The organism is Providencia sp. M-27 (assembly GCF_011077905.1).
In the GTDB taxonomy this organism is placed as follows: Bacteria; Pseudomonadota; Gammaproteobacteria; order Enterobacterales; family Enterobacteriaceae; genus Providencia; species Providencia huaxiensis.
This window is the reverse complement of the sequence record NZ_JAALBT010000003.1, coordinates 1-115343: the sequence shown is the minus strand read 5'-3', so window position 1 is coordinate 115343 and position 115343 is coordinate 1. Positions and strand designations below refer to the sequence as shown.

Here is a 115343-nt window from a genome sequence, read left to right as displayed (position 1 = left end):
CCTCAGCTGTCGATGTCGCCATTATCACTAGGTAGTATTGAATCTATTGATGTGATCCGCGGAGGAGCTTCCGTACGTTATGGGCCACAAAATGTGGGGGGCGTAATTAACTTTGTGACAAAGCCTATCCCGAAAGACTTTTCTGGTGGTGTCTCGTTACAAACCCAAGGGGCTAAAACCGGAGGGCTAAAAACGCTAGTCGATGCGTCCGTGGGGGGCTCAAAAGCCGATGATTCAGCGGGAGCGATACTGCTGTATTCAGGGTTACATGGGCAAGGCTACCGTAAAAGCAATGATAATACAGATATTGATGACCTGATTTTAAAAACACGTTATGCCATAACCGATAATGACGAGTTACTGGCGAATTTTCATTATTATCATGCAATGTCAGGTATGCCTGGGGGGCTAACTCAAGCGCAATATAATGCTGACCCATTCCAATCAACGCGGCCTTATGACCGTTTTGAAGGGGATCGCCAAGATATGTCATTGAAATATAAACATGAAGAAGATGATAAACAATTTGAGTTAATGACATGGTTTAGTAAAAGTTATCGGGGTAGTTACATAGAAAGTGACCATAAAGATAAAGCGAATGAAAGACGGCTAGTTTCTTACCCTCGTCACTATACCGCGTATGCAATTGAACCGAGTTATTCACAATTATTCCGTTTTAATGATATTTCGCATGAAGTAACAGTGGGATACCGTTATTTAAATGAAACCGCAGACGAGAAAGCTTACCGCTCAAATTGGTACCAAGCTGGCACTCAAAGTTCGCGGCCGAGTACTAATGATTATTACCAACACACATCGGGTGGAACAGAAGCCCATGCTATTTACCTTGATGACACCATTGATGTTGGTAACTGGACTGTGATCCCAGGGCTCCGCTATGAGAACATTAATATTCATTTAAATGACAGTTTTAAAAACCAAAACAGAAGTAAGCGATATAGCGAACCACTTCCTGCGCTGGCGGTGATCTACCATATTGATGATGAATGGAAACTATTTGCCAATGCCAGTACGTCATTTGGCAGTTTGCAGTATTTTCAGTTGAACACTAAAGGGGTAGGGAATTCACCCGCAAATGGGTTAAGTGCAGAAAAAGCACATAACTATGAAGTGGGGACTAAATACGATAATACTGCGCTATCTCTTGAAGCGACATTATTCTATATCGATTTCGATGACCAATTACTTTACGTTGAAAATACAACGGGTTGGACAAATTTGGGCGCCACAACTCATCAAGGAGTGGAATTGGCGGCAAGATATAACTTGTCTGAGCTGAGCGATAAATTGGATGGTGTTAGCGTGTACAGTACTTATACCTATACTAAAGCGGTAAGTAAAAAAGGTGATTTTGCTCATAAGGATTTACCGTTTTATTCACGGCAAGTCTTTACCGCAGGTAGCCGTTATGAAACGGGTAATTGGGTATGGAACTTGAATACTTATGCGCAATCTACCCAAGAATCGCCTGGAACATCAAGCCATTATGTAACAAAACCAAGTGCTGATGGCCGATACGGAACAATCCCCGGATATATGGTGTGGGACGCACGAGGCGAGTACCATTTTGGTAAAAGTTTGTCTGATTTAACGCTATCTGCTGGTATTAAAAATCTTTTTGATCAAACCTATTTTACACGTTCTACGGATAATAATTATGGTATCTATGTAGGGCAGCCAAGAACTTACTATGTTCAAGCATCTGTAAAATTTTAATAAAAACAAGGTATAAGAATGATGATGAGAAAACTTATCAATACATTTGTACTGATTCTTAGTGCTGTTAGCCTACTATTTTCAACTAATAGCCTAGCGGCATCTATTACTGTAACGGATATTGCGGGTAGGGATGTGACGGTTAATGTCCCTGTATCTCGAGTGATGCTGGCGGACAGCCGAGTTTTAGTTGCGTTGAATATATTACATCCGCAAGACCCATTAAAAGGGATTATTGCTTGGGATGATGCGTTAATTAAAAAAGCGCCTGATTTGAGTGTTGCGTACAGCAAAAAATTTCCACAACTCAGTCAAATACCTGTTTTTCCCAACCCTTATACGACAGATTTTAGTGTTGAAAAAGCCTTAGTTGCCCAGCCTGATTTGTTAATTTTTGATATTGGTTTAAAAAGTAAGCTTGCTGAAAGTGGCACCTTATCGTTATTGGAAAAAAGTGGTTTACCCGTTGTTTTTATCGACTTTAGGCAATACCCATTGAAAAATACTATGCCGAGTATGACATTACTTGGCCAAGTATTTGGTGAGGAACAACAAGCACAAGCATTTAATCAGTTTTATCAACAAAAGTTAGACTTAATCCGTTCAAGAGTGGCTAAACTTAGCAAAGAGCAGCGCCCTAGCGTATTTATTGAACGAGCAGCTGGTATCCAAGGGGAAGATTATTGCTGCAAAACGTTCGGCAATGGTAATTTTGGCGAATTTGTTGAAACTGCAGGCGGAAATAACCTTGGTTCCCAATGGTTCAGTATTGGAATGGGTGGGGAAATCAGTGAAGAACAATTGATTCACAGCAACCCTGATTATTACTTGATGACTGCAGCTGATTGGGATAGTACCCGTAAAGGTAGTGCTTCTGTGCCGTTAGGTTATACAGGGGATAAACAAAAGTCCTTGGCCCGATTGAATAAGCTAATGGAACGCCCTAAATTTCGTTCATTATCTGCTTATAAAAATAAGCAGGTATTGGCGTTATACCAGCAATATTATGATACGCCATTTAACATTATTGCGGTGGAAGCGATTGCAAAATTTATCCACCCAGAGTTGTTTGCAGACCTTGACCCACAGGCTGATAGCGATTATTTACACCAGACTTTTACTGCCCTAGAGGGGGATGGTGTATTTTGGGTTCAAGCGGAATAAATTTCTTCTTATATAGCCCGCTTTAGTGGTGTTGGCAGTTAAAGCGGGCAACGGGCATATAGTTTGTGGGTTAATTATATTTTTTTTAGGTTTCGTTGAGCACAGGCAAAATGATTTTTGACGGGTATTCGCTAGAAATATGTAGGCTATTACAAGCTATTTTCCACGTTCTATCACCCGCGATAGTTTTACCTGTATTTGTATTGAAGTCATATTTAGGGAAATTGCTACTAGAAATATCTAATCGGATACGATGTCCTTTTGCGAAACGGTTTGCACAGGCAAAGGGCTTAATTTTTACTTCGACAATTTCATTTGGGGTTAATAATTCCTTCTGTTCATAACCATGCCGAAAACGACAACGAATGATGCCATCAGTAATATTCATGGCATAGCCTTGAGGGTAATCGGCACTGGGAGGGTAAACATCAATAAGTTTTGCGGTGAAATCTGTATCTAATGCATCACTGCTTATCCAAAGCGACACTTCAATTTCACCTGCTAAACAGACATCTGTTTGTAATTCTTCGGTTTCGAATATTAATACATCACTGCGGGCAGAAAGGGGTAAGTTATTTTGCTTACTACCAAAAAACTTTGGTAATTCACGTTGATTAAAAGCCCCACCCCAAAATATAGGTTGACCTGAAGTTAAAGCACCGCCAATGGTAGGCACTGGGTGCCTAGGGTCATAACAATAGGATATTGTGGCTGTTTTAGCGTAGGGCTGATGATGTAATTTGTTATTTGGCCACAGATAATACATGGTTTTTTCAGTATTTGGCAAAGGCCATTGATGGTGGCTAAGCCATTCTCCCCCATGTTCTATACGCCCTTGTTGGTTGCGTTTACCACTTCCACCTCCCATCATGAATATTGTTACTTCTTCATGATGTTTTTTGGCATTTTCACCTTTTAAGTGAGTTTCAAACCAGTTTAAACGGCAAGATAACCAACTTTCACTAACATTGTGATCAAATGCTGCGATATCTCCGAACTCTGCGTCACCACTGTGCGTGATGTTACGGTCGCCATGTAGCCAAGGCCCCATAATTAACTTTTGCGGTGATTGTTTTTTGGTAACAAATGCATAGTAGTTATCTAATGTTGAACTGACATAGGCATCGTACCAGCTAGACATAAATAACACTGGGATATCGGGTATTTGGTCATAATAGCCTTCGGCATAAATACCTATTTTTTTCCAATAATCGGAAAAACACTCTTCTTCCCATTGTTCAAATAAATATGATTCATATTCAGGAACATGTTTGAGCAATGTTTGCCCTTGATACCATGGCATTGTCGTAAACCATTCATGGATATTTTCTTGTTCGAGTGCGGCTAAAATATCGGGAGACTGCTGAGCTAGCGGGCTTAGTTTAGCTTGTTTAAATGCCCAAGTGGCTTGTTTAAGTTCAAAAGCACCCCCTTGACGTATCCCACATTGGTAGGCGTTGGCAAAACCGCCAGAATCCAGCACCATCGTCTGTAAACCTGGTGGATTTAAACACGCCATTGCTAATTGTGTATGAGCGGCATAAGAGAGACCCATTGAGCCTATTTTGCCATTACACCAGGGTTGTTCCATAATCCATTGTAATGTATCAAAACCATCTTCAGCTTCATTAATATATTTTGTGAACTTTCCTTCGGACTCATAGCGCCCGCGGCAATCCTGATACACAACAATAAAACCATGTTTACTGAAGTATTTTGCCATTTCTTGGCGTGTTATTTGCTGGCCAGATACCGTTTTTTCCGAACGAGAAGGTGCGGTTTTATCATAGGGTGTTCGCTCTATAATCACGGGAAAAGATGCAGTTGATTGAGTTAGTGGAAAGTAAACATCTGTTGATAGCATTATTCCATCACGCATTTCTATTCGGTAATTCTTCATATCCATCTTACTAATACCCTATGGTAACGGCGACGCTCAGTAAACCAATGCTGACTGCCATAAAAATGATAAAAAGCGGTAAAATGTATTTTGCCCAGGTGGTCCAACTGACACCGGCTGTAGCTAAAAAGATCAATAATCCACTCGATGTTGGTGTGATCATATTGGTTAGCCCATTACCCATTAAAAATGCAAAAACCGTTGTTTGGGGGGAAACACCAGAAATTTCACCAACGGGGCCTAGGATTGGCATTGTGACAGCGGCTTGCCCAGAAGTAGAGGGAATGGCAATGTCTAATAATAGTTGGGAGATAAACATGCTATATGATGAAACATAAGGTCCGTGATCACCGACAAGCCCAACTAATTGATGAATTATGGTATCGAGAATTTTACCTTGAGAAAGAATAATTTCGACAGCAGTCGCCAACCCAATTAACACCCCTGCGATGAGGACTTTTTTCATTCCACTGACAAATGCGTTAGCGGCGGCACTTGCGGTCAAACCACTACAAAAAGTTAAAATGACACTTAAGAATAAATAGTAGGCAGATAAATCATTATTTTTCCAATGCCAACGATTAGAGGCATAGACTAAAAATGCAACACCGATGGCTAAGATAATTAACATAAGTTTATGGCGATAGGTTAATGGTGTGGTTTGATTATGTTCTTCAGCCACATAGTTTGTGAGTGTCGTTTTACGAATGCTATAGAAAACGAATAAAATACCGAGTGTAATAAAAATAAGGTACGCCGCAATTCGCATACTTAAACCACTAAAAACGGGTAAACCAACAAGCGGTTGTGCGATAGAAAGTGCATACGGGTTGGTGATAGAGGCGAGGTATCCGACCTTAACCGCAATGGCTACAATGGCAAGCCCAATAAGTTCATTCAATCCAACGCGTTTCACTAAGGCAATAACCATGGGAATAACCAAAAGATACTCTTTGGCTAACCCCATAAAGGTACTTCCCATGGAAAATACAATCATTAAGAAAGGAATTAACAGGTAGATATTGCCTCGGGTAACATGGAGCAACCGCTCTAGCCCTGACTCTATTGCCCCTGTTTTATTGAGAATACCAAACATTCCTCCGATAAATAACACCATGTATATAAGTGGTGATTGTTTAACAATTCCTTCAGGGATCGCTTTAAACAGTTGAGGCAAACTGACAGGAGCGGCAGTACCTTCCTCCGATTTCTCAGTGCCTAATAATTGCGCTAACTTGATGTCTTTAGTGATAGTTTGGTAAGAGCCCGGAATGACTTTCTTACCATCGCGCTCATATTGGCCTGAATTAACAAAATAAGTCATTAAAAAAGCAATGATAACAATAGTTAACATTACTAAAACCGGGTTCATTTGCCAGCTAGGTGGTGAAGATGGGGCTTGTATTGTGCTGTTTGTTGGTTGCATGGCGTTGTCTCTTTTATTGTAATTAATTATGAGTCGTAACCGAGCTGCCTCGATATACGTAAAGCAGACAGAAGCAGTTGTTCAGTCATTTCTTGTTCTTTTTCATCAGAAAAACGGCTTAGAGGTAAGCTAATGCTCAGTGAAGCAATACATTCCCCATGTTGTGAAAAGATAGGCACGGCAATCGCACCAATACCTGCGGTTAGTTCACCTCGGGTAATTGCAAAACCTTGTGAGCGTATGGTTACAATAGATTTTTCAATAGAGGGGTTCTTTTCAATAAAATGTGCTTGAACATCTTTAGGTGAGTAAGCCAATAGCACTCTGCCTGAAGCCCCAGAACCTAACGGCCGGCGATTTCCAGCTTCACTGCGCACTTGAAGTGATTGCCCTGATGGCTTATGAAGAACTTGTAAAATCTCATCGTTGTCACGTATACGCATTTGAATGTTTTCATCAAAACGTTGACGTAGTTGCTCTGCTTCAACTTCTGCAACTTGGATATAGTTAATTTGCTGGCGAGCGCAATTCCCCAAGCTTAATAATTGATGGCCTAAATGATAAGTAACCGGATTTTCGTTTTTTTGTACGAAATGGCGATTTTCTAGTGTGCATAATAAGCGGTATACCTTGGATTTATTCATGCCAGATAAGCGTGCAAGTTCACTTAACCCAAGATTGTTTTTTTCACCTAATAGCATCAATAACTGTAAAGCATCATCAACGGCAGTGACAATATTCTCTTTCATATCAACCTCGACTGGTTTATACAGAAAACCATTGGTTTATTTAATAAAATTAGCATGGAGAATAATAAAAAATGATTCAAGAGAGTTGTTAATAAATTGTGATGTGAGTTAGGGTTTTAAAAAGGTATTTTTCAGTTATAAAAATAAAAGTAAAATATTATCAATATAAAACAATTGGTTATGGAGGTTTTAAAATAAGAGCATTTTGATGACAACGTGAATAGAAATGATTGTAAATGGGTGACTAATTGTCATTCATAGCGGTTATTTGGTTTACCTGATGAAATTGATAAGTACGCCAGCAATAATGAAAAGAACCTCCAGCGAAAAAATGCGTCATTTTTATTAAATTTTTAAGGGCAAAATTCGGAAATGGCAGTGGTTATCAAAAAAGTAACGAAGGTATTTCTTTAATAATGAGCCTTATGGCAGAATGAAATTCACTTTTCTTAACGGATAACAGAGATGAAACTAGCGCTGGTCGGTTCCGGGAAAATAATTATGTCGGCTCTCGATGCCTTAATACAGGTGCAGGGGATAGAGCTAGTCGCACTGTGTGTTCGGGCGGAAAGTATTGAAAAGGGACAGGCTATTTGCCAACAATTTGGTATAGCAAAGTTGTATACTGACTACCAAAAATTGTTACAAGACCCTGATGTTGAGGTGATATACATAGGTTTGCCAAACCATTTGCATTATCAGTATACTTTCGATGCATTAATGGCTGACAAACATGTGGTATGCGAAAAACCGTTTACACCAAATTGGCAACAGTTGCAGGTGTTAATTTCCATTTCACAGACTAGAGGGCTTTTTTTGTTTGAAGCCATTACGTCTATTCATACCCCTGAATTTCACTTTATCAGACAACATATTGGTAAAATCGGTGAAATCAAAGTGATTCACGGTAATTATTCCCAATATTCAAGTCGATATAATGATTACTTGCAAGGCCGAGTTCATGCTGCATTTGACCCACTGCAAGCCGGTGGTGCACTCTATGACATTAATCTTTATAACATTTATTTATTATCTGCCTTGATGGGAGCACCCGATAATAGCCACTATATTTGTAATAAAGGGTTTAATGGAATTGATACATCAGGGGTATTAACGGCCTATTTTGGGCGTTCAGTTGCATCGTGTGTGGGGGCGAAAGATTCGGCAAGCCCCGGTTACTTTATTATTCAAGGTACCAAAGGGTATATATGTATCAAGGGAGCCCCAAGCCTTTGTCAGTCAGTTGAGGTTTGTATTGGCGGGGAAATATCCAGCGTATCTCGGGATGCAGCTATCAACCATATGGTCTATGAGTTTGCATTTTTTCGTGAGCAAATTGCCACTAAAAACTATGCTAAATGTAATGAATTACTTGAATTAGCATTAATTGTCTCAAAAATATTGCATCAATCACGAGACGATGTGGGGCTGGTATTTGGATCATAAAGACATTGGCAGCGCGATGGCTGCCATAATCTGTCAATTTAAAATGAATATAAAGATGCGACTGATTTTCCCAGTTTTTCAGCAAGCTCTGATGCCGCATATCTATCCATGACTACTTCAATATAGGCCGCATGCTTTGATAGTTCGGCCTGTTTAATTGCATTGTCTAATTCATCGCAATGGGTAACACGCTGACAATACCAATCTTTGCAGCCTAATGCTGCAGGGAGTTGGGCATAATTCCATTGGGGTAAGTCGTTATAATAGGCTTCAGGGTTTTTACACAAAAGTCGCTCAATTAAATAGCCATCATTATTCAGGACAAAAATAATGGGTTTTAAGCCAAAGCGGGCAAACTGGCTAATCTCTTGGGCAGTGAGTTGGTGAGAACCTTCTCCAGTCACTAAAATAACTCGCTTCTGTGGCTCTGCAATTGCTGCACCAAAGGCCGCGGGGGTGGCCCAGCCGATAGAACCCCACAATGTTTGGTTATGAAATTGTGCATTTTCAGGTAATAAAGCAAAACCTAACCCCATGGAGGTAGTCCCAGTCTCTGCAACAATAATATCGTCCTGACGGAACATTTTTTCTAGGCAAGGGTACAAATATGAGGCGGTAATTTGGCCATTTTCACCTTGCTGAGGGGATCCTAATCCTTGAGCTTTGAGCCCAACATGGTTAAGTGAGGGCGCAAATTCTTTTAATTTATCTAACACATCTTTCATCAATACATTCGGGTAGATAGCGGAACCCACTTTCACATGGTCAGAAAGAATGTTAATACAGCTTTCAGGGTTAATATTTGCGGTGAAGCTGCCGGAGTTGAAGTCTGTTAATACCGCGCCAATACCCATGACACAGTCACAGCTTTCGACGTACTCCCTAACCTCTGGATTCATCAGTTTGCCGTTATAAATCCCCATATATTGAGAGTTAGATTCGCTTACTACCCCTTTATCCATAAACATAGTGGCGTAAGGTAGGCCCGTTTTTTCAATAATCGCTTGAACATCAGCGGCTAAGCCGAAGCGTGCGGTTAAAATCCCAGGAATAATACAGGCTTTTGTACTCGATGTGAGCTTTTCGACAATAGCTGTAACGGCAGCTGATAATGACTCGCTATGACTTTTATTTATAGTGATAGTTTCAGGTGTTTTGTCTGTTTTAATTGGCATGATAGCGTAGTCAGAAGGGAAACCTAAATAAACCGGTCGAGATTCTTGTAAAGCGGTCGTAATTAAACGTTCTGTTTCGGCAATACAGTTTTCAGGCGTTAAAATAGCGTGAGCACAGCTTAAATGTTGGCTCATTTGATAAAACACATCAAAGTCACCATTTCCTAGGGTGTGGTGAACTAAACGGTGGTTTTTTTGAACTCCACTTGCTGGCATGCCAACAAGATGAAAAAGGGGAAGATGCTCGGCATAAGCGCCGGCAATACCATTTAAAGCACTGAGTTCGCCGACACCAAAAGTCGTTGATAATGCTGCTGCACCTTTCAAGCGGGCATAGCCATCCGCAGCATATGAGGCATTGAGTTCATTGCAGTTGCCAATCCAGCGCATATTTTCACTTTCACATACGGCATCTTCAATCGGGAATGCGTAGTCACCAGCAACACCAAAAATATCGTGAATACCGATTTGGTAAAGTCTATCTAATACGTATTCGATAACAGTCTTGTTTATCATGCTGATCTCCAATAATTGCATAGCCAATAATTCTAAGTTGAATTATTTTTATCGTTTATTATGCTTTAAAGGAAATCACTTAAACTCATTCTATCTATAACTAAAAATTATAGGGGGCGAAATGGACATTCGTTCATTACGTTATTTTGTTGAAGTTGTGCAGCTCAATGGTTTTAGCCGTGCGGCAGAAAGTTTATTTGTAACGCAACCAGCGATTAGCCGCAGTATTAAAAAACTAGAAGATGAGCTTGGCTATAGGTTACTGACTAGGGAAGTCGATGGCGTTAAGTTAACAGAGGAGGGGGATATTTTATTGGCTCATGCGAAGCAAATCCTTTCTCAATTTGGGAATATGAAAAAAGCGTTACTGGAAAGGTCTGGTCCTATATCTGGGGTGCTACCCGTGGGGTTACCACCCGTGATAGCATCGACCTATTTTGCTGATATTATTATGGCTTTTAGCCAACGTTATCCACAGGTGGAACTGAAAATTCTTGAATTGGGTACGCGAAAAATGCGTGAGGCAATGTTAAATGGCGACGTTGAAACTGCCGCTGTGATGTTACCTTTTGCAGATGAGCGCTTTGAAGTACATCCTTTTTCAACGGACCGATTAATGCTCTTGGTTAGTAACCAACATCCACTATCAATACGTGAATTTGTTAAATTTAGTGAAATAGTCGATGAGCCTTTTATTTTCTTTTCTGATGATTTTCTAATTAATGAACTTGTTGTCAGTGCTTGTGGTATTTATGGTAAAAAACCCACTATTTCTGGGCGCAGTAGCCATTTAGATTTGGTGACCGCTATGGTAAGAGCTGGGGTAGGGATAACGCTACTTCCAGATAGTATGTGGAAAAACACCAGCTCAGTGGGGTTGTCCGTTATTCCCGTTATTGAGCCAATACTGGCTTACGACATTGCTTTAGCGACAGTAAAAAATCACCACCAAAGCCGTCGTGCACAAGCATGGCATGATTTGGCTTTGGATATGTTAAGAATAAGGGAAGTATGAGTGAGGCTTGCATAAAATTTGATACCAATCAGGTATTTTCTTATGAAGCCTTCACTTTTTGTCAGTCATTACGGATAAAATAGAATAAGCCCAAACACAGCAAAGGTGGCAAGGTGCATCCAGCCTTGGATGGGGGATGTTCTCTGACCATTAAATGAAAGCATAGTCAGTAACATGGTGATTGCGAATAAAACAATTTCTGCGCTAGAAACCCCCATGATGACTTGTTTACCAGTAATAATGCCGATAATTAATACTGCTGGCACAGTCAAACCCACCGTTGAGACAAATGCACCTTGGCAAAGGTTTATCGCTCGTTGCATTTCATTATTCATTGCCGCTTTTACAGCAGTGATCGATTCAGGCGTAAATACGATAATCGCGATCAGGACACCACCGACTGCTGCTGGTGCTCCTAAAGCCTCAATTCCGTAATCAGTTACGATAGCTAAGTAATGCGCAAGTAACACAATAGGGAGTATCAGCCCAATTAATACACAAGAGCGAATGATAATGGCTTTTTTGTTTGACTCAGAGTGGTTATCTTTATTTTCGACATTATTGTCTGCTAAAACATGGTTAGTTGAAACGAATTGTTCTGGGACATTCATCAGCCCTTTAGGAGGCTGAATAAAAAACCGGCGATGGCCTCGCATTTGCATCCACAAAAAAGCCCCATAGATGAGTATAGTAATACCCGAAATACCAATGGCTTGCGTATAGGAGTACTCCCCTTGGCTAGAGGTGTAATTTGGTAGTATTAACGCTAAACCTGTCAGTAATACGATCATTGAAAGATAACTGTTCGCACCTTGCGTATTATATTCTTGTTCACCATTTCTAGCTGAACCTGCGAGTAAGCAGATACCTACGACGAGGTTCATGATAATCATCATCACTGCGAATATTGAATCACGCCCAATGGTTGGAAAATCACCAGGTCCTAGTAGGACTGAAGCAATAAGAATTACTTCAATTAAGACAATCGATAAAGTCAGGATCAGTGTTCCGTATGGTTCACCCAATTGTTCAGCAAGATGGTCAGCTTCTTTAACAACACCGAAGGAAGCGGTTAGTATTGTAATGAACAACAGTAGAAAAACCCAAGTTGCACTAAATGCTGAAAGGCTGTCATTAAGTAATGTTTCGCCACTTAAGATAAAGAAAATGACGACTAACCAAGAGCCAATTAACCGAGCCCAAGTCGTTAATGGGATGAGCGGACTATTGAAACGGAAGTGCCCCATAATATTTTTCCTTAAGAAGAAAGGGCCGTCCCTGTTGCTGATACGTACTTGAGGTCGTCCTCAAGCCGATAGAATGTAAATTAACGGTTACTATAGCACTCATCGATTATCTTGCAACCCTTGCTTACTCAATGATAAACATTCATTTATTAATGAAATGTGGGTGGGGTTTAAGTGTTGATTTGGATTTAAACTTTTCTTTAATAAACAAAGGTTATTAAAGTTCAAAAATAATTACATAAGAAATTATTTTTGATTTAAATCACATATACAAAATATTATTCATACATTAATAAATTAAAGGCGCTATTGTTAAATAAATGAAAATGAATTGTTTGTTTTATTTGGCGGGGTGACAAATGAGCGCAGTAAAATATGACTATATTATTGTCGGTGCAGGTTCTGCTGGTTGTGTTCTGGCTGCTCGGTTGATCCAAGAGACGCAATCTAGAGTATTACTTATCGAAGCGGGTGGTAGCGATAACCATTTGTTTATTCGTATGCCAGCAGGTGTAGCGAAAATTATCGCCCAAAAAAGCTGGCCTTATGAAACTGAGCCAGAGCCTCACGCTAATAACCGTAAAATGCAAATTGCTCAAGGCAAAGTGCTGGGGGGAAGCAGCTCTGTCAACGGAATGATCTATATTCGAGGCCAAAAACAAGATTATGATAATTGGGCTCTAAATTACGGATGTGAAGGTTGGGGATACTCGGATGTATTGCCATGGTTTAAAAAAGCAGAGAACAATGAAAGCTTAACAGGGGAATACCATGGGACAGAAGGCCCACTTCCGGTTAGTGAAAACAGATATCGGCACCCATTATCAATGGCATTTATTCGTGCAGCACAAGAGCATGGCCTTCCTTATGTCAATGACCTTAACGGAGAAAGCCAGCAAGGAACAAGCTTTTACCAAACCACAACGCATAATGGAGAAAGAGCCAGTACGTCGAAAACCTATTTAAAATCAGTGGAAAAGAGTGACAAATTGACATTAAAGCTTGGCACTCAAGTGAACCGTATAATCATTCGTGATGGCCGCGCGATTGGTGTTGCCTATCAAGGGAAAAATGGCCATGAAGTTGAGGCATTCGCCAGTTGCGAAGTATTGGTCTGTTCTGGTGCGATGGGCTCTGCAAAATTATTGATGCTATCAGGGATCGGGCCTGAAGAGCACTTGTCTTCGTTGGGGATCCATACTCATGTGAATCTACCTGTTGGCAAAAATTTTCATGACCACCTGCATATGTCAATTAACGTCACGACTAAGCAGCCAATAAGTTTATTCGGTGCGGACCAAGGCTTAAATGCGATTAAACATGGGGTAGAGTGGATGGCATTTCGCAGCGGATTACTCGCATCTAATGTTCTAGAAGGTGCTGCATTTAAAGATAGCTGCAATCAAGGTCGCCCTGATGTACAAATTCACTTTTTACCTATTTTAGATAGTTGGGATGATGTTCCTGGTGAGCCACTGCCCGCTACCCACGGTTTTTCTTTAAAGGTCGGGTATTTACAACCTAAGTCTCGTGGTGAAATTTTATTACGCAGCACAGACCCACAAGCACCGCTAAAAATTCACGCTAATTACCTTGCATCACCAGAAGACATGGAAGGCTGCAAGCGTGCAGTTAAATTTGGTCTGGAAGTATTGGATTCCGCTTCATTACAAGCAGTAAGCAAAGAGGTTTTAATGCCGCCCGCTTCTGTACGTCATGATGAAGCTCAACTTGAAGAGTTTGTCCGAAATTTTTGTAAAACGGTTTACCATCCTGTGGGAACTTGCCGTATGGGAACGGATACCACAACGTCAGTGACTGACTTACGGCTACGAGTGCATGGTATTGATAATTTACGTGTAGTGGACTGTTCTGTGATGCCTGAAATTCCAAGTGGAAACACCAATGCACCAACGATCATGATTGCAGAACGCGCAGCAGCAATGATTATAGAAGATAGGAACGAAAATTAGCCTTGTGATGGGTCAACATAGGAAAAACAGCATAAAACCAAGGCAACCGCCGGAACTTTATGCTGTTTAAATACACTTATGGTACTTAGAGCGAACTAATGTTAGGTTATGTGTTATACAGTAAACCATTATTTTTATTTTATTGATTTATAACATCTTTATATTTAATGATTTATTTTGTATTCAAGGGTATGTTCATTTAATTAAATCTATCAAATAAAGCAGCATTTTTTTGTTAAAATTAAATAAACTATTACTGATATTCAACTTTTAATATTCCAGTAGCCTTAAATAAGCCTAGTTCAATTTCTTTTCCTTCATGAAATACGGGTGTCGCAGTTAATACTGGCTGTGTTTGATAAGTGAAATTACGGTATTCATTAGGTAATAAAAGTGTATTATCTGCTTGAATTTTTAGACCTAAATTAGGGTTGGATGTTTCAACTAAATCAGTATTAAAGCCAGCACTAGAGCTTTCAAGCTTTAATTTAAGATTTGGATTACTGGATGATTTATTTCCGCAATCCAAATGATAGTCAATATTTTTTGTATAGCGTTCACTGGTAAACTTATTTAGATTTATTTCACCAAATGAGACCTCAATAGGTTGTCCAGGGCCATTTTCACCATATACATCACAAGTGCTTTCAATAACATCTACCTTAATTGTTAATGTATAGGTTTCTGCAATACAAAATCCACTAAAAAAAATAATTAGTGTGTTCGTGAGTATTGCAAATAGTAAAAGTAATCTTTCTTTTATTATTTGAATTAAGAATATCATAATTATTTATACTCCAATCAATAAATTAAATAATTTATTTTTATTAATTAATTACAACAGATAGAATAGCATTTCCAACCCTCGAACCTGGCTCAGGATTTCCCAATGCAGATAGAGTTGAGCTAATGGAGAATGGTAAGTTAGTATTTTTTTTAATCTCAGTTTGAACTAAATTATTTGACATACATTTTCCTGAGACACATACATCTAATTGGCTTTCTACACCATGTAATAAATCAATTTTATTTTCAGGTAAAAATTGGAATGTGGCGCTCATATCGCCAGTGCATGATATACTTCCGTCAATTTTTGCAATATTTCCATTTATATTATTTGAATTGACATTACCATGAGATATAGTTAATGGTATAGATACATTGCAAGAAGGCAATACAGGGATTTCAGGGACATTAACTGAACAGGTTGTTCCTACAGTTTTGTCATTCACAATTATTTGTAAACAGGTATCGGCATAACCTGTTGCAGATGCAGAATAATCGAAGAAATTGATATATCTAACATTAAACTGTCCAAATTTCACGCCAAAATCAGGTAGCACCTCACTACAGTGCTTAGGTGTGTTTCGTGTGACTGAATAGTATTTAACTACACCTAGATTATATATACTACTAAACCCAGATAGTAGAGTAATATCTGGTGTTGCCATAGATTGTATAGAGCCTGTCGATGAGCGACCAGTTGCAATAACTGTAATATTACACTCAGTATTTGTGCTGTTTTTGATCTCATCTGGAATATACAAAAAATAAGGACCTAACGTTTTTGGTATAACATTGTATGCATCACTAATTAGTGGATGCTTTATACTTGTTGTATATATACTGTTAGGATTTAATGGGCTTGCATTAGCTTTACTATTAATTATGAATAGTAAAGTTAGCATCAATATTTTTATAAGATAAATGTTTTTATTTTTTAGCATTACGCTATTACCTATCAATTTTTATAAATTATTATTGCGATGCTATGACGTTAATCATATAACATTTCAAAAGCAATTAATGCAGAAAAAGCACCAGGTATGAGTGGGCCGGACGTTCTGATAGCTGAGACATAATAAGTTAAGTTATTTTGGCCTGATGCAATTAACGTGGGGTTACTTTCTTTACCTATTGGTAATATTTTCCCTTCTGAATTTGCTACTTGCAACCCAAAGCCGTATGCTCCATTGACTCGAATAATATTCGAATATTCAGGTTCATTTACTGCTAAAAATTTAACTTTGACCGCAGGCTGTGTGCTACTCCATACCGTTTTTCCAGTTTGGAAATTTTGAAGCTCACTTTGAACTTGCAGGCAATTTAACAACTCAATTTGGAATGGAATAGGCTGTATCACTTGCTCAGAAGAATTTAAATCACTGAATGATATATTTCCTAGTGAGATTGATTGGTTAGTAGATTTCATGGCTAATTCGCATGGATTTTCAGTTAAAGAACCTGAAACATGAATGACTCCATGCTGTCCATCAACCTCCCAACCATCTGTAGGCCTAAACAGATTATTATTGCCAGCAGTTGCTGGCAATACTGTGGCTAAGCAAAGTGAAATGACCACATGTTTTGAACGTAGCCAGTGGTATATTCTTAAGCTCATAAATATGTCCTCATTTAGCTTTATATTCCTTTGCTATTTATTTAATGATCTTTTTTAGTAACAGAGCAGATTGTATTTTTACAATCAAAGGCTAATTTTGGCCGACCACCATAGTCATTAATATAAGTAATTACGGGGGTGTTACCTAGTTGCTCATTTGTCATTCCAATATTGATTTCACTAAAGGGTGCAATCATAATTGGAGTAAATTCTTTTGCATCTGTATTTTCATGAGCCCCTGCATTAATTATTGTGATATAATAAGGTGTTGGGTTTTTAACAAAAACAACACTTCCTTTTCTCTCAAGCTGCATTTTTTCTTGCCATGGTGCACTGTTTTGCTGAGGTGCAATTGCTTCCGGACGATAAAATAATTTTATTTTTGTTTGTAATGCAATCTGTAAAGTATTTGGTTTATCACTCTTCGGTGGGATCTCTCGCATATTAAAATAGAATAATGATTCTCTATCCTGAGGTAAATTTTTTATATCAGGTAAAGCTTCAATTTTCATTTGGCTAGATTTCCCTGGTTCTAATCGTTGAACCGGTGGTAATACAATCAATGGTGATGTTATTTTTTTACTTTCTTCATTTTCAATCCAACCTTGAGCAAGATAAGGAAGTTGTTTATTATTATTGTTAATATTTAAAGAGATTGACTTGTTCTCTCCATCAAAGATAACTCTTGTTCTATCTAATGATACTGCAGCCTCTGAAAAACCACTTAGGGCTAATGACCCTAAAAAAACATTTGTTAATATTTTTTTGATATTCACTTGGTTATTACCTTTATACATTAATTTCATCTATTTAAATTAAATAATTATTTGTTTGTTTTTTTTACTACCTAGTTACAAGGAAGTAATAAATTGTCTTGAATTTCTCGATTCATTAATTCAGAAGGAAAAGTTATTTCACATGACATATTTTTACCCCATGTTATATTCATTGTTTCTGAAGGATGAACACCACTAATATAAGTATTACCTAAATCGCCTACAATCCCGACATTTTGCTTTTTATGGTTTGTTACTTGGGCCCCTAATGGTGGATGAGAACCATCAGTAAGTACGATAACAGCCATAACTTTTTGACCTGAAATAACTGAAAATGAGCGATATCCAATGGCACCTTCAGTCAATGTTGCTTGAATAACGGATTGTTGGGCGTCAATGTCATCAGGCAGTTTATTTAAATCAATCTGTGCTTTATTTCGATAGTAACTACTGACATCTGAAATAACTGCTTTCCCAAATCGGTTTGATTCAACAGGAACGCCAATACCGCGAATTGTAATATTTGAAACATTATCAGTATCAACTAATATACGAGCTCCACCAAGATTATTTATTCTATGGGCAACAATACCTTTTCCTGTCAAAGTCAAACCACCAGAAGTGGAAAGACCAAAAGCACTATATTGGTTATTTACATGATTCGCATTTGCTGACCAGCGAGCGCTATCTCCTTGATGTGAAATAAAAGCACTTGCAGTTCCTCCTTTTCGATTTGCGCCCGCACTGACTTGATAATTTGTTCTATCATCCAATCTGTCATAATAAGAAACACGATTGGTCGTATCATAGCGGCTTGTATTCATCGAATAACCGACATTCGCCCCGTTACTTAGTGGGAAAGATAGTGATACATAAGCGCTATCATCTGTCACACCGTTATAAAAACTGCGATTTGCAGATAAACTAATACTCATGTTTTTTATTGGGCCAATATCCATATATTTGGACAGCATTAAACTGTAATAGTCATTATCTTTTTTGTCCCAATACGTCTGATGGTTATAATTTAAATATAATGATAATCCTATATCCTGGAAGTTTTTATTGACTGATATGGTGTATAGCTCTTTACTCCCATAATTACGTAGTCCTGTTTTTTGGGTATTTAAGAATTCACTCATACTCATATAACTTCGTTCTGAAAAACGATAACCAGCGAACTGTATTTGGCTATCGAATTCTTCAAATCGTTTAGAATAGTTTATTCGGTATGAGCTCCCACTTAATGTTCCTTCACCGGGTAAACGGGCAATAGACTGAGTAATATCAAATGAAAGAGCACCGAATGCGAGCAAATCTCGCCCAAATCCCATTGATAACGCATTATAATTTTGGCTATTTAAACTACCGCCAATTAAAGACCAACCATTGCTTATACCCCAAGAAAATTCACCTGTAATGAAATTTTCCCCTTCACTTTGGCGATCAATATTCGTTGGCTGTCCTAGTGCAAATTTATATTGAACTTGTCCAGGTCTTGTTAGATATGGCAAGTTTGCAGTATCAACTTGAAATTCTTGAATAGAACCATCTTGCTCTTTTATGGCAACATTTAGCGTTCCGGTTATGGCGTCACTTAAATTTTGGATACGAAAAGGGCCTGGCGCAACTTGAGTTTCATATAATATCCGTCCTTGCTGCATGACTGTCACTGTAGCATTACTTTGTGCTATTCCTGTTATTTCAGGGGCATATCCACGTAAGTTTGGTGGCATCATGCTTAATTCAGATTGTAAACTGGCACCGATAAATCTAAAACCATCAAAAATATTTGAGGACAAATAGTCTTCACCCAGTACGAGTTTAGCCTTTAATTCAGATAGAGCTCGGTAGGCATAAAAACGATCCCATGTGAAATCAGATTGATCATGTCCTTGGCTTCCTGTTGTATGGTTATAACGACTTTGCCAATCCGCTCGAAACCGCCAAGCACCTAAATTGATACCAGCGACGCCATTACTATTCACTGAAGATGAATTCGCTCCTCCGTTATAGGAATTGGTGGAATTAGCATTTACATTATAATCAATAAGCAAGGCTGATATTCCATTGTCCCAGCGAGAAGGGGGATCCCAGTTTTCTGATGTGTATTCTAGGTATGCTTGAGGAATACTGACATATAATGATGACGTAGCTAAATCACCGCGCAGTAGTAATCCTGGCAAGCTATCCTCACTAAGGCATTGCCCTTCATGCCACCATGTTAATTTTTTTTGCGACTCTGAAGTAAGCCCTAGCAGCTTAACTATTTCAGGAGATAAACAAGGCTGGCTATCTTCAGGATCATGCTCACCAGAATAATAGGGGATGTTAATATTAGATATTTGTTCATTATTAATTTTTAAAGTGAAATTATAAACCCCGGGCATAATATAACCGGCGCGAGAGAATTGGTTTAAATCAATGTTATTTTTGTCTTCTAAATCTAAAACATCAGTATTGAATTCAATATAATTATTCGCATTGGTCGTTAAAGTCACACAACTGACTGTTAACCCAATAAGAATACTTAACAATTTTAATTTTGGTGTGTAAATAGGTAACGAAGACATAAAAACATTCCTAAAATATAGCAATAATTTATTTATTATTTAGTAATAATCCAGTTTAAAACGGATTGATGTCTGATACTGTCCAGCACGTAACGGTGTGTCATTTGAAACAACTTTTAACTGATAATTCAAAATATATTTCCCGGGTTTTATACTTTTCGGTAATGTTTTTTTTCCTGGGTAAATATATTCTCCATTCGATTCAGTTAATAATAATGCTATCCCTTGTGCAGAACCCGATACCGAAAAAAAATCCCCATTAGCAGGCCCATCAAATGAAACTTCAAATGTTTTCCAAAGTTCGCCTGTATAAGATGTTAGTCTGCAACCAATTAATGTAATAAAAAAATCCTGTGCCTGTCCTTGCCCTTCTTGCTGTATTAATGACAGTGGTAATATCCCCATATCAATGGATTGTTCATAAGAACCGGTATCAATACTACACGCTGTATCCATAATGCTACCTTGCATTATCAAATCCATTGAACTCTTTGCAAAAGCACATTTAAAAAAGGGTAATAGTAAGAAAAAACACAATGACAAAATAGTTTCTTTTTTCTTTGTTATCATATTATAACCATTAAAATATACACCACGAGATTTATTAATCTCGTGGTGAGATAGCATTTTATAAAAAAATTATTTAATTATATGCTAATGTAAAGTTAGTAACTGCTTGGAATTTTCCTGGTGTTACTGGAATAACTTTGCTTTGTGCATCAACTAGCTGAAGTCCAATTAATGATGCTTGGAATTTTAATGTATTATTTCCTTCAACATAATTTTGTTTTGCGCTAGAGTTAACTTTAATTTGAGTACCTGATGAGTTCATGATCTTCACTGCGGCACCAGTAGCATCACCTGTAATCTGTAAATAGCCTGTATTTTTCCCTGCTTCAGTTCCTTTGAAAGTGACAGCAACTTGATTATCACCTTTCAGGTTACAGCCTTCTAATTTAATCTGGAACGGCTGCGCTGATGATTCACCACCATTATCTAAAGTTACATTAGATACTTGGCCTAATGGAACCTCTTGATTCTCTTCACCGGGAGCAATAGAGCATGGTGAGTCAATAATAGAACCAGAAAATGTTACCGTACCACTCCCTGCATCAACAGCTAAAGCAGATGCACTCATTAAACCAGAAATCATAGTTGCTAAAATAATTTTTTTCATTTTTTCCTCAAACGATAAGTATAGGTATACATATAAATATTTATATGCATCTTTTAAATAAAATATATTTAAATAAATATATTTAAATGGATTAATAAAAATAAATTGTATCAGAGGCTGATATCTTATTTCTTAAAGAAATTACATCATCCGAAGGGGATTTTTGAACTTCTGCAATAATAAGCTTAATAACTCTTTCAAATGGACAGTCGAGTGCTACGCTTAAATTAAATAACATATCAATACTAATTTTATTTATTCCACGTTCATAACGTGACATTTGTTGCTGTGAAACATTCACTTTCTTGGCTAGGTCACAAGCTGTAATACCATTCTCTTTGCGTATTTTTCTTATAACTAATCCACAGTAAATAGAAAATAGATTATCTTGTGTTTCATATTTGGATATGACTCTATTAACTTTACTCATAATTAATAACAAGGTCTCAGTTTAATAATTCAATAATTTATTTTACTCTTATGTATTCCCCTTAAGTGCTTACAATTATAATGAGTAGATTTTTTTAAATCAAACCACTAAAAAGAATCAAGTCTAATTAACAGCTTATATTTACATTTTTTACAATTCAGTTGTTTTACTTATCTAACAATAAGTTATAAACATTCAAAGTTTTTAACAATTTTTTTAAAATCAAATTTAGAAGTTAGCTTGTTAGTTTATTAGGCTTGGTTTGACATGAAAAAAAGTATTTTTATCTGAAATTAACAAATTTTAATAAATCCTCTTAAATTGTAACAGAATAACTTGATTTCAATCAAAAACACACACATAAGGAGTGATTATGCAATTTGAAAAATGAAAGACTTTATAAAAAAATCAATAAAATCAAATGATTAATTAATACTCTCATTTGGAGTAAAAATCTACAAAAAAATACAATTAAATCATTATAGTAGCTAGCAGAGATGGTGTGTGATTTCTTTTCATTACATCAATAGCCTTACTTATCTAAATATTTATACCTCCATAGCCGAGACACTATAGGGTTCTATCTGCTTAAATTTTTTGTTATGGGCTCTTCTCGCTTACTTCATATCTAGTTAGAGAGTTACTGCAGAGTAGTAAACAAGTACGGATATGTGTCGTTTTTTACCATAATGTTTTATTTTAAGATATGACTTAGGGCGGTCACTAGTCTGATATTTTTTAACTTGGTTTTGTTAGCCTGTAAATTCAAATTGTTATGAAAGTAAGCTAGATTCTATTTATTTAGAAAGAGAAGGAGAACCAATAGTGAGTTTTTATGATATAACAGGAGAGAAAACAGCATAGTATTATATTTATAAATTAAATATTATGCTGTTTTTTGATTAATGATATTTTTTAGTTGGGTATAAATCTAAAATATAGGCTACACATTAAACAAGAAGTTGAGTACATCGCCGTCTTTAACGATATAATCTTTACCTTCAGCGCGCATTTTGCCTGCTTCTTTTGCGCCTTGCTCACCACGGTATTGGATAAAATCATCAAATGCGATAGTTTGCGCGCGAATGAAGCCTTTTTCGAAGTCTGTGTGGATCTTACCTGCAGCTTGTGGAGCCGTAGCGCCAACAGGGATAGTCCATGCACGAACTTCTTTAACGCCTGCAGTAAAGTAAGTTTGTAAGTTTAATAGCTCATATCCAGCACGAATAACACGGTTCAGTCCCGGTTCCTCGATGCCTAAATCTGCCATAAACTCATCACGCTCTTCATCTTCAAGCTCTGCGATGTCAGACTCGATTGCTGCACAAACGGGCACGACGACAGAACCTTCAGCTGCAGCAATTTTATAAACCACATCTAAGAATGGGTTATTTTCAAAGCCATCTTCATTAACGTTAGCAATGTACATTGTTGGCTTTAATGTTAAGAAGCTCAAGTAGCGGATCGCTGCTTTATCTTCACTAGATAAATCTAATGTGCGTAACATGCCCGCTTGCTCTAAGTGCGGCAGACATTTTTCTAATGCTTCTAATTCCGCTTTTGCGTCTTTGTCGCCGCCTTTTGCACGTTTTTGGACGCGATGGATAGCGCGTTCACAGGTATCAAGGTCTGCGAGTGCTAATTCCGTGTTAATCACGTCAATATCTTCGGCAGGGTCAACTTGGCCTGCAACGTGAATGATATTGTCGTTTTCAAAACAACGAACGACATGGCCAATGGCTTCGGTTTCACGGATATTCGTTAAAAATTGGTTACCTAGGCCTTCACCTTTGGATGCGCCTTTCACTAACCCCGCAATATCCACGAACTCCATAGTCGTTGGTAAAATACGCTGTGGCTTCACAATCTCAGCTAATTGATCAAGACGTGGGTCTGGCATTGGCACAACACCCGTGTTTGGTTCAATCGTACAGAAAGGGAAGTTGGCTGCTTCGATGCCGGCTTTGGTCAATGCATTAAATAGGGTGGATTTACCCACGTTAGGCAGACCAACGATACCGCATTTAAAACCCATATGTTTCTCACCTTAATAGCAAGGGGCAGCCACGCGCTGCACCCAATGTTTAGAAATTGGCGCTGATTATACACAAAAAGTTGATTCGGATGAAATGAACTCTTATGTGGTTGCTTTAAAACCATGCAGACGGTTGATGGCTTTGTCCATACCATCTGCTAGAAGAATATCTGTACACCTAGCCGCTTCATCAATTGCATCATCAATTAATTTTTGTTCAGATAAAGGCGGTTTACCCAAAACAAAACCAACGACTTTATTTTTATCACCCGGATGGCCAATACCAATGCGTAAACGATAAAAATTTGGGTTATTGGCGAATTTACTTTGAATATCTTTCAGCCCATTATGGCCGCCATTACTGCCACCTAACTTCATTTTAGCCACACCAGGTGGTAAATCGAGCTCATCATGGGCGACTAAAATTTCATCGAGATTGATGCGATAAAAATTGGCTATAGCGGCAACAGATTTACCACTTAAGTTCATAAATGTGGTTGGAACTAGCAGGCGAATATCGTTACCGTTCATATTAATGCGAGCGGTATAACCAAAAAATTTAGCTTCTTCTTTCAATGGCTGGTTATGGCGCTCAGCCAGTAAATCAACATACCATGCACCTGCATTATGGCGCGTTTGTGCATATTCAGCACCCGGATTGGCAAGTCCAACAATTAACTTAATTTTGCTCACGGTGGTGATTTCACTATCAGTTATGAAAATAATGCCCTAGTTTACCTTGTGGATGCAGGATGTACAAAATTGTGATAGATAAAGTCACTGGGATTATAATTGCCAGATAAACTATTCGGGTTTACTGATTTTTTGATAAAAAGCACTTTTTGTACAGATATTCTTGCTAACTTCCTTCCTTGTGATGTCTATCGCAAAAAATTTTACTTAATGCACTATAATCATTACATAAATATAAAGTATGACCGAATTTATTTACACATGCTTGCTTATCAGTTTACTGGTACTGGAGGTATATATGAAACGGAAAAGCGCTCATCTTCTTGGTAATGTCTTCATGGGAATCGGAATGGTGTTGATGATCGGGAGTATCGGTGTCAACTTATTCTCTCATATCGTTAACTTAGGCCTTTCAGAACTTATCACTAATGGTTCCTTATTCGGTATTTTTATCGGTGCGATGGTATGGTTAGTCGGTGCTAGGATCGGCGGCCGTGAAAAAGTTGCAGACCGTTACTGGCAGTTAAAACAACATTATCATTCACGTAGAGATAATCACCGTTATCCATAAATAGCCTAAAGCAATTAATTGCTGATAATGGTGAACGAGTTTGATAATTAGGCATTAAGAGGAGTAAAATTCATGAGAATTTTGCTCTTCTGTCGTGAATATTGTGAGTTATTTTAAATGGTTATTTTTATGCCATGATATGCTGAAAATTATCAATTGGCTGGCTATAAAGTATAAAAATAGGTATTTATGGGGGGTTACCCTCTACAATCATAAAGCCCCTGCAAATGACATTGCAGGGGCTTATATTTTTATTGCGACTTTTTCATCACGGTTGAACGCTAAAACCCAATACTAGGGAATTAGTGCTCAAACATTGCTGAAATTGACTCTTCGTTGCTGATACGACGGATAGCTTCAGCTAACATACCTGAAAGCGTTAAGGTACGAACATTGCTCAGCGCCTTAATTTCAGGAGAAAGAGGGATAGTGTCACAAACAATGACTTCATCAATGACTGAATTTTTGATGTTGTCTACAGCATTACCTGAGAAAATCGGGTGTGTTGCGTATGCAAATACACGTTTAGCACCACGTTCTTTCAGTGCTTCAGCTGCTTTACACAGAGTACCACCGGTATCAATCATATCGTCCACTAAGATGCAATCACGACCTGAAACATCGCCAATGATATGCATAACTTGAGAAACGTTCGCACGTGGGCGGCGTTTGTCAATAATGGCCATATCAGTGTCATTCAGGAGTTTTGCGATAGCTCTAGCACGTACCACGCCGCCGATGTCTGGAGATACAACGATTGGGTTTTCCAAGTTCTTCTGTAACATATCTTCCAGAAGAATAGGGCTACCAAATACATTATCCACAGGAACATCAAAGAAGCCCTGGATCTGCTCTGCGTGTAAATCGACTGTGAGCACACGGTCTACACCTACACTTGACAGAAAATCGGCAACAACTTTAGCGGTGATTGGTACACGGGCAGAACGTACGCGACGATCCTGTCTTGCATAACCGAAGTAAGGGATAACAGCGGTAATACGACCAGCAGATGCACGGCGTAGCGCATCGACCATAACAACCAGTTCCATCAGGTTATCATTGGTTGGTGCACAAGTTGACTGGATGATAAAAATATCACCACCGCGAACATTTTCATTAATTTGAACACTGACTTCGCCGTCGCTAAAACGACCAACAGCCGCGTCTCCAAGATTAGTGTAAAGGCGGTTAGCAACACGTTGTGCTAGTTCCGGTGTAGCGTTACCAGCAAAAAGCTTCATATCGGGCACGAGAAAAACCTCAGGCTTGCGTCCAGAGAGATATTGTTGACCAATAGCGACAAGGCTTATTGGTGCAATACACGGGTTATCCCAGCGCGGAACTTGTGCAGTGGGGAAACGTTAACGCCTTGAGCGACGAACCCTTGCACCCACGATGGGGCTTTATTTAACACCTGCAGGGCATCCGCTTGTGTTTCAAATTCAGAAAAAACACATGCGCCTGTTCCTGTAAGGCGAGACGGAGCATATTCTAACAGCCAAGAAACAAGCTGTTCAACCTCACGAAAACGTTTTCTTGCGATTGGTTCGCAGTCATTTGCGTACGGAGCCAGTAATAATGCGGCTAGGGAGCGTTTTGGAGAATTTCGATTTAATTGTGGATCTGTGAAGATCATCGGGGTTGATATTTCAATTCCGGGATGAGCGACCAGATACCATTTCTCTTTAGGGGAAGCTTTGGTTAAAATATCACCAACTCCTTCAGCGAAAGCGGCATGCCCACGAACAAACACAGGGACATCTGCACCTAATGATGCGCCTAATTCTGCAAGGACTTCATCAGAAACCTGTGTGTTCCAATGTTCGTTAAGCGCAATTAAGGTGGTTGCTGCGTTTGATGAGCCCCCACCAATACCACCGCCCATGGGTAATATTTTATGGATACGGATATCAGCACCTAATGGGCCACTGTGATGTAAGGTCTCGCGGCAATAGGACTGTAATAATTTAGCAGCCCGTAAAATTAGGTTTTTCTCGGGGGGAACCCCTTGCATTTCAGTCAATAAATTCAGTTGGTCGTCATCACGTGTTGTCATGGTGATTTCATCGCCATAATCAACAAATTGAAATAGAGTTTGTAACTCATGGTAGCCATCAGGGCGTTGACCTGTGATGTACAAAAAAAGATTTAATTTTGCCGGAGAAGGCCATGTTAACGTCATTTCTTCAGTGTCCAACTATCCATTTTTAATTTAATAAGCCTGTCCCCTTGGCGTAACTCGAGGTAGTTCGGCAGCATAGGTGCCGTTTTGCTGTCATAGGAAATATAGTTGAGTTGCCATGTTTCACCATTACTTTCAAATGTGACACTTTTTAGCAGGTGATTTTCATCTAAGGTGAAGTCAGTTGCACGCCCAGGTGAGCCAGTTAACCAAGCAGTTAGGTCATCAATTGGAATTTCCATACCAGTGAGCTGATAAATAAGTTCACTTGGTACGTCACTCATATGGGTTTGGCCATCTTTAGTGGTTAGTCGAGCTAAATCAGGTTCAACGGTCAGTTCAAGTTCGCGGGAGCCTAACGGATTAGTTAACAATAAACGGTATTTTTCTGGCGTATATTGTTGCCAGAAAAACTTAGCGTACGTTTTTGTCTCCCCTCCGTTATAGGCAAAGGAGCCACGGGTTTGGTAGTCACGTAACTGACTTAATTCTTGTTGATGTGCTTTCCACTTAGCATCGGATGCAGAGCCAGTTCCTTTAGTGGTTGTTTGTGACGTTGTCACGCAAGCGGTTAGCAAGACGCATGAAAGTGGCAATAGGCGAAAAAAGTGCTTATTTATGTGCATAAAGGATAAAGCTTGAGTTAATTGCATATCAAATCTCAAAGTTGTATTGGGCGCTGATAGCAGTCTCTATTGAGTTACTTGCATTTAAAGAGGTTTAGTTTAGCGCGTTAAGGCTATCTGAGCCATCTATTACACTCGATCTATTGTACTCGATGATATACCTAGCCAATAAAAATCTGTAAGTGATTTACAGTTTGTATACAAATAACCTGTTTGTATACAAATGACATGGTGTATTGATGGGGGGATGGTTTCCTAAAGATCCCTAAAGATGGTGTTAGGCCAATCTGATTTTGGCTAATGGGGGCAACGTTATCAGGGGAAACCTCATTAGTCACCATTTGCTTTATGTGCGAAATAATTGCATCCTCTATGCATCTTATTGCAGTTAATTTATCATTGTAAATAATGATATGGCTGATAATCAGTTTCATATAGCATAAATAAACGATAAAATTACGATCAGCTGGATTGGTAAAATAACTATTACGTCTGTTTTTTCGGTTTATTTTTTGGCGTGGGTCATCTTTCTGAAGGATAGGCTTATGCAAACCGTAGAAAGAGAGACGCGGATCATCTACAATAGAACAATATAAATAACAGTATTGCTAAATTGGTGGGGAATACCCATCGAGCATTACTGAAAATAATTAGCACTGTAAGCAATGTGAGTAAGTCGTAAAGCACAATGACCTTATTAGCCTTAGGCATCAACCATAAAACAGCACCAGTAGCCCTGCGTGAGCGGGTGACATTTGGTCCTGAAAAAATTGACCATGCACTTGAAGAGCTCCTCAAACAGCCTCAAGTGAATGGTGGCGTTGTGCTGTCTACCTGTAATAGAACTGAGCTTTATTTGAGCCTTGAATCACAAGAGCGAGCTCAAGAACAACTAGTAAAATGGTTGTGTGATTTTCATGGTATAACCCAAAAAGATTTACAGCCAAGTTTATATTGGCACCAAGACGACCGGGCTGTTAGTCACCTAATGCGTGTGGCGAGTGGCTTGGATTCCTTAGTTTTGGGTGAACCACAAATATTAGGGCAAGTAAAAAAGGCATTTGCACTTTCACAAGGTAATCATTCGTTATCGAGCGAACTTGAGCGCCTTTTCCAAAAATCGTTTTCTGTTGCAAAGCGTGTGCGTACAGAAACCGATATTGGTGCAAATGCCGTTTCCGTAGCATTTGCGGCTTGTACGCTTGCTCGTCAAATATTTGAATCACTTAAGCATTTAAATATTTTGTTAGTTGGCGCAGGGGAAACTATTGAACTTGTGGCTCGTCATTTGCGTGAACACGGCGTACAAAAAATGATGATAGCGAACCGAACACGTGAACGGGCGGAGTTATTAGCCAATGAGGTTAATGCACAAGTCATTTCGTTATCGGATATTGATAACCGCTTAGCAGAAGCGGATATTGTCATTAGTTCAACGGCGAGTCCTTTACCCATTATAGGGAAAGGGATGGTCGAGCGTGCAATGAAAATACGTCGTAGTAAGCCGATGTTATTAATCGATATTGCCGTTCCCCGAGATATCGAACAAGATGTTGAAAAATTAAGAGATGTTTATCTCTATACTGTGGATGATTTAGAGTCTATCATCGCACAGAACCTTGCTCAGCGAAAAGCCGCAGCCGTTGAAGCTGAATATATTGTTGAGCAAGAAAGTAGCCACTTTATGGATTGGTTGCGCTCACAAGCGGCAGTGTCTACAATTCGCGATTACAGAGAACAAGCTGAGGCCATTCGGGCAAGCATGGCTGAAAAAGCGTTGACGGCTATCCGTCAAGGTACAGATCCTGAGCAAGTGATCATGCAATTATCGCAACAATTAACCAACCGCCTTATTCACGCTCCAACTAAATCTTTGCAGCAAGCTGCAGGAAATGGGGATGTCGAGCGTCTAAATCTACTTAGGGACAGCTTAGGGCTGGACCATCAATAACCACATTTTAATCATAGGTCTTATATAACGAATGAAGCCTTCTATTGTCGCAAAACTAGAAGCATTACAAGAACGCTACGAAGAAATTGAAGCGCACCTTGCTGATGCAGGTGTAATCGCCGATCAAGACCGTTTTCGTGCTTTATCAAAAGAATATGCTCAATTATCTGATGTCGCTAAATGCTTTAGCGCATGGCGCACAGTACAGGATGACATCGAAACAGCTGAAATGTTGTTAGACGATCCTGAAATGAAAGAAATGGCTCAAGAAGAGCTGAAAGAAGCTAAAGCGCGCAATGAAGAGCTTGAACAGCAATTACAATTGTTGCTGTTGCCGAAAGATCCTGATGATGAATATAACTGTTTCGTTGAAATCCGTGCGGGAGCAGGGGGAGACGAAGCGGCAATTTTTGCGGGTGACTTATTCCGTATGTACAGCCGTTATGCGGAAAATAACCGTTGGCGCGTTGAGCTCATGAGCACGAGTGACGGTGAACATGGCGGTTTTAAAGAAGTTATCGCGAAAATTTCCGGTGATAGCGTTTATGGTCGCTTAAAATTTGAATCAGGCGGGCATCGTGTTCAACGTGTTCCTGAAACTGAATCTCAAGGTCGTATTCATACATCTGCTTGTACTGTGGCTATTTTGCCTGAGCTACCGGAAGCTGAATTACCTGAAATTAGCCCTGCGGACTTACGTATTGATACCTTCCGTTCATCAGGAGCGGGGGGGCAGCACGTTAATACCACCGATTCTGCAATTCGTATTACCCATATTCCGACAGGTATCGTTGTTGAGTGCCAAGATGAGCGTTCTCAGCATAAAAATAAAGCAAAAGCGATGTCTGTATTAGGTGCGCGTATTCGCCAAGCTGAAATGGATAAACGCCAAGCCGCAGAAGCGTCTGAACGCCGTAATTTATTAGGTTCTGGTGACCGTTCTGACCGCATTCGTACCTATAATTTCCCACAAGGCCGAGTGACGGACCACCGTATCAACTTGACGTTATACCGTTTAGATGAAGTGATGGAAGGAAAACTGGATTCACTTATCCAACCTATCATCAATGAATACCAGGCAGACCAACTTTCTGCGTTGTCTGAGCAGGAATAATGCAATATACCGAATGGGTCAAGCAGGCAGCGAATCGGCTGTCTGCAAGTGACAGTGCGAAGCGAGATGCTGAAATTTTACTGGAACATGTCACAGGCCGCAGTCGTACCTATCTTTTTGCATTTGGTGAAACGGAACTCAAAGCCGAAGAATTCCAACAAGCTGAATTACTTTTGCAACGCCGTGAGAAAGGTGAGCCTATCGCCTATATTGTCGGTGAACGTGAGTTCTGGTCCCTTCCTCTTTATGTCTCACCTGCAACATTAATACCTAGGCCAGATACTGAATGTATCGTTGAACAAGCCTTATCTAGGTTAACAGAGCAAAAAAAACACATTTTAGATTTAGGCACTGGGACTGGGGCAATTGCATTAGCCTTGGCGTCTGAGATGCCGCAAAGTCAGCTTATTGGTGTAGATTTTAATCCTGATGCGGTTGCTTTAGCACAACGAAATCAACAGCGCTTGAATATTTCAAATGTCAAATTTATACAAAGTAATTGGTTTGCTTCACTATCAATTCAACAATTTGATATGATTATCAGTAATCCACCTTATATTGATGAAAATGATAAGCACCTCAGTGAAGGTGATGTGCGATTTGAGCCCTTAACCGCTCTAGTGGCTAAGGATGAAGGTTTAGCCGATCTAATTTACATCATTAAAGAGTCTAGAAAATATCTGAAAAATCAAGGGTGGTTACTTCTTGAGCATGGCTGGACACAAGGTCTTGCGGTGCGTGATTTATTTAAAGTACATGGGTACACCAAAATTGAGACCTGTCTTGATTATGGTGGAAGAGAGCGAATTTCACTCGGTCAATGGAATGGTTAAGTGGCATAGCACTGGGAATGTAATGAAAACCATAGCGAATATAGAATTTAATCAACTCCCTTTAAGTGAAGGGATCATGACTGTTTCACAATGTATCCGTCATGATTTCCCGCTGATGAAAGTGCAAGCTCAGTTAGACAGCTTAGTCTCATCAGCCAAGTCTTGTATCGATTTAACCGCTGATAACGAAACCAAAATTCAGCAGTTGACCTCACTTTTTTACCAAGAATGGTCGTTTGGCCCAGCTGAAGGCATTTATCTGTTATCAGATATGCTATGGCTAGACAAAGTACTGTCATCTAAGCAAGGTACGCCAGTGACACTCGGTGCTATCTTTTTGTACGTTGCCGAGCGCCTTGGCATTGCGATTTATCCCGCTATTTTTCCGACTCAATTATTATTTATCACTGAAAGAAATGATGGCAGCCAGTGGGTAATTAACCCTGTAAATGGTGAGTCTTTATCACTACACACATTAAATTTATGGCTCAAAGGAACCGTTGATCCTTTTTCTGAATTTTACCATGACCAATTGGATGTAGCAGAAAACAGCGTTGTCATCCGTAAAATTTTTGACACATTGAAAGCGTCATTAATGGAAGAGAAAAAGATGGAATTAGCGCTGCGAGTTTGTGAAACGCTTCTGACTCTTGACCCTGAAGACCCTTACGAAATTCGGGACCGAGGGTTAATTCTTGCACATTTAGACTGTAATCATGTGGCGTTAAGTGATCTCAATTACTTTATTGAGCACTGTCCAGAAGACCCTGTTTCTGAAATGATTAAAATACAAATTTATTCGTTGGATAATCATCCAATCGTATTACATTAATTAACATACAGGCTAATGTCCCTGTTTCAATATTAAAGGTAAGAGTATGCAGCAGAAAGTAGTCAATATTGGTGATATCAATGTCGCGAACGACTTGCCGTTTGTGTTATTTGGTGGAATGAATGTATTAGAATCTCGCGATATGGCGATGAAAGTGTGTGAGCATTATGTCACTGTGACCCAAAAGCTGGGGATCCCTTACGTTTTTAAAGCATCATTTGATAAAGCAAACCGCTCATCAATCCACTCTTACCGTGGCCCAGGTCTTGAAGAAGGAATGAAAATTTTTCAAGAGTTGAAACAAACATTTGGTGTGAGAATTATTACTGACGTTCATGAACCTGCGCAAGCAGCTCCTGTTGCCGAAGTTGTTGATGTTATTCAATTACCGGCTTTCTTGGCTCGTCAAACGGATTTAGTTGCAGCCATGGCTAAAACAGACGCAGTAATTAATATCAAAAAACCTCAGTTTATCAGCCCAGGACAAATGGGAAATATCGTTGAGAAATTTATCGAAGGTGGCAACGATAAAATTATTCTTTGCGACCGTGGAGCAAACTTTGGTTATGACAACCTAGTTGTTGATATGCTTGGTTTTAATGTCATGGTTCAAGCATCAAAAGGCTGTCCTGTCATTTTCGACGTAACCCATGCACTACAATGCCGCGACCCGTTTGGTGCAGCATCTGGTGGTCGTCGTGGGCAAGTTGCTGAATTGGCAAGAGCTGGAATGGCGGTTGGGATAGCCGGGTTATTTCTTGAAGCTCACCCAGACCCAGATAATGCACGCTGCGATGGCCCATCAGCATTACCATTAGATAAGCTGGAACCATTCTTAAAGCAAATGAAAGCAATCGACGAAGTTGTAAAAGGCTTCCCTGAGTTAGATACGAGTCGCTAAGTTAGGCGGTTTATGCAACTCACTGAAGTCGTTTCTATGTTCGGCGCTGATTTGCAGCGCCGATATGGTGAAAAGATTTATAAAATTACCTTACATGGTGGTTTTAATTGCCCAAACCGTGATGGCACCCTTGGGCGAGGAGGCTGCACTTTTTGTAATGTGGCTTCTTTTGCTGATGAAAATCAGTCATCTCAAACTATTAGTGAACAAATTCACCAACAGATCACCCGAATTTCCCGCGCAAAACGTTACTTAGCTTATTTCCAAGCCTATACCAGCACTTATGCCGAAGTGAGCCTATTAAAACAACTTTATGAAGAAGCCTTACTGCAAGCCGATATTGTTGGATTATGCGTAGGTACCCGCCCTGACTGTGTTCCTGAGTCAGTATTATCCTTGCTAAGCCAGTATCAACAGCAAGGCTATGAAATATGGCTTGAGTTAGGTTTACAAAGTGCCCATGATAAAACACTACATCGTATTAATCGCGGCCATGGTTTTGATGCATACCAACAGACGACACAAAAGGCTCGCAGCCTTGGATTAAAAGTTTGTACACATTTGATTTGCGGGTTACCCGGTGAAAATGCCCAAATGAATATGCAAACACTTGATAAAGTCCTTGAGTGCGGAACGGATGGTATCAAACTTCACCCTTTACATATTGTCGAAGGTAGTGTGATGGCCAAAAGTTGGCGGGCAGGGCGCTTGGCAACGCTTTCTCTCGATGAATATACTGAAATTGCAGGTGAAATGGTGCGCCATACTCCGGCTGATATTGTTTATCACCGTATTAGTGCCAGTGCAAGAAAACCCACATTACTCGCTCCGAACTGGTGTGAAAACCATTGGGTGGGAATGAATAATTTATATCAATATTTCTTAAAATGGGGCGGGCAAGGCTCCGCACTTTGATATATTCAATGAGAATACATATGAAATCAACTTTCTATAAAGCTATTATCGTTTCGTCTCTAATTACGTTTTCTTTTCAAGCGATAGCTCAACTTGATATTACCCCAGAAGATAAACAGAAATTTGTACAAACTCACCAAAAAGCAACCAAGAAAGATGCTCAGGCCCAGTATCAGCTTGCCCAAATGTATTTTTCCGGTTTAGGTGTTCTTCAAAATCTTAATAGTGCGCGTTTATGGGCAAACGAAGCTGCAAAAAATGGTAATGGGGATGGTTATGCATTATTGGCAGATATCAATCTATTAAGTGATAGTTATTTTTCACAGGAATTGATTGATGCTCGTAAGTACGCGACGAAAGCTGTTGAAATGGGCAGTACGCGTGGCAAAATCAGTTTAGCAGAGTCATTGATAAACCCAATTGCGGGTAAAACGGATTATCAGCAGTCTATAGAACTTCTTAATGAGGTTAATGCGTTAAATAACCCAGATTATTTTATTGCGCCTATTTTGCTTGGTGTTATTTACTTAGATGGCAAAGGTGTTGCAAAAGACGAAAAGCAAGCACAACAATGGTTTGATAAGGCAAATGAGATGACTTATCCGGGCTATGCAGAGTGGATGGCAGCGTTTAAATTTTCTGAAGATAATACAGGTACGGTGACCATCGACCAAGTGAAAGCAAAAAAATTAAGGGAAATAGCCTGCGAAAAAGGAAAAAGTGCAGGGAATGAGATGTTTTGCTTCAGCGAGTGATACTAAACCGCCATGTAAAATAACATGGCGGTTTGGTTTGATACTTAAGTTAAGGTGTTGTTATTGGCTTTTCTGTGTCGATAGAACCCGCTTGTTCGATAGCTTTAACGGCTTCAAGCGCATGATCCATTGAATTATAAAAACTCAATACGCCTTCAATAGGTGCCACTTTTGCTCTCGCCAATGTTTTTAATGGCTGGAACGGAATATCACAAACTAAGATATGGGTATCTTTGCGAACGGCATCTATGAATTTTTCGAAAGCTTCTAAGCCCCCCGCATCCAATACAGGTACTGCGTCCCATTGCATAATAATAGTTTTATAGCCAGCGCTTTTGACACGTAACTCATCAAAAATACGTTCAGCAGCAGCGAAAAACAACGGGCCATTTATTCTTACGACTAAGCGGCTTTGTTCTTCATCTGTTTCTGCTAGTTGTGTTGAACGGGTCATATTGGCAATACGGCGCATAAACAATAATGATGCGAGAACAATCCCGACAGTGATGGCAATAACCATATCAAATAGAACGGTTAGAGACATACATAACACTAATACAATAATGTCATCTTTAGGAGCACGTTTAATTAGGTAAACGACCTTACCTGCAGCACTCATGTTCCAAGCCACAATCAATAATAATGCAGACATAGCGGCTAATGGCAGATAAGAGAGCATTGGAGCAAGAACCAATAATGTGAGTATCACCAGTATTGAGTGAATAATCGCAGAAATAGGGGATGTTGCACCTGCTCGAACGTTAGCTGCGGAGCGAGCTATTGCAGCGGTTGCGGTGATCCCACCAAAAAAAGGCGCTGCAATGTTCCCCACACCTTGGCCAATAAGTTCACTATTAGAATGGTGTTTGGTTCCCGTCATGTTGTCCAATACTACGGCACATAACAGTGACTCAATTGCGCCCAGTACCGCCATAGAAAATGCTGCAGGCATTAATGCGGTGATCATCGCCCAGTTAATTGGTGCACTTCCGGGGAGTTCCCACGGCAAAATAAACTGCGGTAGAATAGGGGGAATACCATTACCTTCAGTGCCATCAGGCAATAAATAGCTAAATTCAGAACCGATAGTCGCGACTTCCATACCAAATAATGAAAGCACCCACATGACGAAAGTCCCGACAATAAGGGCTGGCAAATGGCCAGGAAGTTTTAGTTTTAGTTTAGGCCAGAAGATAAGCACCAAAAGGGTTGAAAGCCCAATTAAAGTGTCACTGTATTGAAATGTGGGGAATGTATTGCCAATAGCAATTAGCTTATCAACATAGTTTTCTGGGACATGCGCCATTTGCAAGCCAAAGAAATCTTTAATCTGCATTGTGGCAATGGTGATAGCAATTCCCGAAGTAAAGCCTAAGGTGACAGAAACGGGAATGTATTCAATAAACTTACCAAAGCGAGCAAACCCCATCGCAAGAAGTATGATACCCGACATCAATGTGGCGACTAATAACCCACTCAACCCAAATTGTTGAGAGACTGGGTAGAGGATCACCACAAAAGCAGCCGTGGGGCCAGAAACGCTATAGCGAGACCCACCTGTTACTGCAATGATGATCCCTGCAATAGCCGCAGTATATAGCCCATATTGTGGTGGAACACCGCTAGCGATAGCCAAAGCCATTGCGAGGGGGATAGCGATAATACCCACGGTAATACCCGCGATTAAATCCTTAATAAAGCGGGTAGCCGTATATTTTTCTTTCCAACAAGAATCTATTAGCGCACTAAAAGGGCGCAACCTATTAATTTTTTTTGTACTCATTATACCCTACCAAATAACAGGGTGAAAAATAAACGAAAGATGTACCTATAAGGATACGCTTAGCAACCTGAAAAAAATCTGTTATGTATCAATGAATCTACAATTATCATAACGTTTTCAGTAACAAAAGTAAAAAAACGTTATATTATAAAGAAAAATAGTTAGAATATATTTTATATGGTTACGTTCCTGTTTTAGATGTGCATATAAATAATAGTCATTTTATTTTTTAATCGTAAATATAAATCATTATAAATAATAAATTGGTCAATACTTAATCGACTAAACTGCTATTATTGCTGCCAATAGCCCTATCCATTGAAGCAGCGCTATCCCAAGTGCTCGTGTGAAAAGGCGTTTAGTTCCAGACCACCTTTGTTGCATCGTACGATGTTTAATTTTGCTTGGAAATAAACAATTCAAAGCATTATCAAACTGTTCCGTTTCATTATGCGTGTAGATAATTTTAAAAAAATGGTTATCTAACCAGAGACGATATATATAATACTGGCAAATTATAAATATAATTACATTGGCGAATAAAATATATTTAGAGTAATTAGAATAGAAAAACAAAGCGAATTGGCAAAATAGTGCCAATACAGAGCCAGTAGCAAAATAACGCCAACTATGAGTCAAAATAGTGATGACCTCACCTTGCTGTTTATTCATCAATGTATTCATTTTTCACTCGGTTTAGATGGTAATTGGTGTGCCAATCATTCAGTTGTTCTATCGTTGCTGTATTTAAAATAACTTGTGGGCGAGCTTGTTCAACTAACGTTACGGCATCTTCTATGTTTTTAGCATCGCCATGATGTACCAACCATGCAACAGCAACAGTCGCACTTCGTGAATAACCTAATTTGCAATGAATGTATACCGGCCCCTGTTTTATCAGTTCATCCATAGTATGGACTGACTTTTCGATATCTTCCGCGCTTAGTGGTAACAAATCAATTTGCGGTTGGCTACAATATTTCAGTCCTTTGCTGTAAAAATTGCGAGGCCATTCGCAAGTCATATCTAAAACAGCTTGAGCTTGCAAAGCGTATAGTGGGCGGCCTCCCAAAACGATATGTTGATTAACAATACTGGGTTGTGCGCAGTGCTTAGCGAAGTAATGATAGGTTCCCCAAGCAATGAGCCGGTACGGTAGTAATAAAATAGCAGCAGAAGGGGAAATATTTCCTTCAGGTGTTTTTTGAAAGACGCTGGCGCCTGCCCCTAAATAGCCGAGGGTAATAAAAAAGAGGGCGATAGCGGGCCATAATAGTATCCAAGCAAATCCTTGGAAGATAAAAGCAAGAATAAAACAAGCAAGAGAACCTATTCCATAGTTTTTGCTCATTTTAAAACTGCGAGGGGACCCCGTGTAGTGCCATTGCCAACGAGTTTGTATAGGAAGCAAATAGCTAATTAATAGGCCAACTGCAAATCCAGTAACGACATCAATAAAATGGTGCTGCCATGTGGTCAACACTGAAATTAAAATTAAAATAGACCAGCTATGAAGTAACCAGCGCCACTTTATTGGAGTATGGGCTCGAAAACGTAACCAGAGGATCCACAATAAAATAATATGTAATGAAGGGGCTTGGTTAAAAGGGAGGTCAAATAGTTCTAGGCTGTTAAACATCCAGCCAAATAGCCCATCAGTGGTTGGCCGAGGGAAACTAAACTTAAGTGGAAATAGCAAAAAACCAATACAGGCAACAAGAGAAGCTGTGATAAGCCGTAGGCCATGGATGGTTTGTTCTTTACGGGTCGTACAAATAAATAATGATAACCCATAGAATATGTCAATACTCCAATAGGGAATGATAGTCCAAGGAAGAAATGGAATATGTGTTTCCCAAGAAAAAACGACAGACGGAACCTGGTCTAACGTTGCAGTATACGTATTAACTTGGCCATAAGTTAAGAAGAAAAAAGGGGCTAAAAAAACTAACCATAGCAAACCAGACAATATTATTTTGTGTCGAGGTATAGTCTCTTGAGGCTCGCGGGTTGTAATCATCATCCTTTATTCTATTCCTTTAAATAGCAACAAACTGGTGGTGATATCAAAAAAATAACTGGAAAAACAGAGAGTATTAAGCAGCATAGGTGCTTTACTCGCAATAAACAACGGGTATTAGCGATGGTTAAAATTAGTGATTGATGGCAATGGTTCACCATCAATCATTAACAACTAATTATTTACTGCCAATCATTCACTGCCAATCATTCACTGCCAATCATTCACTGCTAATCATTCGTTGCTAATTACATAGTATGTTGAATGCATTAACGTCGTCTGGCTATAGATACGCTGAATATCCCCCAGTTATCAATAGATTGATTCAATTTTTCAAAGCCCGCGTCTTCAACTAAGCTATCCATTTCACCTTGGCTGCGGCAACGCATAACCCATGCTTGACCACCTTGGTGGCTTGGTAGTACACGGGCAATCATCTCAACTTGGGGGTGCCATGGTTGGCAGGTATAAATTAATAGCCCACCAGATGGAATTGCCCGAGAAAGCCCATTTAATGACGCCTTTATCATTTCATTACTGGGGAACAGTTCATATAAGCCACTAACGATACCAATAGTTGGTGATGGTGAAACGGCAGCTAAATCATCAGCGTCAAAAGCATTGCCTTCAGTGAATTGAATTTTGTCTTCAAGGTAACGCTGTTTGATGTGTAGGCGGCCTTGTTCAACGTTGACAGGGCTATAGTCTCTTAGTAGGACAGATTCGACTTTGCCATAGTCATTGATTGCGTCAAAAATGTAACGGCCTTGGCCTGCGGCAATATCCATAATTCGCACAGGTGTCCCTTTATCAGTGAGGTCACGAATAGCCTGTCGAATGATATTTTCAATGTTAACTTTACGTTGGCGTATTCCTTGCCAGCCGATACTGTTGAGATACTGTCTATCAATAACACGGCCAAATAAGCCTTTACCCTGGGCTTTATCGCGGTATACGTAATCAAGGGTTGAGCCTGAATCAAACCCTTTGTCATAACCAATACGAATACCTTCAGAAGCTTTGCCTAGTGTACTCATTGATTTGCTCATAATTTTATAAGCAAGATTTTTAGGGCACCATTTAGGCAATGGAGTCATGAGTGAACGATATTTTTCAGCGCTGGCACTCCATATATCTTCATATTGATAATTATGTTGGTAGCGCGGTAATGCGAATAATTTGTCGATAAAATCACGGATTTTCTCTAGCGGGATATGACGATCTTTTTCTCCTAAAGTGTCGTGATAAAAACCGGGTAATATATGTTTTTCTTTTATTGGGGTATTTAATTTATCAAAAAATTGATGTTGAGGCCGATGGTGAACAACGTGGTCGCTACCTGAAATAAATAGTTGGGTGGGCAAAGTAATTGCGCCCGCATCAGCAACGATGCGATCAGCCGTTTTATACAGTTCAAGTAAAATATTGACGGCAATAGGGCGAGTAATCAATGGGTCGCGATTAAACGAATCAATGCGTTGTTCATCATGAGTGAGATACTTGGCTTTGACATACGAATTTACATAGAACAAGCCGCGCGTTTTTTGCATTAAAGCAAGCCCTGTTCGGGCAAATGGGACGTACAATTTAACTTTAAATGCAGGGGAGGCGAGTACCATCCCTCGAATTTTTGGGGCGTAGTCATGAACCCAAGCGGAGACAAGAACGGCACCAACACTTTGCCCGATAACAATGATATTTTCTAACGGAATAGTATATTCAGTGGAAATGTAACGTACAAACTCATCGACATCATTGATGGATGTGCTGAGTGAAGGGCTATAACCTCGAGGGCCATCATTTCTGCCATGTCCACGGGCATCCCATGCAAACATAGCATAGTCAGGTAGATTAAGTTCATCGACTAAATGGGCGACACGGCCGGAATGTTCGTGGCCACGATGAAATAAAATAACCGCTTTGTTGGTCGAAACCTCTGCTGGCCAATGTCGATAAAAAAGAGAAGTATGGTCACTGGTGGTAAATTGGGACTCAATAACGGGACGTTGCGTCAGATAATCTGTTTGAACGTTCATAATTCTTCCTTAATTATTATTCTCATGTGCAGATAATTCACAAAGAGCACGGCGAATACGGTTATAGCAAGTATAAAACAGCAACAAAGTTAAAAGGATAAACAGATAACTTACCCAACTAGACAATATGATCTGTGGAAAAATGCTAATGAGAAGCCCTAACGCACCGAAAAAAAATGCACGATCACTTTTACCTATTGGGCCATCATAGCGGCGAGACGCACCAATGGCTTGAGCGATAACACCAATAAATTCAGTCAGTAGCGTAAGAAATAGAATGAATAAAATAAGCCAAAATACTTGAGGGAAAATAACCGCAAATGGCAAGTACAGAGCAATATCTGAAATGACATCACCGAGCTCATTCAATATAGCACCAAGGTGGCTTTTTTGGTTGTGCTCCCTAGCTAACATGCCATCAATCGCATTGAGTGCCATACGAATAAACAGAACGAAAGGTAATAAAATAAACAGGTGTGGATTTGGAATGAAAAGTAATAGCATTCCGCTGATAACGGATAGAAGTAAAGCCGCCAAAGTGACTTGGTTGGCGGTAACACCCGCACTAAATAGCTTATGAACAATTGGACGAAGAAGATCTTGAAATTTAGGTTTCAGATCGTAAATAGTCATTGAGTATTCCTTTCCCATCACTGCACTATGACGCAGCATTGGGATATATCAATACGCGATTGATTGATTTCTGCAATAAGAGCTATCTCAAGTTAGGAGATAACCAAAGGAAGCTACCCTATAATTTTAACGATAAAATTACGGCAATTATTTGAATAATCGAATAAAAAACATTTAGTGGCAGTGAAATAGAAGGGACTTATCAAAATTAAGGAAAAACAGATTAACCGATATGATACCCGATCACGCCAATACTTTTTGTTTATCGATTCGTGAACGCATTCGTTTGAATTGGCTAGGTGTCATTGTGGTCATTTCTTTGAATTTTCGACAAAAAGCGCTGTGATCAGCATAAGCACATTTACTGGAAATTTCAGTAATTGAAAAATCATCTTCGAGCAGTTCAATAGCATGTTCCAGACGCATCTTTTGAATATATTGTTGGGGGGTTATCAAAAAAATCGCTTTAAACTGGCGGTTTAATTGAGAAAGCGAAAGGCCAGATATTTCAGCAAGAGTTGTCATTTTTATCGCAATATCAAAATGTTCACTAATATAGCGCTCAACACGGCTAAGCTGGTTATTCAGTTTAGGGCTGACCGATTTGACATCTTGTAAATCCACTGAAATTCCTGCAACCCCAATAACTTGGTTACGTGTATTAAAAATAGGAACCTTAGTTGTTAAGCACCATCCCAACAAGCCTGCTTTATACAGGTGCAGTTCAAGCTTATTAATGACGCTAATTTTCTTTTCCATCACTAAATAATCTTGAGAGCTATAGCTTTGGCCGAGTTCTGAATGAAAAATATCCTCAGCACCTTTACCTACTAAATGGTTAACACTATCGATTTTACAGCGGGTGGCTAAATTATCATTGGCCAAAACATACTTTGCATTATGGTCTTTCACAAAAAAGGTTACATTCGGCAAGGTATTAATGAGTGGCATAATCAAACCTAAATGGTTTAATAAAATATCAATATTATCAACGGGAAATAGCATGTTCTCCTGACTAATCAACAGCAATTTATTTAGATTGATCATGCCGCGCTCCGAAATATTAAATTAATTTTATTAATTCTGTTAAATATTTTTAGATTGTGCTGAAAACCGCATAAGTTTGTTAGAAAGATATCAAGAGTTGTTAACAAAAATCAATCATTCTATTAACAATGATAATGGATAGGATGCTAACCAATGCAATCTCAATATACCAAAATTGAAGTTATCGACTCTCATACCGCAGGGGAACCAACTCGGCTTGTTATTGATGGATTTCCCGATTTAGGGCAACAAAGCGTGGCCGTTCGCTTAGATATTTTGCGTAATAGCCATGATATCTGGCGTCGTACAACGATTTTAGAACCTAGAGGTAATGACATTCTAGTGGGAGCCCTATTGTGTAAACCACAAAACCCAGCGGCAACAGCAGGCGTGATTTTTTTTAACAATCAAGGTTACTTGGGAATGTGTGGTCACGGCACTATCGGTTTAGTGGCCTCGTTGCACTTTCTGGGGCATATCACTTATGGCAACCATCTTATCGAGACGCCAGTTGGAGATGTAACAGCACAATTACATCAAGATGGTAGCGTGAGTATTCAGAATGTGTATTCGTATCGTTATCGCAAAGCGGTACGAGTTGATGTCCCAGATCTCGGCACGGTTATTGGGGATATCGCTTGGGGTGGAAATTGGTTTTTTCTTGTTGAACAGTCGCCAGTTGCCATTGATTTCCAAAACATTAAATTACTGACAGAAGTCAGTTTAAAAATCAAGCAAGCCTTAGTTGACCAAAGTATCTACGGTAAAGATGGCCAAGAAATTGACCATATCGAATTATTCGGTTCACACCCCAATGCTAATAGCCAAAGTTTTGTGTTATGCCCAGGTGGCGCATATGACCGCTCGCCTTGCGGAACAGGGACTAGCGCTAAACTCGCCTGCTTAGCTGCAGATAAAAAGCTGGCGGCAGGGGAAATCTGGCATCAAGCCAGCGTCATTGGCAGCCAATTTCAGGCTAGTTTTCAACAGGCTGATGAAAACGGCATTATTCCGACTATTCGCGGGCATGCCTATATCAGCGGAAAAAATACCTTATTGATAGATGAACAAGATCCATTTCGTTTTGGGATCTCGGTGGCATAGGGGTATGAAATGGAACGTAAATATCCAGTGATCGTGGTGGGTGGTGGCATTATTGGTTTGAGTATCGCACTGACAGTGCAAGCGAATGGCTCACAAGTGTTGCTGCTTGATAAACATGAAATTGGCCAAGGTGCCTCATTTGGCAACGCAGGGCATATTGCGACAGAACAGGTTTTCCCGATTGCTGATCCGAGTGTTTTAACATCAATTCCAAAAATGCTCCTTGACCCATTGGGCCCTCTGCGTCTGGATTGGCGTTACTTATTACCGTTAACACCTTGGTTAATCAAGCTGTTAGGTAACATGCGCCATAAGCCCTTTACCCATATCCATCATACATTGATGACATTAAACAGTGCCGCTTTCGATTCATGGCAAGTATTTATTCAGAAATGGCAATTAAGTGATCTTGTCAAAATGAAGGGTTCACTGCTGGTGGCTGAGAAAAAAGAAACGCTCGATAAGCTAAGCCAGCACAGTGAGTATTTGCAAAGTGTTGGTGTAGCTAATCAATTAATTGATCAAGATGCGCTACTAACACGCGAACCCGCTTTATCCGAAAGCCAAATCGGGGGCATTTTTTATCCAGATACCGGCCATGTTGTGGATTTATGTGCATTACATCAAAAGCTGACTGAGGCGTTTTTACACGCGGGTGGACAAGTATTAACCCACTGTGAAGTAACAGAAATTACATCGACGTCGAATCAACAAGCGGTATTGACAACGACCCAAGGCCAGTTCACAGGCCAAAAAATTGTTATTGCAGGCGGCGCATTTTCCAAATCACTAGTGAGAATGGTTAGTCGCATCAATGTGCCGTTAGAAACTGAGCGCGGTTATCATTTGATGTTGCCTCATGAATTGGGACGATTATCAATACCCGTATCAAGTATGGATAGACGTTTTATTATGACGCCAATGTCTCGAGGGTTACGCCTCGCGGGAACCGTGGAGTATGCGGGGCTAAAGCGTCCAGCCAATATGCAACGCGCTCAACATTTTCTACCGTTAGCGCAGCCGATGCTGAAAACGCCATTGAACAGCCAACAATCTACACCGTGGATGGGATTTCGCCCATCAACGTCTGACTCTTTGCCGGTGATCGACCATAAAGGTCCTTATATTTTTGCTTTTGGTCACCAACACTTAGGGCTAACCCAAGCAGCGATCACCGCAGATATCGTTAATAGTTTTATTCATCAGCAACCGACAAGTATCGATTGCATCCCTTTTTCCATTGAGCGATTTCTTTAATATTGAGGAGAATTCAAATGAATTTCCATGGCATTCTTGTTCCTTTAGTCACGCCATTTCATGATGATTTAACATTAAATATCAGTGCGCTTGCTGAGTTAACTGAAAAACTTATTGAGCGCGGAGTTACCGGTTTAGTGGTCTGCGGGACCACGGGAGAGTATTACGCATTAAATGAAGATGAACGTAAAACCGTGCTGTCTACGGTTTGTAAAATTGCAAAAGGGCGAGTGACACTAATTGCGGGTATTAACGACTTATCAACTGAAGGTGCCATTGCACGAGCGAAACAAGCTCAAGAACTGGGCTATGAAGGATTAATGTTATCGCCACCACCGTATAGTTTACCGGATCAGCAAGGGGTGTACGCCCACTATGAAAAAGTCGCAAAATCAACACCATTACCCATTATTATGTACAACTTCCCAGCTCGGATCGGTATTGAAATTGACATTGAAACGGTTATCAAGCTAGCTGAAATTGACAATATTGTCGCTATCAAAGAAAGCAGTGGAAGCTTTAGCCGAGCACTGCATCTATTACAAACACCATTCAAAAATTTTGAGGTCATTTGTGGTTGTGATGACCAACCAGTGGATTTTTTCTTTTGGGGTTCAAAAAGTTGGATAGCAGGAGCTGGGAATGTATTCCCAGCAGAGCAAGTTGCTATTTTTAATGCGGCGCAAGCGGGTGACTGGCAACTCGCTAAGCAGATTATGAATGAAATTTATCCTGCAATTTACTCAATGGAATCAGGGAACTATAACCAAAAAGCCAAAGCGGGTTGCTTGAATGGCACATTTAATGTAGGCCCGGTCCGTTTGCCTCTGTCAAATATAGCGTCTCAAGAACGCGATGAATTCATTAAATTGATTAAACGCTAGGGGGAAATATGACCATGACCCAACAGCAGGTATTTGAACGAGCAAAACAAGGAAAACTGTGGGCTGGCAATTTAATTGCAGGGCATGCAGAGCAGCAAAATAAATTAGAAAACCGTACCCCAATCGATAATAGCGTTATTGGTTTTATTGCTGACGGTGATGCGAACGATATTAATGTCGCTGTACAGGTAGCACGTGACACGTTCAATCAAGGTGAATGGCGCGGGTTATCACCTCAAGAACGTAAAGCTATCATGCTTAAGTGGGCTAGTCTCATTGAACTGCACAGTGAAGAACTAGCGGCACTAGATTGTATAGATGCAGGTAAGCCTATCACTGAATGTTTAAATACTGATTTACCCGCAACCATTGAAACCTTTTATTGGTATGCCGAAGCGATTGACAAACTGTTTGGCAAAATTGCACCGACAAGCCATCAAGAATTGGGGCTGATAGTGCACGAGCCTATTGGCGTGGTTGGGGCGGTGTTACCGTGGAATTTTCCTGCTCAAATGTTTGCATGGAAAGTGGCTCCTGCACTTGCTGTAGGCAACTCGGTGATTGTGAAGCCTGCCGAATTAACCTCATTAAGTGCCTATCGTATGGTGGAACTGGCCTATGAGGCAGGTGTCCCTCAAGGTGCATTAAGTTTAGTTTGTGGATTAGGTGAAAAAGTCGGGGAAGCCCTTGGTCGCCATAATGATGTTGATATGGTGTCATTCACCGGTTCAACAGATGTGGGACGCTTATTTTTAAAATATTCCGCCGAAAGTAACTTAAAGGAAATTGTGCTCGAATGTGGCGGTAAAAGTCCTCAAGTAGTGTTTGAAGATGCAAACATTGACGCGGCAATTCCACATATTATGGCGGCTGCCTTTTGGAATATGAGTGAAAATTGCAGCTGCGGTTCTCGTTTAATTGTGCATGAAAGTATCAAAAAAACACTATTAGACAAGCTTGCTGTAGCGGTTAAAGAATGGAAAGTGGGTGACCCAAGGCAAGCGGATGTTTCAATTGGGCCAATGGTCGAACAGGCTCATTTTGAGAAAGTAAAATCCTTTTTAGATACCACGGTAAAAGAGGGAGGAAAATTAATTGCGGGTGGGAAAATCCATCATGAATTAGGTGCTGGGTGGTACATCGAGCCGACAATTTTTGATGAGGTCACACCTGACATGTCGCTATTTAAGCATGAAGTTTTTGGCCCTATCTTAGCCGTTACATCCTTTAAAACAGATGATGAAGCGGTCGCTTTTGCCAATGACACTCAATATGGTTTAGCGGCTTCATTTTATAGTCAAAACATTCACCGAGCCATGCAAATTGCACAGCGCATTAACGCAGGCACTGTTTCAGTCAATGGCTTTAGTGAAGGTAATATCACAACACCGTTTGGTGGCTTTCGTCAATCAGGTTTTGGCGGTAAAGATAACGGCTTAGAGGCATTTGAACAATATACTCAAACCAAGGTTATCTGGTTTATCCATCAGTAAAAACGTTGACCTGAGTGCCCAAGTGGACTCAGGTTTTTTTTACCCTGCAAATACAAATAAACAATTACAATAACGAAGGAGTACAAAATGGAAGCCATCGTTAATACAATCGTTGGTTACATCTGGGGTAATGCATTAGTGGTATTATCGCTAGGTGTTGGGCTCTATTTTACATTAGCGACTCGCGGTGTACAGTTTCGCTACCTTATTAAAATGGTGTGTTTGTTAAAGGAAAATAAAGCGTCAAAAGAAGGCATTTCCTCCTTCCAAGCATTCTGTTTAGCGTTGTCAGGACGTGTGGGGGTGGGGAATATCGCGGGGGTGGCGACAGCCATTGCCGCAGGTGGCCCCGGTGCGATTTTTTGGATGGTTGTCATGGGGTTATTAGGCGGAGCAAGTGCATTTATCGAATCCACACTCGCTCAAATATACAAACAGCGCTCTGATGACCAATACCGTGGAGGCTCCCCTTACTATATCGAGAAAGGGTTAAAATTGAAGCCATTTGCCATTATGGTGGCTGCCGTTATTTGCCTATCTTATGGTGTACTGGTTCCGGGTATTCAAGCCAATACCATAGCGGATTCCTTCCAATCCTCATTCAACTTACCCCCAATTGCGACAGGCGGCATTGTGACAGTGCTGATGGCATGGCTAATTTTTGGTGGTATAAAACGTATTGCGAGTGCAGCAGATAAGATTGTACCAATTATGGCTTTGGCTTATATCGTCATGATGGTGATCATCTTGGGTAGCCATTACGAACAAGTGCCGGCTATGTTCAGTTTAATTTTCCGCAGTGCGATGGGAATGGACGCTGTATTCGGTGGTATTATTGGTACGGCTGTTTCATGGGGTGTGCGTCGTGCTGTTTTTTCCAATGTGGCCGGTGCGGGTGAAGCCACATTTAGCTCTGCAGCCGCTGAGGTAAGCCATCCTGTAAAACAAGGGCTGATCCAAGCATTTTCGATTTATATTGATACTGTCGTTGTATGTACAGCATCGGGTCTGATGATCCTTGTCACGAATATGTATAACGTTTTTCCCGATGGTTCGGCAACGGCCTTAGTTGAATATGTCCCCGGGGTTGCAGCAGGAACCGCATGGACTCAGATGGCGGTATCAACCGTCTTTACTTCCGCAGGGTCAGGATTCGTCTCAATCGCTGTATTTTTATTCGCATTCACAACATTGATGGCTTATTACTATATCGCAGAAACCACAATTGTTTATCTTGATAGAAAATTGCGTTACCCCATTCTCAAATTGATACTGAAATTTGTATTTTTGATTATTGTTTTTATAGGAAGCGTGCAATCAGTCAGTTTAATGTGGAGTCTTGGTGATATCGGGTTCGGTAGCATGAGCTACCTCAATCTTATCGCCATTGTCTTCCTATCAAAACCTGCATTACGGGCACTGCGTGACTTTGAGCGGCAGGAAAAACTCGGTGTTGACCCAGTGTTTGACCCAAAAGTAGCAGGAGTAGAAAATGCAGAACTCTGGGAAGATATTAGCCGTGAATACCATGCACAAGGAGTAGGTATAGAACCGAAAGAGAAACAAAACAAAGGGATGGAATATCAAGAAAGAGAGGGTAAGAACTAGAAGAAAAATGGCGGTGAGGGAGGGATTCGAACCCTCGATACGTTGCCGTATACACACTTTCCAGGCGTGCTCCTTCAGCCTCTCGGACACCTCACCGTTTTTCTAAATCTGTTGTGGAGTAGGGAATAAAAACCTGCTCTGCAACGGGGCGCTACTATAGGGAAAATAGCGTCTTACGTCAACTCCCTATTTCTCCTTTTTCCGACTTTTGTTGCTGTTTAGCTAAATAAAAAACAATTTGATTATTATCTAATCTTAAATGTGACCGACTAAGGTAAATAATACTTTTGATGTTAATTTAAAACGGCAAGTCGTGGAGGTAAAAACCGTTAGCTAGTTAACAAAATTCTGATTGAGTAGCGTGTATAGGCTTGATTAACTTGAAAAGAAATGCCATTCGGCACACTCTGTTAGAAACCAAAGAGGAGTTGCCATGAATATTTTATTTTACCATCCATTTTTTGATTCAAAACAGTGGATTGACGGTATGAAAGCGCGATTACCACAGGTGAATATTCGCCAATGGGAAAAAGGGGATAACCAAAGTGCGGATTATGCCATGGTTTGGTTACCGCCTTATGAATGCCTTGCTGGCCGAAGTGATTTAAAAGGTATTTTCGCGTTAGGTGCGGGTGTGGATGCTATTTTAAAGCAAGAACAAGACAAACCTGGCACCTTACCAGCAGGCGTTCCTGTCATGCGTTTGGAAGACACGGGTATGGCGATCCAAATGGAAGAGTACGCTTGCGCGAAAGTGTTAAGCTATTTTCGTCGCATGGATGAATACCGGCAGTTGCAATCACAGCGTCAATGGAAGCAGTTACCAGCTTATCAACACGAAGATTTTGTTATCGGTGTGATGGGGGCTGGTGCATTAGGGCAAGCCGTTGCAAAGCGCTTAGTTAGCTTTGGTTTTCATGTAAGAACATGGAGCCGCTCTGAAAAGCAACTTGATAACGTGAAAAGTTATTTTGGTAATGACCAATTAGCCAGTTTTCTTTCTGGTACCCGTGTGGTTATTAACCTTCTGCCAAGTACACCAGAAACGGTGGGAATTTTAAACCAGCAGCTGTTTAGCCAGCTACAGCAAGGGGCATATGTCATTAACCTTGCACGTGGAGCCCATTTGGTTGAACAAGATTTGCTTGTAGCGCTTGAATCAGGGCAAGTTGCAGGTGCTGCACTGGATGTTTTTGCGAGTGAGCCGTTATCGCAAATGCACCCGTTCTGGACACATCCACGTATCGCTATCACTCCCCATGTTGCGGCCTTTACAAAACCGAAAGAAGCCATGGATATGATTGTCAGTAATATTGAACGCATTGAAGCAGGCCAAGCCCCTGTTGGTGTGGTTGATATGCAACGCGGTTATTAGCCACTTCTTTGTTGCGAGTGGTCTTTGTGATCACTCGCAATCATCACCCCTAATATCTTTCCTATTTTTTCGATATACTGAAAGTAACTGCTTCGGTCACGAGGTGTGACTACTGAATCTGTAAAATAGGATAATATATGAACGAATTTTCAATCGTCTGCCGTATTTTGGGGACACTATTTCAACGTAGTCCCTCTGATAGCCTCGTAAAGCCGCTTATTGATATGATTGCTCAAGATAAATTAAAAGCATCATGGCCATTGGAACAAGATGAGTTGTGGTCACGCATGGCGAAAGATCTCGATATCAATGCGGTTAATGCGGATTACCAAGCTCTGTTTGCAGGTGGATCCCCAGCAGTTTCAATGTTAGCGAATGATTACGATTCTGAAATTACAGAAGCAGAGGTTCGCGAATTTTTAACTGTGAGAGGAATGTCTTTGACGAATGCGCCAGCCGATGCCTTTGGTGCTTTACTACTCGCAGCTTCTTGGTTGGAAGACCAAGCGGCGGAAGATGAAACCGCCGCTCAAGAAGAACTATTTGATAGCTATATTCTTAGCTGGTATGGCAGCTTTTTAGGGAAGGTTGAGGCCCATGCAACAACCCCATTTTACCGTACTTTAGCCCAAATTACCCGTGATGCAGTTATCGCACTGCGTGATGAACTTGACTCAGATACGGAGTGATTGTGACGCTGTCACTTTTGATTCTGGGTATTACTCTACTTTAGTCGTCAGTGTTGATTAATAATTTTGATTGAGTTTGAACGAATAAGAAAGGCAACAGATTTTCCTGTTGCCTTTAATGCTTTTATCAATCGAAATTATTTATGGTTAAAATCAATCGACTAATGGAATGACCAGTTTGCCCGGTTTGATTTCCAGCCCTTTAGCGAGTTTCTTCGCGGTTGCTTCAGCAGCACCATTATCTGGATTCAACACATAAACAGGCTGAGTTTCAAAGAAAGTTTCAAGTGAACTGTTTAAGTAAGGAATAACAGCTGACATAGCGGTATCCATATTTTCTGGCATCACTTTGTAATTGCTAATATTCAATTCTTTTAAGTAAATTGAACCTGTTTTGGCATCAAAGTAAGGACGCGCAGTGAGTGTCAGGTTAATTTGTGCTTCCGCTTTACCAATCAGCGAGTCTAATTTAACGGTTGCATCCCCCGTTAACGCGACTTTTCCTGGTTCACTACGGCCGATTTCTGATTTTAAATTCGCGAGCTGAATATCTGCATCAGCAAAACCCGTAATGCCGACTTTATGGTCATATTTTACTTTATTAGCAAGGTAATTATTAATTTGTGACTCACTAATACTAAACTCAGATAATTGGCTACAGCCCGATAAAAGAGTGAGAAAGCCCACCATAGCAGCGATTAAAAACTTCTTCATAAAGACTCCTTTTACAGTAACACCGCTAGTTTAGCGCATTACTGCCCACTCAACATGACTGTTTCAATTTTTTTACGGTTAAATTGCTTATGAAGAGCCCATAAAGTGATAAAACCGATGATCCCTAATAAGAACCAAGGTAATTGTGGCATATTCCATTGGTGGCCAATATCGTACATCCAGCCGCCACCGGTATAACCGACAGCTCCGCCTAAAGCAAGGCCTAAGCGGCTAAAACCCATATAGCTGCCTCGGGCTCTAGGGTCAGCAAGTGACGCGCTTAATGTTTCTCTAGCAGGGTCAGCGGTTATTGTGCCGAGATAAAAGAGGCAAATAAGAGCAAATAACGTATTGAGAGAGGTTGTCATGCCAATTGGAAACATGCTGAGACTCATTAAAAATAGCCCGGCCATGAGTCGGTGTTCAAGGCGAAAATGTTTTTCGCTCCAACGCGCAATAGGGTAAAGCAATGTTAATGATATCGCGGCTTCAATCGCATACATCCATTTGACGGCAGTTGGTGTCCCCGCTAACTCGTTGACAACAATCGGAAACATAAGCATCACTTGAACTGACAACATAAAATAGCCCGCTAAAGTGACAACGTAAGTTACAAAACGTTTGTCTTTTAGTACGCGCCCCATACCTTCTTTGATAGGGGTTCTGACGGTTGAGATCCGATAAGCGGGTAATAACCAAGCATTGCAGATGGCCGCAATGATAAAAACTGCAGCGCCAACCCAGCAGACATAATGGAAGTCATATTGCAATAACCAACTACCAATCAACGCGCCAATAACGGCTCCAGCACTGTCTTGCATTAAGAGTAAAGAATAAAAACGGCCGCGTTCATACGGGCGGGTCAATTTAATCACTAATGCGGTTCGTGGAGGGTCAAATAAGGTGCCACCCAGTGCTGAGAGGACGCAAGATAACCATAATACCCAAGGGTCATGGGCCACGGCCATCACCGCAAAACCACTGGCGCGTAATAACATCCCAATGACAATCATGGGTTTTGCGCCAAATCGGTCAGCAATAGCACCGCCAAAAATCCCCAAACCCTGTTGAACAAACTGACGAATTCCTAAGGCAAAACCCACCACCACGGCAGCCCAACCCAGCTGATCAACAAACCGAATAGAAATAAGTGGAAAAACGACAAAAAAGCCGAGGACAACCAACATGTTGTCAAATAGGAGAAAATACTTACCAAGGCTTCTTGCCCGTGACACCTGCGCCATGAGACACCATTAGAAAAATAGCAAAGAGGGAATGTTTTTAAAATTACGTATCAATAATATCAGTATATTGCGGGGTAATAGATGATATATTTTTATCGATAAATATTCGTCATACTTCACTCTGTGACGGTGTTGACTGCGTTCGGCTACTTGGGTCACATACTCGTGCATGCTCCCCAATCTATCCTCTCTAGTCGCCTAGTCACAGAGCGAATTATTTAGAATATTATTAATTATCAAAGCATAGACTGCTGGTGGCTTTAGTGATGTATTGGTATTTTAATTTACATAATATGTTTTTCGTCAACGCATTGTAAGCTACACTTTAGCGTTCTAAGTTATTGGCTTGGAAAGAGAGAAAATATCTGGCTTTTTATTAATTAAGGGTTAACGATGTTTGGTTATCGTTCAAATGTACCGAAAGTGCGCCTTGTCACTGATAGAATGGTTATTCGTTTGACTTATGAACGTGATAACTATCGACTAGCTGATTATTACAGCCTGAACAAAGACTTTTTAATTCCATGGGAACCCATCAGGGACAAATCTCATTATCAGCCAGCAGGTTGGCAGAATCGGTTACAAGTCATGAATGAAATGCATCGAGAAGGGAGCGCTTTCCATTTCGTACTATTAGATAAAGAAGAAAACGAAGTGATGGGAGTAGCGAATTTTAGTAATGTATTGCGCGGCTCATTTTATGCATGTTATCTAGGTTATTCACTAGGTGAAAAATGGCAAGGTCAAGGCCTAATGTATGAGGCACTAACCCAAACTATCCGTTACATGCAGCAACACCAAAAAATACATCGAATTATGGCAAATTATATGCCTCATAATATGCGTAGTGGTAATTTATTGACCAAGCTTGGCTTTGAACGGGAAGGCTATGCAAAGCAATACTTACAAATCAACGGTGAGTGGCGTGACCATGTATTGACGGCGCTGACAGATAACACTTGGGCACTGAATAAAGCCTAAATTCCTAATTTACTTTTCAATCGTAGTCAGTTGCAGTGCACACTGTTAAACTGATGCGATTGTATTCTTTTAGTCTATCAATCATGAATTTATTAAAATCATTGGCGGCAGTAAGCTCCATGACCATGATGTCTCGTGTGCTTGGGTTTATTCGTGACGCTATTATCGCCCGAGTGTTCGGTGCAGGAGCCGCGGCTGACGCCTTTTTTGTCGCCTTTAAATTACCGAATCTTTTACGTCGAATTTTTGCTGAAGGTGCCTTTTCACAAGCCTTTGTCCCGATATTAGCGGAATATAAAAACCAGCAGGGAGAGGAAGCCACCCGTACATTTGTCGCTTATATTGCAGGGATGCTAACCCTCGCTTTAGCGATTGTGACCATCCTTGGTATGATTGCAGCCCCTTGGATCATTTATGTCACCGCACCTGGCTTTACCGATGACGCTGATAAGTTTGCGCTGACGACGGATCTTTTACGGGTTACATTTCCTTATATTTTTCTGATTTCACTGGCCTCTCTCGCAGGCGCAATCCTGAATACTTGGAACCGTTTTTCGGTCCCTGCATTTGCGCCAACGTTACTCAATGTCAGCATGATCATTTTTGCTGCTTTCGCCGCGCCTTACTTTAACCCACCCATTATGTCATTGGCGTGGGCTGTGTTGGTTGGCGGTGTTTTGCAACTTGTCTACCAGCTACCCCATCTTAAAAAAGTGGGCATGTTAGTGTTACCCCGCCTGTCATTTCGTGATAGAGGGGTTTGGCGTGTAATGAAAATGATGGGGCCGGCAATTATCGGGGTTTCAGTTGCGCAAATTTCTTTAATTATCAACACAATATTTGCTTCTTTTTTACAATCTGGTTCAGTGTCATGGATGTATTACGCTGATAGGCTAATGGAATTGCCATCAGGGGTGCTTGGTGTGGCTCTTGGCACTATTTTATTACCATCATTAGCTAAAAGTTTCACGAGTGGTAATCAAAATGAGTATCGCCAATTAATGGACTGGGGACTGCGTCTTTGTTTATTACTTGCTTTACCCTGTGCGTTAGGGTTGGCAATACTCGCAGAAGCATTAACGGTATCGCTATTCCAATACGGTAATTTTACAGCGCATGACTCATTAATGACTCAATATGCCTTAATTGCTTACTGTGTAGGGTTAACAGGCATGATTTTGGTGAAGATTTTGGCACCAGGTTTTTATTCGCGCCAAAATATTCGCACGCCAGTGAAGATTGCGATTGTCACTTTAATTTTAACCCAATTGATGAACTTAGCCTTTATTGGCCCTTTACAACATGCAGGTTTAGCCTTATCTATTGGGTTAGCGGCGTGTTTTAATGCGGGAGTTCTCTATTGGCAACTGCGCAAGCAAGGTATTTTTCAGCCTTTAGCCGGTTGGAAAGGGTTTATATTTAAATTATTGATAGCGTTAATTGTAATGGGCGCTGTGCTGTTTGGTGTTTTACACTTTATGCCTTCTTGGCAAGACGGTAATATGCTGATGCGTATGCTACGTTTGATAGGCGTCGTGATTATTGGTGCAGGAAGTTATTTCGTAGCTTTATATGTACTCGGGTTCCGCCCTCGTGATTTTATGAAACGCAGTGTTGCCTAATTAATAAGCCGTCAATAACCTTTAAAGCCCAATTTTAATGAGAAAATTGGGCTTTTTTATCTCTGTAATCTGTGTCGTTAAGGAAAAAATAACCATAGATCTGTTCCCTTCAATTTCTAGTGAGTTCTTAAATTAATTCCCATAGTAACTGAATTATTAATTTCAAAATTATTTTATGAAATTTCAATCAATTGTTTTCATTGATAAAAATAATAACCCACTCTATTTATGGGGTACATTGACTGGGTTGTTGTTACAACAATCAAGTGATAGGGAGATATTCAATTCATTGAATATTATTTGTTGACCGATGTCAACGGAATGATTATGTTATGTATCTCGGGGGTCAATGAAAAAACATCCGAACAAGCATATTCAGGCTGCTATTGAATATGCGATAGAAAATGGCTGGCTCTGGGTTAGTGCAGGGAACTCATCACATACTTTTTGTAAGTTACGCTGTGGTAACGTAGTAGATGAACACAAAACACATATGATGAGTGTCTGGTCAACGCCGAAAATCATGGAAGTGCATGCGAAACCAAAGCGGCTTAGGCCGCTTATTCATACTATATGGGATAATTATGGCACCATTTACTTTCACATTAACACTATCTGGTGTGACTGCAGATACTGAAGGCTTAGTTGATACCTTATTTGCTGCAGGCTGTGATGATGCATTGGTGTGTTTCTATGGTAAATCGGTTTATTTAGAATTTGATAGGGAAGCGGAGTCTTTAGATCTTGCCATTGAAACAGCGATCACAGACATCGAAAGTATATCGCTGAATATAAAAGTGGAATCTATTGATTCCGCTTTAGTTGGGTTAAGTGATATTGCCGAATTGACAGGACTAACTCGCCAGGCAGTGGCTTTATTGAAAGATGGGGCTAGAGGTAAAGGCCATTTTCCAGCACCCGTACAACGCTTGAATGGCGCATCCCCGTTATGGGACTGGGCGAGCGTTGCTCATTGGTTACAACAGAATAACAGGTTGGCGCATAGCCCTGAACTTTATGAACAAGCAAAAACACTTTGCAAATGGAACTTAATACTTCGCAATTGCGCAAATGAACATGTTGAGGAATTGCAAAAATTAACATCAAAGTTAGCAAAGCAACGCAAACAAAAACGGCTCACCGAAGTGAACCGTTAATAGACAACCTATAGATTTGAATTACATTCTTTCAACGGTTTCAATGCCCAGTGTATCTAGGCCCGTTTTTAATGTTTTTTGAGTTAATGCCGCTAATTTCAAGCGGCTTTGGCGCTGGGCTTCGTCATCAGCTGACAAGATAGGGCAGTGCTCATAGAAACCAGAGAATAAACCGGCTAACTCATACAAATAAGCACACATCACATGAGGTGTGCCATCACGTGCAACAGTGAGAATGGTTTCTTCAAACTGTAATAAACGTGTTGCAAGCGCAATTTCACGCGGGTCTTGTAATGAAATAGGCAGAGTTAGGTCTGCGTGGGTTAAATTGGCTTTCTTGAAAATAGAGGCCACACGGGTATACGCATATTGCATATACGGTGCGGTATTTCCTTCGAAAGCTAACATGTTGTCCCAATCGAAAATATAATCAGTCGTTCTATTTTTGGATAAGTCAGCGTACTTAACTGCCCCAATACCAACCACATTCGCAACGTTAAGCAATTCATCTTCAGGCATATCCGGGTTTTTCTCACGGATTAATGTTTGAGCGCGTTCAACCGCTTCATCAAGCAAGTCTGATAAACGAACAGTACCACCAGTACGAGTCTTAAACGGTTTGCCATCTTTACCTAGCATCATACCGAACATATGGTGCTCAAGCGCCATTGATTCAGGGATATAACCTGCTTTACGGACGATGGTCCATGCTTGCATCAAATGTTGATGTTGGCGTGAGTCAATATAGTAAAGTGAGCGGTCAGCATGTAAGGTTTCATAACGGTATTTAGCACAGGCAATATCGGTTGTTGTATACAAGAAGCCACCATCTTTTTTCTGGACGATCACGCCCATTGGTTCGCCTTCTTTATTTTTGAATTCATCAAGGAAAACAACTGTTGCACCTTCACTCTCAACGGCTAAACCTTTGGCTTTTAAGTCAGCAACAATGCCTGGAAGCATGCTGTTATATAAGCTTTCACCCATCACGTCATCTTCGGTCAATGTGACATTTAAGCGGCGATAGGTTTCTTGGTTCTGCTGCATAGTGATATCGACTAATTTGCGCCACATTTGGCGGCAATATTCATCACCGGATTGCAATTTTACAACGTAGCCACGAGCACGTACTGCGAACTCTTCATCTTCGTCGTAGTGTTTTTTAGCTTCGCGATAAAACTCTTCGAGGTCAGCAAGCGCCATATCGGTGGCATCTTCATTTTGCACTTTTTCAAGATAAGCAATTAACATACCAAATTGCGTACCCCAATCACCGACGTGGTTGGCACGAATGACTTTATGACCAATAAATTCTTGGGTACGTGCAGCTGCATCACCAATGATGGTTGAACGCAAGTGACCCACGTGCATTTGTTTTGCGACATTAGGCGCTGAATAGTCAATGACAATCGTTTCAGGCTTGACTGGTGCGACGCCTAGGCGTTGTGATGCTAATGCCTCTTCAACGTGTTTTTCAACCCACGTTGGTTCAAGGAAAATATTAATAAAGCCAGGGCCGGCAATTTCAACTTTGCTGGCAATCCCTTCCAAATCTAAGTGATTAACAAGCTGTTCAGCCAGTTGTCGCGGAGCTATCCCCATCTTTTTAGCCGCGCCCATCACTCCATTCGCTTGATAATCACCAAACTGAGCTTTAGCGGACTGACGCACAAGTGCATCACTGCCTTCTGGAGCACCCGCTGCTAACATCGCAGCACTAATTTTATCTGAAAGAATCGCCTGAATATTCACCGAATTACCTTAAATTACGAACCATAGTTACCGCATTGTGCCATCACATGCGTATAACTAAAAGGTTGAAGAGAAAAATCGGCAGGTTTTATACCACATTTTGGGGCTCTCATGCTACAGTCTGCGCCATTGTTTAGCAGATAAGTTTTTGTAAAGAGAGGGCTTTAGATGCCACAATTTAGCAAAATTTCGCAATTACAAGATTTATGGGATGACCTACCTGTGTTTATGGGTAAATTACAACAGTTGGCGCAGGAATTGAACTTATCATTGTCATCTTTTCCGATAGATCATATTTCGGTGCGTTGCCATCATATGGCAACTGCAGAACGTTGGCATCAAGGGTTAATGGGATGCGCTGAGCTTTTATCTGACAATGTTATCAATGGCAGGCCAATTCGTTTATATGAGTTAAAAGAGCCATTAAACGTCGCGGGTCAAGATGTATTTATTATTGAATTGCCTTTCCCAAAAGACAAAATTTACCCGAAAGAAAGTTGGGAACATATCGAAATGGTGATTGATGTTGAGCCGAGTCAGCTAGAAACCGCAGCATTCCAGTTATTACCTGATCCTTTACCCCAAGGGTATCGTATTAAAGTAAGCCAACCCAAAGGGCAGCAAGAAAGGTTGCCAAATCCAACATTAGCAGTGTCAAATGGTGAAATAACGGTTAAATACCATCCTTTCACGCTAAAAAAGATAATTGAAAGTGAAAAATAAGTGATGCAATTAACGTTATTGATTAATAGTACACGTTAACTTTTAGTGCTGTGATGTCTATCCGATAACATTTTCCAATAAATGGCATTATTAAGCGAATTGTTAACGTTTAACATTAAATTTTTTTCATTATTTTGGGGCATATAAAACCCGTGTTTTATTGCTCTATTTCGGAGGTCGTAATGGCAAAACTGGAAATCTGTTGTTTCGGAATTGAATGTGCCCAAGTGGCTCAAGAATATGGTGCAGATCGTATCGAACTATGCTCTGGTGCTGCAGACGGTGGCCTGACCCCCAGTTATGGTTACCTGAAATTAGCGAAAGAGAAACTGCATATTCCAGTTCATCCTATTATTCGTCCTCGTGGTGGCGATTTTTGCTATAACATCAGCGAATTTGACGTGATCCGTGAAGATTTAATTATGATTAAGGAAATGGGGTTTTCAGGTGCCGTTATCGGTATATTGGATAGTGAAGGGCGCATTGATATCAACAGGATGCATACGTTGATGGAAATTGCACAAGGGATGAATATTACCTTCCACCGCGCATTTGATATGTGTATTAACCCATTATTAGCTTTAGAACAATTAAACGAGCTCGGTGTTGCGCGTATTTTAACTTCTGGGCAGCAACAAAGTGCGGAGTTGGGTTTACCGCTTTTGAAAGAACTCCATGAAAAAAGCCAGCAAATTAATGGCCCACAGATTATGGCAGGTGCGGGAGTACGTTTAGCTAACCTAAGTAAATTTATGGAAATCGGTTTATCTGAGGTACACAGTTCCGCAGGGAGAACGGTGCCATCAACCATGAGTTACCGTAAAGTAGGGGTAACAATGGCCTCTAATAGCGAAACGGATGAATTCACCCATTACTGTGTTGATGGCCCTACGGTAGAAGCGATGAAGGACTTTATTTCTATTACAGAAAAAGTTTCCGTTTAATTGCCGCTAGCCACAATAGGCAGCTTGACGCTAGAAATTTTAAATAGATTGTTATTCTCTAAGGAAAATCAACTAGTTGGTTTTCCTTGTTATTTTTCAGCTAACCCATGGTTAGTTACCATTAAAATACCAAATAAAGAAACTTATTATATTGTTTATTTATCATTAATAGCTCAATTATTGCTTGTGTTGATACACGTCAATTAACCCTTGTTTTTATAAGGCTACTATCTAATTACTATAAGAATACTAAGTAATTCAATTTATAATAATTAATGAGGTAGCAATGTAATGATCAATAAAATCAGGGAAAAAGCGCTGAGTCGGAGACAGTTTATTCAAGCCTCTGCCTCTGTCGCCACGACAACAGCTATTGCCAGCTCCATCTCTCTACCTTTTTCCGCTCAAGCAACACCCACTATCACAATCCAACCCGACGAAGTCAGCGAAAAAATCAAATACAGTGCATGCTTAGTCAATTGTGGTAGCCGCTGCCCACTCAAAGTGCATGTAAAAGATGACGTTATTACTCGCATATCGAATGAAACCATGTATGACGACACCCAATTTGGTTTACATCAAATACGCCCCTGTTTGAGAGGGCGCTCTGTTCGTTGGAAAACCTATAACCCAGACCGCTTGAAATACCCATTATTGCGTACAGGTAAACGGGGGGAAGGAAAGTTTAAACGGATCAGCTGGGACGAAGCGACGACGATTGTGGCACAAAAACTGCGCTCAACCATTGATACTTATGGTAATGAAGCGATTTACTACCAGTATGGCTCAGGGTCTACCGGTGCTAATTTGCAAGGGCGTAATGCCTGCAAGCGTCTATTAAACCAACTAGGTGGGTTTCTTGATCAACATGGAACTTACTCAACTGCACAAATAAACGGTGTTATTCCGTATGTCTATGGCAAGTTAGATGATTCATTACTGTCTGAAATAGCGAATAGCGATTTAGTCGTGATGTTCGGCCATAATATTGCGGAAACGCGTATGTCCGGTGGTGGTCAGTTCTATGAAACCTTAAAAGCATTAGAAAAAAGCCAAGCCAAAGTGATTATTATTGACCCGCGTCGTACTGATAGCGTGACAACGCTAGGCGCTGAATGGATCCCGATTTATCCGGGCACTGACGGTGCGCTTGTGGCTGCAATTATCCATACATTAATTAAAGAACAATTAACGGATGAGGCTTTTTTAGCGAAATATTGTGTGGGCTGGGATAGCCAGACACTTCCTGAGTCAGCGCCACAAAATGGCTCATATAAGGATTATATTTTAGGGCTCGGTGATGATGGTGTTGAAAAAACACCTCAGTGGGCTAGCCAAATTACAGGTGTTTCGCCAACCCGTATTGTTCAGTTGGCTCGTGAGCTGGGTAATGCAAAAGCAGCGTGGATTTCTCAAGGCTGGGGATTACAAAGAACCGCATCGGGAGAGCAAGCGGCCCGGGCAGTGATGATGTTACCGATTGTCACGGGGCATATTGGACGCCCTGGGACGAATGCGGGAGGATGGGGAGGTAACGTGGCGTATTCTGTGCCTGGTTTTGCTATTCCAAACCCAGTTAAAACCAAAATCCCGTGTTTTATGTGGACCGATGCGATTGCGCGCGGAACCGAAATGACCGCAACAAATTCAACATTGCTCGGTAAAGAGCGTCTTGAAACCAACGTGAAATTTTTATGGCACTATGCGAGTAATGTCACGGGTAATCAACATTCTGATTTGAACAAAACCCATAAAATTCTAACAGATGAATCCCTATGTGAATTTATTTTAGTTTGGGATACGCATATGACACCATCGACTAAATATGCGGATTTGATTCTACCCGATGTGACCAGTGTTGAATCGAATGATTTAATTAATAATTCGTATGCAAGCGGTGCTTACCATTATGCTATTCGTCTACAAAATGCGATTACGCCATTATGGGAGTGTCGCCAATCTTATGATGTTTTAACGGATATTGCTGAAAAGCTGGGTATTAAAGACCAATTTACCGAAGGTCGTACTCATGAGCAGTGGATAGAACATTGCTATAACCTAATGCGAGAAAAAAATCCCCATTTGCCAACATTTGAAGAAACGAATGACATGGGAATTGTTGATAGGAAATTGGCAAACAGTGCAGATTATATTGCATTAAAACCATTCAGAGACTCACCTGAAACTGCGCCATTACCAACCCCATCGGGTAAAATTGAAATTTATTCAGAAAGGCTCGCTAAGATAGCGAAAGAGTGGGAATACCCTACTGACCAGCGAATTCCTGCTGTGCCTGAATATTGTGTGAATACGGAAGGTGTTGAAAACAAAAAAACTAAGCAAAAATATCCGCTGCAAATGACGGGCTATCACGATAAAGGCCATGCGCATTCATCGTATTTTAATATTGCTGTGTTACGTGAAGCCGTGCCTCATCAATATTGGATTAACCCAATTGATGCATCAACTCGTGGTATTCAAGATGGTGATATGACTGAAATTTTCAATGACCGCGGACGTATGCATATTAAAGCGAAAGTGACTGAGCGCGTATTACCGGGGGTGATTGCGGTTCCGCAAGGTGCTTGGCGGGAAGTCAATGAGGAAGGGGTCGATATCGGTGGTTGTATCAATACACTAACCACACAACAGCCTTCAGCTCTCGTTAAAGGGAATCCACAACATACTAACTTAGTTGACGTGAAACGTGCATAAGGAGCGACAAATGAAACAGTATGGTTTTTATTTCGACTCAACAAAATGCACAGGATGTAAAACGTGTCAGGTGAGTTGTAAAGATGAGAAAGACCTTGATTTAGGGCCTAAATTTCGTCGGGTGTATGAGTTTGGTGGTGGTAGTTGGCAGCAGCAAGAGGGGATATGGCAGCAGAATGTTTATAACTACTATCTATCAATTTCCTGTAATCATTGTTCTAACCCAACATGTGTTGAAGGTTGCCCAACAGGGGCGATGCATAAACGTGAGCAAGATGGGTTAGTCGTGGTAGACCAAACCATTTGTGTTGGATGCCGTTACTGCGAGTTACGTTGTCCATACGGTGCACCGCAGTATGACGAAAAGAAAAAATTGATGAGTAAATGCGATGGATGCTATGAACGTGTCGAAAAAGGGATGAAACCGGTTTGTGTTGACTCCTGTCCACAACGTGCATTGGATTTTGACGATATCAATATTCTACGTGAACGTCATGGCAATATTAGTGGGGTCGCCCCCATGCCAAATCCGTCTCTTACTAATCCTAATATTGTGATTAAACCGCATAAAGATGCCAAACCTTGTGGTGAAAAGAGCGGTAAATTACAAAATCCAGCAGAGGTATAATATGCACGAACTTCCACTCGTTTTTTTCACTGTATTGGGGCAGTCAGCGGCAGGTTTATATTTGTTGGCGTATGCAAGCCGAAGACTGGGTATGTTGAGTGAAAACCAATTACGTCATGCCAATATAGCTGCATTCGTCATTATGATCATTGCACTAGTGATTGGTGGTTTGCACGTTGGGCAGCCACTGCGCTTCTTCAATATGCTTTTAGGCGTCGGCCGTTCACCAATGAGTAATGAAGCCTTACTCAGTGGTATTTTTGTCGCTTTTGGGGCTGCAACTTTATTATTTACCTTGTTTATTAAAAATAAGGTGCTGAGTGAACTGTGTAACGTTGCCACGGTTATTTTTGGTTTGGCATTCGTATGGTCAATTCCTCAGGTTTATAATATTGCCACAGTAGCGAACTGGTTTACTGTTTTCACGACATTACAAATGTGGATGACACTGCTAGTTGCTGGTGGCACATTAGCGATTTTATTCGGAGCTCAGCGGTTGGGGGCGATGGCATTTTTGATTGGCTCAATTATGATTTTTGCCACTCGTGCAGCTTATGTGTCATTCTTAGGCGAGACAGGGCCTGGAATTAGTGCCGAACAAGCGGGTTTTTGGAGCTTCCAGTTAGTCGTCTTAGCGGTGATGCTGTTTGTTTATCCTGCTCTGTTATATCGCGGAAGAAATTCATTCGCACTATTAGGCCTATGTGCGCTAGCGGTTATTTTAGCCGAGTTATCTGGCCGAATTGCCTTCTATAATTTATGGCAAATAACAATGTAATCGCTTGTTTACTAGTATGATAATAAATGCCTATGACTTGATTGCCATAGGCATTTTATCTTTATGGCTTACGAGCAACTAAAATTGCACGTAGTGGTGCGGGGTAACCTTCGATAGTTTTAGTTTTATCATTTGGGTCTAAAAATTCAGCCAGTGAATCTGTTTTCATCCACTGTGTGCGGCGTTGCTCTTCCAAAGAGGTTACTTCTTGGTCAACAATTCGCACATCAACAAAGCCGCATTTTTCCAACCAAACTTTGAGCATTTTAGCGGAAGGAATAAAATAGACATTACGCATTTGGGCGTAACGGTCACCGGGGATCAAACACTGAAATTCATCCCCTTCAATAACCAGGCTCTCTAATACCAATTCGCCTTCACTCACTAATTGGTTCTTAAGTTGCCATAAATGGTCGAGCGGTGAACGGCGGTGGTAAAGTACACCCATTGAAAATACGGTATCAAATGCCTTCAATTCTGGCAGTTGTTCGATACCTAAAGGCAATAAGTGGGCACGTTGGTCATCACCTAGTAGCTTTCTGACGGCTTCAAATTGGCATAAAAATAGTTCAGTTGGGTCGATACCAACAACAAATTTGGCATCTTGCCCTAACATACGCCACATATGGTAGCCACTGCCACAACCAACATCTAAGACATAGCGGTCTTTGAGTGATGAAATATGGGGTAGTACGCGATCCCATTTCCAGTCTGAGCGCCATTCAGTATCAATATTCACGCCATAGAGAGAAAAAGGGCCTTTACGCCATGGCATTAATTGTTCAAGAATATTATTCAGACGTCGCGTTTCGCCCGCAGTGAGTTCGGGTTCGCGCGTTGCTGTCACGCTATTGCGTAAATCCAAATGGGTAGGAACCATAACGGGTAGGTTATCTAGCATTTTCTCCCATGAGGAAAATCCACCGTGTAACCCTTGTTTTTTCCATTCTGAAAGTTGTGCCGGAAGCGTTTCAAGCCAATGACTTAGAGGGCCAACCGCAATTTGTTGGTAAAAACGACCAAAATCAATCATGCCTAGGCCTCTTTAACCGCTAACAGTGAACCAAAATTAAAGCACTGGAACCAAACTTCACAGTGAGTAAAACCGACATTTTTTAAACGCGCTTTATGTGCTTCAACAGAGTCTGTGAGCATCACGTTTTCTAACATACTGCGTTTTTGGCTAATTTCTAATTCACTATAGCCATTTGCCCGTTTGAAGTCGTGATGCATATTGAACAATAATTCACCGATTTCGTTGTCTTCGAAATTGAATTTCTCAGAAAGCACTAAAATACCGCCGGGTTGTAGCCCTTGATAAATTTTACTGAGTAATAATTGGCGGTCTTCCGGGTTGAGAAACTGTAAGGTGAAATTGAGCACAACCATGGAAGCATTTTCAATATTTACATCGCGAATATCGCCTTCGATAACGTCAACCGGTGTGTCGGCACGATACGCATCAATATGGCGGCGGCAACGTTCAACCATTGCAGGGGAGTTATCAACAGCAATAATTTTGCTTTTTTCTACTGTAATATTACGCCTTATCGATAAGGTTGCTGCACCTAAAGAGCAGCCTAAATCGTAAACATGGCTGTTGGGTTTGACAAAACGACCCGCTAGCATGCCAATCATCGTAATAATATTAGAGTACCCTGGCACGGAGCGTTGGATCATATCAGGGAATACTTCAGCAACTTTTTCATCGAATTGCCAGTCACCAAGGTTAGCGATAGGCGCAGAGAAAAGGCGGTCTTTTGAGGTTGGATCCGAATTTGACATAAGTTCTGTATTAAGCAAAAACAAAAGTAGTGGAGGATTGTATCAGAAAGGCAGTCTACTGAAAATCAATCCATAAGCAATGAAATAATGAGCGGCACATTAATAACTCGTGCCGTTACAGAGAATAAAAACTAAAGATTAAATGAAACGATTTGCAGCCAAGGTAGGTAATAAGTATTGGCGATAACCATTAGTGCCATAGCAAGGTAAGTGGCTACCATACCTGAACGGCGATATGAATAATCGTGATTTTTCAAGCCGTAAGAGTGCAGTAATCGGCCTGCAATTAAGATCAGACCACAAATATGAATCATCCACACTTGCGCGCCATTCATTTCCATTAAAAGCAGTAAAATTAATGAGATGGGAATGTATTCGATGGCATTACCATGAACGCGGATAGCGGTTTGCAACTCATAAAAACCGCCATCACCATAGGCTATACGGTATTGATTACGCAACTTCACAACATTTAAAGATAATCTAAGCAGCAGTAAGGCACCCAGTACAGCATACAAAGAGCTGACCATTTTTTACTCCACCATAAAACGAATCAAACTATGAAAACACCTAAAAATATAAGTTATAGTAATGGGTATTGACAATATTTTGTGAATTGTAAATCCTAAAAAGCCGTTAGACAAATGAAATCACAACTTTTTTGAGTCAGTCTTACACTCTATTTAATCAAACCTTCTTTTTTTAAGCGAGTTAAAATAGTCACCGCTGTGCTTGAGCAGCGAGGTAAATCGTTAATGCTAAACCAATCCAATTCAGCAATCTCAGCGGCGGGTTGTGGCTCCCCTGTATAGTCCGCAAAGTAACAACGAATACGGACTTGCGTTCCATCTGATTTTCCATCAGCAGGGCCAATGAACTCACCATAAAACCGGATAGAAGCGGTATCTAGCTCAAGTTTTAATTCTTCGGCAATCTCACGGCAGAGTGCTTGTTCGTCAGTCTCACCTTGCTCACGTTTTCCACCGGGTATATAAAATAAACTTTTATTATGGGAACGCACCATCGCAATTTTGTGGTCTGATAAGGCGATCAACCCAAGCTTATCAATGATTTTAACACTCATAATAGGGACACCCTGTTATTTAACGATGATAAGAGAATTATTGCTGTAAGTGAGTCATTAAGTAAACTGATAAAATTACTTAATGACTTAAATTATATTGTTTAAAAATTATTTTTTCTCAACGATTTTTACCAATTCATAACGAATACTTGGGGCATCAGCCGGTGGGTTTGGTACATCGAATTGCTTCACTTGTATAGTATAAGAGAAGCCTGGTTGATATTCGAAGCCTTGAATTGAGCTATAAAAAAGTTGCCAGTCATCACTTGGGTTTTCTTTCACTTTCATACATTTCATTGGGGCAACGCCCATACAATCAGCAAGTGAAGAATCAATATAAAAAGTTTTTGTATTATCAGTCTCTGCGGGTTTCATGTTCTGGCATCCAGCAAGTAGTACGAACATGGAAGTGGCAAGTATAATTTTTTTCATGGGTAGTCCTTAAACTGCAGATGGTGATTAATTCAGCGTTATATCTGTCTGTTGTGATTATAGCAAACTGAAAAAGGTAACGATTCTGAAATAGAAAGATTAATGATTAAAGCGATATTTATTAACCAATAATTGAATTGGAATACATTAAGTGGTGGTTTTTCACTCAAAAAGGTATCGAACTGATGAAATAAACCTTTGCTGCAATATGTACATGGTGCGGATAGTCCCTTAAAATCGATAGGATCATCGTGATAGACGTCTATCTCGCTATTCAATTTTATTGTTGTTGATTAGAAAAACAATAATTGATGAAAATATGATTAAAAACAAAATGGTTTACGCGTTATGTAGAATACGTAACTATTTGTCTAACAGAATTTCCTGTATAATGTCTGCCTTTTTGACATTCTGAATTTTCAGCCCGTGTTTCGCAGATAAATAGGGTTCAGCAAAATGCCAAAATCCCGCAGCAAGCAAAAGCACAACAGCTGAGTAAAAGGATATTGTATGCGTACTAATTATTGTGGGCAGTTAAACATCGCTCACGAAGGCCAAAAAGTCACTCTTAGTGGATGGGTAAACCGCCGTCGCGATTTAGGTGGTTTGATTTTTATCGATATGCGTGACCGTGAAGGGATCGTGCAAGTTTTCTTCGACCCCGATCGTAAAGACATATTTGAAAAAGCGTCAGAACTGCGTAATGAGTTCTGTATCCAAATCACAGGGACAGTACGCGCACGTCCAGATAGCCAAAAAAATAAATATATGGCAACGGGCGAAATTGAAGTTTTTGCTGAAGAACTGAATGTTTTCAATAAGTCAGAGCCACTACCATTAGATAGCAACCAAACGAATACAGAAGAGCGTCGTTTAAAATATCGCTATTTAGATTTGCGCCGTCCAGAGATGTCTGAGCGTCTGCGCACGCGTGCCAAAATTACCAGCTTTGTTCGTAACTTTATGGATAACGAAGGGTTTTTGGACGTTGAAACGCCAATGCTAACCAAAGCAACACCAGAAGGTGCTCGTGACTATTTAGTGCCAAGTCGTGTTCATAAAGGTAAATTTTACGCATTACCTCAATCACCGCAACTGTTTAAACAGTTGCTGATGATGTCAGGCTTTGATCGTTATTATCAAATCGTAAAATGCTTCCGCGATGAAGATTTACGTGCAGACCGCCAGCCTGAATTTACCCAAATCGATGTTGAAACCTCTTTCATGACCGCAGAGCAAGTGCGTGAAATTATGGAACGTATGATCCGTAATTTATGGTTAGAGGTAAAAGGGGTTGATTTAGGCAACTTCCCTATCATGACCTTTGCGGAAGCTATGCGTCGTTATGGTTCAGATAAACCAGACTTACGTAACCCAATGGAGCTGGTGGATGTGGCGGATATCGTAAAAGATGTTGAATTTGCGGTGTTCTCAGGCCCAGCAAACGACCCGAAAGGCCGTGTTGCAGCTCTGAAGGTCCCTGGTGGCGCAGCTATGACGCGTAAACAAATCGACGAATATGGTCAATTTGTTGGTATTTATGGTGCGAAAGGCTTGGCTTGGATGAAAGTCAACGAGCGAGCTAAAGGCCTTGAAGGCATTCAAAGCCCAGTTGCAAAATTCTTGAGTGAAGATGTGATTAACCAGTTATTAGACCGTACTGGTGCTGTTGATGGCGATATCTTGTTATTCGGCGCGGGCGCAAAAAATGTGGTGACCGATTCAATGGGTGCGTTACGTTTGAAAGTCGGTCGTGACTTTGAATTAACCGATTTAAATAGCTGGCAACCACTGTGGGTGATTGATTTCCCAATGTTTGAAGATAATGGTGAAGGCGGGTTAACTGCGATGCACCATCCATTTACTTCACCTAAAGATTTCTCACCTGAAGAACTGGCGAGTAAACCTGAAGAAGCCGTTGCTAATGCGTATGATATGGTCATCAATGGTTACGAAGTTGGTGGTGGTTCAGTACGTATTCACCGCAATGAAATGCAACAAACAGTATTTAGCATTTTAGGTATTAATGAAGAAGACCAACGTGAAAAATTTGGCTTCTTATTGGATGCATTGAAATATGGTACACCGCCACACGCAGGTTTAGCATTTGGTCTTGACCGTTTAGTCATGTTGTTAACAGGCACTGATAATATTCGTGATGTTATTGCTTTCCCGAAAACAACAGCAGCTGCGTGCCTAATGACGAATGCACCGAGCCATGCGAATCCTGATTCATTAACGGAACTCGCTATCGCGGTGGTTGCGAAAGACGAAGAGTAAGTTCAATGAAAAAATATAAGCGCCCGGAATCAGTATTAGTCATTATTGTGGCTCAAAGTAGTGGGCGGGTGCTTATGTTACGACGTAAAGACGACCCAAACTTCTGGCAATCAGTGACTGGAAGTTTGGAGCCTGATGAAAAGCCGTACGAAACGGCGTGTCGTGAAATTAAAGAAGAGACAGGTTTTGAGGTTGAACAAAACCAGCTACAAGATTTGTCGCACAGTATCATCTTTGAAATTTTCCCGCATTTCAGGCATCGTTATGCACCCGATGTTACGCATTGTAAAGAACATTGGTTTAAAATGGTGCAAAGTGAAGAAAAAATGCCATTACTGACGGAACACAGTGAATTTCGTTGGCTAGCCCCCGATGAAGCAGCGAGCTTAACGAAATCCTGGAGCAACAGTCAGGCTATTTTAGAATTTGCTGTTTAATTATTTATTGACGTTTTTTGGAGATATTTCATGGCAGGTCATAGTAAATGGGCCAACACCAAACACCGTAAAGCGGCACAAGATGCTAAACGCGGTAAAATTTTCACTAAAATTATCCGTGAATTAGTGACTGCAGCTCGTTTAGGTGGTGGTGATCCCGCAACTAACCCGCGTTTACGTGCGGCTATAGATAAAGCATTATCTAACAACATGACTCGTGACACTTTAAACCGTGCTATCGCACGTGGTGTTGGTAATGATGATAATGATAATATGGAAACCATCATTTATGAAGGTTATGGCCCAGGTGGAACGGCTGTTATGGTTGAATGCTTAAGTGATAACCGTAACCGTACTGTTTCTGAAGTGCGTCATGCATTTACTAAAACGGGTGGTAACTTAGGTACAGACGGTTCCGTTTCTTACTTATTTACTAAACGCGGCGTGATCACTTATGCACCTGGCGTTGATGAAGATGCCATAATGGATGCGGCATTAGAAGCAGGCGCTGATGATGTTGAAACTTATGATGATGGTGCAATCGATGTTTACACAACACCAGAAACGTTTGGTGAAGTGAAAGATGCACTAGATGCTGCAGGTTTCACCAGTGAAGCCGCAGAAGTATCGATGATCCCATCGACTAAAGCGGAGTTAGATGCAGAAACGGCTCCTAAATTATTACGTCTTATTGATATGTTAGAAGATTCAGACGACGTACAGGAAGTTTACCACAATGGTGATATTTCTGACGAAGTCGCTGCCACACTGTAAGTCGTGAGGCACTAAGTGGCCATTTAGTCATTTAGCATAATCCGCGTAGAGAAAGCCGGCTGGCGCAGCCTGTTTTCTCTAACGCCTTCTATTCTTTCCTTTCCTTTATCCGCTATACTTTCTTTGTATCGACGAGCTAACTAAAACAGTTTAATTAATATAACGAGGAATAAATAAACGTATATGGCGATTATTTTAGGTATTGACCCCGGTTCTCGTGTTACGGGATACGGTGTTATTCGCCAGCAAGGCCGGCAATTGCTGTATTTAGGCAGTGGATGTATTCGTACCCAAGTTGATGATTTACCAAGTCGTCTGCAACGAATTTATGCGGGTGTCTCGGAAATTATCACCCAATATCAACCTGATGTATTATCCATTGAACAAGTTTTTATGGCGAAGAATGCGGATTCAGCATTAAAACTTGGTCAAGCCCGAGGGGTTGCAATTGTTGCTGCTGCAAACATGAATATACCCGTATTCGAATATGCGGCTCGCCAAGTGAAACAGACAGTTGTAGGCACAGGAGCTGCAGAAAAAAGCCAAGTACAACATATGGTTAAATCTATTCTGAAGTTGTCGGCGAGCCCACAATCTGATGCGGCAGATGCTTTGGCAATTGCGATTACACATTGCCATTTCAATCAAAACCTTTTAAAAGTTGGCGACCCACGGTTAGTTTTAACTCGCGGCCGTTTAAGATAGCGAGTTTATCTTAAACAGAATTACTTATTAATAAATAGCGCGTAGCTGGATATGCATCCAGCATTTTTTGTGGTATAAACAACGGTATTAATGATAATAAACCAGCCTGTTCAGGGTTTAGATAGTATGTTCAGGGTTTAGATAGCAATAGAGGGCTTCAATGTGATAGGTCGTTTACGTGGTATTGTTTTAGAAAAGCAACCTCCAATCGTATTATTAGAGCTACAAGGTGTCGGTTATGAAGTCCATATGCCGATGACTTGTTTCTATGAATTACCCGAAATTGGTCAAGAAGCGATTGTTTTCACTCATTTTGTTGTTCGTGAAGATGCCCAATTATTATATGGCTTTAACGACAAGCAAGAAAGGGCGCTATTTAAAGAACTGATCAAAGTTAATGGGGTTGGTCCAAAATTAGCTCTAGCAATTTTATCAGGGATGTCTGCTCAACAATTTGTTTCTGCGATTGAACAAGAAGCTATCGCATCACTGGTCAAATTACCTGGTATTGGTAAGAAAACGGCAGAACGTTTAGTGGTCGAAATGAAAGACCGCTTCAAAGGCCTAAATGGCGATTTATTTAATCAAAATAGTGACATTAACCTACCAAGTGTGAACAGCAAAGTACCAAGCATGGCTGATATTGAGGCAGAAGCAGCTGCTGCATTGATTGCTTTAGGGTACAAACCACAAGAAGCAAGCCGTATGGTGAGTAAAGTCGCAAAACCGGATAGCGACTCTGAAACATTGATCCGTGATGCCCTTCGTGCCGCACTTTGATTGAGAGACGTTGAATATGATTGAAGCTGATCGCCTAATAACGGCTGAAGTATTACAGTCAGATGAAGAAGCTATTGACCGTGCGATCAGGCCAAAGCTATTGAATGAATACATTGGTCAGCCCCAGGTTAAAGACCAAATGGAAATATTTATTCAGGCGGCAAAAATGCGGGGCGATGCGCTTGACCATTTGCTAATCTTTGGTCCTCCAGGGTTAGGTAAAACAACTCTGGCTGGGATTGTTGCAAATGAACTAGGCGTTAATCTGCGTACAACTTCAGGGCCCGTATTAGAAAAAGCAGGCGATTTAGCAGCCATGTTAACTAATTTAGAACCTCATGATGTCCTATTCATTGATGAAATCCATCGATTATCTCCAGTTGTTGAGGAAATACTTTATCCCGCAATGGAAGATTACCAGCTAGATATCATGATAGGTGAAGGGCCTGCTGCGCGTTCTATTAAAATTGATCTCCCTCCTTTCACATTAATTGGTGCGACGACTCGGGCTGGGTCACTCACATCACCATTACGTGATAGGTTCGGTATTGTGCAACGCCTAGAATTTTATCAAGTTAATGATCTACAACATATTGTCAAACGTAGCGCCCAATACATGGGGCTAGACATCACCGAAGAAGGGGCTCTACAAGTTGCTATGCGCTCGAGGGGAACTCCACGTATTACCAACCGTTTGTTGCGTCGCGTGCGGGACTTTGCACAAGTAAAAGGCGATGGTTCAATTGATGGGCTAATAGCTAACCAAGCATTAGACATGTTAAATGTTGATGCTGCAGGCTTTGATTATTTAGATAGAAAGCTTCTGGTGGCTATTATTGATAAATTTATGGGCGGCCCAGTTGGTGTTGATAACCTTGCAGCAGCCATTGGGGAAGAGCGTGAAACCATAGAAGATGTTTTAGAACCTTATCTTATCCAGCAAGGCTTTATTCAGCGCACCCCTAGAGGCCGAATGGCGACGGTTCATGCATATAACCACTTTGGTTTAACCCCTAAAGAAATTTAATTATATTAAATAAATAAAAATGGCCCCAACATTGAAAGCAATGTTAGGGCCATTTACATCAAAAATTGTATGTAACAACTGAAATTATGTAGCTCATAGCTTAAATTAATTTTTCGCTTTTATTACTAAACTAAATACGAACAGAATAGCGGATACCAACACCACAGACGGCCCTGCAGGGGTATCGTAGAAAGCAGAAAGTGTTAGCCCACCAGTCACAGCAATCATACCAATTAAGACAGCGATAGAAGCCATTTGCTCAGGCGTTCGAGCAAAACGCCGAGCCGTTGCCGCGGGTATAATTAATAAAGACGTAATAATTAACGCCCCGACAAATTTCATTGCAATACCAATTGTTAGTGCGGTAACTAGCATTAGTAATAAACGCAGTCTTTGAATATTAATGCCATCAACAAAAGCAAGTTCAGGGCTAACCGTTATGGACAAAAGTGCCCGCCAACGATAAAAAAGCAACCCGCAAACGACAATAACGCCAATAAAAATCGTTATAATATCCTCATAGCTGACTGAGAGTAAGTCACCAAATAAATAAGCCATTAGGTCAACACGGACATTAGCCATTAAGCTAACAACAACTAGACCTAAAGAGAGTGAACTGTGCGCCATAATACCCAGTAGAGTATCAACAGCAAGTTGTGGCCGCTTTTCTAGCCAAACTAAAATTAAGGCCAATAACAAAGTGACAGCAATAACAGCATAGAATGGGTTGATATTTAATAGAAGCCCAAATGCGACGCCTAGCAATGAAGCATGGGCTAGTGTATCGCCAAAATAGGACATACGGCGCCACACAACAAAAGAGCCTAGAGGACCTGCCGCAATGGCAAGTAGCATACCTGCTATCCAGCCGGGTAATAGTAACTCAATCATGTTTGCAGTCCTTGCTGTGTTGGTGGCCAACAATAATATTGCCTTCTAAATCGTGTTGATGATTATGTTGATGGCGGTATACACCGAGTTGTTGAGCACCGCGATAACCAAACATTGCCACAAACTCAGGGTGGTTTGAAACAACGTCTGGCGCGCCAGAACAGCAAATATGGCCGTTAATGCAAAGTACTTTATCTGTTTTTGCCATTACGAGATGTAAGTCATGGGAGACCATTAATACGGCGCAGTTAAGCTCAGTTCTTAACTGATTAATTAAGTCATATAGAGCAACTTGACCTGTGATATCAACGCCTTGAGCGGGCTCGTCAAGCACTAGCAAGTCAGGTTTATTGAGTAGGGCGCGAGCCAGTAAAACACGCTGAGTCTCACCGCCTGATAACTTTTGCATTGGTTGTTCGAGTAAATGCGTTGCCTTGACCCTCTCGAGGGCGGGTAACAAATGCTCTTTACGAACACCAAGCTTTAATAACATAAACCGTTTAACCGTAAGAGGAAGCGTCGTATCTAAGTGAAGTTTTTGTGGAACATAACCAATAGCGAGAGAAGAAGGACGCGTAATGGTACCTGATGTAGGGGCAAGTAACCCGAGTACAACACGTACAATTGTTGATTTTCCAGCGCCATTAGGGCCTAAAAGGGTCACGATATCACCTTTATTCAGTTCAAAGGTAACATCGTTGAGAACCTGTTTTTCGCCAAATGAAACAGAAATCTTATTTAAAGTTAGTAGTGGTTGCATGTGAAAAACATCTTGCAGAATTCATGTTGTGTTATATTATAACATTTCAAAGTTAAAATCACGGAAAAAGACTGCTATGATACATAAATCGAAAAACATTGCCTGTAAATTTCTTTTTGGGGCAGTGGCAAGCTCGGTATTAAGTGCAACAATGGTATCAACCGCGAATGCTGATGTTGTGACTTCAATTCGTCCACTGGCCTTTATTGCAGCTGGTATTGCTGATGGTGTCACTGAGACACAAGTTTTATTACCAGATGGCGCTTCGCCTCATGATTATGCACTTAAACCTTCTGATTTGAAAAAAATTAAACAGGCTGATTTATTTGTATGGGTTGGGCCTGATATGGAAATGTTTTTACAGAAGCCAATCAATACATTACCACAGAATAAACGCCTAGCATTAGCTGAACAGAAAAATATTAAGCCGCTACTTATGGCAGAGTCCCATGAAGATGAACATGACCATGAACATGGAGATGAGGCTAATCATGACAAGGATCACGAACATCATCATCATGGTGAGTATAATATGCACATCTGGTTATCACCAGAGATCGCAAATTTTGCTGCGCAAGACATTTATGAACGTTTAGTAGAGCTTTATCCTGAACAAAAAGATAAGCTAGACGTAAACCTTCGTAAATTCAAAGAAAATATGACGCAAAATGATCAGAATATTGCTAATATTTTGCAGCCAGCTAGAAACAAGGGTTATTTCGTTTTTCACGACGCTTATGGCTACTTTGAAAAACACTATCAACTCGCTCCTTTAGGGCATTTTACGATAAACCCAGAAATACAGCCAGGCGCGCAAAAATTACATCAAATACGAACACAATTGGTTGAGCATAAAGCGCAATGTGTTTTTGCTGAGCCACAATTCAGGCCTGCTGTGATTGAAAGCGTAGCACGTAATACGGGGGTGAAAATGGGAACTCTCGACCCACTAGGAATTGGGCTGGCTATAGAGCCGGATAGCTACATGAAGTTTTTGACTCAACTATCAGAGCAATACGCCAGCTGCCTGGATTAAAAATAGAAGGAATTGTTTAAGTGCAGCAAATGGCCAAGAGTCTGGTTCAGGTATACGGTAGCCTGTCTAGAACACACAAAATTGTATTAAGTGCGCTCACTGTAGCGACTATGGCCGTCGCAATTTGGCGGCCAGTTCATATACCAACAACGACTGAAAATGACGGAACACCAGATACCATCATTCCGCTCTCATTATTACCTGCAAGTGATGCTACCGACGATATAATTCAAGATAGTAGTGAACAGCTACCTGATGAAGGCCTCGCTGATACTGACGCTGAAGCTGCAGAAACTGGTGGGGCAGCAGCACCTCTCGTTCATGAATATGTTGTTGCAAGTGGTGATAATTTAACGACTATTTTAACTCAATTCGGTATTGAAGCGGGTGATGTTGCAACACTATCCAATCAACATAAATCGCTGAGAAACCTGAAAATAGGCCAATCTTTAAATTGGTCGTTAACTGATCAAGGCGAATTAGAATCATTGACATGGGAAGTTTCTCGCCGTGAGACCCGTGTATTTACCCGCGTTGGAACGACAAACAAATTTGAAGAAGCCAAACAAATTCGTGAAGGTGAGTGGACTAACAGTGTATTAAAAGGCACGGTTGACGGTTCATTTGCACAAAGTACAAATAAAGCTGGCTTAACACGCAATGAAGGCCGTGAGGTGATCAAAGCCTTGCAATGGCAAGTTGACTTCAAAAAATTGAAAAAAGGCGATAAATTCAGTGTGTTAATGAGTAGAGAAATGCTGAATGGCCGTAGTGAACAGAGCCAACTCATTGGTGTTCGTCTACAAACAAATGGAAAAAGCTATTACGCTTTTCGTGCTGAAGATGGGCGATATTATGATAGCGAAGGGAATGGCTTAGAACGCGGTTTCTTACGTTTTCCAACTGCTAAACAATTTAGAGTTTCTTCACAATTCAACCCTCGACGAGTTAACCCAGTTACTGGGCGTGTAGCACCGCATAAAGGTGTGGACTTCGCAATGCCAGTTGGCACACCAGTGCTTGCTGTTGGTGATGGTGAAGTCATTGTTTCAAAATACAGCGGTGCTGCAGGTAACTTTATTGCGATCCGTCATGGGCGTCAATATACCACGCGTTACATGCACTTACGGCAGCTATTAGTTAAGCCAGGTCAAAAAGTTAAGCGCGGTGATCGAATTGCGCTATCGGGCAATACTGGGCGTTCGACTGGGCCTCATCTACATTTTGAAATGTGGGTTAATCAACAAGCGGTAAACCCACTCACTGCGAAATTACCTAGTTCTGGTGGCTTGACAGGGAAAGAGCGTAAGGAATACTTAGCGCTAGTTAAAGAAACTAAACCACAACTTAAACTACAATAATTTAAGTTTCTATTTTTATCGCTGGCAGGTACTTGTATCTGCCAGTTTTCTTTGTAATGCTCCCGTAAACTATTATTATAAGCTATAGAAAGATAGCTATTATTCACTTGAGTACAGCATGAATAAAGATCAAGACACTGATAGTAAAAAAGGCTATGTGCCAACGTTTCACCGCTCTTACCTTTTACCTAAATATTGGGGAGTGTGGCTAGGGGCCGGTGTTTTAGCCGGATTGGCTTTCATTCCGGTTAAAATACGTGATCCTTTACTGGCTAAAATAGGAAAATGGGTTGGACGACTAGCAAAGAGTGGTCGCCGTCGCGCTAAAATTAACTTACTTTACTGTTTTCCTGAATTGACAGAACATCAACGAGAAGAGTTAGTTGATCGCATGTTTGAAACCGCACCACAATCTTTTGTCATGTTGGCTGAGCTATGTCTGCGTGGTGCGAGTAAAACGCTAGCTAGAACGCATTGGCATAATCAAGAAATTATAGAGCGTTTAAAGCAGCAGCAAAGTAATGTTATTTTTATGGTACCTCATGGGTGGGGCGTTGATGTCCCTGCGATGTTATTAGCAGCCAAAGGCCAGCAAATGGCTGCCATGTTTCATCACCAAAAGAACCCCGTTGCAGATTATTTATGGAATAAAGCAAGATACCATTTTGGGGGGCGCTTACACTCAAGAGAGGCGGGTATTAAGCCTTTTATTGCTTCTGTTAGGCAAGGTTATTGGGGCTTTTATTTACCTGACCAAGATCATGGTGAAGAGCATAGTGAATTTGTCGATTTTTTTGGCACATATAAGGCAACATTACCTGCAATCGGTCGGCTAATGAAGGTATGTAAAGCGAAAGTTGTGCCACTGTTTCCTGTTTATGACCATAAAACGCATCAATTGCATATTTATATTCGTGAACCGATGGATGATATTGATGGAAAGGATGATAAGTATATAGCACGAAGAATGAATGAGGAGCTGGAGTACCTGGTTGCTCCGAATTTAGAACAGTACACATGGATATTAAAGCTATTGAAAACGCGAAAAGAGGGTGAAATAGAACCTTATCAGCGAAAAGACCTCTATCGTTAGTGTACAGATATACAGAATAAATTTTAAGCCATTACTTTTTAGTAATGGTTTTTTTTATTTAAAAGTGAGTATTTATAGAAATATACGTTTGATGATTGGTAATTTTAAAAAACTGTACACGATTATTAATAACGAAAATTTAGGATAGTACATTAATGATTTATGGATGTTTCATTCATTTTTTGAGCTGTATCTAATTTTTGTAAAGTCTTGATAAAAAGAAGAAGAGCAAGGCTTAATTTAACTTATTGATTTGTATGCTTATTATAAATATTGCATTGTATATTTATAGCTTACATGACAGATAGTTAAGTGCAATATAAGGAAGATATGCTTAATGAACACGATAAAAGAGCAAAAAAGCTTATGTATTCGTTCGATTGATAAGAGTTAATCTAAGGTATGCTAAAAAGTTTTGGACGGTAACATTTAATCCTAAGCTCAGAAGTCAATTTTATACATGGGTAAGGAAATGAGAACAATTAGATATTTTTTTTAGAAAAAATGTTAGTAGCCATTCAAAGCATTAATTGTAGAATGAACGAGGGTTAAGATTATTACTTGCCGAAGATCAGATAAGCTAGAACTGATAAATATCATACCGTATCGTTTTAAGTAATTATTATTCTAATCATATTATTATTAGCTGTAATTAGCCTGTGTTGCATCAATCATAAAATTAAATCTTAGTATAAATACGAGGTGACTTTATTTCAATGTTTGTATTGTGATATTCCTCTTTATTTATCTAATGCAAAGCCAACTATCCAGTAGATAATATTATAAAACCATCATTAAATGACTAACCAATTATAGTTATTATTTGTGTACTTCACCATGATTATAATTGAGTACTGTTTTTTTTATTCTAAAATTATTTTTTGTTTAATTTTTATAAGATTGTTAGTTTTTTATTTAATAAAATAATTTATTCTTATTTGGTATTAAAAATGCTATGGGTGTTTTTTTTGTTTACATTCTTACTTTGTTATTTTTTTAATTTAAAATTGAAATTATTTATAGGTTATTTCTATTCATGATGTAGTCAGTGTGAAAATTATATTTTATATATAAAACGGATCTTCATGTTAAAAATTATTCCTTACATACAAAAAAAAGAACTTAAATAATTTTAAACATATGAGTAAATACTAAGCGTTATGTATAATCACTTATTAACGACTATAAAATATATTGCTATATTTTAATTATATAATAAAAATAACTCCCAGATTAATACTTGGAGACTCTATGGAAAAAACTCGAACAACGTTAGATCAATGGATAACTCTACAGGCAGTGGTTGACTGCGGTGGTTTTGCTCAAGCAGCTGAAATTTTGCATAGGACACAATCATCAATTAGTTACACCATTAGTAAATTAGAGCAAACATTAGAAATTGAAATATTTTCTTTAGAAAAACGTCGTGCAGTATTAACTAGACAAGGAGAGCAGCTATTAGCGCTATCGAGAGAGGTAACAAATAAAGCAATTTCATTAGAAAAGGTTGCTAAATCATTAAATTACGAAGGAAATAATAAAATTAATATTGTTATTGATTCACTATATCAAAGTGATGAAATACTGAAAAAAATTGGGGATTTAAGTCGGTCTAGAAAGGATTATGATATTGATTTAAAACGTTTATTATTAAAAAAAACAGATATTTTTGGGGTTAAAAATTATGATTTATTAATTACTCACCATTACGTTGAGTCGTTAAACCCTATATTCCTTGAGCAAGTTGAGGCGGTGTTTGTAACCAATCCAAATCATAAACTTCAACATTGCCAGGCTGATAATATATTGAAATCAATGGAAAAAACAACATTGATTGCTTTGGAGTCTACAGAGATAGATGGTATGAAAAGTATCCAAACTATTCATGTTCCTAATGTGGATTTAGCAATTCAATTAACAGAGAATTTGATTGGGTATTTATGGTTACCAAAGAATTTAGTCCAGAAGGAATTGAATAATAATTCATTAAAAGAGCTGAAAACAGCAAATAAAAAATCATTCTATAATTTCTACATGTATATGAATAAAAATTCAATGGATAATGAAATTTTAAGATACTACCTTATTGATAATGAAAAAATTAAATGAATGAGTCAATTAATGAATAATTAAAATAAAACATAAATATTTTAGATGTCATTTTAAAAAATTCAATGTATCCATTAGTTAACTTAACTAAAGGTAAATGGTATATTTCTTTCGTACACCCAATATGAGTAATTTATTTATTCATATAGTAGTAATTAATAATTAAAGATTTTTATTATAGGAACTATTATGAGTATTCTAAAAAAATCCCTAGCAGTAATAGGGGTTGCTTTAGCTGTAACATCTGCACCAACTGTTTTTGCTTCAGGTACAATTAATTTTACCGGGGAAATAACTGACATTGCTTGTACAGTTGATAGTAACTCAAAAAATTTAAATGTTGACCTTGGAAAGGTATCAGCTAAAAGTTTAGCTGCACAGGGTGAAGTTGCAGGATTGAAAGACTTCACGATTAAGCTTGTTGATTGTCCAGCAAACTCGAAAGTAACCGTACGCTTTGGTGGTACACGTGATACTGCAGACCGCGATATTCTTGCAATTAACCAAGGTGCAGGTGTTGCAAATAATGTCGGTATTGCTTTATTTGAAAAAGACGCAACAACACAAATCAAATTATTTGATGATTCAAAACAAATTGAATTCGATGGTGCAACAGTAGACTTAGATTACGTAGCTCGTTATAAAGCAACAGGCGTAGCAACTGCTGGTCCTGCTAATAGTAGTGCAGTATATAGCATTCAATATCATTAATTAGTTGGAGGGTGACAATGGTTGCCCTCTTTCTCACATCAATATCATGGCTGTTTTATGAAAAAAATATTTTTTTCAATCTGTATATGTTTATTTTCTATTTCTAACATCTCTCAAGCGTCAGGTATTAGTGTAGGTGGAACGCGTTTTGTCTATGAAGAAAACAAACGTGAAATTGATATCCCGATTTTTAATAGTGATAAAGAAAAACCATTTTTAATCCAAAGTTGGGTTTCTCCATTTAATGGTGAGGGTAAAGCACCATTTATTGCGACGCCACCATTATTCCGAATTGAACCAGATACAAATGGTTCAGCGAGGATCTCATACATAGGTGAACCTATAAATTCAAATGAAGAAAAAATCTATTTGCTTAATATTAAATCAATACCACCTAAAGATAATAGTATTGAAAATGAGCTACAGATAATTATAAACTCACAATTTAAACTGTTTTTAAGGTCGAAAGATATTGAACCTTTTGATTTTGAAAAGGTTAATTTAATTGAGAAATCAGATGGAGTTATGATTGATAACCAAACACCATATCATTTATCAATCAAAAATATCCTTATCAATGGCAAGGTCATTGATGGTGCTAGCTTAATATACCCATTTAAAAATGATTATATTCTTAAGAAAAAAACAAATAATAGTGATTCAATAGTTGTTCAGTTTATTAATGACTATGGCGCTATCATAGAGAAAAAAACCAAGTAAGAGTATCTAAGATGTCAGTTCTCTATACCAAAAATAGACTTATGTATTCTAAAGTTTTTACTACGATCAGCTTAATATTGTATGCCAATAATACAATTGCTGAAGATATATTTGATATCAATGCTATTAATACTGGAATTGAAAGTCAAGTTGCTGATGTGAATAGCTTGGGCTACTTATCATCCGCAGGTGGGCAATTACCAGGTGATTATTTTGTCGATATTTATATTAATGATCAACTTGTGGATAATAAGAATATTACATTTTTATTTGATGATAAAACTAAAAAACTACTCCCTAAAATAACAAAAAATATGCTACTAGAGTGGGGGGTAAAAAACTCAGCAAGTGAAAAATTCTCATCAATTGAAGGTGATGAATATTTGAACGATATTGCTCAAGTTATTCCTAGTGCTAATTATCAATACAAATTCGAAATCCAACAACTACAAGTAAGCATTCCTCAAATTGGATTAGAAAATACTAGCCGAGGCTACGTTGAGCCAAAAGAATGGGACGATGGAATTAATGCAGCATTTGTTAATTATACTGCAAGATTTAATAAACATTGGTACCAAAATAGAGACAACAGAGATAATACATTCATAGGTTTAAGAAGTGGCATTAATATAAATGCTTGGCGTTTACGTAGCTATAACACATATAGTAATACAACAAATGAAACAAACTGGAATAATTTACAAACCTATATAGAACGAGATATTAGAAGCTTAAAAAGCCGATTAACGATTGGTGAAACATCCTCTGATAATGGTGTGATGGAAAGCAACCCTTATCGTGGGATAAGGTTAGCCTCCGATGAAAGTATGTTACCTCAAAGTGAAAGAGGTTTTGCACCGACAGTCACAGGAATTGCGCAATCAAATGCGATTGTTACTATCAGGCAAAATGGTAATGTGATTTATCAAACAACTGTACCACCTGGTGAGTTTTCAATTAATGATTTATATCCAACTTCATACAGTGGTGATCTTGAGGTCTCCATTGAAGAAGCTAATGGAACAATCAGATCTTTTATTCAGCCATTTTCAGCGGTACCAATGATGCAAAGAGCTGGTGCATTAAAATATAGCGTGGATATTGGTAAATATAATGTTGATAGTGCACGGCGTAAACCAAATTTTGCGCAAGCATCAGCAATTTATGGGTTACCATATAACTTATCCGCTTATGGAGGTTTTTTAGTTTCCCAAGACTATCAAGCTTACACAATAGGTACTGGAGTAAATTTAGGTAATATTGGTGCGATATCGACAGATATTACGCAAGCATCAACACAATTGATTGATAAAAAGAAGGCAGAAGGGCAATCGTACCGAATTCAGTATTCAAAATATATTCCAGACACAGGCACTTCTTTTTCTTTGGCATCATATCGCTATTCAACAAAGAATTACTATGATTTCTCTGATTCGAATAATTATTTCTATAATATCGGTCGGAAAAAACAACAGTTTCAAGCATCAGTATCTCAATCGCTTAACGGAATAGGTTATTTATCAGTGAATGGTTACCAGCAATATTACTGGGATAAAAGTGGTTCTGATAAAAATTTAACGATGAGTTTTAGTTCTAATTATAATTCGATGAATTACAGTGTTGCTTATTCTTATACAAAGCAAGATTATTCGAATACCAATGACCAAATGCTGTCATTAAATTTAAGTATTCCTTTTGATTTAGGACGGAAAAATAATTGGATCAATTATAGCTATAATACCAGTAAAAATGGCGATTCTATTAGCTCATTGAGTTTTAATGGCACGCAATTAGAAGATAATAATTTGCAGTATGACCTTACGCAAAGATATAACCATAGCCATGACGAATATAGTAGTTCCGTTAGTGCAAACTATATAGTTTCATCAGGGGAATACAGTGCAGGCTATAATTATGACCCTAAATATCATTCTGTCGATCTCGGTGCAACAGGAGCATTATTACTGCATTCTGGAGGGCTAACGACATCACGTACTATTTATGATTCTGCAGTACTCGTAAAAGCTGAAGATATTGATAATTTAAAAGTGAATAATGCGCAGTCGCTCTATACTAACTCTTCAGGCTTTGCCGTAATTCCTACGGTCACACGCTACGAACGAAATAAAATTAGTGTCGATACTGCAACATTAAGTGGTACCAATGATGTTGCTATTAATACAACAACCGTTGTTCCTACTCAAGGTGCTATTGTATTAGCTAATTTTCAAGCAAAACGCGGTGCTAGAGTATTACTAAAACTGCAGCATGCAGGCAAACCCATTGCATTTGGCACTCAAGTTTCTGTGATAGAAAATGAAGAGCAAGTGACTGGAGGTATTGTTGCAAATGATGGGGAAGTTTATTTAAGCGGTGTTCCAGAGCAAAGTACCATCATTGTAAAATGGGGTAATAGTCATAATCAACAATGTACAGTTCCACTTTCATTATCGTTAGAAAATGAAAAAATTCAGTTTATAGAACGAACTTGTGAATAGGGGTCGTCATGAATAATTTAGGATTAAAAATCGGCATTCCGTTACTTTTATATTCACAATTTGGTGTTGCAGAATTTAGGGCTGAATTTACTAACCAACTTGTTAATTCGAATAAAACACTTTATGTCTCACGCACATTACCGGTAGGTAGTTTTATTGGTTCAGTTGATTTAGGTACTCATTCACCTTGGGTGTGGTGGAATGTAACTGGTAATACAGAAGTTGGCATCTATTTACCAAGCGGATATGGGAATTCAAGGTATATTTCTGGTGTAGGTTATGTGAGAGAAGTTAATAGCTCAGGTGTGGGTTATGCTTTACATGGTACAGTATTGAGTCCTTGCTCTGGTTCTGCGTATGTTGATGGAGTAAATACGAAAGATGGAAATATTAGTAATAGGTTAATTTGTGGTTCTAGTGCATCATCAGCAACATATACTGTAAAGTTAAGAGCAGATTTTTATAAAGTTGGTAACAATGTTAAAAGCCAAACTTTACCAACAACTAATGCTGCAATGTTAATTTTATTCCATAATGGTTTTATTACGTCAGATTTATATGGAAGAGTCGAACCCAAAGTAAATATGGGGCCAATTAATGTTATTTCGAGTGGTTGTGAAGTTAAAAATAAGTCAATAGATGTGCCGTTCGGTAAAGTCAGCAAATCATCGTTTACAGGTGTTGGTTCAACGAGCTCCGAGAGTAAGAAAAACTTTCAAATTCAATTAGATTGTGACCCTATATCGCCTATAAAAATTACATTTATTGGAACTCAAGATGCAAGCCAAACACCAGGGGCAATTGCACTCAATAATTTAGCCGATGAAAATACAGCGAAGGGCTATGCAATCCAAGTGAAATATAAAGGAGCACCAATTAAGCTTAATCAGTTAATGCCTATCGTTGAACAAAATAACGTAGGGCAATATAACATTCCATTGGAAGCTGCTTATATCCAAACTCAATCTACAACAACAGCAGGGAAAGCAAACGGTACGCTACAATTTAATTTGCAATATCACTAAGTTCTATTTGCTCTGCACGTAACAAGAAGTGAACTGCAGAGCTTTACTGTCTTGCATTACTTCTTATTTAGCCATCATTTTGTACTTTATCTTAATTCATCACTAACCTGAAGTAAGTTATAGTTAGTTTTTATTGATGCATAAATTGAGGAAGACTATGGCATTTGATCGTATGGATTGGCACTACGGTGGTGATTATCCTTCAGAGTTACCTACTGAGGATGGAGGCACCCATATTGGCTTTTATTTGACATGGATTATTCATAATAATTTAGTCGGAGAATTTCATGTTGAAGAATCAGAGGAAGAGCTCGCATTAGTCAAAGCTCGAAAGCTTGATGGCCGTGAATTTTTGATGACAATGTGTGATGAAAAATTTATAGATGAAGATTTAAGTGATGAAGGTAACGCTTTTACTCAGTTCTATTATGCAGCAGAAGAGAAAGGCTACTTTGAAGATTATGAACGTGTTCTTAAAGGTAATTTACCGACAACTTACCATATAGAAAACTCATGGGAAAATTACGATAAAATTGCACCTGTAATTAGCGAAGCATATATCAAATGGAAACAGGCTCAAGATTAGATAGAGCATCAATATAAAAGAAAGCCCCCACCCATTAGGTGAGGGCTAAAAGATTATTCGACTTCTAGAATACGACAAGTGTTCGTACTACCGACAGTACCCATTAAGTCACCTTGGGTGACAAGAACCACGTCGCCACTCATTAAATAGCCGTTATCACGCAAACGCGTCACTGCCTCGTTCGCAGCCGCAATGCCATCTGTGTGGGTGCTACAGAAAACGGGAGTAACACCACGATAGAGAGAACACTGATTAAGCGTTTTTTCATGGCGAGACATTGCAAAAATCGGTAAGCCAGAGCTGATCCGAGACATCATACGAGCAGTACGACCAGACTCAGTCATTGCAATGATAGCTTTAACCCCTTTAAGGTGGTTAGCTGCATACATTGTTGACATGGCAATCGCTTCTTCTGGGCTACTAAACTCTGCCTCTAAACGGTGTTTAGATACATTCAGGCCAGGCATTTTTTCTGCACCAAAACAAACTTGTGCCATTGCAGCGACAGTTTCTGCTGGGTACTGGCCTGCAGCTGTTTCAGCAGAAAGCATAACGGCATCAGTACCATCCAACACCGCATTCGCAACGTCCATAACTTCAGCTCGCGTTGGCATTGGGTTAGTGATCATGGATTCCATCATTTGTGTTGCAGTTATAACAACACGATTTAATTGGCGAGAACGGCGGATCAATTTTTTCTGGACAGCGACTAATTCTGGGTCGCCAATTTCCACACCGAGGTCACCACGAGCAACCATAACGACATCAGAAGCGAGGATAACTTCGTCCATGACTTCATCATTGGCTACGGCTTCTGCTCGTTCTACTTTAGCAACAATTTGGCATTCACAGCCTGCATCGCGAGCCAAGCGGCGTGCATAATCTAAATCTTCACCTGAACGAGGGAATGAAACGGCTAAATAATCAACATTAATTTTTGCTGCGGTTTTTATATCTTCTTTGTCTTTATCTGTTAATGCCTCAGCAGAAAGGCCGCCACCGAGTTTATTAATACCTTTATTGTTAGATAATTGGCCACCAACAGTAACTTCTGTAAATACTTGTAACCCTTTGACTTCGATGACTTTTAATTGAACTCGCCCATCATCAAGAAGTAAAATATCGCCTGGAACCACATCAGCAGGTAAACCTTTATAGTCGATGCCCACTTTATCTTGGCAGCCTTCACCTTTGCCTAAGTTGGCATCAAGAATGAATTTATCACCAATATTTAGGAAAACTTTACCATCTTTAAACGTGGAAACACGAATTTTAGGACCTTGTAAATCGCCGAGGATCGCAACATGACGACCTAAACGAGCGGCAATTTCACGTACTTTATTAGCACGTAATTGATGGTCTTCTGGAGTTCCGTGGGAGAAGTTAAGGCGAACAACGTTGGCACCAGCATTGATAATTTTTTCAAGATTATTATCGCGATCGGTTGCTGGACCAAGAGTTGTAACAATTTTAGTTCTTCTAAGCCGTCTAGACATGTATTACTCCGTTGACCTGTAATGGTGTTGATAAAAGAGTGAAACCATTTCACTCCATTTCGAAACCTGTTTACTGCAAATAGGGATGCTGACACGAGCACAGCTATTATATACAGCCAATTTCTTAATGCTATCAGGTCTGTAAAACTATTAAAGCCCGAAAGCAAAGAAAAGCATTTATACTGTCAATTTATTGCCTTTAGATGCTATCAAACCGCGAATCACGTAATGCTTCTTTGACGCGCTTCAAGTTATCTCTAAATTTTTCACCTCTTCTTAACGTAAAGCCCGTAGTTAATACATCAATTACAGCGAGCTGAGCCATTCTTGATACCATTGGCATATAGATATCCGTATCTTCAGGAACATCAATAATAATAGATAAGGAAGCGGCTAGAGAGAGTGGTGAGCTTTCTGAGGTAATTGCGATGACTGTAGCGTCGTTTTCTCGAGCTAAACGTGCCATGTCAACTAATGCTTTGGTTCTTCCCGTATGGGAAATGAGCACAATAACGTCTCCTTCAGTACTATTGATACAGCTCATACGTTGCATGACAATATCATCGAAGTATATGACAGGAATATTAAAGCGAAAAAATTTATTCATTGCGTCATGAGCCACAGCGGCTGAAGCACCAAAGCCAAAAAAACTGATTTTTCGAGCTTGAGTTAATAAATCGACAGCACGGTTAATTACCCCGATGTCTAGTGTGTGTTTTACATTATCTAACCCAGCCATAGCAGATTCAAAAATCTTGTAGGTATAGGTATTTACTGTATCCGTTTCTTCTATATGGCGGTTTATGTAAGGAGTACCATTGGCTAAATTTTGTGCTAATCGTAATTTGAAATCAGGGAATCCTTTCGTGTCCATTTTTCGACAAAATCGGTTTACTGTTGGTTCACTAACATCGGCCAATTGCGCTAGTGTGGCGATGCTAAGATGAATGGCATTTTGTGGCATACTTAGAATGACTTCAGCCACCTTTTTTTCTGATTTACTTAAAAAATCGAGACTAGTCTTCATTTGTTCTAAAATATTCATATAGCAAAAGCGCCTATTTCATCGAAAGGAGAAATTTTTGAGTCATCACGTTATCCTATTGTTGATTTTAAATTTCTTACTGTGATGCTGTAATAAAGAGTGAAAATATACTATGTATGATAGGTAAGCTATCTGAATACAGGTGATAAATAGCAGCTTTTTGTGAAACTTTGACCCGTATCTAATTTTCAGATTAGTAAACAACCTACTTATTTTGTTATTTTTTTACGAAAGCTGTCTCCATTCAGTTAAATCGCATCTTTTTAATACACTAAAAATTATTCAGTGTGTAACATAAGATTGAACAGGCAATATGTTGTTTTTTTCATCATAAAAACTGTGATCGGTATCATGAACATTTACTGGGCACTAGCAACAGGGTACATTAGCGGAATTAGGGCTAATTTTAACAAAATTACAATAAGGCCTATCCTAGTTAGGTCTTACATTCCGCAAATTGAGGAGAACCAATATGGCGGTACATAATGCTGCTCAAGCTTGTGACTTAATTATTTTTGGCACCAAGGGAGACCTCGCTCGTCGTAAGCTGCTGCCATCGCTTTATCAATTAGAGAAAGCAGGTTACATTCATCCTGATACGCGCATTATTGGCGTCGGCCGTGCTGAATGGAGTCAAGATGATTATGTTCACTTTGTCAAAGAAGCGTTAGAGAAGTTCTTAAAAGAAGATCTCGATTCAGCCTTATGGGAAAAACTGAGCGCGCGCTTGGATTTTTGTAACTTAGACGTTAATCAGACTGAAAGTTTTGTGCGCTTAGCTGAAATGTTAAAACAAGATGCACAACCTGCCATCCATTACTTTGCAATGCCACCGAGTACTTTTGGTGCAATGTGTCAGGGCTTGGGCCATGCTAAATTAAATAAAAAGCCAAATCGTGTTGTCATGGAAAAACCACTGGGAACGGATTTAGCATCGTCACAAGAAATAAATAATGAAGTGGCTAAGTATTTTGATGAAAGCCAAGTCTATCGTATTGACCACTATCTTGGTAAAGAAACCGTTTTAAACTTACTCGCATTGCGTTTTGCAAACTCGTTATTTATCAATAACTGGGATAACCGCACTATCGATCATGTCCAAATCACGGTTGCAGAAGAAGTGGGAATCGAAGGTCGCTGGGGGTATTTCGACCAAGCTGGCCAAATGCGTGATATGGTACAAAACCACTTATTGCAAATCTTAACGATGATTGCCATGTCGCCACCGGCAGACTTAACCACTGACCGTATTCGTGATGAAAAAGTGAAAGTCTTGCGTTCTTTACGTCGTATTGATCATACCAATGTGCGTGAAAAGGCTGTACGTGGGCAATATACCTCTGGTTTTGTTCAAGGCAAAAAAGTTCCTGGATATTTAGAAGAAGAGGGTGCGAATAAGCAAAGTATGACTGAGTCATTCGTTGCTTTACGTGTTGATATTGATGATTGGCGTTGGGCAGGTGTACCTTTCTATTTGCGTACGGGGAAACGCCTACCTGCTAAATGTTCAGAAGTTGTGGTTTATTTTAAAAAACCCGCGCTGAATATTTTCTCTGAAAGTTATCAAGACCTGCCTCAGAATAAATTAACTATTCGTTTGCAGCCTGATGAAGGGATTGATATTGAAATTATGAATAAGGCACCAGGCCTTGATCATAAACACCGTTTACAAACCACTAAACTGGATTTAAGTTTCTCTGAAACTTTCAACCAGACTCATCTTGCAGATGCTTATGAGCGTTTATTACTTGAAGCCATGCGTGGCATTCAAGCATTGTTTGTTCGCCGTGATGAAGTAGAAGAAGCATGGAAATTTGTTGATTCTATTATCGATGCATGGGCAATGGACAATGAAGCGCCTAAACCATATCAAGCAGGGACTTGGGGGCCTATTGCATCTGTAGCAATGATCGCACGTGATGGCCGTTCATGGAATGAGTTTGAATAATATTATCAACACATGAAATATTAGCTAGCGTATTGATTTAAATGGCGGGATGACCCGCCATTTTTCTATGTTTACGATATTTTTATCTTTATTACATAGGGAACTAAAGGATTAGTTCACTACGTCCTGTCGCTGCCATATGAATAATCGCTTGTTCGATGCGTAAACATGCCATTTTAGCGGCATCAGGAACGGATAGCCCTGCTAATAACTGGGCGGTGAGTTCTGCACCAAATAAATCCCCCGTTCCTTTTGGTGTGACAGGGTAACGTTTATGACGGATCACGGCTACGTTATCTTTGGTAACACAAACCACTTCAATATTATCGTCATCTGGCTGGAAAGCACTTGTGATGATTACCCACTGTGTATTTCCCTTTAATAAGCTACGGGCTGCGGTTGTCGCATCATCCAAGTTATTGACTTGTTTACCACTTAAGGTCATGAGTTCGAATTTGTTTGGAATAATTCCTGTAGCTAAAGGTATGACTTTATCGCGGTATACCTCGGCAATTTCGGGTGGAATATAAAAACCACTATCTTCATCACCCATGACTGGGTCGACAATAACCGGTAGCGCTGTTCGTTCTTTACGGACTAAGGTTAGCCAGTTAGCTAAGTCTTGGGCTTTTTCTGGGGAGCCTAGATAGCCTGTCAAAATAGCTCTCACTGAATTTAAGCTACCACGCTCAACAAAACCGTTTAAATAACCACGAAACCACTCACCAGGTAACTCACCACCATAGCAAGTTGTATAATGAGGCGTATTACTGAGTACTACAGTCGGTACTGCCGCAACACGTAAACCTTGTTTTGTCAGGGCTGGAACGGCAATGCTATTTCCAACACTGCCATAAATAACTTGTGACTGAATTGAAACAACATCATAAGGTAATGGTGTTGCATCAGCAGAATTTTGGAAACTATTAGAGGTAAGGCTAAAGGCGTTCATGGCTCTCTCTTCGGCATATTACAATCATATAGCTACTATAAGAAGCTTGTTCAATCAGGTTGTCAATGCTAAAAATCGAATAGATTATTTAAGGCGTGATGAGAGTACAAAAAGTGGGAAAAAGCATTTTTTTTAAAAAGTAATTCCACTGGAAAATTTATCATTGTCGCTTGTTTATTCGTGTAACATCCGACATATCAAGGGTTAATTAGCATATTAATGAATAGTTATGCATATTTCTATTCAATATAAAAAATGTTTATATTCATTGACTTAATAAAATTGGCATGCTAAAAATAAGCTGAAATTAACTATCAACATGAGGGTTCGGAGTAAATTGGGTAGATGTCTACCTGATGAAAAGAATAAGATATCATGCTTAGCTCAACTAGCGGCAAGATCAGCAAGTCCCAAAAAAGAACGACACACAGGCTTTTCCTTTCAGCTATCCTTTCCAGTGAACACTACTGGTGTGGTGCATTATAGCGTCTCTCTCGATTATTCATTTCGCTGAATAAACTCAGCAATACGTTGTTATTTATTTGAATTTTCAACAACTACGCAATAGTAATTTGTATTTTTTATCTGTACAAAAAATAGACTATTACGTGGCTGTATATAGAGAGATATTATAATGATTTACTGGATATTTTTAGTATTAGCTATCATAACCGAAGTTATCGGTACCCTATCAATGAAACATGCGAGTGTAAGTGGTGATTTCACTGGTATGGTGGTGATGTATGTCATGATAGCAACATCGTACATTTTACTTGCTGTTGCAGTTAAAAAAGTGGCATTAGGTGTCGCCTATGCACTATGGGAAGGTATCGGTATCCTTTTTATCACAACATTTAGTGTCATGTGGTTTGGAGAAACGCTATCGCCAATGAAAATCGGTGGGTTAGTATTACTGATCACCGGTATTGGGCTGATTAAATCAGGCACCAAAAAAGCCACTGTTCGTCAATCTGCACAGAAAGTAAAACAAGTTACACAAAACGCAGTCAATGCAGCCAAAACAAATGCTTTAGTTGGGCGCGAAGCTAAGTCGGAGGCGTAATATGGCCAGTCATTTTGAATGGTGGCATGCTGCGTTTTTGATCCTAGCAGTCATATTAGAAATCGCAGCCAACATTTTGTTAAAAATGTCGAATGGATTTAAACGGTACTGGATAGGCATTCTTTCTCTCATTGCGGTACTCGGAGCCTTCAGTGCATTAGCGCAAGCAGTAAAAGGTATCGAGCTTTCAATTGCCTATGCATTATGGGGGGCATTCGGGATTATCGCGACAGTAGCAGCAGGTTGGATACTTTTCAATCAACGGCTAAATTATAAAGGCTGGGGGGGAATTGTGTTATTGCTACTAGGTATGGTTCTCATCAAGATGTCGTAATGCTCGTCATATTTTGCACTGTCGCGTTGTTGGCTGCATTCGTTAACCCTAGTCACATACTTATGTATGCTCCAAGGGATTAACTCACTTGCCGCCTAGCGACACTGCAAACTATTTAGAGCATGAATGGGAAGCCTATTTTGCACTGTCGCGTTGTTGGCTGCATTCGTTAACCCTAGTCACATACTTATGTAATTGGTTATATTCTCAAATTATAGCTATTCAAAATAAAATGGGCGCTCATAATTGGCGCCCATTTTAATTAAGTTAAAATTTGCCTAATCAATCAATTGCAGCAACAATCTTAATTTCGACTTTATATTCAGGCTTCATCAGTAATGCTTGGACAGTACAACGGACAGGCGCACTTCCAGCAACAACCCATGCATCCCATGCTTGGTTCATACCTGCAAAATCGGCTTTATCAGCGAGAAAAATAGTCGCATCAAGGATTTTACTTTTGTCTGAGCCAACACGCTCAAGCATGACATCAATCGCTGCAAGCGTGTTTGCTGTTTGGGCAACAATGTCAGCATCAAGGTTTTCAGGAACACTGGTGTAGTAAATTACATCATTGTGAATAACAGCTTCCGACCAACGATTATCTGGGTCAATGCGTTTGATAGTCATAATTATTCCTTATTATACATGTAGCTCAAGAATAACAGTTTGTAGGTAGGATGAAAATCAGTTGTTCAACGAAACAATAATTACCTCAGCAGGGTTAATAAACTCATGGTAAAGTGTGAGCCCTCATTATTACTCATAAATAGGTCTTGTAGTGCACGACGATTTTTCTGCGGATGGCTTTTTAGCCAGAACAATTCCCGGTTTTCAGCCTCGAGAAGCACAAGTTACTATGTCAAACGCAGTAACCGAGTCGATTGAGCAGCAGCATGTGCTAGTGGCGGAAGCTGGTACTGGAACAGGAAAAACTTATGCGTATTTAGTTCCTGCATTGCGTAGCGGAAAAAAAGTTATTGTTTCAACGGGCTCAAAGGCCTTACAAGATCAACTGTATCACCGGGACTTACCAACAATTATTGAGGCCATGAATTACACTGGGCGCACAGCCTTGTTAAAAGGGCGTTCGAATTATTTATGTCTAGAGCGATTAGACCAACAATCCCTCGGGGGTGGTAGTCTTGAGCCTGAGATATTGTCAGCGGTTGTGAGGCTACGCAGTTGGTCCATCGAATCTGAGCTAGGAGATACAAGTACTTGCCATGATATCGCTGAAGATAGCCCAGTTTGGCCATTGGTAACCAGCACTAATGATAATTGCCTTGGCAGTGATTGCCCGCGTTATCAGGACTGTTTTGTTTTAAAAGCACGACGCAAAGCATTAGAAGCCGATATTGTTGTTGTGAATCACCACTTATTTATGGCTGATAGAGTGGTGAAAGACACAGGTTTTGGTGAGCTAATCCCCCAAGCAGAAGTCATGATTTTTGATGAAGCGCACCAAATTCCTGATATAGCCAGCCAATATTTTGGCCAGCAACTTAGTAGTCGCCAATTGCTGGATCTGGCGCGCGATATGATTATGACCTATCGAACAGAGCTAAAAGACCAAGTGCAGCTACAAAAAAGTGCAGATAGACTCACGCAAAGCACGTTAGACTTTCGGCTCAATTTGGGTGAAAACAGTTTTCGTGGCAATTTACGTGATTTACTGAAACGTCCTGAAGTACAACGGGCGTTGACGCTCCTTGATGATTCCCTTGAACTTTGTTACGAAGTGATTAAAACCACTTTAGGCCGCTCACAGAGCTTAGACTCTATTTTTGAGCGCGTCACAATATACCGAAATCGTTTAAACCGTTTAAAAGATGTGACAATTGCGGGTTACAGCTATTGGTTTGAAAGTTATGGTCGCCATTTTTTATTGGCACTAACACCCTTAACGGTTGCAGATAAATTCAGTGAAATGATTGCAAGTACGCCGGCCAGTTGGGTATTTACATCAGCGACGTTGTCAGTAAATGAGAAACTAAGTCACTTCACTGACCGTTTAGGTTTAGTTACTGCAAAAACGTTATTATTAGCCAGTCCATTTGATTATCAAAGCCAAACTTTATTATGCGTTCCTCGCTTTTTACCAGAACCCAATCAACGAGGTTTAGCACAAAAATTGGCAACAATGCTACGACCTATGATTGAAAAAAATCAGGGGCGCTGCTTCTTTTTATGTACCTCACATCTGATGATGCGCGAATTGGCGGAAGAATTTAAATCTTCATTGACATTACCGGTCTTAATGCAGGGGGAAAGTAGTAAAAATAAACTATTGTCTCAGTTCATTTCAGCGGGGAATGCCGTGTTAGTCGCGACGAGTAGTTTCTGGGAAGGGGTTGATGTGCGAGGGGATGAACTCACTTGTGTCATTATTGATAAACTCCCATTTACGGCACCGGATGACCCGTTATTAAGAGCCCGCATCGAAGATTGTGAATTACGGGGGGGAGATCCATTCTCGGATGTTCAATTACCCGATGCCGTTATTACTTTAAAACAAGGTGTGGGCCGGTTAATTCGTGATACCAGTGACTATGGTGTCATCGTCATTTGTGATAACCGTTTAGTGACTCGCCCTTATGGTGAGGTTTTTTTACGTAGCCTTCCGCCATCACCACGGACAAGAAGTATACAAAAAGCAATTGCATTTCTTGAAGAAAAAAGGCAAGAAGCAGATAGAGCAAGCTAAATCCTATCTTGTTTTTCTGCTATTCCTACAGCCGTTTGTGCTAATATAAACGGCATCTTTTAATCAAAAACTATTAATTTGCCGGAGTTTAGGCATGTCGAGTCGTATTCTTGCTGTTGATACAGCAACAGAAGCCTGTTCAGTCGCGCTTTGGTGTGATGGTGACATTATTTCGCGTTTTGCTATTTCTCCTCGCGAGCACACGCAAAAAATTTTACCAATGGTTGAGGACGTTCTTGCAGAAGCAGGAATGGGGTTGAGCCAGTTAGATGCATTGGCTTTTGGGCGTGGTCCTGGCAGTTTCACGGGTGTTCGTATTGGTGTTGGGATCGCACAAGGGCTAGCATTAGGGGCTAATTTGCCTATGATCGGCATTTCCTCTTTAATGACACTTGCAGAAGGCGCCTTTCGTATTGAGGGCCATGAACAGGTATTAGTGGCTATAGATGCACGGATGTCAGAAATCTATTGTGCCCAATATCAGCGAACAGCTGAAGGTCGATGGCTAGGTGAAGACACTGAAGCCGTTTTACTTCCCGATGATTTTGAAAGTAAATTTGCCAAACTTTCAGGGCGTTGGGGTTATGCAGGCACAGGGTGGGAAGCTTATCCTTCATTATTGAATGCATCAGCTACATTAGCTAACAGCCATATAACGCTGCCTGATGCGCAAGATATGTTACCCATTGCAGCTCAATTATGGCAACAGGGAAAAGTGGTTGCCGTTGAAAATGTCGAACCGATTTACTTACGTAATGAAGTTACATGGAAAAAATTGCCTGGTCGTGAATAAGATACAGGAAGTTAATTGATATCGAATTGGCTATATCTCGTGATATAGCCAATTTTTTTATATTAAACATAAAACCAATCAAATATTGATTATAAAAAATACAAATCGAATCATTTAATAATTTAGGGTATTATTAGGCAGTAATAGAACTATTATGGCGACTTTTAACATATCGTGTTTTTGTTTGCTAAATGCTATTTAAAACTGTATTACCTGAATTTATAATATAGCTAATCGGAGGTGGTCTATGAATATTGAATTAAACTGCCGTAATGCACTTAAAGGCCTTTTTGTTGCAAGCGTATTAGCACTAACAGGGTGTGTTTCTATACCAGCTTCAATTCAAGGTTCGGTTCAAAACCCAACAGATAACTTAACATCTGTACAAAATGCCCCTGAAATGTATATTGGTCAGGAGGCGCGTTTTGGTGGAAAAGTCCTTGCCGTTGAAAATGAAGCTGCAAGAACACGTTTAGAAATTGCGGTGATGGCATTAAATAAATATGATGCAGCGCCAGAACTTAATGCGCCTTCTATTGGGCGTATTTATGCTTATCTAAATGGCTTCCGTGAACCAAGTGATTTTACTAATCGTTATATCACTGTAGTGGGGAAAATCACGGGTGAGCAGCAAGGGAAAGTAGGGCAAGTTCCTTATAAGTACGTCACGTTAGATGTTACTGGTTTCCAACGCTGGAATGTTGCTCAAAGTGTTATGATCCCACCATCTGGCCCGTGGGGTTATGGTTATTACGGAGACCCATATTTTTATAATCACCCATGGGGTTATGGTTATGGATACGGTTACCCTGGGGGACCAGTACCCGTACAAACTTATTTAACAGAATAACACTCCCGTATCTGTTTAAAGGCCCTGCTTATAGCAGGGCCTTTTTGCTAGCACAAAAAAGAATATCCAAATAAGCGTTAATAGATAAAAGTACGCAATAGAAACATTAATTAAAATATAATTCCAATAAAAGTGACTTCGGTTAACGTAATAGGCTAAATCCCTTCTTAAGTGGCTAGATAACCACTCCAAAAATCACGTAACATCATGTATAATTGCGCAATCTTGTACAGATTTACATCTGTTTAACTAATTTAAGACAAACTAGGCGGCTTAGTCCGCCTAGTTTTTTCTTGAAGGAACAAAATTTATTTAGTGATAGACCTCTCAACCTTGACATTGTCTGTTTTTCAAACTGGTACGCTGAGTTAATAATTTGTTAAAAGAGATGTTGAGTATAATAACTTCACTAAATTCAGGAGTAACATTTTGGAAAAAATCTGGCTAAAAAATTACCCTGCTGATGTGCCGGAAGAAATCAATCCTGATAGCTTCGCTTCTCTAGCAGAGTTACTTGAAAATGCGGTCTCTCAATTTGCCGACCAACCTGCATTCATTAACATGGGCGCGGTGATGACTTATCGGAAACTTGAAGAGAGAAGCCGCGCTTTTGCTGCCTACTTACAAAATGGACTTGGCCTTAAAAAAGGGGATCGTGTCGCGTTAATGATGCCAAACCTATTACAATATCCGATAGCCTTGTTTGGGATATTACGTGCAGGTATGGTTGTCGTAAACGTTAACCCACTTTATACCCCAAGAGAATTAGAGCATCAATTAAATGATAGCGGTGCAACAGCAATTGTTATTGTGTCGAATTTTGCGCATACATTGGAAAAAATTGTTTTCAATACCAAAGTGAAACACGTCATTTTAACTCGGATGGGTGACCAGCTTTCACGCCCTAAAGCTACAATTGTTGATTTTGTCGTCAAATATGTAAAACGCTTAGTCCCTAAATATAATTTACCCGATGCGATCTCCTTTCGCCGTGCCATGCATTATGGCTATCGTATGCAATATATTAAACCTAATATTACTGGCGATGACTTGGCCTTTTTGCAATATACGGGTGGAACGACGGGGGTTGCTAAAGGAGCGATGTTAACTCATCGCAACATGCTAGCAAACATTGAGCAGGCAAGGGCAGCTTACGGGCCTGTATTGAAATTTGGCGCTGAATTTGTTGTCACTGCGTTACCGCTGTATCACGTTTTTGCATTGACAGTAAACTGCTTACTGTTTATCACTGTAGGGGGCGTTAACTTATTGATTACCAACCCTAGAGATGTGCCCGATACCGTAAAACAATTAGGACGTTATCCCATTACATCAATTACGGGGGTTAATACCTTATTTAATGCATGGCTGCACAATGAAGAGTTTAAAAAACTGGATTTTTCACGTTTACGCCTTTCAGTTGGCGGCGGCATGCCTGTTCAAAAAGCAGTTGCAGAAAAATGGCAAAAGCTCACAGGAAAACATTTACTCGAAGGATATGGTTTAACAGAATGTGCCCCACTAGTAACCGGTAATCCTTATAATTTAACCAGTTATAGTGGAAGTATTGGTTTACCTGTTCCGTCAACAGATGTTAAATTTCTTGATGATGAAGGCAATGAAGTTGCTATTGGTGAGCCAGGTGAAATGTGGGTAAAAGGTCCTCAAGTCATGAAAGGCTATTGGAACCGGCCTGATTCCACCGCTGATACGATAGTGGATGGTTGGTTAGCAACGGGGGATATCGCTGAAATAGATAGCGAAGGGTATATCCGCATTGTTGATCGTAAAAAAGATATGATTATCGTTTCGGGTTTTAACGTCTATCCTAATGAAATCGAGGATGTTATTTCTGCACATCCTGATGTTATAGAGTGTGCTGCAATTGGCGTACCAAGTGAAAGTACCGGCGAAGCGGTTAAAGTTTTCGTTGTAACGAAAAATGCGAATTTAACGGGTGATGAGCTAAAAACCTTTTGCCGTCGTTCATTAACCGCGTATAAAGTCCCTAAGATATTTGAATTTCGTGATGAATTACCAAAATCTAATGTGGGTAAAATTCTGCGTAAAGACCTACGTGATGAAGAAAAATTGCAAAGAGAAAAATCACAAGTATGATTGTGGTTTAGTCTTAAACTATGAATAGATGACGCCGGTTTTAGCCGGCGTCATTGTGATGAAAATAAAAAAAGAGAAACTTGTTTTGAATTATCGTTTAGTAACTACAGATAGCGAATTAGCCCAAGTATGCCAAGAGGCGAGTAATGCACCATGGCTCGCTTTGGATACCGAGTTTGTTCGTACCCGAACATATTACCCACAACTAGGTTTGCTACAACTATATGATGGAAAACAAGTTTCGTTAATTGATCCATTATTAATGACGGATTTTAGCCCGTTCAAAGCACTTCTGACGAACTCTGCGCAACTTAAATTTTTACATGCAGGGAGTGAAGACCTTGAAGTGTTCATGCATGATTTTGATTGTGTTCCTGAGCCGATGATCGATACACAAATTGTAGCGGCATTTTTAGGTTATCCAATTTCTTGTGGCTTTGCGTCATTGGTTGCTGAGCATTTAGGCATTGAACTAGATAAAAGTGAATCACGGACAGACTGGCTTGCGCGCCCACTGAGTGAAAAACAATGTGATTATGCTGCTGCTGATGTGCTGTATTTACTACCATTAGCTGAAATTCTGATGGAAAAAGTGACTGAAGCGGGCTATTTGGAAGATGCTAAAGATGAGTGCCAACGTGTTGTGGCCCGCCGGCAAAAAGCGTTAAAGCCTGAAAAAGCCTACATGAATATTCATAATGCATGGCAGCTACGTGATGAGCAGCTCGCCTGTTTGCAATTATTAGCCCAATGGCGTTTAAATCAAGCAAAAGCCCGCGATATGGCGGTTAATTTTGTGGTAAAAGAAGAGCACCTGTGGAAGGTCGCCCGTTATTTACCGGGTTCGCTCGGTGAACTCGATGCGCTTGGTTTAACGGGGCAAGAAATTCGTTGCCATGGTAAGCGCTTATTATCAATTGTCGAACAAGCTAAACAACTCGATGAGAGCCAATACCCAGCTCCTGTGTCGAATATTACTGAACAGAGCCAATACAAAAGCGTATTTAAAGAAATTAAAACAGTAGTCAAAGATATTGCTGAAAACGAAAAATTTAATGCAGAGCTATTGGCCTCTAGGCGGCAAATTAACCAATTACTGTCTATTCATTGGGGATTAAAGTCTTCGGCTACACCTCCTGAGCTGTTGGTGGGCTGGAGAGGGCGGTTACTTGCAGAACCCATCGCAAAGTTATTAGCGAACGTATAATGCATTCAGGTACAAGAAGAGTGCTTCTTGTACCTAATTTAAATACCTGAGTCTATTTATCTTTATCTTTATCTCCATTATTCATTCAATAAACTTATAAAAACATATATCTTATTTGTTTTTAAATATGTTTATTTGTTTTTTAATTAAAAACTGTAATTAGTCTTAAAAATCAAATCAATTATTAATGTAAAAAGTAATAAATAAAACCACTTATTTCAGGGTTTTTAATTAACCAATTAAAAAATAAAAAGTTATTTTATTTTAATGCTTTAATAATGAAAGGTTGAATTATATTTCTTACATTTGTAAATGAAAATTATTTTTATATACTGAATCTCGAGCATTAAAGGAAAGAGTAATCTTTTATTTAATGTGTTCCTTTAATAAACCAACCTAATTCAAACTTCTATTTAAGAGGGTGAATAAATGAAAAAATTATCACTAATTACAGTCGCAGTATCTTTCTCTATATTCTCTGTTGGTGTTATGGCAGAAACGGAATCAGCGCAAAGCTTAAGATACGATCTTGACCTAACAAATATTATTGTTGGTAAAACCCAATCAACCATGGGGCCACACGGTGGTAGTATTGGCGCACCGGGTATCGGTTCTCGTTTTATGAGAGATGGGAAAACAATTTCATTTTCAGGCTTAAAAAACTTAGTCACGCAAAAGCCAGACAATGTTTATGTTTTGGAAAGTGGCGGTAGCCCGCACGGCGGAATGGGTAAGTTCCAATTTAGTCAGGTTGCAGATGCTGAGGTATATTTCGGTGATTGGTCACAAACTGGGGAAGCCGATGACGCAATGCACACGGTTTATTTCTCCGGTGAAAATGCAACGACAGAAGTGCCAGCCAGTGGCCAAGCGACTTATACTATAGCGGGTATTAACCAGTTTGCAGGTGAAGTAAAACAGACGGGTTGGTTTAATGCTGATTTTACAGATAAATCATATACAGGTTTATTAGAAGGAACGGATAGCCACTCCATGGCGGGGGATATTAAAGAAGACGGTAAATTTAGCGGTACTGCCATTGCCAATGAAACACACCATGGTAACAGTATGGGGCAACTCTTTGGGGATAATGCAGAACAAGTGGCGGGTATTCTCTCTTATGAGAATAACCGTGAGTTAGACACGGCATTTGGTGGCCAGAAAGACGAATAATTACTGAACATATAATAAGCTAAAAAAAGTAGGCAAAAGTGATTTTGTCTACTTTTTTATTTTTGTCATTACAATGGTAGACTAATCATGTTAATTTTTAATAAAAAAACAGATTTAATATATTTGAGTTTATTATTATTTTTTTCTCTCCCTTCGGTATTGTCAGCTCAAGAGCTAAAAGGAGGAGTTATCGGTAATTTAAAAGATTATAGTAACGAAAAACTTCAATCAGAAATAAATAATGTTAAATATAGTGAAAAAAATATCGACGAACTTGGTTTTATTCTTTATGATCTCATTCAGAAAAAAGATTTCGATAAAATAAATGGAATTATTGGTAATTACGTTAACCACAAAGACCACGATAAAGAATTGGTTAAATACATTCATTCTGAGAAGGCAATGTTAAATAAGCAGTATGATTTAGCAATTAGCCTATATAATGAGATTTTGATTCACAAGCCTAATATGTTGTTGGTTGAGTTAAAATTTGCACAAGCACTAATCTATGTTAAACATTATGAATCAGCATTGTCAATATATCAAAATATAAAAACAAAATATAAAGGAAGAATATCAATTCGATTAACTGAATTTATTAAAAATAAAATAATAGATTTAGAAAATAAAAATCATTGGCAAGGTACAATTAAGCTAGGTTCAAGTTATGATTTTAATTTAAATGAAGCATCAAATAGCCGTGAGATGTACTGTTTTCGTCGTAAATGTATGAATAGTAGTAACCAGTCTATCGCTGGTGGAAAGTGGCATTATTATACTAAATTATCAAAGCGTTTTCCTCTAGTCGGAAACCACTCAACGGTACTCTCATTAGGTATAGTTGGGGTAGAGCCAATGAAAACAGTCGCGGTTAGAAAAACAAATATATATGTTACTGGGGAGTATCAATTTGATAACGCGAATACAACGTTCCATATACAGCCCACCCTTGAGGCTAAATGGCACGATAACCAATACTATAATTTAAGCCTAGGAGGAAAAATAGCGACAGAATACACGTTAAATCATCGGGTAACCTTGTTAGGTAATATTGAATATAAAAATAAAACTTACCCTTATAAGTATAGTTTTAATAACGGCGATAAATGGGTTTATTCAGTTACTGGTACCTATTTAATAAACCCTCGATTAATGGTTTTTGGCAGTTTTTATGGAGCCAACAGGAAAAAACAATACGATAGTGATAGCTATGTACAGTATGGGGTTAGAGCTGGTTTTTTAAAAGTAACCGAACTGTGTGACCTACTTATTGCAATAGGTTATAAGCAAACAAACTTTGAACGGTTTGATGCATTTTTGAATGTAAAAAGAAAAGATCATAATGGGTATTTAAATAGCCAATTAACGTTTGATAAAAATAAGATATTAACTTTTACGCCTTCTATTTATTTTAATAGCCAAGTGAATAAGAGCACGGCAGATATTATTTATTCTTTTAAGCAAAGTGAAGTCGGTGTCAATTTCACCAAGAAATTTTAATTTTCACCGGAACAGATAATGAAAATCAAAACAGTGATAGCCATTAATATCGCGACAGGGTTATCTATTGGTAGTATTGCAAATTTAGTCTATGGACAACAAAGTGCAAATATTGGCTCTATTGTAGTGAATGATAAAGCAACAACTATCAAAGAGCGTGATAGAAAAGGGGCGGATGACCAATATGATAAAGACGAATCAAATATTTATATTAGTAAAGAAGAAATTGATCGTTATAAAGGCACTAACCCTGCAGACACCATTAATCATGCAGTAGGGGTATATAGTGGTGACGCCCGTAATAGCGGGGCAATAGACCCCAATGTACGAGGGATACAGGGGCAAGGGCGTGTCCCGGTGACTGTAGATGGTACAGAGCAAGCTATCACTGTTTGGCGTGGTTATAATGGCGCGAATAATCGTAACTATATCGACCCGAATATGATTAGTAGCATTAAGGTAATGAAAAGTGCAACGTTAGACCGCAATGTGCGTACATCGACAGGCGGTGGAGTTGCCATAACAACGCTAGGCATTGATGACGTTGTGGATAAATACAGCAAGTTTGGTTTTGATATTAAATTAGAAACATCGAGTAACTCGACAAAACCGAGGGTTAATCAATTAAGCCACGGTATAGATTACCGTGATGATAAGCGGCTATTGAATACGTTAGACATGCAGAAATTTCGTGGGATTTATTTTAAAGATCACGAAATGCTTGTTGATCCTCGCAGTAAAGGTAACGCTAATTTCTTTAATCTGCAAGATAACGCAGCGCGTATTGCCATTGGGACACGGCAAGAAAAGTTTGATTTGATGCTGGCATACAGCTATCGCAACCAAGGTAATTATTTTGCTGGGCGCCGAGGGGCGGGTAAATTTTATGACGACATCATTACTTATGACCCTAATAGCCCAAATAAAGCGATAGACCCATATATGCCCTTCGTTGCTAGGATTTATGGGCCAAACAAAGAGGTGGCGAATACATCAAATGAAATGTCGACATTGTTGGCTAAATTAAACGTGATGCTACCTAATTCACAGGACTTATCCCTTGGTTATATGCATACATCAAGTCATTATGGCGAAATCATGCCATCGCAAATTCGGTATCATGATTTAGAGGGAAAAATTCCACAATGGCCTTTAGCTAACTTGGCGCTAAATACTTTTTACGCCAATTATTCGTTCAAACCTGAGTCCATTGGTTGGATTGACTTTCGATTAGGCTATTGGTTGACAAAAACTAATTTAAACTCAAATACAGCAGGTGGCCAACCTAGGGAACCAATGGAAAGGGATTGGAATTATGAATTTGGTCGAGATAAAAATGTAGCTAAAAATCCTGCTATCAATGGCACCTTAGTTGATGGGATTAAATTAAACCAACTAAACGATCGCTATGGTGTTTCATTATCTAATAAATTTCAAATTACACCTGAATTTAAAGTAACGTTAATGGGGAGCTTAATTGATGAAACCATTGGTAGCCGTGAAGATATCTTTAATTCGGATTCTAGCCCAAAGGGTAACATGTTCCGAGCTATCCCAAGGGAAGGTAAGCGTCAAGAATATAATGGGACTATTCGCTTTGATTGGCAGCCTACTGATTGGTTAAGTCTGAATGCAGGGGCTCAATATATTAGCTACTGGTCAAGGGATTTATTAAAAGAGAGACGCATTGCGGCTAAAGATATAAATTATGCACCTTATAGCCATATAACGGCGAGAAACTTCCTATTATCCCGTTTATTAAGCGCTGAAGAATATCAAACAATAAAACAGTATATTGATGATAAAGGGAATACATATAATGATATAAAAGAAAAAAATTATGAGAGAAGAATTTTTATCGAGCAAGCATTAAAAATGAAAAAGAATTCGTTACGTGATGTTGGATTAATAGGGAAAAAATTAGAATTTAGAATCACAGAAGTTAACCATATAGTGAAATGGAAAGTGGATGAAAATAACCGATTTACAGCAAAAAATAATCCATTTTATAATGGAGAGGTTGATTTAAAAGAAGAAAAAATAGACCCTGTCACCGGTTTAAAAGCCAAAAGATATCTCGTTGACCGCGATATTAATAACACTCAAGATGAAGTGAAGCATTCCAATAAACAAAAATTTAAAGCGCCGAAAAGAAATGAAGAATCAGCTTGGGCTCCGGCATTAGGGGCAACAATTTACTTAACAGAGAACGATCGAATATTTGGGCGTTATTTAGAAACCGTTAGGATGCCAAGTATCTTTGAAGACACTATTGGTTTTTCGGGGGGAAGAGAGCCGAATTACACACCACCGGTTTATTTGCCAGAACGCAGCCATACGATAGAACTGGGATATGTGCGTAATTTCCAAGGTCTCGTCGCAGCAGAAAACCATGCTGATTTACGCATAAACTACTATAACACGGTTGTCACAAACGCATTTGATAGGAACGACAGATTAGTCTTTACGCAGGTTGATAAACATAATACGGCCGGTTTGGAACTGTTGGCGCGTTATGATAATGGCTGGGTATTCGGTGACTTAGGTGTGGATTACCGCTTGAAAAATGAGGTTTGTGATGAAGTTTCACTGATGGTAATGGACCCCTATAACAAATTTGGTGGCTCAGAGTGTACAACAGCAGGGTTCCCTGGTGGCTATTTGCGTACTCAACTGCAGCCTAAGTACAGCATCCATGCCAACCTTGGTCTGCGTTTCTTAGATGAACGTTTAGAAGTGGGGAGTCGTTTGCGTTATCACAGCAAAGCAAAAAATGAAGATGAAGCGGAAATGATGGATAAATACCCGTACCAGTATGCGCCATTAAACAATGACCCGATGAGTTGGAATGCTGTTTTTACCGCTGATGCTTATGTTAATTATCAGTTTAATAAAGACCTAGCATTTGAATTATTAGCCACCAATTTATTTGATGAATATTATATAGACCCATTAACCCGCAGTATGATGCCTGCACCGGGTAGGACTGTGCGTTTCAATATCACCAGTCGTTTCTAAAAAGGATCCCCCTTCGCTGATACTGTTGCATTTATGTATTGGTGAGGGGGCTATTAGGGATATTAAAATGATTACTTTACGTTTTAATTTTGCTGTGATGGTTTCTTTATTATTTCATTTTGGCATCGTTTTTTATTGTTTAAATATAGAGAAAACACGCTCTGCACAAATTTACACGCCAATATATGCGGCTATCGTCTCTGTTGCATTGACACAAAATGTAATTGAAAAACAAACAAATGACGTCACATTAAATAATAAGCTAGTGGGAGGCTTACTTGCAGAGTCACAACAAAATGAAAATGCTGTAATTAAAGTTGCTAATAAGAAAAATATACATAGTGATGAAAATAAAGCGTCAGAAAAACAAAAAAAAATTATCGAGAAAAAAGAACAAAAACAACCAAATAAAAAAGTGATTAAGCAGAAAGAACAGGAACAAAAAAGTGATGATGTAAAACAAGAACAGCGTGTAGGTAAAAACGACAGCCAATCTTATGCAGCAGGCCAAGCGGGAGCACAAAGGACGACCTCGGTAGGAAACGCAACAGATTCAAACTACCAAAGTTATATTGATAAACTACGTAGTGAAATTGAACGACATAAACGTTACCCAAGAAAAGCGAGAAATACCAATGTTCAAGGAACGGTTCTGGTGAATTTTACGCTTACGCCATTGGGGGAGATCACAAAGGTGAGTATTGAAAAGTCTTCTATGCATGTTCAACTGGACGAAGCCGCATTAGCTGCAACACTAAAGAGCCGCTCTGTTGGAGTGCCACCGGAAGGTCTAAGAAAACAGCACACGTTGGAAATTAAATTTAAGCTATAAAAGGATTAAAACATAACTTCTGGCTAATCAGGGCAAATTACATAGTAAAAAAGCAAGCCGCCATAATGTATAGCGGCTTCTTTGCGAATTATTTTTCTACTGTCGTGGTTTTAATTTCATCACCTTCAGGAAGTGTGACATTTAATTCCAAAACAGAAATATCATCGTCTTTTTGTTCAAATTGCAATGACAACATTTCAGGGTCAATTTGCACATATTTACAGATAACCTGCAAAATATCGCGTTTCATATCAGCAAGATATGGGGGCTCACTATCACCACGGCGACGTTCAGCGACGATGATTTGTAATCGCTCTTTTGCGATATTCGCTGTCGTTTTTTTTCTCGACAGAAAGAAATCCAATAAAGCCATTATTTACCCCCCAAATAGGCGTTTTAAGAAACCTTTTTTCTCTTCTTCAATGAAACGGATAGGGCGATCTTCACCTAAAATACGCGCAACACAATCATCATAGGCTTGGCCTGCATCAGATTCTGTATCTAAAATGACCGGCTCACCTTGGTTAGAAGAGCGCAGTACAGATTGGTCTTCAGGAATAACGCCAATCAAAGGGATACAGAGGATCTCGAGGACATCTTCCATGCTTAGCATATCGCCACGAGTTACACGTCCAGGGTTATAGCGTGTCAATAATAAGTGTTCTTTAATTGGCGTATCGCCTTTTTCTGCTCGACGTGATTTTGACGCTAAAATACCTAAAATACGGTCAGAGTCACGAACGGAAGAAACTTCTGGATTGGTAGTAATAATGGCTTCATCAGCAAAATAGAGTGCCATTAAGGCACCACTTTCAATACCCGCAGGGGAATCACAAACAATAAAATCGAAACCAAGGTCATCACTCAATTCGTCAAGAATTTTGCCAACGCCTTCGCGAGTTAACGCGTCTTTATCGCGTGTTTGTGAAGCAGGTAAAATGAATAAATTTTCGGTGCGCTTATCTTTGATTAAAGCCTGATTAAGGGTTGCATCACCTTGAATAACGTTTACGAAGTCATAGACTACTCGACGTTCACACCCCATGATAAGGTCAAGGTTACGTAGGCCGATATCAAAATCGATCACTACCGTTTTGTTCCCTTTTTGTGCCAGGCCAGTAGCTATGGCCGCGCTTGAAGTGGTTTTACCAACGCCACCTTTACCTGAAGTCACTACAATTATGCGTGCCATGAATAATTCCTTGTAAATAAGGTCTAATTTAAATATTCGATGTTAAGTTTATTATCAACTAAACAAAGTTTAGCTGCTTTGGCGAGAAATTCAGCAGGGATTTGATCGCTCAGCCAATATTCACCGGCAATTGAGACCAGCTCAGCTTGCAAATGAGTACAATAAATCTGACTTTCAATATCACCAGAGGCTCCAGCTAAAGCACGGCCTCGCATCACGCCATAAATATGGATATTACCATCTGCTAACAGTTCTGCACCTGCACTAACATTGCTTGTGACGATCAGATCACTATTTGGTGCATAAATACGTTGCCCAGAACGAACAGGAGTATTGATAATGCGAGTTTTACGATATAAAGGTTCAGTTTGAACTGTAGCAGTCTGAGGTTCAGGCTGAATTTCAACAGGCTTTTGACTTTTACCTTCATTTAATATCGGTAAACCCGCATCGTTTGCTTTTTGCCGTATCTGTGGGTCAGTACATCCACTGATCCCTACAATACGTAATCCCGCAGAAATAACAGATTTATGAATACTCTGTAAATCGGCATTTGGGGATAATTCAGCAATGTTAATCACGACAGGGGCATTTTTAAAGAAATCAGGAGCCTGATTTACTTTATCTTGCAGCGCTTTTTTGATGAGTTTAGGCTCTTCACTGTATAAGTGAATAACTGAAAGAGTAAAACTGCTGCCTTTAAGTTCTATTGGCGATTGTGGCATCTATCCAGACTCAGCAAATTAAAATTTCCGAAACAATCCTCGGGTGAAGATATTCTGTAAAACAATAGCATGTTATAGTTACTATATACTTCAAGCAAGCTAATGAACTAAGAAAAAGAGTTAAATATAATGATTTGTGCAATTTATAGAAGCCCTAAGCGTGACCAAACTTATCTTTATATTGAGAAGAAAGATGATTTTTCACGTGTTCCTGATGAATTATTAGCTCAATTTGGAACACCTCAATTTGCCATGCTTATCTCATTAGATAAGCGTGAAAGGCTCGCCAATGCTGACTTGGCAAAGGTTAAATTAGACCTCTTAGAAGTTGGTTATTACTTACAATTCCCACCTCCGGTGGAGGATTTGCTTTCAGAACATAAAGAACTGAATAACTAGAGCAAATTAAGAAAATCCTGAAAAGCAAAGATAGTCTGGAGGAGACGAATGAAACCAACGTTATTATATACATTAGTCGCTGGCTTATTTTTAACAAGTTGTTCTGCAACACGGAATGAATCAGTTGTTACTCACCCGATTACCGCAGAACAAAATGCGGCTATAGCCCAAGAAGTCGCTGCTTTAGATAAAGCATTCCCTATTGAACAACGTGAACCATCACAATTTCCTGCTTATGTGGAATTACTGAAAGAACATGCTATTGCTCAGGGAATTAAACCTGCCACCATTGAACGCGCTTTTGCTAATATTCATTTTATTGAGCGTGTTGTGAAAGCTGATAAAGGCCAACCAGAGAAAAGGGCGACGGTTACGTTAGCAAGCTATCTAAAAAATGTACTCCCACAATCGCGTATCAATGCTGGCTATAACAAATATTTAGAAAATAAATCCACTCTAGATGCTATCAGTGATAAATATGGCGTCCCACCTCAGTTCATTGTTTCGTTATGGGGACTAGAAAGTGGTTTTGGGCGCTCGCAAGGTAAAGAAGATGTTGTTTCTGCACTTGCAACACTTTCATTTGAAGGCCGTAGAGAAGCGCTTTTTAGCAAGCAATTATTAGCTGCACTTGAGATAATGGACAAAGGTTATATTCCAGAAGATCAACAGCTCAAAGGTTCATGGGCTGGTGCCATGGGCCAAAGCCAATTTATGCCAACCTCTTATTTGTCTTACGCAGCAGATGGCGATGGTGATGGTAAAATGGACATCTGGAATAATAAATCAGATGTGTTTGCATCTATTGCTAATTATTTATCAACAGAAGGTTGGCAAGCTCAATTACCATGGGGCTACCAAGTTAATTTACCCATAGATTTTAATAAAACGTTGGAAGGCGTAAAAGCAGAACAAGGGAAATCTGTTCGTGAATGGCAAGAGTTAGGCGTTACATTACCTGCATTTGCTCAATTATCTTCAGACGTAAAAACCTGGGTGGTTATCCCTGATGATCCTGAAGGTAGAGCATTTTTAGTGACTGAAAATTTCCGTACCATTATGCATTGGAACCGCTCATATTATTTTGCATTGAGTGTATGCATGATGGCAGATGGTATCGCTAATAAAATACAATAACGATAATAGGAGTACTATTATGTATCAACATCGTGACTGGCAAGGTGCGTTACTTGATTTCCCTGCAAATAAAGTTGTTTGTGTTGGTAGTAATTACGCAAAGCATATAAAAGAGATGGGGTCTGCGACACCAGAAGAACCCGTTATTTTTATTAAACCAGAGACTGCTTTGTGTGATATTACTCAATCAATTGTTATTCCAAAAGATTTTGGTGCTGTGCATCATGAAATTGAGATGGCGATTTTAATTGGTATGCCATTAAAAAATGCAGATGAAGACCGCGTATCACGCTCTATTGCAGGTTATGCAGTTGCATTGGATTTAACCTTACGTGATTTGCAAGCTAAATTTAAAAAAGCAGGTCAGCCATGGGAAAAAAGCAAATCATTTGATGGTTCATGCCCAATTTCCGGTTTTATTCCTGTTAGTAGCCCGAATGACTTACAAAATGTTCAGCTTTCACTGGAAATTAATGGTGAAGTTCGCCAAGAGGGCTCGACGCGTGATATGATCACACCAATTTTACCGCTGATTAGCTATATGTCCCGCTTTTTCACATTACGAGCAGGGGATGTCATCTTAACGGGAACACCTGAAGGTGTTGGCCCATTAGCTTCTGGTGATATGCTAAAATTATCAATTAATGATCACTCGCTGACTACACGGGTTATTTAAGTATAGGATTAATAAGTATTATGTCGCAGTTCTGGCAAGTTAAAACTTTAGATGAGATGACAGATGAAGAATGGGAATCTCTCTGTGATGGTTGCGGGCAATGCTGCTTGCACAAATTAATGGATGAAGATACAGATGAAATCTATTTTACTAATGTCGCCTGTAATCAGCTAAATTTAAAAACTTGCCAGTGTAAGCATTATGAAGACCGCTTCAGCTATGAAGCGGATTGCATAAAGCTTAACCGTTATAACTTAGAAACATTTGAATGGTTGCCAAGTACTTGCGCTTACCGTTTGTTATTAGAAGGAAAATCTCTTCCTGCCTGGCACCCATTAAAAACAGGATCTAAAGCGGCAATGCATAATGAAGGTGTGTCTGTTCGTCATATTGCTGTTAGAGAAATTGACGTGGTGGATTGGGAGGAACATATAATGAATAGACCCATGATAGGAAGAGGCTAGTAGTAATATCTCAAATATACAGTAAATCATTATGGAAATATCTTTGCCAACAGTAGGCTTATTTGCCATTTTAAATATTGCCATTTTGCCTGCAATATTCTCTTTTTTTGAAAAATTTAGCCAAGCTGCATTGATGATGGTCTATACATTTTAATCGCGGTATCATGCTGTTTTATACGAAAATAAATAGTAATAATAATCACACTCAGACTGGGTGTGGTTATTTGCGTTATTAATAATAAGAATTATTTCTAATAAATACTCGATGTTAACCCTCTAATATTATCGTTCCTGACATAAAGTTTGAGTATATGAAAATCTGTCTTTAAAACTGTCCACCCACTAATTCTTACGCGTTATAGGCTAAGCTGCAAAGTTTTCATTTAAGAAAATATTATAATTTGTGACTTCTCATTTTGCTTTTCTCAAAATACTTGGCTAATCTGTTTTGGTAAAAGCGACATAAGGGGATAGAAATGAAAACATTTGGGGTGGTGCTCACAATTATTGGTCTCGTTACTGCAATTATTTCTTACAATATGGATGTCAGCATTCCTATTGTATATGGGGAGAGTGTGAAAGATACAGGACTGGCATTTGATAGACAGAATTATATCATTGGTAGTTTGTTAGTCGCATTTTTTGGCGTTCTAATTGTCCTATTTGACAATAAACGACGCAAGTAAAATGGGGGATGTCTTGCCAATAGACGGATGGTCATAATACGTTAGCTAATATGGTTAATATAATCCAGATATTGATAGATATAAGCAGAACACCAATAATTACTCTTAAAAATAAATAAAGTAGCTGATAGCAAAATCTCTAGGTAATAATGCTGACAAGCTCCAGTATGCTAAACCAGATAAAACTAAGACAAGCAGTAACAAGTAAGTAATGAAATAAATCATATTTTTTAGGGTGTTGAAGTAATAAATAGCTGCTAATGATAAAGAATTTTAGGCTAAAGTAATTTATTAGCCGTTGTTGATATAATATTGAACACTTAATGCGATATTGTTTTATTTTCGAATAAAATTGAGTTTATATTAGTTTTACTCAGTTATAATAAATAAATATTTTAATTTAACCTAGAGAATATTTCTTATGAAAAAAATACTTGTGTTAGCTGGTTTGGCTATTATTTCTGGATGTGTTTCCAATGAAACTGAAATGGAGTCAAAGAGTGTAGGCATAGCAAATCCTGCATCAGTTTATTGTGAGCAAATTGGGGGGACAGTCGAAATTGAAAATACAGCGGATGGGCAAGTAGGGTACTGTATTTTACCATCAGGTGAAAGAGTAGAAGAATGGGCTCTATACCGCCAGAACAAACACTAGTCAATCTTTCACCTCTTAACTGCCATCAGCAGAAATATTTTGTGAGATTTTTGCTGTAGTTCCCCTCTAATAATTTTTCTATTCTATATTAATCATTTCTTGAAATTAGCCGATATTACTATTATCCAGTATAACTGCCAGTGTTAAGTGTGTTTTCATAGTTTGATCAACGAGATAACTATGTTTATATACATGTAAAATACTTAGTAGACACATCATAAGGCTTTTTTGCGATATTTTGATGGCCTCATATGGATTTGGTAAGGGAGTCATCGTGTTTTTATGGTAAATTATTGATATAAAATATTTTTATCCTTTAATGTCACATAATCGGTAATTTGTAGTACGAAAACAGAAACAGCTACCTTATGTTATGTGATTGCTAAATAAAGTGGGCTTATTAGAACGATTGATTCACTAAAAAGACGCTAAACTGCCTGATAGTAGAAAAATAGCAGAAGGAAAAAGCATCTTTTATTGATGACTTTTTGTATTAGATCACACTTTAACACACGGAATGAGTGATTTAGGAATATTCCTAATGTCAAAATTTGTAATGTAGATCACCTTTTTATAAAGTGTTCGTTTTAAGAAAATATCATTGATTTCATATGGTTATAAAAAGAGAAAATTGACGTAACGCAGTTTATAGTTTGTACAGTTAATCAAGTTTTCTTATTCTATATCAAAAATAATGATAATTTTTTTTAACATAGGCTCAACTAAATAATTTGATATTTCAGTTTTCACTTCAATATCAAGTTGAATGAGTAAAGAATTATATTGCGATTTTATCACTAATTCTTCTATCAGATTTATTTCGTCCGTTTCATTTATTTTGAAATTTTGATTAAAATAGATATTTACCTCGTTAAAAAGCATATTTTAAAATTTTAATAACAACCAAAGCTGACTGTTAATACAAAAGAACATATATACACTCTTGCTGTGTTATTTTGATATTCAAGCATAATAATTCGGAATTCAATATTTGTCATTTTTAGATATGTCATACTCTTATTAAGAATGAATCATTAATTTAATTAATGTTAGTCTCTTGAGTTGATGTTCAGTAATTGATGAATTTCATGGTCATTCTGCAACAAAAAGTATCAAAGTATGAATGAAATTATATATTCAATGTAAATATAATGATTTTTGTTATTTCTAATAATCTGTAATTTCTATTTTGTTAGTTTTTAATGTTATGCAATGGCCAATTTCAATACATTAAAATCTAAATATTAATCTTAGTGCGAGTAAGTTAGTTAAATCTAAATATCAAGCAACCCAATCAATAGATCGCTTTTGATAGCTTGCACCTATCAAAAAATAAATAAGTGATGGAAAAAACGATTTAATAAAACTTAAGTTATTATGTATCCTCTCTTCGAAATCATATAGAGCATATGATTATAAATTCTAAATAGGACTAATTAAGAAAGACATTTACTTGCATTAAATAAATGGTTTAAAAATGAAACATAAATAACTAACTGTATTCAATATACGGTAGAACATCTATTTTCCTTATTTACCAAAATGAAAGCTTAATAAGTTCGTTTAAATGTAAGAATAAAAATCTCATATTAGGAAATGAAAATGAAGAAAGTACTACTGACTGCGGTTGCTACAACAATCATCGGCTTATCAACAGCTAACGCAGCAAATAAAGTTGGCGGTGGCCAAGTTAACTTTAACGGTAAAGTAACTGATGTTTCTTGTACTGTTTCTGTTGACGGTCAAGGTAGCGATGCAAGCGTATACTTAGCACTGATGAATCCCCTAATGATTTTTATCAAAATCATTAAGTTAAGGTAGATACACATCTTGTCATATGATCAAATGGTTTCGCCAAAAATCAATAATCAGACAACAAAATGTGCGAACTCGATATTTTACACGACTCTCTTTACCAATTCTGCCCCGAATTACACTTAAAACGACTCAACAGCTTAACGTTGGCTTGCCACGCATTA

General features: G+C 39.4%; 105 protein-coding genes, 1 tRNA gene and 1 pseudogene (1 of these 107 running past the window's edge). 65 read left to right on the top strand and 42 right to left on the bottom strand.

What is annotated here, in order from left to right; translation table 11 throughout:
- A protein-coding gene (locus G6Q48_RS06420; RefSeq protein WP_102139644.1) for a TonB-dependent receptor family protein crosses the window boundary here: on the top strand, nucleotides 1-1737 show its 3' portion. 387 nt of this gene lie to the left of the window's left edge; 1737 of the gene's 2124 nt are visible here — the last part of the coding sequence; its start codon lies beyond the left edge, outside the window; its stop codon occupies nucleotides 1735-1737.
- 21 nt (nucleotides 1738-1758) lie between these two features.
- Complete coding sequence (locus tag G6Q48_RS06415; RefSeq protein ID WP_166265419.1) at nucleotides 1759-2901, top strand: ABC transporter substrate-binding protein; 1143 nt, start codon at nucleotides 1759-1761, stop codon at nucleotides 2899-2901.
- Nucleotides 2902-2986: 85 nt separating this feature from the next.
- Here the strand turns inward: G6Q48_RS06415 and G6Q48_RS06410 are convergent, their stop codons facing one another.
- The 3 genes from G6Q48_RS06410 to G6Q48_RS06400 are packed head-to-tail and all read right to left on the bottom strand — an operon-like array spanning nucleotide 2987 to nucleotide 6976.
- Nucleotides 2987-4807 (bottom strand): CocE/NonD family hydrolase, encoded by a 1821-nt coding sequence (locus G6Q48_RS06410; protein ID WP_207393016.1) that lies wholly within the window; start codon nucleotides 4805-4807, stop codon nucleotides 2987-2989.
- Nucleotides 4808-4811: 4 nt separating this feature from the next.
- On the bottom strand, nucleotides 4812-6227 hold the full coding sequence (locus G6Q48_RS06405) for a YfcC family protein (RefSeq protein ID WP_231068356.1): 1416 nt from the start codon (nucleotides 6225-6227) through the stop codon (nucleotides 4812-4814).
- A 26-nt stretch (nucleotides 6228-6253) separates the two neighbouring features.
- A complete protein-coding gene (locus G6Q48_RS06400; protein WP_166265167.1) occupies nucleotides 6254-6976 on the bottom strand; it encodes an IclR family transcriptional regulator in 723 nt (240 codons plus the stop codon).
- 465 nt (nucleotides 6977-7441) lie between these two features.
- On the opposite strand from G6Q48_RS06400, the gene G6Q48_RS06395 reads away from it, so the two are divergent.
- Nucleotides 7442-8422: a Gfo/Idh/MocA family protein gene (locus G6Q48_RS06395; protein WP_166265164.1), complete on the top strand. Its 981-nt coding sequence runs from the start codon at nucleotides 7442-7444 to the stop codon at nucleotides 8420-8422.
- Nucleotides 8423-8460: 38 nt separating this feature from the next.
- Here the strand turns inward: G6Q48_RS06395 and G6Q48_RS06390 are convergent, their stop codons facing one another.
- Complete coding sequence (locus tag G6Q48_RS06390) at nucleotides 8461-10110, bottom strand: alpha-keto acid decarboxylase family protein (protein WP_166265413.1); 1650 nt, start codon at nucleotides 10108-10110, stop codon at nucleotides 8461-8463.
- A 124-nt stretch (nucleotides 10111-10234) separates the two neighbouring features.
- Here G6Q48_RS06390 and G6Q48_RS06385 point away from each other — a divergent pair, with 124 nt between their 5' ends.
- Nucleotides 10235-11128: a LysR family transcriptional regulator gene (locus G6Q48_RS06385; protein WP_166265161.1), complete on the top strand. Its 894-nt coding sequence runs from the start codon at nucleotides 10235-10237 to the stop codon at nucleotides 11126-11128.
- Between the two features lie 68 nt (nucleotides 11129-11196).
- Here G6Q48_RS06385 and G6Q48_RS06380 read toward each other — a convergent pair whose 3' ends face one another.
- Nucleotides 11197-12375, bottom strand: a complete 1179-nt coding sequence (locus tag G6Q48_RS06380) for a calcium:proton antiporter (protein WP_166265158.1) — start codon at nucleotides 12373-12375, stop codon at nucleotides 11197-11199.
- Between the two features lie 359 nt (nucleotides 12376-12734).
- Between G6Q48_RS06380 and G6Q48_RS06375 the strand changes: the two genes are divergently transcribed.
- Nucleotides 12735-14348, top strand: coding sequence for a GMC family oxidoreductase (locus G6Q48_RS06375; RefSeq protein WP_166265155.1), 1614 nt, complete (start codon nucleotides 12735-12737; stop codon nucleotides 14346-14348).
- Nucleotides 14349-14601: 253 nt separating this feature from the next.
- On the opposite strand, the gene G6Q48_RS06370 is transcribed toward G6Q48_RS06375, so the two are convergent.
- The 10 genes from G6Q48_RS06370 to pth form a co-directional block, all read right to left on the bottom strand.
- Entirely contained in the window at nucleotides 14602-15132 is a 531-nt protein-coding gene (locus tag G6Q48_RS06370) for a fimbrial protein (protein WP_102139637.1), read from the bottom strand.
- 43 nt (nucleotides 15133-15175) lie between these two features.
- Entirely contained in the window at nucleotides 15176-16075 is a 900-nt protein-coding gene (locus tag G6Q48_RS06365; RefSeq protein ID WP_166265152.1) for a hypothetical protein, read from the bottom strand.
- A 50-nt stretch (nucleotides 16076-16125) separates the two neighbouring features.
- Complete coding sequence (locus G6Q48_RS06360) at nucleotides 16126-16749, bottom strand: fimbrial protein (RefSeq protein ID WP_166265149.1); 624 nt, start codon at nucleotides 16747-16749, stop codon at nucleotides 16126-16128.
- 41 nt (nucleotides 16750-16790) lie between these two features.
- A complete protein-coding gene (locus G6Q48_RS06355; protein WP_229597577.1) occupies nucleotides 16791-17546 on the bottom strand; it encodes a fimbria/pilus periplasmic chaperone in 756 nt (251 codons plus the stop codon).
- 50 nt (nucleotides 17547-17596) lie between these two features.
- Nucleotides 17597-20098: an outer membrane usher protein gene (locus G6Q48_RS06350; RefSeq protein ID WP_166265146.1), complete on the bottom strand. Its 2502-nt coding sequence runs from the start codon at nucleotides 20096-20098 to the stop codon at nucleotides 17597-17599.
- A gap of 39 nt (nucleotides 20099-20137) precedes the next feature.
- Nucleotides 20138-20554 (bottom strand): fimbrial protein, encoded by a 417-nt coding sequence (locus tag G6Q48_RS06345; RefSeq protein ID WP_242685784.1) that lies wholly within the window; start codon nucleotides 20552-20554, stop codon nucleotides 20138-20140.
- 187 nt (nucleotides 20555-20741) lie between these two features.
- Nucleotides 20742-21275, bottom strand: a complete 534-nt coding sequence (locus tag G6Q48_RS06340; protein ID WP_166265140.1) for a fimbrial protein — start codon at nucleotides 21273-21275, stop codon at nucleotides 20742-20744.
- Nucleotides 21276-21366: 91 nt separating this feature from the next.
- Entirely contained in the window at nucleotides 21367-21705 is a 339-nt protein-coding gene (locus tag G6Q48_RS06335) for a helix-turn-helix domain-containing protein (protein WP_166265137.1), read from the bottom strand.
- A 943-nt stretch (nucleotides 21706-22648) separates the two neighbouring features.
- Nucleotides 22649-23740, bottom strand: a complete 1092-nt coding sequence (gene ychF / locus G6Q48_RS06330) for a redox-regulated ATPase YchF (protein WP_166265134.1) — start codon at nucleotides 23738-23740, stop codon at nucleotides 22649-22651.
- A gap of 102 nt (nucleotides 23741-23842) precedes the next feature.
- The gene (gene pth / locus G6Q48_RS06325) at nucleotides 23843-24433 is read right to left on the bottom strand and encodes an aminoacyl-tRNA hydrolase (RefSeq protein ID WP_102140447.1); all 591 of its coding nucleotides are present in this window, start codon (nucleotides 24431-24433) and stop codon (nucleotides 23843-23845) included.
- A gap of 298 nt (nucleotides 24434-24731) precedes the next feature.
- Here pth and ychH point away from each other — a divergent pair, with 298 nt between their 5' ends.
- A complete protein-coding gene (gene ychH, locus G6Q48_RS06320) occupies nucleotides 24732-25004 on the top strand; it encodes a stress-induced protein YchH (protein ID WP_102140448.1) in 273 nt (90 codons plus the stop codon).
- 302 nt (nucleotides 25005-25306) lie between these two features.
- On the opposite strand, the gene prs is transcribed toward ychH, so the two are convergent.
- From prs to lolB, 3 genes are read right to left on the bottom strand one after another with little or no spacing between them, the layout of a single operon-like run.
- Nucleotides 25307-26254, bottom strand: a complete 948-nt coding sequence (gene prs / locus G6Q48_RS06315) for a ribose-phosphate diphosphokinase (RefSeq protein WP_004910604.1) — start codon at nucleotides 26252-26254, stop codon at nucleotides 25307-25309.
- A gap of 56 nt (nucleotides 26255-26310) precedes the next feature.
- The gene (gene ispE, locus G6Q48_RS06310) at nucleotides 26311-27186 is read right to left on the bottom strand and encodes a 4-(cytidine 5'-diphospho)-2-C-methyl-D-erythritol kinase (protein WP_102140467.1); all 876 of its coding nucleotides are present in this window, start codon (nucleotides 27184-27186) and stop codon (nucleotides 26311-26313) included.
- A complete protein-coding gene (gene lolB, locus G6Q48_RS06305) occupies nucleotides 27183-27839 on the bottom strand; it encodes a lipoprotein insertase outer membrane protein LolB (RefSeq protein WP_395349597.1) in 657 nt (218 codons plus the stop codon). The genes ispE and lolB overlap by 4 nt, the downstream gene beginning before the upstream one ends.
- Before the next feature lie 661 nt (nucleotides 27840-28500).
- On the opposite strand from lolB, the gene hemA reads away from it, so the two are divergent.
- The 7 genes from hemA to G6Q48_RS06270 are packed head-to-tail and all read left to right on the top strand — an operon-like array spanning nucleotide 28501 to nucleotide 35113.
- On the top strand, nucleotides 28501-29763 hold the full coding sequence (hemA, locus tag G6Q48_RS06300) for a glutamyl-tRNA reductase (RefSeq protein ID WP_102140450.1): 1263 nt from the start codon (nucleotides 28501-28503) through the stop codon (nucleotides 29761-29763).
- Nucleotides 29764-29794: 31 nt separating this feature from the next.
- The gene (gene prfA, locus G6Q48_RS06295; protein WP_004264135.1) at nucleotides 29795-30877 is read left to right on the top strand and encodes a peptide chain release factor 1; all 1083 of its coding nucleotides are present in this window, start codon (nucleotides 29795-29797) and stop codon (nucleotides 30875-30877) included.
- Nucleotides 30877-31710: a peptide chain release factor N(5)-glutamine methyltransferase gene (gene prmC / locus G6Q48_RS06290; RefSeq protein WP_166265131.1), complete on the top strand. Its 834-nt coding sequence runs from the start codon at nucleotides 30877-30879 to the stop codon at nucleotides 31708-31710. The genes prfA and prmC overlap by 1 nt, the downstream gene beginning before the upstream one ends.
- Nucleotides 31711-31732: 22 nt before the next feature.
- On the top strand, nucleotides 31733-32542 hold the full coding sequence (gene sirB1 / locus G6Q48_RS06285; protein WP_102140468.1) for an invasion regulator SirB1: 810 nt from the start codon (nucleotides 31733-31735) through the stop codon (nucleotides 32540-32542).
- A gap of 46 nt (nucleotides 32543-32588) precedes the next feature.
- Complete coding sequence (gene kdsA, locus G6Q48_RS06280) at nucleotides 32589-33443, top strand: 3-deoxy-8-phosphooctulonate synthase (RefSeq protein WP_102140452.1); 855 nt, start codon at nucleotides 32589-32591, stop codon at nucleotides 33441-33443.
- A gap of 12 nt (nucleotides 33444-33455) precedes the next feature.
- Nucleotides 33456-34358, top strand: coding sequence for a TIGR01212 family radical SAM protein (locus G6Q48_RS06275; RefSeq protein ID WP_166265128.1), 903 nt, complete (start codon nucleotides 33456-33458; stop codon nucleotides 34356-34358).
- Nucleotides 34359-34378: 20 nt separating this feature from the next.
- A complete protein-coding gene (locus G6Q48_RS06270) occupies nucleotides 34379-35113 on the top strand; it encodes a tetratricopeptide repeat protein (RefSeq protein ID WP_166265125.1) in 735 nt (244 codons plus the stop codon).
- Nucleotides 35114-35162: 49 nt separating this feature from the next.
- Here G6Q48_RS06270 and dauA read toward each other — a convergent pair whose 3' ends face one another.
- From dauA to G6Q48_RS06240, 6 genes are all read right to left on the bottom strand, one after another.
- Nucleotides 35163-36896 carry a C4-dicarboxylic acid transporter DauA gene (gene dauA, locus G6Q48_RS06265; RefSeq protein ID WP_102140455.1) on the bottom strand — a complete coding sequence of 578 codons (1734 nt, stop codon included), beginning with the start codon at nucleotides 36894-36896 and terminating at the stop codon, nucleotides 35163-35165.
- Between the two features lie 282 nt (nucleotides 36897-37178).
- Complete coding sequence (locus G6Q48_RS22770; RefSeq protein WP_229597579.1) at nucleotides 37179-37568, bottom strand: hypothetical protein; 390 nt, start codon at nucleotides 37566-37568, stop codon at nucleotides 37179-37181.
- On the bottom strand, nucleotides 37561-38916 hold the full coding sequence (locus G6Q48_RS06255; protein WP_432652922.1) for a phosphatase PAP2/dual specificity phosphatase family protein: 1356 nt from the start codon (nucleotides 38914-38916) through the stop codon (nucleotides 37561-37563). Before G6Q48_RS06255 ends, G6Q48_RS22770 begins: the two co-directional genes overlap by 8 nt.
- A 269-nt stretch (nucleotides 38917-39185) precedes the next feature.
- Complete coding sequence (locus G6Q48_RS06250; protein ID WP_102140458.1) at nucleotides 39186-40952, bottom strand: bifunctional alpha/beta hydrolase/class I SAM-dependent methyltransferase; 1767 nt, start codon at nucleotides 40950-40952, stop codon at nucleotides 39186-39188.
- Between the two features lie 9 nt (nucleotides 40953-40961).
- Complete coding sequence (locus tag G6Q48_RS06245) at nucleotides 40962-41585, bottom strand: CDP-alcohol phosphatidyltransferase family protein (protein ID WP_166265116.1); 624 nt, start codon at nucleotides 41583-41585, stop codon at nucleotides 40962-40964.
- Nucleotides 41586-41828: 243 nt separating this feature from the next.
- On the bottom strand, nucleotides 41829-42632 hold the full coding sequence (locus tag G6Q48_RS06240; protein ID WP_102140460.1) for a helix-turn-helix domain-containing protein: 804 nt from the start codon (nucleotides 42630-42632) through the stop codon (nucleotides 41829-41831).
- 153 nt (nucleotides 42633-42785) lie between these two features.
- Between G6Q48_RS06240 and G6Q48_RS06235 the strand changes: the two genes are divergently transcribed.
- The 5 genes from G6Q48_RS06235 to G6Q48_RS06215 all read left to right on the top strand — a co-directional run bounded on the left by G6Q48_RS06235 (nucleotide 42786) and on the right by G6Q48_RS06215 (nucleotide 48978).
- On the top strand, nucleotides 42786-43736 hold the full coding sequence (locus tag G6Q48_RS06235) for a 4-hydroxyproline epimerase (RefSeq protein WP_102140461.1): 951 nt from the start codon (nucleotides 42786-42788) through the stop codon (nucleotides 43734-43736).
- Nucleotides 43737-43745: 9 nt separating this feature from the next.
- Nucleotides 43746-44993 carry an NAD(P)/FAD-dependent oxidoreductase gene (locus G6Q48_RS06230; protein ID WP_166265113.1) on the top strand — a complete coding sequence of 416 codons (1248 nt, stop codon included), beginning with the start codon at nucleotides 43746-43748 and terminating at the stop codon, nucleotides 44991-44993.
- Between the two features lie 17 nt (nucleotides 44994-45010).
- Complete coding sequence (gene dapA, locus G6Q48_RS06225; RefSeq protein WP_102140463.1) at nucleotides 45011-45877, top strand: 4-hydroxy-tetrahydrodipicolinate synthase; 867 nt, start codon at nucleotides 45011-45013, stop codon at nucleotides 45875-45877.
- Nucleotides 45878-45885: 8 nt separating this feature from the next.
- Nucleotides 45886-47370, top strand: coding sequence for an aldehyde dehydrogenase (locus G6Q48_RS06220; RefSeq protein WP_166265110.1), 1485 nt, complete (start codon nucleotides 45886-45888; stop codon nucleotides 47368-47370).
- 87 nt (nucleotides 47371-47457) lie between these two features.
- Nucleotides 47458-48978, top strand: a complete 1521-nt coding sequence (locus G6Q48_RS06215) for an alanine/glycine:cation symporter family protein (RefSeq protein ID WP_166265107.1) — start codon at nucleotides 47458-47460, stop codon at nucleotides 48976-48978.
- Nucleotides 48979-48986: 8 nt separating this feature from the next.
- Here the strand turns inward: G6Q48_RS06215 and G6Q48_RS06210 are convergent.
- A tRNA-Ser gene (locus G6Q48_RS06210) sits at nucleotides 48987-49074 on the bottom strand.
- Between the two features lie 337 nt (nucleotides 49075-49411).
- Between G6Q48_RS06210 and ghrA the strand changes: the two genes are divergently transcribed.
- Complete coding sequence (gene ghrA / locus G6Q48_RS06205) at nucleotides 49412-50353, top strand: glyoxylate/hydroxypyruvate reductase GhrA (RefSeq protein ID WP_102140466.1); 942 nt, start codon at nucleotides 49412-49414, stop codon at nucleotides 50351-50353.
- 137 nt (nucleotides 50354-50490) lie between these two features.
- A complete protein-coding gene (locus G6Q48_RS06200) occupies nucleotides 50491-51042 on the top strand; it encodes a TorD/DmsD family molecular chaperone (RefSeq protein ID WP_166265104.1) in 552 nt (183 codons plus the stop codon).
- A 153-nt stretch (nucleotides 51043-51195) separates the two neighbouring features.
- Here the strand turns inward: G6Q48_RS06200 and G6Q48_RS06195 are convergent, their stop codons facing one another.
- Together G6Q48_RS06195 and mdtH are read right to left on the bottom strand one after the other, a co-directional pair.
- Nucleotides 51196-51756, bottom strand: a complete 561-nt coding sequence (locus tag G6Q48_RS06195; protein WP_166265101.1) for a lipoprotein — start codon at nucleotides 51754-51756, stop codon at nucleotides 51196-51198.
- A 38-nt stretch (nucleotides 51757-51794) separates the two neighbouring features.
- On the bottom strand, nucleotides 51795-53000 hold the full coding sequence (mdtH, locus tag G6Q48_RS06190; protein WP_166265098.1) for a multidrug efflux MFS transporter MdtH: 1206 nt from the start codon (nucleotides 52998-53000) through the stop codon (nucleotides 51795-51797).
- A 393-nt stretch (nucleotides 53001-53393) separates the two neighbouring features.
- Here mdtH and rimJ point away from each other — a divergent pair, with 393 nt between their 5' ends.
- From rimJ to G6Q48_RS06170, 4 genes are all read left to right on the top strand, one after another.
- On the top strand, nucleotides 53394-53981 hold the full coding sequence (gene rimJ, locus G6Q48_RS06185; protein WP_102140251.1) for a ribosomal protein S5-alanine N-acetyltransferase: 588 nt from the start codon (nucleotides 53394-53396) through the stop codon (nucleotides 53979-53981).
- Nucleotides 53982-54064: 83 nt separating this feature from the next.
- Nucleotides 54065-55603, top strand: coding sequence for a murein biosynthesis integral membrane protein MurJ (murJ, locus tag G6Q48_RS06180; RefSeq protein WP_166265095.1), 1539 nt, complete (start codon nucleotides 54065-54067; stop codon nucleotides 55601-55603).
- Between the two features lie 349 nt (nucleotides 55604-55952).
- Nucleotides 55953-56240: a hypothetical protein gene (locus tag G6Q48_RS22190; RefSeq protein ID WP_242685783.1), complete on the top strand. Its 288-nt coding sequence runs from the start codon at nucleotides 55953-55955 to the stop codon at nucleotides 56238-56240.
- Nucleotides 56188-56760, top strand: coding sequence for a helix-turn-helix transcriptional regulator (locus G6Q48_RS06170; RefSeq protein ID WP_166265092.1), 573 nt, complete (start codon nucleotides 56188-56190; stop codon nucleotides 56758-56760). The genes G6Q48_RS22190 and G6Q48_RS06170 overlap by 53 nt, the downstream gene beginning before the upstream one ends.
- Before the next feature lie 21 nt (nucleotides 56761-56781).
- Here G6Q48_RS06170 and argS read toward each other — a convergent pair whose 3' ends face one another.
- Complete coding sequence (gene argS / locus G6Q48_RS06165) at nucleotides 56782-58512, bottom strand: arginine--tRNA ligase (protein ID WP_166265089.1); 1731 nt, start codon at nucleotides 58510-58512, stop codon at nucleotides 56782-56784.
- Nucleotides 58513-58680: 168 nt separating this feature from the next.
- Between argS and G6Q48_RS06160 the strand changes: the two genes are divergently transcribed.
- From G6Q48_RS06160 to G6Q48_RS06140, 5 genes are all read left to right on the top strand, one after another.
- Nucleotides 58681-59235, top strand: a complete 555-nt coding sequence (locus G6Q48_RS06160) for a VOC family protein (RefSeq protein WP_102140255.1) — start codon at nucleotides 58681-58683, stop codon at nucleotides 59233-59235.
- Nucleotides 59236-59417: 182 nt separating this feature from the next.
- Nucleotides 59418-60179 carry a copper homeostasis protein CutC gene (cutC, locus tag G6Q48_RS06155; RefSeq protein ID WP_102140256.1) on the top strand — a complete coding sequence of 254 codons (762 nt, stop codon included), beginning with the start codon at nucleotides 59418-59420 and terminating at the stop codon, nucleotides 60177-60179.
- Nucleotides 60180-60470: 291 nt separating this feature from the next.
- Nucleotides 60471-62894 carry a DMSO/selenate family reductase complex A subunit gene (locus G6Q48_RS06150; protein WP_166265086.1) on the top strand — a complete coding sequence of 808 codons (2424 nt, stop codon included), beginning with the start codon at nucleotides 60471-60473 and terminating at the stop codon, nucleotides 62892-62894.
- Nucleotides 62895-62904: 10 nt separating this feature from the next.
- Complete coding sequence (locus G6Q48_RS06145) at nucleotides 62905-63522, top strand: DMSO/selenate family reductase complex B subunit (protein WP_102140257.1); 618 nt, start codon at nucleotides 62905-62907, stop codon at nucleotides 63520-63522.
- A gap of 1 nt (nucleotide 63523) precedes the next feature.
- Complete coding sequence (locus G6Q48_RS06140) at nucleotides 63524-64300, top strand: dimethyl sulfoxide reductase anchor subunit family protein (RefSeq protein ID WP_166265083.1); 777 nt, start codon at nucleotides 63524-63526, stop codon at nucleotides 64298-64300.
- Between the two features lie 61 nt (nucleotides 64301-64361).
- On the opposite strand, the gene cmoB is transcribed toward G6Q48_RS06140, so the two are convergent.
- From cmoB to G6Q48_RS06115, 5 genes are all read right to left on the bottom strand, one after another.
- Complete coding sequence (gene cmoB, locus G6Q48_RS06135) at nucleotides 64362-65333, bottom strand: tRNA 5-methoxyuridine(34)/uridine 5-oxyacetic acid(34) synthase CmoB (protein ID WP_166265080.1); 972 nt, start codon at nucleotides 65331-65333, stop codon at nucleotides 64362-64364.
- Nucleotides 65334-65335: 2 nt separating this feature from the next.
- Nucleotides 65336-66085, bottom strand: a complete 750-nt coding sequence (gene cmoA / locus G6Q48_RS06130; protein ID WP_102140260.1) for a carboxy-S-adenosyl-L-methionine synthase CmoA — start codon at nucleotides 66083-66085, stop codon at nucleotides 65336-65338.
- 131 nt (nucleotides 66086-66216) lie between these two features.
- Nucleotides 66217-66615, bottom strand: a complete 399-nt coding sequence (locus G6Q48_RS06125; protein WP_102140261.1) for an MAPEG family protein — start codon at nucleotides 66613-66615, stop codon at nucleotides 66217-66219.
- 149 nt (nucleotides 66616-66764) lie between these two features.
- Nucleotides 66765-67169 carry an NUDIX hydrolase gene (locus tag G6Q48_RS06120; RefSeq protein WP_166265077.1) on the bottom strand — a complete coding sequence of 135 codons (405 nt, stop codon included), beginning with the start codon at nucleotides 67167-67169 and terminating at the stop codon, nucleotides 66765-66767.
- A gap of 108 nt (nucleotides 67170-67277) precedes the next feature.
- A complete protein-coding gene (locus tag G6Q48_RS06115) occupies nucleotides 67278-67601 on the bottom strand; it encodes a DUF4377 domain-containing protein (RefSeq protein ID WP_166265074.1) in 324 nt (107 codons plus the stop codon).
- A 510-nt stretch (nucleotides 67602-68111) separates the two neighbouring features.
- Here G6Q48_RS06115 and aspS point away from each other — a divergent pair.
- The 6 genes from aspS (at nucleotide 68112) to ruvB (ending at nucleotide 73604) form a co-directional block, all read left to right on the top strand.
- Nucleotides 68112-69881, top strand: coding sequence for an aspartate--tRNA ligase (aspS, locus tag G6Q48_RS06110; protein WP_166265071.1), 1770 nt, complete (start codon nucleotides 68112-68114; stop codon nucleotides 69879-69881).
- Between the two features lie 5 nt (nucleotides 69882-69886).
- Nucleotides 69887-70318 (top strand): dihydroneopterin triphosphate diphosphatase, encoded by a 432-nt coding sequence (gene nudB, locus G6Q48_RS06105; protein ID WP_125891079.1) that lies wholly within the window; start codon nucleotides 69887-69889, stop codon nucleotides 70316-70318.
- A 30-nt stretch (nucleotides 70319-70348) separates the two neighbouring features.
- Nucleotides 70349-71092, top strand: a complete 744-nt coding sequence (locus G6Q48_RS06100; protein WP_102140266.1) for a YebC/PmpR family DNA-binding transcriptional regulator — start codon at nucleotides 70349-70351, stop codon at nucleotides 71090-71092.
- Nucleotides 71093-71275: 183 nt separating this feature from the next.
- Complete coding sequence (gene ruvC / locus G6Q48_RS06095) at nucleotides 71276-71797, top strand: crossover junction endodeoxyribonuclease RuvC (protein WP_004910683.1); 522 nt, start codon at nucleotides 71276-71278, stop codon at nucleotides 71795-71797.
- A gap of 162 nt (nucleotides 71798-71959) precedes the next feature.
- On the top strand, nucleotides 71960-72577 hold the full coding sequence (gene ruvA / locus G6Q48_RS06090) for a Holliday junction branch migration protein RuvA (RefSeq protein WP_102140268.1): 618 nt from the start codon (nucleotides 71960-71962) through the stop codon (nucleotides 72575-72577).
- 16 nt (nucleotides 72578-72593) lie between these two features.
- Nucleotides 72594-73604: a Holliday junction branch migration DNA helicase RuvB gene (gene ruvB / locus G6Q48_RS06085; RefSeq protein WP_102140269.1), complete on the top strand. Its 1011-nt coding sequence runs from the start codon at nucleotides 72594-72596 to the stop codon at nucleotides 73602-73604.
- A gap of 105 nt (nucleotides 73605-73709) precedes the next feature.
- On the opposite strand, the gene znuB is transcribed toward ruvB, so the two are convergent.
- Together znuB and znuC are read right to left on the bottom strand one after the other, a co-directional pair.
- Nucleotides 73710-74495, bottom strand: coding sequence for a zinc ABC transporter permease subunit ZnuB (gene znuB / locus G6Q48_RS06080; protein WP_102140270.1), 786 nt, complete (start codon nucleotides 74493-74495; stop codon nucleotides 73710-73712).
- Nucleotides 74488-75255 (bottom strand): zinc ABC transporter ATP-binding protein ZnuC, encoded by a 768-nt coding sequence (znuC, locus tag G6Q48_RS06075; RefSeq protein ID WP_004910688.1) that lies wholly within the window; start codon nucleotides 75253-75255, stop codon nucleotides 74488-74490. Before znuC ends, znuB begins: the two co-directional genes overlap by 8 nt.
- A gap of 76 nt (nucleotides 75256-75331) precedes the next feature.
- On the opposite strand from znuC, the gene znuA reads away from it, so the two are divergent.
- The 9 genes from znuA (at nucleotide 75332) to G6Q48_RS06030 (ending at nucleotide 86394) form a co-directional block, all read left to right on the top strand.
- Nucleotides 75332-76291 carry a zinc ABC transporter substrate-binding protein ZnuA gene (znuA, locus tag G6Q48_RS06070; protein WP_102140271.1) on the top strand — a complete coding sequence of 320 codons (960 nt, stop codon included), beginning with the start codon at nucleotides 75332-75334 and terminating at the stop codon, nucleotides 76289-76291.
- A gap of 20 nt (nucleotides 76292-76311) precedes the next feature.
- On the top strand, nucleotides 76312-77652 hold the full coding sequence (mepM, locus tag G6Q48_RS06065; RefSeq protein WP_102140272.1) for a murein DD-endopeptidase MepM: 1341 nt from the start codon (nucleotides 76312-76314) through the stop codon (nucleotides 77650-77652).
- A 118-nt stretch (nucleotides 77653-77770) separates the two neighbouring features.
- Entirely contained in the window at nucleotides 77771-78745 is a 975-nt protein-coding gene (gene lpxM, locus G6Q48_RS06060) for a lauroyl-Kdo(2)-lipid IV(A) myristoyltransferase (protein WP_102140273.1), read from the top strand.
- Nucleotides 78746-79996: 1251 nt separating this feature from the next.
- Entirely contained in the window at nucleotides 79997-80854 is an 858-nt protein-coding gene (locus G6Q48_RS06055) for a LysR family transcriptional regulator (protein WP_166265068.1), read from the top strand.
- A gap of 189 nt (nucleotides 80855-81043) precedes the next feature.
- Nucleotides 81044-81565, top strand: a complete 522-nt coding sequence (locus tag G6Q48_RS06050; protein WP_166265065.1) for a fimbrial protein — start codon at nucleotides 81044-81046, stop codon at nucleotides 81563-81565.
- A gap of 57 nt (nucleotides 81566-81622) precedes the next feature.
- Nucleotides 81623-82285: a fimbrial biogenesis chaperone gene (locus G6Q48_RS06045; protein ID WP_102140276.1), complete on the top strand. Its 663-nt coding sequence runs from the start codon at nucleotides 81623-81625 to the stop codon at nucleotides 82283-82285.
- Between the two features lie 11 nt (nucleotides 82286-82296).
- Complete coding sequence (locus tag G6Q48_RS06040; RefSeq protein WP_166265062.1) at nucleotides 82297-84783, top strand: fimbria/pilus outer membrane usher protein; 2487 nt, start codon at nucleotides 82297-82299, stop codon at nucleotides 84781-84783.
- An 8-nt stretch (nucleotides 84784-84791) separates the two neighbouring features.
- Nucleotides 84792-85808: a fimbrial protein gene (locus tag G6Q48_RS06035; RefSeq protein WP_102140278.1), complete on the top strand. Its 1017-nt coding sequence runs from the start codon at nucleotides 84792-84794 to the stop codon at nucleotides 85806-85808.
- Between the two features lie 157 nt (nucleotides 85809-85965).
- A complete protein-coding gene (locus G6Q48_RS06030) occupies nucleotides 85966-86394 on the top strand; it encodes a DUF7832 domain-containing protein (protein ID WP_166265059.1) in 429 nt (142 codons plus the stop codon).
- Between the two features lie 53 nt (nucleotides 86395-86447).
- On the opposite strand, the gene pyk is transcribed toward G6Q48_RS06030, so the two are convergent.
- The gene (pyk, locus tag G6Q48_RS06025; RefSeq protein ID WP_102140280.1) at nucleotides 86448-87890 is read right to left on the bottom strand and encodes a pyruvate kinase; all 1443 of its coding nucleotides are present in this window, start codon (nucleotides 87888-87890) and stop codon (nucleotides 86448-86450) included.
- Between the two features lie 199 nt (nucleotides 87891-88089).
- Nucleotides 88090-88935: a MurR/RpiR family transcriptional regulator gene (locus tag G6Q48_RS06020; RefSeq protein ID WP_102140281.1), complete on the bottom strand. Its 846-nt coding sequence runs from the start codon at nucleotides 88933-88935 to the stop codon at nucleotides 88090-88092.
- 472 nt (nucleotides 88936-89407) lie between these two features.
- Between G6Q48_RS06020 and zwf the strand changes: the two genes are divergently transcribed.
- Entirely contained in the window at nucleotides 89408-90883 is a 1476-nt protein-coding gene (gene zwf, locus G6Q48_RS06015; RefSeq protein WP_102140282.1) for a glucose-6-phosphate dehydrogenase, read from the top strand.
- Between the two features lie 103 nt (nucleotides 90884-90986).
- Here zwf and pdxK read toward each other — a convergent pair whose 3' ends face one another.
- The gene (pdxK, locus tag G6Q48_RS06010; RefSeq protein ID WP_166265056.1) at nucleotides 90987-91835 is read right to left on the bottom strand and encodes a pyridoxine/pyridoxal/pyridoxamine kinase; all 849 of its coding nucleotides are present in this window, start codon (nucleotides 91833-91835) and stop codon (nucleotides 90987-90989) included.
- Nucleotides 91836-92469: 634 nt separating this feature from the next.
- Between pdxK and mdtJ the strand changes: the two genes are divergently transcribed.
- Nucleotides 92470-92898: a multidrug/spermidine efflux SMR transporter subunit MdtJ gene (gene mdtJ, locus G6Q48_RS06005; RefSeq protein ID WP_042843885.1), complete on the top strand. Its 429-nt coding sequence runs from the start codon at nucleotides 92470-92472 to the stop codon at nucleotides 92896-92898.
- Between the two features lies 1 nt (nucleotide 92899).
- Nucleotides 92900-93232 carry a multidrug/spermidine efflux SMR transporter subunit MdtI gene (gene mdtI, locus G6Q48_RS06000; protein ID WP_004254980.1) on the top strand — a complete coding sequence of 111 codons (333 nt, stop codon included), beginning with the start codon at nucleotides 92900-92902 and terminating at the stop codon, nucleotides 93230-93232.
- 282 nt (nucleotides 93233-93514) lie between these two features.
- Here mdtI and G6Q48_RS05995 read toward each other — a convergent pair whose 3' ends face one another.
- A complete protein-coding gene (locus G6Q48_RS05995) occupies nucleotides 93515-93862 on the bottom strand; it encodes a RidA family protein (RefSeq protein WP_102140284.1) in 348 nt (115 codons plus the stop codon).
- Between the two features lie 151 nt (nucleotides 93863-94013).
- Between G6Q48_RS05995 and G6Q48_RS05990 the strand changes: the two genes are divergently transcribed.
- The 9 genes from G6Q48_RS05990 (at nucleotide 94014) to G6Q48_RS05950 (ending at nucleotide 107430) form a co-directional block, all read left to right on the top strand.
- Nucleotides 94014-95939 (top strand): ATP-dependent DNA helicase, encoded by a 1926-nt coding sequence (locus tag G6Q48_RS05990; RefSeq protein WP_102140285.1) that lies wholly within the window; start codon nucleotides 94014-94016, stop codon nucleotides 95937-95939.
- Between the two features lie 94 nt (nucleotides 95940-96033).
- The gene (tsaB, locus tag G6Q48_RS05985) at nucleotides 96034-96732 is read left to right on the top strand and encodes a tRNA (adenosine(37)-N6)-threonylcarbamoyltransferase complex dimerization subunit type 1 TsaB (protein WP_166265053.1); all 699 of its coding nucleotides are present in this window, start codon (nucleotides 96034-96036) and stop codon (nucleotides 96730-96732) included.
- A 247-nt stretch (nucleotides 96733-96979) separates the two neighbouring features.
- Nucleotides 96980-97582: a Slp family lipoprotein gene (locus tag G6Q48_RS05980; RefSeq protein ID WP_102140665.1), complete on the top strand. Its 603-nt coding sequence runs from the start codon at nucleotides 96980-96982 to the stop codon at nucleotides 97580-97582.
- 429 nt (nucleotides 97583-98011) lie between these two features.
- Nucleotides 98012-99700, top strand: a complete 1689-nt coding sequence (gene fadD, locus G6Q48_RS05975; RefSeq protein WP_166265050.1) for a long-chain-fatty-acid--CoA ligase FadD — start codon at nucleotides 98012-98014, stop codon at nucleotides 99698-99700.
- Nucleotides 99701-99785: 85 nt separating this feature from the next.
- On the top strand, nucleotides 99786-100907 hold the full coding sequence (gene rnd, locus G6Q48_RS05970; protein WP_166265404.1) for a ribonuclease D: 1122 nt from the start codon (nucleotides 99786-99788) through the stop codon (nucleotides 100905-100907).
- 429 nt (nucleotides 100908-101336) lie between these two features.
- On the top strand, nucleotides 101337-102080 hold the full coding sequence (locus G6Q48_RS05965) for a Slam-dependent surface lipoprotein (RefSeq protein WP_102140663.1): 744 nt from the start codon (nucleotides 101337-101339) through the stop codon (nucleotides 102078-102080).
- A gap of 87 nt (nucleotides 102081-102167) precedes the next feature.
- Nucleotides 102168-103580: a surface lipoprotein assembly modifier gene (locus G6Q48_RS05960; protein ID WP_102140662.1), complete on the top strand. Its 1413-nt coding sequence runs from the start codon at nucleotides 102168-102170 to the stop codon at nucleotides 103578-103580.
- 18 nt (nucleotides 103581-103598) lie between these two features.
- The gene (locus G6Q48_RS05955; protein WP_166265047.1) at nucleotides 103599-106598 is read left to right on the top strand and encodes a TonB-dependent receptor domain-containing protein; all 3000 of its coding nucleotides are present in this window, start codon (nucleotides 103599-103601) and stop codon (nucleotides 106596-106598) included.
- A 67-nt stretch (nucleotides 106599-106665) separates the two neighbouring features.
- Nucleotides 106666-107430 carry a TonB family protein gene (locus tag G6Q48_RS05950; protein WP_102140660.1) on the top strand — a complete coding sequence of 255 codons (765 nt, stop codon included), beginning with the start codon at nucleotides 106666-106668 and terminating at the stop codon, nucleotides 107428-107430.
- Between the two features lie 88 nt (nucleotides 107431-107518).
- Here the strand turns inward: G6Q48_RS05950 and minE are convergent, their stop codons facing one another.
- From minE to minC, 3 genes are read right to left on the bottom strand one after another with little or no spacing between them, the layout of a single operon-like run.
- On the bottom strand, nucleotides 107519-107803 hold the full coding sequence (gene minE, locus G6Q48_RS05945; protein WP_102140659.1) for a cell division topological specificity factor MinE: 285 nt from the start codon (nucleotides 107801-107803) through the stop codon (nucleotides 107519-107521).
- Nucleotides 107804-107806: 3 nt separating this feature from the next.
- Nucleotides 107807-108622 carry a septum site-determining protein MinD gene (minD, locus tag G6Q48_RS05940; RefSeq protein WP_125894818.1) on the bottom strand — a complete coding sequence of 272 codons (816 nt, stop codon included), beginning with the start codon at nucleotides 108620-108622 and terminating at the stop codon, nucleotides 107807-107809.
- A 23-nt stretch (nucleotides 108623-108645) separates the two neighbouring features.
- Nucleotides 108646-109347: a septum site-determining protein MinC gene (gene minC, locus G6Q48_RS05935; protein WP_102140657.1), complete on the bottom strand. Its 702-nt coding sequence runs from the start codon at nucleotides 109345-109347 to the stop codon at nucleotides 108646-108648.
- Nucleotides 109348-109476: 129 nt separating this feature from the next.
- Between minC and G6Q48_RS05930 the strand changes: the two genes are divergently transcribed.
- From G6Q48_RS05930 to G6Q48_RS22185, 9 genes and pseudogenes are all read left to right on the top strand, one after another.
- A complete protein-coding gene (locus tag G6Q48_RS05930) occupies nucleotides 109477-109746 on the top strand; it encodes a YcgL domain-containing protein (protein ID WP_102140656.1) in 270 nt (89 codons plus the stop codon).
- Nucleotides 109747-109794: 48 nt separating this feature from the next.
- Nucleotides 109795-110883 (top strand): lytic murein transglycosylase, encoded by a 1089-nt coding sequence (locus G6Q48_RS05925; protein WP_102140655.1) that lies wholly within the window; start codon nucleotides 109795-109797, stop codon nucleotides 110881-110883.
- A 19-nt stretch (nucleotides 110884-110902) separates the two neighbouring features.
- Nucleotides 110903-111559 (top strand): fumarylacetoacetate hydrolase family protein, encoded by a 657-nt coding sequence (locus tag G6Q48_RS05920; RefSeq protein WP_102140654.1) that lies wholly within the window; start codon nucleotides 110903-110905, stop codon nucleotides 111557-111559.
- Nucleotides 111560-111579: 20 nt separating this feature from the next.
- On the top strand, nucleotides 111580-112023 hold the full coding sequence (locus G6Q48_RS05915; RefSeq protein ID WP_102140653.1) for a YcgN family cysteine cluster protein: 444 nt from the start codon (nucleotides 111580-111582) through the stop codon (nucleotides 112021-112023).
- Nucleotides 112024-112054: 31 nt separating this feature from the next.
- The gene (locus G6Q48_RS22415; protein WP_256372924.1) at nucleotides 112055-112177 is read left to right on the top strand and encodes a hypothetical protein; all 123 of its coding nucleotides are present in this window, start codon (nucleotides 112055-112057) and stop codon (nucleotides 112175-112177) included.
- Between the two features lie 322 nt (nucleotides 112178-112499).
- Nucleotides 112500-112709 (top strand): hypothetical protein, encoded by a 210-nt coding sequence (locus G6Q48_RS05910; protein WP_102140652.1) that lies wholly within the window; start codon nucleotides 112500-112502, stop codon nucleotides 112707-112709.
- A gap of 421 nt (nucleotides 112710-113130) precedes the next feature.
- Nucleotides 113131-113364, top strand: coding sequence for a putative hemolysin (locus G6Q48_RS05905; RefSeq protein ID WP_102140651.1), 234 nt, complete (start codon nucleotides 113131-113133; stop codon nucleotides 113362-113364).
- A 1602-nt stretch (nucleotides 113365-114966) separates the two neighbouring features.
- Nucleotides 114967-115137: pseudogene (locus tag G6Q48_RS05900) on the top strand (ferrous iron transporter B); the annotation flags it as partial.
- 107 nt (nucleotides 115138-115244) lie between these two features.
- Nucleotides 115245-115343: hypothetical protein (locus G6Q48_RS22185; RefSeq protein ID WP_228516233.1), on the top strand; the 99-nt coding region annotated here is incomplete at its 3' end.

Excerpts from the sequence above, each read along its gene's own strand:
- G6Q48_RS06415 (WP_166265419.1), top strand. The coding sequence starts at position 1,759 with ATGATGAGAAAACTTATCAATACATTTGTACTGATTCTTAGTGCTGTT.
- G6Q48_RS06410 (WP_207393016.1), bottom strand. The coding sequence starts at position 4,807 with ATGGATATGAAGAATTACCGAATAGAAATGCGTGATGGAATAATGCTA.
- G6Q48_RS06405 (WP_231068356.1), bottom strand. The coding sequence starts at position 6,227 with ATGCAACCAACAAACAGCACAATACAAGCCCCATCTTCACCACCTAGC.
- G6Q48_RS06400 (WP_166265167.1), bottom strand. The coding sequence starts at position 6,976 with ATGAAAGAGAATATTGTCACTGCCGTTGATGATGCTTTACAGTTATTG.
- G6Q48_RS06395 (WP_166265164.1), top strand. The coding sequence starts at position 7,442 with ATGAAACTAGCGCTGGTCGGTTCCGGGAAAATAATTATGTCGGCTCTC.
- G6Q48_RS06385 (WP_166265161.1), top strand. The coding sequence starts at position 10,235 with ATGGACATTCGTTCATTACGTTATTTTGTTGAAGTTGTGCAGCTCAAT.
- G6Q48_RS06380 (WP_166265158.1), bottom strand. The coding sequence starts at position 12,375 with ATGGGGCACTTCCGTTTCAATAGTCCGCTCATCCCATTAACGACTTGG.
- G6Q48_RS06375 (WP_166265155.1), top strand. The coding sequence starts at position 12,735 with ATGAGCGCAGTAAAATATGACTATATTATTGTCGGTGCAGGTTCTGCT.
- G6Q48_RS06370 (WP_102139637.1), bottom strand. The coding sequence starts at position 15,132 with ATGATATTCTTAATTCAAATAATAAAAGAAAGATTACTTTTACTATTT.
- G6Q48_RS06365 (WP_166265152.1), bottom strand. The coding sequence starts at position 16,075 with ATGCTAAAAAATAAAAACATTTATCTTATAAAAATATTGATGCTAACT.
- G6Q48_RS06360 (WP_166265149.1), bottom strand. The coding sequence starts at position 16,749 with ATGAGCTTAAGAATATACCACTGGCTACGTTCAAAACATGTGGTCATT.
- G6Q48_RS06355 (WP_229597577.1), bottom strand. The coding sequence starts at position 17,546 with ATGTATAAAGGTAATAACCAAGTGAATATCAAAAAAATATTAACAAAT.
- G6Q48_RS06350 (WP_166265146.1), bottom strand. The coding sequence starts at position 20,098 with ATGTCTTCGTTACCTATTTACACACCAAAATTAAAATTGTTAAGTATT.
- G6Q48_RS06345 (WP_242685784.1), bottom strand. The coding sequence starts at position 20,554 with ATGGATACAGCGTGTAGTATTGATACCGGTTCTTATGAACAATCCATT.
- G6Q48_RS06340 (WP_166265140.1), bottom strand. The coding sequence starts at position 21,275 with ATGAAAAAAATTATTTTAGCAACTATGATTTCTGGTTTAATGAGTGCA.
- G6Q48_RS06335 (WP_166265137.1), bottom strand. The coding sequence starts at position 21,705 with ATGAGTAAAGTTAATAGAGTCATATCCAAATATGAAACACAAGATAAT.
- ychF (WP_166265134.1), bottom strand. The coding sequence starts at position 23,740 with ATGGGTTTTAAATGCGGTATCGTTGGTCTGCCTAACGTGGGTAAATCC.
- ychH (WP_102140448.1), top strand. The coding sequence starts at position 24,732 with ATGAAACGGAAAAGCGCTCATCTTCTTGGTAATGTCTTCATGGGAATC.
- ispE (WP_102140467.1), bottom strand. The coding sequence starts at position 27,186 with ATGACGTTAACATGGCCTTCTCCGGCAAAATTAAATCTTTTTTTGTAC.
- lolB (WP_395349597.1), bottom strand. The coding sequence starts at position 27,839 with ATGCAATTAACTCAAGCTTTATCCTTTATGCACATAAATAAGCACTTT.
- hemA (WP_102140450.1), top strand. The coding sequence starts at position 28,501 with ATGACCTTATTAGCCTTAGGCATCAACCATAAAACAGCACCAGTAGCC.
- prfA (WP_004264135.1), top strand. The coding sequence starts at position 29,795 with ATGAAGCCTTCTATTGTCGCAAAACTAGAAGCATTACAAGAACGCTAC.
- prmC (WP_166265131.1), top strand. The coding sequence starts at position 30,877 with ATGCAATATACCGAATGGGTCAAGCAGGCAGCGAATCGGCTGTCTGCA.
- sirB1 (WP_102140468.1), top strand. The coding sequence starts at position 31,733 with ATGAAAACCATAGCGAATATAGAATTTAATCAACTCCCTTTAAGTGAA.
- kdsA (WP_102140452.1), top strand. The coding sequence starts at position 32,589 with ATGCAGCAGAAAGTAGTCAATATTGGTGATATCAATGTCGCGAACGAC.
- G6Q48_RS06275 (WP_166265128.1), top strand. The coding sequence starts at position 33,456 with ATGCAACTCACTGAAGTCGTTTCTATGTTCGGCGCTGATTTGCAGCGC.
- G6Q48_RS06270 (WP_166265125.1), top strand. The coding sequence starts at position 34,379 with ATGAAATCAACTTTCTATAAAGCTATTATCGTTTCGTCTCTAATTACG.
- dauA (WP_102140455.1), bottom strand. The coding sequence starts at position 36,896 with ATGAGTACAAAAAAAATTAATAGGTTGCGCCCTTTTAGTGCGCTAATA.
- G6Q48_RS22770 (WP_229597579.1), bottom strand. The coding sequence starts at position 37,568 with ATGAATAAACAGCAAGGTGAGGTCATCACTATTTTGACTCATAGTTGG.
- G6Q48_RS06255 (WP_432652922.1), bottom strand. The coding sequence starts at position 38,916 with ATGATTACAACCCGCGAGCCTCAAGAGACTATACCTCGACACAAAATA.
- G6Q48_RS06250 (WP_102140458.1), bottom strand. The coding sequence starts at position 40,952 with ATGAACGTTCAAACAGATTATCTGACGCAACGTCCCGTTATTGAGTCC.
- G6Q48_RS06245 (WP_166265116.1), bottom strand. The coding sequence starts at position 41,585 with ATGACTATTTACGATCTGAAACCTAAATTTCAAGATCTTCTTCGTCCA.
- G6Q48_RS06240 (WP_102140460.1), bottom strand. The coding sequence starts at position 42,632 with ATGATCAATCTAAATAAATTGCTGTTGATTAGTCAGGAGAACATGCTA.
- G6Q48_RS06235 (WP_102140461.1), top strand. The coding sequence starts at position 42,786 with ATGCAATCTCAATATACCAAAATTGAAGTTATCGACTCTCATACCGCA.
- G6Q48_RS06230 (WP_166265113.1), top strand. The coding sequence starts at position 43,746 with ATGGAACGTAAATATCCAGTGATCGTGGTGGGTGGTGGCATTATTGGT.
- dapA (WP_102140463.1), top strand. The coding sequence starts at position 45,011 with ATGAATTTCCATGGCATTCTTGTTCCTTTAGTCACGCCATTTCATGAT.
- G6Q48_RS06220 (WP_166265110.1), top strand. The coding sequence starts at position 45,886 with ATGACCATGACCCAACAGCAGGTATTTGAACGAGCAAAACAAGGAAAA.
- G6Q48_RS06215 (WP_166265107.1), top strand. The coding sequence starts at position 47,458 with ATGGAAGCCATCGTTAATACAATCGTTGGTTACATCTGGGGTAATGCA.
- ghrA (WP_102140466.1), top strand. The coding sequence starts at position 49,412 with ATGAATATTTTATTTTACCATCCATTTTTTGATTCAAAACAGTGGATT.
- G6Q48_RS06200 (WP_166265104.1), top strand. The coding sequence starts at position 50,491 with ATGAACGAATTTTCAATCGTCTGCCGTATTTTGGGGACACTATTTCAA.
- G6Q48_RS06195 (WP_166265101.1), bottom strand. The coding sequence starts at position 51,756 with ATGAAGAAGTTTTTAATCGCTGCTATGGTGGGCTTTCTCACTCTTTTA.
- mdtH (WP_166265098.1), bottom strand. The coding sequence starts at position 53,000 with ATGGCGCAGGTGTCACGGGCAAGAAGCCTTGGTAAGTATTTTCTCCTA.
- rimJ (WP_102140251.1), top strand. The coding sequence starts at position 53,394 with ATGTTTGGTTATCGTTCAAATGTACCGAAAGTGCGCCTTGTCACTGAT.
- murJ (WP_166265095.1), top strand. The coding sequence starts at position 54,065 with ATGAATTTATTAAAATCATTGGCGGCAGTAAGCTCCATGACCATGATG.
- G6Q48_RS22190 (WP_242685783.1), top strand. The coding sequence starts at position 55,953 with ATGAAAAAACATCCGAACAAGCATATTCAGGCTGCTATTGAATATGCG.
- G6Q48_RS06170 (WP_166265092.1), top strand. The coding sequence starts at position 56,188 with ATGGCACCATTTACTTTCACATTAACACTATCTGGTGTGACTGCAGAT.
- G6Q48_RS06160 (WP_102140255.1), top strand. The coding sequence starts at position 58,681 with ATGCCACAATTTAGCAAAATTTCGCAATTACAAGATTTATGGGATGAC.
- cutC (WP_102140256.1), top strand. The coding sequence starts at position 59,418 with ATGGCAAAACTGGAAATCTGTTGTTTCGGAATTGAATGTGCCCAAGTG.
- G6Q48_RS06150 (WP_166265086.1), top strand. The coding sequence starts at position 60,471 with ATGATCAATAAAATCAGGGAAAAAGCGCTGAGTCGGAGACAGTTTATT.
- G6Q48_RS06145 (WP_102140257.1), top strand. The coding sequence starts at position 62,905 with ATGAAACAGTATGGTTTTTATTTCGACTCAACAAAATGCACAGGATGT.
- G6Q48_RS06140 (WP_166265083.1), top strand. The coding sequence starts at position 63,524 with ATGCACGAACTTCCACTCGTTTTTTTCACTGTATTGGGGCAGTCAGCG.
- cmoB (WP_166265080.1), bottom strand. The coding sequence starts at position 65,333 with ATGATTGATTTTGGTCGTTTTTACCAACAAATTGCGGTTGGCCCTCTA.
- cmoA (WP_102140260.1), bottom strand. The coding sequence starts at position 66,085 with ATGTCAAATTCGGATCCAACCTCAAAAGACCGCCTTTTCTCTGCGCCT.
- G6Q48_RS06125 (WP_102140261.1), bottom strand. The coding sequence starts at position 66,615 with ATGGTCAGCTCTTTGTATGCTGTACTGGGTGCCTTACTGCTGCTTAGA.
- G6Q48_RS06120 (WP_166265077.1), bottom strand. The coding sequence starts at position 67,169 with ATGAGTGTTAAAATCATTGATAAGCTTGGGTTGATCGCCTTATCAGAC.
- G6Q48_RS06115 (WP_166265074.1), bottom strand. The coding sequence starts at position 67,601 with ATGAAAAAAATTATACTTGCCACTTCCATGTTCGTACTACTTGCTGGA.
- aspS (WP_166265071.1), top strand. The coding sequence starts at position 68,112 with ATGCGTACTAATTATTGTGGGCAGTTAAACATCGCTCACGAAGGCCAA.
- nudB (WP_125891079.1), top strand. The coding sequence starts at position 69,887 with ATGAAAAAATATAAGCGCCCGGAATCAGTATTAGTCATTATTGTGGCT.
- G6Q48_RS06100 (WP_102140266.1), top strand. The coding sequence starts at position 70,349 with ATGGCAGGTCATAGTAAATGGGCCAACACCAAACACCGTAAAGCGGCA.
- ruvC (WP_004910683.1), top strand. The coding sequence starts at position 71,276 with ATGGCGATTATTTTAGGTATTGACCCCGGTTCTCGTGTTACGGGATAC.
- ruvB (WP_102140269.1), top strand. The coding sequence starts at position 72,594 with ATGATTGAAGCTGATCGCCTAATAACGGCTGAAGTATTACAGTCAGAT.
- znuB (WP_102140270.1), bottom strand. The coding sequence starts at position 74,495 with ATGATTGAGTTACTATTACCCGGCTGGATAGCAGGTATGCTACTTGCC.
- znuC (WP_004910688.1), bottom strand. The coding sequence starts at position 75,255 with ATGCAACCACTACTAACTTTAAATAAGATTTCTGTTTCATTTGGCGAA.
- znuA (WP_102140271.1), top strand. The coding sequence starts at position 75,332 with ATGATACATAAATCGAAAAACATTGCCTGTAAATTTCTTTTTGGGGCA.
- lpxM (WP_102140273.1), top strand. The coding sequence starts at position 77,771 with ATGAATAAAGATCAAGACACTGATAGTAAAAAAGGCTATGTGCCAACG.
- G6Q48_RS06055 (WP_166265068.1), top strand. The coding sequence starts at position 79,997 with ATGGAAAAAACTCGAACAACGTTAGATCAATGGATAACTCTACAGGCA.
- G6Q48_RS06050 (WP_166265065.1), top strand. The coding sequence starts at position 81,044 with ATGAGTATTCTAAAAAAATCCCTAGCAGTAATAGGGGTTGCTTTAGCT.
- G6Q48_RS06045 (WP_102140276.1), top strand. The coding sequence starts at position 81,623 with ATGAAAAAAATATTTTTTTCAATCTGTATATGTTTATTTTCTATTTCT.
- G6Q48_RS06040 (WP_166265062.1), top strand. The coding sequence starts at position 82,297 with ATGTCAGTTCTCTATACCAAAAATAGACTTATGTATTCTAAAGTTTTT.
- G6Q48_RS06035 (WP_102140278.1), top strand. The coding sequence starts at position 84,792 with ATGAATAATTTAGGATTAAAAATCGGCATTCCGTTACTTTTATATTCA.
- G6Q48_RS06030 (WP_166265059.1), top strand. The coding sequence starts at position 85,966 with ATGGCATTTGATCGTATGGATTGGCACTACGGTGGTGATTATCCTTCA.
- pyk (WP_102140280.1), bottom strand. The coding sequence starts at position 87,890 with ATGTCTAGACGGCTTAGAAGAACTAAAATTGTTACAACTCTTGGTCCA.
- G6Q48_RS06020 (WP_102140281.1), bottom strand. The coding sequence starts at position 88,935 with ATGAATATTTTAGAACAAATGAAGACTAGTCTCGATTTTTTAAGTAAA.
- zwf (WP_102140282.1), top strand. The coding sequence starts at position 89,408 with ATGGCGGTACATAATGCTGCTCAAGCTTGTGACTTAATTATTTTTGGC.
- pdxK (WP_166265056.1), bottom strand. The coding sequence starts at position 91,835 with ATGAACGCCTTTAGCCTTACCTCTAATAGTTTCCAAAATTCTGCTGAT.
- mdtJ (WP_042843885.1), top strand. The coding sequence starts at position 92,470 with ATGATTTACTGGATATTTTTAGTATTAGCTATCATAACCGAAGTTATC.
- mdtI (WP_004254980.1), top strand. The coding sequence starts at position 92,900 with ATGGCCAGTCATTTTGAATGGTGGCATGCTGCGTTTTTGATCCTAGCA.
- G6Q48_RS05995 (WP_102140284.1), bottom strand. The coding sequence starts at position 93,862 with ATGACTATCAAACGCATTGACCCAGATAATCGTTGGTCGGAAGCTGTT.
- tsaB (WP_166265053.1), top strand. The coding sequence starts at position 96,034 with ATGTCGAGTCGTATTCTTGCTGTTGATACAGCAACAGAAGCCTGTTCA.
- G6Q48_RS05980 (WP_102140665.1), top strand. The coding sequence starts at position 96,980 with ATGAATATTGAATTAAACTGCCGTAATGCACTTAAAGGCCTTTTTGTT.
- G6Q48_RS05965 (WP_102140663.1), top strand. The coding sequence starts at position 101,337 with ATGAAAAAATTATCACTAATTACAGTCGCAGTATCTTTCTCTATATTC.
- G6Q48_RS05960 (WP_102140662.1), top strand. The coding sequence starts at position 102,168 with ATGTTAATTTTTAATAAAAAAACAGATTTAATATATTTGAGTTTATTA.
- G6Q48_RS05955 (WP_166265047.1), top strand. The coding sequence starts at position 103,599 with ATGAAAATCAAAACAGTGATAGCCATTAATATCGCGACAGGGTTATCT.
- G6Q48_RS05950 (WP_102140660.1), top strand. The coding sequence starts at position 106,666 with ATGATTACTTTACGTTTTAATTTTGCTGTGATGGTTTCTTTATTATTT.
- minE (WP_102140659.1), bottom strand. The coding sequence starts at position 107,803 with ATGGCTTTATTGGATTTCTTTCTGTCGAGAAAAAAAACGACAGCGAAT.
- minD (WP_125894818.1), bottom strand. The coding sequence starts at position 108,622 with ATGGCACGCATAATTGTAGTGACTTCAGGTAAAGGTGGCGTTGGTAAA.
- minC (WP_102140657.1), bottom strand. The coding sequence starts at position 109,347 with ATGCCACAATCGCCAATAGAACTTAAAGGCAGCAGTTTTACTCTTTCA.
- G6Q48_RS05930 (WP_102140656.1), top strand. The coding sequence starts at position 109,477 with ATGATTTGTGCAATTTATAGAAGCCCTAAGCGTGACCAAACTTATCTT.
- G6Q48_RS05925 (WP_102140655.1), top strand. The coding sequence starts at position 109,795 with ATGAAACCAACGTTATTATATACATTAGTCGCTGGCTTATTTTTAACA.
- G6Q48_RS05920 (WP_102140654.1), top strand. The coding sequence starts at position 110,903 with ATGTATCAACATCGTGACTGGCAAGGTGCGTTACTTGATTTCCCTGCA.
- G6Q48_RS05915 (WP_102140653.1), top strand. The coding sequence starts at position 111,580 with ATGTCGCAGTTCTGGCAAGTTAAAACTTTAGATGAGATGACAGATGAA.
- G6Q48_RS22415 (WP_256372924.1), top strand. The coding sequence starts at position 112,055 with ATGGAAATATCTTTGCCAACAGTAGGCTTATTTGCCATTTTAAATATT.
- G6Q48_RS05910 (WP_102140652.1), top strand. The coding sequence starts at position 112,500 with ATGAAAACATTTGGGGTGGTGCTCACAATTATTGGTCTCGTTACTGCA.
- G6Q48_RS05905 (WP_102140651.1), top strand. The coding sequence starts at position 113,131 with ATGAAAAAAATACTTGTGTTAGCTGGTTTGGCTATTATTTCTGGATGT.